Here is a 115,343-nt window from a genome sequence, read left to right on the forward strand (position 1 = left end):
GAACAAAGGCTTTTTCCGCTCGATCTGGGAAGCGATGGTCGGTGCTGGCGAAACCGTGCTCAAGAACCAGCGCAAAAACCAGTTCGCCACCCGCGTCGAACTCAGCGGCAGCGTGCACAAACAGGACGTCAGCGCATTTCAAGCCTTCCTGCAGATCCTGCGCAACGCGTTCGTCCAAGCGTTCAACACGCGGTATGACAGCGGGAAGAAAGAGGCACAGTGATGAAGGTAAAGCCGTCTACGCCTACCCGCCTGACGTCACCGCTCAAATCCACGATTGATTCCTGATTGTTGGCGAAAGTGAGCGCCAGCCTGTACCCCTCAAGGACCCAAACGGCGATAAGTCTCGGTCTATCCATATATTCCGTCATTTTGCCTTCCCTGCTGGCCGTCTATAACAACGCTGAATCGTATCGCCGAATGTTTTCGACAGACACGAGCGTTACAATTTTCTACGCAGTCAAACCGCGACTCGCCATTCAGCTACTGAATAAAGCGTCTGCGTTAACAGTCGTGCGAGGGGCGCGTTATAGTCGGCGCATTCTTATTGCAGATTTGCGCCGTGTGGCCATTGTGTCCGCACGCCACGTTCGAGGATTTACCGATGAAGTTCGAAGGCACCCGCGCCTACGTCGCCACCGACGACCTGAAGCTTGCCGTCAATGCCGCCATCACGCTGGAGCGCCCGCTGCTGGTCAAGGGCGAGCCCGGCACCGGCAAGACCATGCTCGCCGAGCAACTGGCTGAATCCTTCGGCGCCAAACTGATCACCTGGCACATCAAATCCACCACCAAGGCTCATCAGGGCCTGTACGAGTACGACGCGGTCAGCCGCCTGCGCGACTCACAGCTAGGTGTGGATAAAGTCCACGACGTGCGCAACTACCTGAAGAAAGGCAAGCTTTGGGAGGCGTTCGAGGCCGAGGAGCGGGTCATTCTGCTGATCGACGAAATCGACAAGGCTGACATCGAATTCCCCAACGACCTGCTGCAAGAACTCGACAAGATGGAGTTCTACGTTTACGAAATCGACGAGACGATCAAGGCCAAGAAACGCCCGATCATCATCATTACTTCCAACAATGAGAAAGAGCTGCCGGATGCGTTCCTGCGCCGCTGCTTCTTCCACTACATTGCCTTCCCTGACCGCAACACCCTGCAGCAGATCGTCGACGTGCATTACCCCGACATCAAGAAGGACCTGGTCAGCGAAGCGCTGGACGTGTTCTTCGATGTGCGCAAAGTCCCAGGCTTGAAGAAGAAGCCCTCGACCTCCGAGCTGGTGGACTGGCTGAAGCTGTTGATGGCCGACAACATCGGTGAGGCCGTACTGCGCGAACGCGACCCGACCAAGGCTATCCCGCCACTGGCAGGCGCGTTGGTGAAGAACGAGCAGGACGTGCAATTGCTGGAGCGTCTGGCGTTCATGAGCCGTCGTGGCAATCGCTGAGTTCCTTCCGATAAGTGCGGGACAACCATCATGTTGCTCAACCTGTTCAACGAAATGCGCGCAGCCAAGGTGCCGGTCTCGGTGCGTGAACTGCTCGACCTGATCAACGCTCTGAAACAGCGGGTGACGTTCGCCGACATGGACGAGTTCTACTACTTGTCGCGGGCGATCCTGGTCAAGGACGAGCGTCATTTCGACAAGTTCGACCGGGCGTTCGGTGCCTATTTCAATGGGCTGGAAAAACTCGACGATCACTTGCAGGCGCTGATTCCCGAAGACTGGCTACGCAAGGAATTCGAACGCTCACTGACCGACGAAGAACGCGCGCAGATCCAGTCCCTTGGCGGCCTCGACAAGTTGATCGAGGAGTTCAAGAAGCGTCTTGAGGAACAGAAGGAACGCCACGCAGGCGGCAATAAATGGATCGGCACCGGCGGCACCAGCCCTTTCGGTTCAGGCGGCTATAACCCGGAGGGCATTCGCGTCGGTGACGCTGGCAAGCGTCAGGGCAAGGCGGCCAAGGTCTGGGATCAGCGCGAGTACAAAAACCTCGACGATCAGGTCGAGCTCGGCACGCGCAACATCAAGGTCGCGTTGCGGCGTCTGCGCAAGTTCGCGCGCCAGGGTGCTGCAGACGAGCTTGATATAGACGGTACCATCGACCACACGGCTCGCGATGCCGGTTTGCTGAACATCCAGATGCGGCCGGAACGTCGCAACACCATCAAGCTGTTGCTGCTGTTCGACATCGGCGGATCGATGGATGCCCATGTGAAGATCTGCGAAGAACTGTTCTCGGCCTGCAAGACCGAGTTCAAGCACATGGAGTATTTCTACTTCCACAACTTCATCTATGAGTCGGTGTGGAAGAACAATCTGCGCCGTACCTCGGAACGCACTTCCACCCAGGATCTGCTGCACAAGTACGGCGCCGACTACAAGGTGATCTTCATCGGTGACGCGGCCATGGCTCCCTACGAAATCACCCAGCCAGGCGGCAGCGTCGAACACTGGAACGAAGAAGCTGGCTACGTCTGGATGCACCGCTTCATGGCCAAGTTCAAGAAGATCATCTGGATCAACCCCTACCCCAAAGATGCCTGGGGCTATACCACCTCGACCAACATCGTGCGCGACCTGATCGAAGACCAGATGTACCCCTTGACGTTGCGTGGGCTGGAAGAAGGCATGCGCTACCTGGCCAAATGAGGCCAGGTCAGTCGGTAACGGGCAGGCCGGATCACTCAGGCCTCGCCTCCTCCGGGTACTCGAACTCGAAAACCCTGACCACTTCAGACGCATGCCAGGACGCAGCAGCGACGCCGTCGGACGGCCCTGAGAAACGGCCCAGGCGTTCAGCGCACTCGAAGAATCCGGTGCGCGGCAGGCGGCTGGCCCCCTGACTGATTACCAGAGAACTGCGCAGCGGCTGTTCTGCACGGGCATCAATGGCGGCCAGGTGTTCGAGTGCGGCGGTAAGGGTCTGCATCGCAGGGCTTGGCAGCTGAATGCGTTCCAGCAGCGCGCGATAGGTGACCAGATGGCGTTGCCGACGAGCCAGATCCAGTTCAGCCAGCAGCGCTTCCCAATGCTGACGGCTGATCCGTACGCTCATGGCTCACCTCGCCAGCCCGGAACACCCAGTTCCCACGCCAGGCTTCGTCGAATTGCTGCATCGGGTTGGCGCGTGCCGTTCTCGATCAACTCAAGATATGAAGGGCTGATACCCACCGAACGAGCCAATTGCGCGAGCTCCAGCCCTTTGGCCTGACGCAGCGAGCCCAATTGATCGAACGAAGGGAAATCGACAGAAGCAGAGGCTGTTGATTCGGCAGATTGAAATGTGGACGCGGTTTCTTGTGGACGAGCAACGCCGGCCGCCTGCAACAGGGCCTGATAATGCGCCCATGGCAGCACTGCGTACTCTGGCTCTCCATCACGAGAAATGACCTGAAGATCCATACCACCCCCTGTAGGACAAAAAACTGTTTCAAGTAATCTTTTTCTTTGTATTGCGGCATCTTAACAGCGGAAGGGGAGAACTTGCGTGCACGTAATCGACAGAGTTTTCTCAGGAGCGACTTTTTCGAGGGTATCTCGCCAGAAAATCGAGGAGATGACAGAAATTCGATAGGGAGAGAGCGTGAGAGCGTTGTGGCGGGGCCGCTGTCAATCCTTCTTCTCACGCTCCAGCAACTTCGGTGTCGCAGGCAGGCGTTCGACCACCGCCAGTTTTTCGGGATTCTGCCGCTCGCGCCAGGCACGGAATGCGCTCAGTTCGGCTTCCAGATTCTTCATTACCCACGCCAGCACGGCGATGTCATCGAGCATACCCAGCCCCGGTATCCAGTCAGGAATGGCGTCCAGGGGACTGAGGAAATACATCAACCCTGCGACCACCGACAGGATCGCCTTACCGCTGATGGCCCGATACTCGCCGCGCCAGTACGCCAGACAAAGCGCTTGCAGCAGCTTGAGGTCTTCCTTGAGCTTGCCCAGCCGATTGCCCTCACTCGCCGCTTTGCCAGCCACGGCGAACAGCAACGCGGGTAAGCGGCCAGCCGCCATCAGCCGTTTGGCCATGGGTAGATAGCGGATGAAGTTCCAGGGTGCTTTCATATTCACTCCAGCGATATCGATAAAAATCGACCAATCGGTCAATCGCCTCTGATGCAAGGACCCGTAGGCATTTTGCAAGCCCGCACGCGCGAAAGGTTATCCACACAAATTGTGGATAACCTTGTGAACAGAGCCGTTCTGCGGCGCTGAAACGCCCGTTCTATAGGGCGTGGGCTTAAATCGCGCGTTTTTTACTCACAAAAATAAACGCAAGAAACCGTTGACTTGGGGATGCGTCGAAGCTATCGGAGACACCTGAACCCGGCGCCTGACCTACTCGCAAACCCGACATTTGCCCAATCTGCCAACGGTATTGGGACTCTACTTGCCCTGCCCGGTTCGATTTGTTTTCAACAAAAATGAAAATGCCCCGTCGAGACGGGGCATTTTCGTACAACAGGCAATCGAGTTATCGATTACTTCTTGGCTGCAGGCTTGGCGGGTTCAGGAGCCGGTGCAGCTTCTTCTTCCTCGTCCGCGCCAGCAGCGCCGCCAGCGGCGTCGTTACCTGCGGCAGCCGGATCCTTGATGCCCAGCAGTTCCAGGTCGAAGACCAGAACCGAGTTCGCCGGGATCATCGGGCTTGGGCTTTGCGCGCCATAGGCCAGATCGCTAGGGATGTACAGCTTGATCTTCTCACCGACGTGCATCAGTTGCAGGCCTTCGACCCAACCCGGGATCACGCCACTCACTGGCAGATCGATCGGGCTGCCGCGCTCTACGGAACTGTCGAATACCTTGCCGTCAGTCAGCTTGCCTTCGTAGTGAACGGTCACGACGTCAGTAGGCTTGGGAACCGGGCCGTCAGCTTTCTTGACGATTTCGTATTGCAGGCCGGAAGCGGTAGTGGTGACTTCCTTGCGCTTGCCGTTTTCTTCGAGGAATTTCTTGCCAGCGGCTGCCGACTCTTCACTCATCTTGGCCATGCGCTCTTCGGCACGCTTTTGCAGATCGCCGAACGCGGCAACCAGCTCTTCGTCCTTGAGTTTCTGTTCTTTCTTGCCGACCGCATCTTCAATACCCAGCGCTACGGCTTTGGAATCCAGATCGTCCATGCCTTCCTGAGCCAGGCTCTTGCCCATGTTCAGGCCGATGCCATAAGAGGCTTTTTGTGCCGGGGTTTTCAGCTCAACGGTGCTGGCTTGCTTATCGCAGCCCGCGAGTACCAGACCGACCAGGGCAATCGCCGCTGCCAACCGATGCTGTTTCATCCTGTTTCCTTGTTCATGCGCCAATAGGGCAAACGAGTAAAGCCGCGAGCTTATCAGGCCGCCGCGATCAATGGCTACCGGCATGAGAGGGGGAAAAGGCAGATAAGTTCAGGTAACCAAAGGTTTTCTTGTTTGATCGAGAAAACCGTTCAGTTTTGGTTCAGGCACACGCTGGAAATACGAATTCTACGCGTAGGGACTTTCCGAGAGGACCAAACGCAGGACATGCCGTCAGCGTTCCCTATTTCGCAATAAAGCACTTTTCGGCAGGGCATTTATGTCCTCTTCATTCATGGACAAGGCAGTACATTAAGGACTGCATGGTCCCGCAGAGCGACCGACAACAAAACCTCCAGCTCGCTTATGAAATCTGCCAACCATCCGGAGCCTTCCTTATGACCAAACCCCGTAGCAACGCATTGAAGCTGGCGAGTCTGGCGTTATTGATCAGCGGCACCACCCAGGCCTTTGCCGAAGACATCACGTTCGTCTCTCAGGGGGGTGCTTATCAGGAAGCGCAGAGCAAGGCGATCCTTGAGCCTGCGGCAAAGAAACTGGGCTTGACGCTGAAACAGGACAGCTCGCCCAAGGCTTATCCGATCATCAAGACACAGGTCGAGAGCGGCAAAGTTACGTGGGATGTGGTGGATCTGCCCACCGGCGACTGCATTCGCGGGGAGTCGGAAGGTCTTTTCGAGAAGCTGGACCTGGCCCTGATTCCCAATGCCGCCCAGCTGCCAGCAGCACTGAGAGACGATTACAGCGTGGGCTACATCAGTTACTCCACCGTACTGGCCTATCGCACCGATGCGTTCAAGGGCAAGGACGTGCCCAAGACTTGGGCTGATTTCTGGGACACCAAGAAATTTCCCGGCCAGCGCTCGCTGCGCAATCTGCCCCGCCCTACCCTGGAAATCGCCTTGCTGGCCGACGGCGTTCCTGCCGACAAGCTCTATCCGATGGATGTCGATCGTGCGTTCAGGAAACTGGAGCAGATCAAGCCCGACATCGCGACCTGGTGGACCTCCGGCGGACAGTCCGCCCAACTGATCAGCGACGGCGAAGTCGACATGATCCAGGCGTGGAACGGCCGCATCAGCGCTGTGCAGGCAGCCGGCGCCCCGGTGGCGTTCGACTATAACCAGGGCATTCTGGAAACCAACTCGCTGTGCGTGCTCAAAGGCTCGCAGCACAAGGCTGCCGCGATGAAGTTCGTCAATGAAGCGATCGACGCGAAGCTGCAAGCCGCGCTGCCGATGATCATTGATTACGGCCCACTCAATCCCGAAGCGTTCAACACCGGCGTGATCCCGGCCGAGCGCGCTGCGAAGCTGCCATCCTCACCTGAGAACATTTCCCGTCAGGCCCTGCTGTCCGCGCAATGGTGGGCGTCCGAGGCCGGCGTCAAAGCCGAAGAGCGCTGGTTGTCCTTCGTTCAGAAAAAGTAATGGGAGGCCCCTATGTCCAACGCTTATCTCGCCAAATCCCTCCCCGATTCCAGTGATCAGGGTCAGCCTCCGCTGACCAATGAGCATGCCCTGGCCCGTGAAGAGCGCAAGGAACACGCCTCGATGCTGCTGTTGCTTGCGCCTGCGCTGGTGATGGTGGTCGTGTTGTTGATCCTGCCGTTGTGCTGGCTGGCCGTGCAGTCGGTGCAGACCGAAGAAGGATTCTCGCTGGTCAACTACCTGCGCATCTTTCAGGAAGCGATTTACTGGGACACTTTTGCCCTGACCTTCAAGATCAGCTTTCTGGTGACCATTCTTTCGATCGTCATGGGCTTTCCGATCGCCTACGCCGCTTCGCGGTTGCATGGATTCTGGGCCAACCTGGTGTTGATCTGCGTGATCCTGCCGTTCTGGACCAGTGTGCTGGTGCGCTCCTACGCCTGGCTGGTGCTGCTGCAACGACGTGGTCTGGTGAATCAGACGCTGATTGATCTGGGCATCATCGACCAGCCCCTGAACCTGATGCACAACACCACCGGCACCGTCATCGGCACCTTGCATGTAATGCTGCCGTTCATGGTGTTGCCTCTGTATTCGGTGATGAAAAAGATCCCGCAAGACCTCATGCAGGCGTCTGAAAGTCTGGGCGCGAAACCGTTCTACACCTTTCGTCGAGTGTTCCTGCCGATGGCGGCGCCAGGCATCATGGCAGGTTCCATTCTGGTGTTCGTGATCTGCCTGGGCTTCTTCATTACCCCCGAACTGCTGGGCGGCGGTCGCACCATCCTGGTGTCGATGCTGGTGCAACGCAACGTCGAGCTGTATCACGCCTGGGGCGCTGCAAGCGCTGTCGGTCTGGTGCTGCTGTTCGTGGTGTTCCTGATCTTCTGGGGCATCAATCGCTTCATCCCCATCGAACGCATTCTGGGAGCGCGCTAAATGAATCTGCTTGCCAACCTGCGTCACATCAAACTTTCCCACGTACTATTCACCGTGGTGGTGGCGGCGATTCTGCTGTACTTGATCATCCCGGTGCTGATCGTGGTGCCAATGTCGTTTTCCGAAGCGCGTTTTCTGCAATTCCCTCCCAAGCAGTGGTCGTTCCATTGGTACGAGGCGTTCTTCAACAGCGTTGAGTGGATGTCGGCGGCGCGGGTCAGCCTGATCACTGCGTTTTTCACGATGGTGATCAGCCTGCCGATCGGCATGGCGGCCGCCTACGCCATCAACAGCTCGAGCCTGAAAGTGGTGCGCACGCTGCAGATCATTCTGTTGTTGCCGATGATGGTCCCGATCATCCTGATTGCCGCCGGTGTGTTCTTCGTCTATGCGCGGGTCGGGCTGATCAGCACCATGACCGGGCTGGTGCTGGCGCACATCATGCTGGCGCTGCCCTACGTGATCATCGCCCTGCTGGCCGGGCTGCGTAACTTCGACATGTCTCAGGAGATGGTGGCGCGCAGTCTGGGCATGAACCGCTTCCGCGCCTTCATGGCCGTGACCCTGCCGCAGATCAAGCCAAGCCTGGTGTCGGCCACGCTGTTCGCGTTCATCACATCGCTGGATGAAACCGTGGTCGCGCTGTTCATTTCCGGTGGCGACAACCAGACACTCACCAAGCGCATGTTTACCGCCCTGCGCGATGAGATCGATCCGACCATTGCGGCAATCAGTTCGATCCTGATTCTCGCGTCGCTGATCCTCGTAGTGATTGCCGGGCGCAACAAGCAGTAGGGAACACGCCACACTCTGTGGGAGCGATGATCGTTCCCACGCTCCGCGTGGGAACGGCCTCTGTGACGCTCTGCGTCACGCCGGGTGGACGCAGAGCGTCTCGGGATGCATCCCCACGCGGAGCGTGGGGACGATCATTCGCGCAGCGCAGTAGGTTTCTGCCCAACCGGCGCTCTGTTACGCGTCCAGCCTCCCAGCACAGCCTGCCGTCAATCCTCGCAATTCAGCATCTATCACCCGCCAAGCCACTCATCTCGGCATCGGCGGCTGGGCGAGGATTTTTACAATGAGTCCATCGCTCGTACCCTCAAGGCCCTGATCATGTTGAAAACCCAACTGCGTGACCCTTCACTTCTTGTCGAACGCGCCTATGTCAATGGCGCCTGGATCGCTGCCGATGACGGCCAGACCATCGACGTGACCAATCCCGCCGACGGCAGCGTCATCGCGAGGGTTCCGGCCTTGCAGGCGGCGGAGACCCGCCGTGCCATCGAGGCCGCCGAATCGCGCTTCGTCACCTGGCGCGAAGTCCCGGCGGCCGAACGTGCTCGCTATCTCGAAACCTGGTTCGCACTGATCATGGAAAACCAGGAAGACCTGGCGTTGATCATGACCGCCGAGCAAGGCAAGCCCTTGGCAGAATCCCGGGGGGAAATCGCCTACGGCGCCAGCTTCGTCAAGTGGTTCGCCGAAGAAGCGCGCCGCATTTATGGCGACACCATTCCATCCCCCGCCGCTGACCGTCGAATTCTTGTACTGAAGCAGCCCATCGGCGTGGTCGCTGCGATCACACCGTGGAACTTCCCCAACGCGATGATCACCCGCAAATGCGCGCCTGCACTGGCGGCGGGCTGTACGGTGTTGGTCAAGCCGTCGGAAATGACCCCTTTGTCGGCTCTGGCACTGGCGGTGCTGGCAGAGCGCGCGGGCATTCCAGCCGGTGTGTTCAACGTCCTGACCGGTATGCCCGCGGGCGTTGGCGGCGAGATGACCGCCAACCCTGCGGTGCGCAAGCTGTCGTTCACCGGCTCGACCCGAATCGGTCAACTGCTGATGAGCCAGTGCGCAAGCACCATCAAGCGCCTAAGCCTTGAGCTGGGCGGTAACGCGCCGTTCATTGTTTTCGACGACGCGGATCTGGATCTGGCGATTGCCGGTGTCATGCAGAGCAAATTCCGTAACGCCGGGCAGACCTGCGTGTGCGCCAACCGCATTCTGGTGCAGGACGGCATTTACGATCGCTTCGCCGAACGCCTCAGCGCTGCAGTCGCCCAATTGAAGGTCGGCGATGGCCTTGAGAGAGGCGTCACCATCGGCCCGCTGATCAACGCGGCGGCCGTGGACAAGGTCGCGCGACACATCAACGACGCGCTGGAGAAAGGAGCCAGCATCGCCATCGGCGGCGCTCCGCAAGGGGAAGGCCTGTATGTGCAGCCGACGGTCCTGCGTGATGCCAACGCCGACATGTTGCTGGCCACCGAAGAAACGTTCGGCCCGGTTGCGCCCCTGTTCCGTTTCAAGGATGAAGCCCAGGCACTGGCACTGGCCAACGCCACCCCTTACGGCTTGGGTGCCTATTACTTCACGCAGGACATGCGACGCGCCTGGCGGGTCGGCGAGCGTCTGGAGTTCGGCATGGTCGGGCTCAACACCGGGATCATTTCCATGGAGGTCGCGCCCTTCGGCGGCATGAAGCAGTCGGGTACCGGCCGCGAAGGCTCCAAATACGGCCTGGACGAGTTCCTCGAGGTCAAGGCCTGGCACATCGGCGGCCTGAACTGATTGTCGGTCGCTCACGAACAGCGCTGACATCCCGGCCGCCGCACAGCAGATCCTGTTGGAGCAGCGGCCCAAAACGGCACGAACCAGGCCTGTGCCTGTGTTCAGATGACAAGCAGACTTATCGGGCAATCCCCCGTTCTGCAGAGGAGGACGCTTCATGAATTTCACTGAAGGTTTTGAATCGGTCAGCGTCAACAAGGTGTGCAAACACTACGGCAGCCTCAAGGCATTGAACAACGTCGATCTGAAGGTCGAAGCCGGGGAATTCATGTCACTGCTCGGCCCGTCGGGTTCGGGCAAGACCACGCTGCTGAGCATTTTGGGCGGGTTCATCCGGGTCAGTTCCGGTAGCATTTTCTTCGGTGAACGGGACGTCACCCTCATGCCGCCGCACAAGCGCGAGATAGGCGTGGTGTTCCAGAACTACGCGCTGTTTCCGCACATGACCGTGGGCGAAAACGTGGCCTTCCCGCTGCGGGCCCGAGGCGAAAGCGCCAGCAAAAGCCGCGACCGGGTCAAGAGCGCACTGGCGACCGTCGAGCTGTCCGGTTATGAAGACCGAAACATTGCGGCGCTGTCCGGTGGTCAACGCCAGCGCGTGGCGCTGGCTCGCGCCATCGTCTTCGAACCCAAGCTGATCCTCATGGACGAGCCGCTGTCGGCGCTGGACAAGCAACTGCGCGAGATCATGCAGATCGAATTGCGTGCCCTGCACAAACGCCTGGGCGCGACCATGATCTACGTCACTCACGATCAGCGCGAAGCCCTGACCATGAGCGACCGCATCGCGATCATGCGCGGCGGTCAGTTGGTACAGGTCGATACGCCACGGCGCCTGCACGATCATCCGGCCAACGATTTTGTCGCCAGTTTCATCGGCGAAAGCACCTTGGTGCCGCTGCAACGTGGAGAGAACAACGGCCTGACACTGGGCACCACGGCACTGCGCACCACCCGGCCGGTGCCGCCGTCCGGGGATGTGTTCCTGGCGCTGCAATCGGAAAAACTGCTGCTCGACAACGGCAGCTCGGGCCCCGAGTGGAACCGCCTTCGCGGGCGGGTTTCCGACATCGTCTTTCAAGGTGAGAGCCTGAAGGTGTTCGTCGATCTGGAGGGCGGCCCCACCGTCAGCCTGCGTCAGCCGAGCCACCACGAAGGCAACCTAAGTCTGCCGCCAATCGGCTCGCCGATGATGATGCGCCTGCATCCTGAAGACACCATCGTCGTACCGCGCGCCGGGGTCTGATCCAGATGATCGCCCACGCAGTGCGTGGGAACGATCAACACGGTCAACGCTTTTAAAATTCCCCGCAGCGAAATATGTCGTAACACCCCCGCAAAACAGTCGATCACAGCGCTGGCCACCCCAAGTTCAGCGCTTGTGATTCCGGCCAGTCCTTATCCTGATCACATCACCCGCCACCCTCGGCGTTTACGGAGATCGAGATGAATTCTGCATTGACTGAAAACCAGCGCCTGCTGGCCCTGCGCGAACAACACGTGCCTCGCGGTATCGCGACCGCGCACCCTGTCGTGGCAGCGCGTGCTCAAGGTGCTGAACTGTGGGATGTGGATGGCAAGCGCTACCTGGATTTCGTCGGCGGCATCGGCGTGCTCAACGTCGGCCACAACCACCCCAAAGTGGTCGAGGCGGTGCGTCGCCAGGTCGGCGAGATCTCTCATGCCAGCTTCCAGGTAGTGGCGTACGAAAACTACATCGAAGTGGCGGCGCGGCTGAACAAGATGATCGGCGGTGAAGCGCATTACAAAAGTGTGTTGTTCACCTCCGGCGCCGAAGCGGTAGAAAATGCGGTCAAGATCGCCCGGGGTTACACCAACCGCACTGCGGTGATTTCCTTCCGTGGCGGCTTCCATGGTCGCACTCTGCTGGGGGTCACCCTCACCGGCATGAGCCAGCCCTACAAGCAGAATTTCGGGCCGTTCCCGGCGGAGATCTACCACGCGACCTACCCCAACGCCTATCGCGGCATCAGTAGTGACGACGCGCTGGCCGAGCTGGACGAACTGTTCGCCACCGACGTCGCGCCTGATCGTGTCGCCGCCATCATCATCGAGCCGGTCCAGGGCGACGGCGGTTTCCTCGCAGCACCGAAAGAATTCCTCCAAGCCCTGCGCGCGCGTTGTACGCAGCACGGCATCGTGTTGATTCTCGATGAAATCCAGGCAGGTTTCGGGCGTACAGGCACCATGTTCGGTTTCCAGCACGCCGACATCCAGCCGGACCTCGTCACGGTCGCCAAAAGTCTGGCCGGCGGCATGCCGCTTTCCGGCGTCGTCGGGCGCGCCGAGATCATGGATGCGCCTACGCCGGGCGGCCTGGGTGGCACCTATGGCGGTAACGCAGTGGCTTGTGCTGCGGCGCTGGCGGTACTCGATCTTTTCGAGGAGCAGGATCTGCTGACGCAAGGCGAGACACTGGCAGCGCAGCTCAACGAAGGTTTGCTGGAACTTCAGCAACGCTACCCGCGCATCGGCGACGTGCGCGGTTTGGGGTTCATGCAAGCCATCGAGATGGTGGCCGACGACGCAGCGCAAAGCCCGGATGCGGTACTGGCGCAGAAAGTCATCGACGAAGCGCGCAATGCTGGATTGCTGGTGATCAAGTGCGGCGTGCATCGCAACGTGGTGCGCTTCCTCGCCCCGCTGGTTACAACACCGGCGCAGGTGGCCGAGGCCTTGCAGATGCTCGACAAGGCGCTGTCCGTCGCCTGTTGAGCGACTGTTCAACGTGTCACTCGACCCGGCCTGCCAGCGCAGTGCCGGGTCGTGAGCTTAACCATCATGGAATCGGAACGTGCTATCCAGGAGCCAATCATGAAAGTCACCCAGTACAAGGCTTTGGGCTTGTCGTTCGGCACCCTGGTTGACCGCGAACGGGGCATTCTCGAAGGGCTGCGACCGCTGGCAGTGCAGAGTGAATCCAATACCAGCGACGCTCAGTTGCTCAGCACTTATCGACAGGTGGCGCAGGCGCTTGCCAGCACGGCAACACAGGTCAGCGCGACGGCTTTTCACGGCCAGCTTTACCAGCGTGTGGCGCAACAATTGCAAATCATTCCGGGCTGGGATGAAAGTGTGGCGTTCAGTAGCTCTTCGTCCCAATGGCCGATTTTCGAAGATGCTCCAGGTGCCCTTCAGTACCTGAGCAAGTTCTACCGTTTGATACTGATCGCCCCACCCCAAGGCGTCGATGTGCTTGCTCTGGCTCGCCGCCTGCCGGTCGAATTCGATGCGATCATCGAACCCGGCAGCGACGATTGGCACAGCAGTCTCGAGACCGAGCTGCAGCGTCTGGGGCTGGAGCGTTCAGAACTGTTACCGGTGCGCAGTACCGAAAGCGACGACCCGTGGATCGAACGGGTGGACTTTCCGGTGTGCACCCTGCGCCGCGGCCATAACCAGCCGTGGAACCATTCGCCTCAGGCAATGGACGGCAAGCGCTGCGAATACGCCAGCCTCGCCGACCTCGCACATGCCCACCAAAAGGCATTGCACGCCTGAGACCGACGGCCCAGATTCGACATTGCGAGGACTGATCCATGGACGCTGCAACCAAGCTCGATCGTATCGACATCAACATTCTGGTCCAATTGCAGAAAGACGGGCGCATGACCAACGTCAGCCTCGCCGAAGCCGTGGGCCTGTCGCCCAGCCCTTGCCTGCAGCGGGTCAAACGCCTGGAAGCAGCCGGTTATATCAGCGGTTACGAAGCCCACGTCAATCTCGCCAAGTTCGCCAATTCGGTGACCGTGTTTACCGAAATGACCCTGTCGGACCACAAGCGTGCCGACTTCGTGAAGTTCGAATCGAGTATTCGCAACATCGACGAAGTACTGGAGTGCCACTTGATCAGCGGGGGTTATGACTATCTGGTGCGCTTCCTGTGCAGCAGCATCCAGCATTATCAGGAACTGATGGAATCGATCCTGGACAAGAACATCGGCATCGAAAAATACTTCAGCTACATCGTGATCAAGTCGCCGGTGGTCAAGAGCACCGTGCCGTTGCGCAGCCTGGTCAGAGCGGTTTGAGTCTTCGCAAAAAAAAGGGCTGAAAGGCCCTTTTTTCACGTGCGTTGAAAACTACGACAAAATGCAGAACACCTTGCGTACCGTCTCTTCGCTGCGCCAGGCGTTGGTCGCGCCCCGGGGCACCATCACTGTTTCACCTGCCCGTACATGATGACTGTCACCCTTCTCTGCGGTGAGGGTCACTGAACCTTGGAGAATGAACATCAGCTCGCTGTAACTGGGCTCCACCTGTTTGCGCGCATAGGCCTCGCATTGCCACAGGCCGATGCGCAGGTTAGCGGCGCTGAACAGGGTTTCGCTCCAGGCGTTCGGGGTGCTGGTCAGCAGCACATTCGCGGGCGGTGGACTGGCCGGCGATAGCGATTGGGACAAGTCGATCCGGATGGGCAATTTCGGCATGTCGGTGCAGGCTTCCAGACCCGGAAACGCCACGAACAAGCGGCGCAGTTGCCCACGGTGATGCCAGCGAACACGAACGCCACGAGGTACCACGAAGCAGTCACCGGCACTGAGTTGCAGATCGAATCCGTCGCCCTGCAAACGCAGTTCGCCCGCTTCGACGATGCCCAGTTCGACCCAGGGAAAATCCTCGATCAACAGATTCGCGCCGACGCTGACACTGCTGCCGGTCGCATACCCTTGCAGCGGATCGTGGAAGTTGATCACACGCCCGGCGGCCAGCGGATCGCCTTGCAGGGCAAAGGCTGCGCAGGGTAACTGCCGGTCGGTGTGAGGAGTGGAGTAAAGCAGGATCGGTGGCATGTTTTAACGCTCGCTCATCGGCCGATGACATCAAGGAACTGCTGCCAGCCCGCGGCCAGGCGCACGCCCGGTGCGCGGAAGGCATGCAAGGGAATAGGGTTGAAGTTGTCGCCCGCCAGCAAGCCGAGTTCGACCTTCTCGCCGGCCGTCATCGCCGCCAGCTGTCTACCCATCCAGGTCGACATCGCAACCCCGCCGCCGTTGTAGCCAATGGCGTAGAAGCTGCGCTCGTCCAGTTGTCCGGCATGGGGCAGATAATCGAGGGTCATCGCCACCAGACCTGACCAGCGATAGGCAATTTTCTGATCGCGAAGCACCGGAAAAACAACGCCCATACTGCGTTGCAGATCATCGAACGCACTCTGCGAGTCGTCTTTGCCGAATGCCCCTCGCCCGCCGAAAATCAGGCGATCACCTATGACCCGGAACCAGCGCAGCATGCGCTTGGTGTCGCCACAGACCTGCCCACCGGGCATGAGGGTAGCGAGAATGTGCGGTGGCAGCGGGTCGGTGGCAATGATCGCGCTGCGGAACGGAATCAGCCGACGATGCAAGGTGTCGGTGACGCGGGTCTGATCCGAATAACCGTTGGTGGCGTAGATCACCTGCCGGGCACTGACTCGTCCCTGCGGCGTCTGCACGATGACGCGATCACCCTCACGACGGACCTGTTCGGCGGGGCTGTTGATGAACAGTTTTACGCCGCGATCGACGAGGTGCTGAGCCATGCCGCGAGCGTAATTCAGAGGATGGATACCGCCTGCCTTGGGGGTCAGCAAGCCCCCGGAGAAGATCGTGGCGCCGGTCATTTCCCGCACCTGATCCGCCGAGATCATCACCGACGATGTGCCCCCGGTTTCGCGTTTGATCCAGTTCGCGGTGGACTCAAGACCGCCCAATGCATGAACGTTGTGCGCCGCGGCGATGTGCCCGCCCATGTGCAGGTTGGCGCCAGCGAGGCCAAGGGTTTCGACCGTCTCCACCAGGCTGTCCACGGCGGCATAACCGGTGCGGTACATCTGCAAGGCGGTGTCACGGCCGAACCGCGACATCAGTGTCGAAAAGCCCACGCGAAACTTGGGTGACACCACGCCGCCATTACGCCCGCTGGCGCCCCAGGCCAGGGTGTTGGCCTCGACGATCAGGGGCTCGCGCCCACTTTCAGCGATGTGACGAGCTGCCGAGAGGCCGGTATAACCCGCGCCGATGATCACCACGTCGCACTGCCGCTCGCCTTCAAGGGATTGCAGCGCAGGTGCAGGTTGGGCGGTGGCCGCCCATAAGCTCTGAACAGTCATGCCAGCATCTCGGATAAATAGGGACTGACGCTCGCCTGAACCGAATGGCACGCAATGCTCTGTAGCAGCACGGCTTGCCAGCGGTTGCGGTGTGTCTGCAATGCATTCATCAACTGATCCATTTCAACCGCCGGCAAGCCGCGCTGCTACAGAGGTTTTGCCAGCAACACGTCTTGCCTGTTCAGGTCAGAGCGTCGAAAGGATTCAACCCAGTTCTTTTTCTACCGCGTCAGCCAGTTGCGCCAGCGAGGTGAAGTGGTAGTGCGGTTCGGTGCGCTCGGATTCCAGCGTGCCTCCGGTGCCTTTCTGGGCGAAACGACGTTCGATCCAGCAAGTCTGGTAGCCCAGACGCATGGCGACGCCAATGTCGTGGTACTGGCTCTGGGCAACGTGCAGGATGTTTTCGAACAGAATGCCTTGGGTTGCCAGCACGCCGCGGGTGTAAGCGAAGAACTGAGGATCGGGTTTTTCGAACCGTACGTCATCGACAGTGACGCGAACATCGAATGGCTGGTCCAGGGTCTCGGCCATGTGATTCAGGGCCCAGATCTGCGAGTTGGTGGTCGCCACCAGTTTGAAGTGCTTGCGCAGACGCTTGAGCGCTTCGACCGAATCCGGGAATGCCGGGAAGTTCTTCACTGACTGAGCCAGGCCTTTGGCGTAGTCATCGTTGTCCGGCAGACCCAGCTTGGAGGCGATGACGTGGTAGCAGCGCTCCAGATCGTCCGGCCACCAGCCCGAATCGGTAGAGGCACGGGCTTCACGGTAGGCCTTGAGGATGTCGTCATCGCTGCAGGCTTTGCCCGCTTCGCCCGCCACTTCGCGCACATGGGCGAGGATGCCGGCTTCGAAATCGATCAGGGTACCGACGACGTCGAACGTCAGGGCTTTGAACTGCTTGAAAGACATAGGGCGCTCCGCAAGAAAAGTCGTGAGGATGAAACTGACTGGACGGTCCCATTATCTGCCCGCCCTCTCGCGCAATATTCTGTTTTGCCCTGCCCTTAAGGCATAACCTACTGTTTTTCTACTCGACGTACCGCAGCTGTGCTCAAAGGCTCGATTCGAGGGTTGCCGCCAGCCCCAGATGAGGGTAAAGCGCATCGATTTCCAGCATGTCCGCGCGCATTTCCTCGATGATCCAGTCGCGCACATTTTCCACGATCGGGCGCACCGGGCGGTTGCCCGGCACCACCAGACAACAGCGTCGCGAATTGACCCGAAATGTCTCTGCCGCCGGCACCAGTTCGCCCTTGCACAGTGAATTGGACACCACGTTGAGCCAACCCAGCGCGATGCCCTGGCCAAGCAAGGCCGCCTGCACCACGACCGCATAATCGGAAAACACCAGCGTGTTGTCAGCACGCCCCGGCGTCCCGAAAGGCGCTGCCCAGGCACGATCCTGATGGTCCATGCTGATCAGTGTCGGCACCTGTTTTCGGCTCCTTCCCTGCACCACATCAGCCAGATACTGAGGGTTACAGACCGGCAAGGTGATTTCTGGAATGACCAATTTTTCCGTGGCTTTCAGGCTTCCTTCATCGAGATAGCGCATGCCCAGATCGACGTCCACCAAAGGACCGCCGATTCTTCCGGACATCAGTTGGTAACGCATGTCGACCGTGGGAAAGCGCTGATTGAAGCGGCTCATGCGCGGCATCAACCAGTGGGTGGTGAAAGCCGTGGAGACCGACAGCGTGACGGTCTCGATACCGGTTGCGCGGGCTTCGATTTCGCTGATGGCCGACTCGATGGTACTGAAGCCTTCCTGCACCCGGCGAAACAGAATGCTGCCGCTTTCGGTCAGCCGGGCACCGCCTCGAACACGCTCGAAAAGCTGCACGCCGAGATGCTCTTCGAGGCGTGACAACATGCGGCTGACGGCCGGCTGACTGACGCACAGTTCATCCGCCGCCCGGGTGAAGCTGCCACAGCGGGCGGCGGCTTCGAAGACGAACAGCGAACTGGAGCTGGGGAGTTTTCGACGGAGATTTGACATGACCTGAGATTATGCCTCTCACAACTATTAGTAAATTGTCTGCTGCAAAAAAGCGCGCCTATTCTTGCGAGCGACTGCATGCAACGTTCCAGCCGTCGATCAGCCTCCTCCTGCTGTACCTCTCTATCATTCGAACGAGACCTCTTCCCGTATGGAAAACGCCCTGAAGTTTTATATCGACGGCCGCTGGGTAGAACCGTGCGGCACAGACCGCATGGCCGTGATCAACCCGGCGACAGAACAAGCGTTCGGCGAAATCGCCATGGGCAATCTGGATGACGTGGACGCTGCAGTGCACGCTGCGCGTCGTGCCTTTCCGGCATTCGCCGAGACCTCACCGGCATCGCGCAGGCAATTGCTGGAACGCGTACTTGCCGCCTTCATGAACCGATATGACGAAATCGCCGACGCCGTGATGCAAGAGGTCGGCGCGCCGAAGGCCCTGTCCCACGACTGGCAGGCCGGGATTGGCAGGCGTCATCTGGAACAGTTGCTGCTTACACTGGACACGTTCGAATTTCAAAAAAAACGGGGCACGACACTCATCAGTCAGGAGCCCGTCGGTGTGGTGGCGTTGATCACGCCGTGGAACTGGCCGATCAATCAGATCGTCTGCAAAGTTGCACCTGCCCTCGCGGCAGGCTGCACGATGGTGCTCAAACCCAGTGAGATCGCCCCGATCAACGCCTTGCTCTTCGCCCAGGTGATGCATGAAGCCGGTGTGCCCGCCGGGGTTTTCAACCTGATCAATGGTGACGGCCCGACCGTGGGAGCAGCGCTCGCGGCGCATCGGGACGTGGACATGGTTTCGTTCACCGGCTCGACCCGCGCCGGCACGGAAATCGCCCGCCTTGCAGCGCCCACGGTCAAACGCGTGCATCAGGAGTTAGGGGGCAAGTCCGCGAACATTTTGCTCGATGACGTTGACCTTGAATTGGCGGTGACCTCCGGTGTGGACAGCTGCTTTGGCAACAGTGGGCAGTCCTGCAATGCGCCGACCCGGATGCTGGTTCCCGTGGCACTGCACGATCAGGCGGTTGAAATTGCCCGCCGTGCCGCAAGGGCTCACACGCTGGGCGCGCCAGACGATGCAGCTACCCGCATGGGCCCGGTGATCAGCGAACGGCAATTCGATGCGATTCAAAAGATGATCGGCATTGGCATCGAAGAAGGTGCGCAATTGGTGTGCGGTGGCCTGGGCCGACCGGCTCATCTACCCACGGGCTATTACGTCCAGCCGACGATCTTTGCCAACGTCACTCAGGACATGACGATCTCAAGGGAAGAAATCTTCGGCCCGGTGCTGGTCATCCAGCCCTATGAGACGGATGCAGACGCCGTCAGCATGGCCAACGACAGCGTGTTTGGTCTGGCCGCTTACGTGCAATCGCCCGATGTGGAACGCGCTCGAAAGGTGGCGTTGCAGATGCGCGCAGGCAGCGTCTACATAAACTACCCGAACTGGGACGCCAGCGCGCCATTCGGCGGTTACAAGCAATCGGGCAACGGGCGCGAATATGCCGAGTTCGGCCTGGAAGCATTTCTGGAAACCAAGGGCATTGTGGGATGGGGCGCGTGAGGGTCGGCCGACTCGGTTGTCTGTGAGAGCCGAGGGAGTGGGAACAATCAGACGACCAGATCAGGCTCTTTGATCGTTCCCACGCTCCAGCGTTGGCGTGCCCTGCCGGAGGCTCTGCGTCCACCGCGACGCAGAGAGTCGGCTGCTGCGTTACCACGCGGAGCGTGGGTACGATCAGGACAAGTTGAGCCCGAGAGGATCAGCTTCTTGTGAGCCAATCCGCTAGGTGCCGGAGACCTCGAAATCCCTCTGCGCCACGGTTGCCTGGGCCTTGATAAGGTCAGCGAGGCGCTCAGCGATCATGATCGTCGGCACGTTGGTGTTCGCGCAGGGAATCGACGGCATCAACGACGCATCGCACACACGTAACCCCTCGACGCCGATCACCCGACCATCTGCTGTCGTCACCGCCATCGGATCATCAGCGCTTCCCATGCGGCATGTGCCTGATGGATGCCAGGTGCCGCCGACATTGCGCTGCACGAATTCGGTCAGCGCCCGGTCATCGGCCATCAGCTTTTTCAAGGTAACACCCTGAGTCACCAAGCCATGCACCAGCCATTGACGCAAAGGGCCTGCGACGTCCAGCAACAGACTCAACACGCCTCGCTGCAAGGCATTGAACCCCCCCGGCATCGCGACTTTCGCCACCCGAGGCGAATAGCTGGAAGGGAACACCACGCTGCGCGCTCCAGCCAGCGCATCCGCCGACAGGGTCTCGGCGCCCAACCGCAGCGCCTGTTTCAAACGCTCCAGATCACGAGGATCGGACAACATGTCGAAGCGCACGACCGGCTCGTCGTTCGGATCGCTGGACGCCAGGCGCAGACGCCCCCGGGAATAGGATTTATTGACCCAGAAAAATATTGTGCCCAGACGATATCCGATGGAATGCCAACCGGAGCGAGACAGGATTGCCCCGTGCATGTCACAGGGAACCGTGCCTTGGAGCCCCGACGAAACCCGCACGATGGCCTGCTCGTGATGCTCGTCGGGAAACGCCGTACGTCCCTCGCGAGTGAGCAACGCAGAGACCGCAATCGATGGATGCTCCATCAGATTCGCCCCCACACCCGGCCGATCACTGACCAAACTGATGCCCAGTGAAATCAGGTCATCGACCGGACCAATGCCGCTGCGCAACAGAATGGCCGGACTGTGAATCGCGCCGGCGCAAACGATGACTTCTCTGGCCATCAGCGATTCGACTGCGCCGTCCTGGCCAATGATTCTGGCCCCCACTGCGCGCCCGGATTTGATCAGTACGCGGTCTACCAGGCAGTGTGTCTTGATGGTCAGATTGCTGCGACGACGCACTTCGTCGGTCAGGTAACACACCGAGGTTGGAATCCGTTCACCCTGTTCGCTGACGCCAATGGCGCCGACGAAGACGCCCTCCTCCCACGGGCCATTCTGATCGGGTTTGTGCGCAAGGCCGCGCCCGCCCAACACGTTCATCACGCCTCGCACGAAGGGCGAAAGCCGCTCAGGCGAGGTGCGTCGAATCCGCAGAGGGCCGCTGTTGCCATGCAACGCAGCATGCTGCGGACCCCTGAAATCACTGTCGTTTTCCAGCTTGCGAAAGTACGGCAGGCAGTTGTCCCAATTCCAGCCTTGCGCACCGAGCGTTTGCCACTCGTCGTAATCGGCAGGCGCCCCTCGATTGGTCATCAGCGCGTTGATCGCCGAACCGCCGCCCAGAATCCGCGCCTGTTCGTATCGACGCTCGGCGTTGGCCCGATTGCCCATCAAGGCAGTCAGGCGACGCCAGATGTTGCTGACATCCAGGTAGGCGCGCCCCGGATACCGACTGCGAATAGCAGCCGGCATGGTCCGAGCGCTGATGTCTCGACCCGCCTCGATCAGGCAGACCTCCTTATCCGGATCTTCCGAAAGCCGCGCAGCCAGCACACAACCTGCCGAGCCGCCGCCGAGTATCAGGTAATCGATCATGTGCGCACTCCGGCCTTACTGGACGAAGGACAGCCAGCGATCCTTGGCCGCAATCCCCGCAGGCGACGCCCACCACTCTTCGGACATCATCGCCTGGCGGGCGGCATTGTCCGGCGAGCTAGGCAGTTCTTTGGCTCGTTGATCGGTGATCTTGCCGGTTGCGAAAGCGGCAGGGTTCCCTGGGCCGTAGTCGATGTACAACGGCAGGTTGGCCTGCAACTCAGGCGACACCGCTTCGTTGACGAACTTCACGGCAGCGGCGTAGTTAGGGGCGTTTTTCAGGATGCACAGCTGGGTGTTCTGCAGCAGGCCGTCGTTGTAGGTGAACGCGACATCGGGATTGCTTTTCTGCACTGCGCTGGCGCGGCCGTTCCAGATCATCAACATGTCCACCTCACCGTCGGCCAGCAACTGTGCCGATTGACCGCCCGAGGTCCACCAGACCGCAATGTTGGGTTTGATCTGCTCCAGGCGTTTGTAGGCGCGGTCGACATCCAGCGGATAGAGTTTGTCTCGGGGGACGCCATCGGACAGCAGCGCGGCTTCCAGGGTACTCATCGGATCGTTGCGCAGCGCACGGGTGCCGGGGAAGTTTTTCAAATCCCAGAACTCGGCCCAGGTCTGAGGAATCTTTTTCAGGGTTTTCGTGTTGTAGCCGATGACCGAAGAATAGAACTCGTAGGCCACCGAGTACGGCGTGCGATAGGCAGCCGGCATGCCCTCCACGTTGGGCATCTTGCTCAGGTCCAGCTTCTCGATCAGCCCTTCGTTGCCGCCGCGCACGCAGTTGGACGGAGGGGTGTCGATCACGTCCCAGACCGGTTTCTTCGCCTCGCCCTGCGCCTTGACCATCGGCCAGGCGTCCGGCGCGCTGTCCTGCTTGATGGTCATGTTCAGGGCTTTCGCTGCGGGATCCAGAATGGCTTTGGTCTGCGCTTCCTGATACGCGCCCCCTTGCGAGACGAAGGTGATCTCGTCGGCCCATGCGGGCACCGCACACGCCACCGACAGGCTCAACAGGGATAAGACGGAACCGAACGCTGCAGTAACAGACAAGGTTTTCATGGCAAATCATCCTGGACGTAGATTAATTCGGCAGTGCTAAAACCTCGACTGAACACCCTGCACCGCAGTGCCTTGCTCAGGTTTGATCTTATTATTCGACCGAGCGGGAGCCTTGGACGTTACAAGAGCATGACGGCCGGGGGCAATGCACGATTAGTCAGATAGCCCATGACGTGAGGTTATGCAAAAAAATACCTTTACCCCCGCCAGTCGCTCGACCTGCGCCATCACTCACTTGATGGCGGCAAACGGCAAACGCTCGGCCAGCGCCTGCGCAAGGTAACGGGCAAACACCTGAATGCGCTGCGGGATATGGCGCCTGTGTTGATACACGGCGAAGATGTCGGCGCGAGGTGCCTGGTGGTCCGTCAATACCGCTTGCAGCCCCCCATTCTCCAGATATCCCTCAACATTCCAGCGCGAGCGCAGGATCAGCCCGTGCCCATCCAGCGCCAGGCTCAGCGCCACTTCACCATCGTTGCTCGACAGCGTTCCCCTGACCTTGTGCGAGTAATCCTGACCATCCTTGCTGAACCGCCAGATCGCGTAATCGTTGCCGAACTGGCGCAGGACAATGCAGTTGTGCTGCGCCAGATCGGCCACTCGGGTCAGCGCAGGCATAGCCTCAAGGTATCCTGGCGACGCACAGAGAATGCGCGGGTTTTCCAGCAGGCGGATGCCGATCAACCGAGAATCCGGCGGCTCCCCCATGCACACCCCGATGTCGAATAGATCATCCAGCAGGCTCAGCGGCTGGCTGGTCAACTCCAGCGAAATTTCAAGGTCCGGGTGCAAACGCGCGAAGCTCGACACGATCGGCGCCAGATGCTGACGTCCGAAACCCAGCGTGCCGTTGATTCGCAAGCGCCCCTGCAACGTGGGCTGACGGCTGTTCAGCGCGCTTTCCAGCTCTTCGAGCTGCCGCAGAATCGGGCGGCTGCCCTCCAGATACAGCGTACCTTCCGGCGTCAGCGACAATCGCCGGGTGGTGCGCTGCAGCAACTGCACGCCCAACCTGGCCTCCAGCTGGCTCAAGCGTTTGCTGACGGCGGGCAGTGACAGCCCCAGATGCCGCGCCACTTCCGTGAGGCTGCCGCGGGTTGCCACCTGCTGAAAGAAACTCAGGTCATCGATCATGCTCATCGATTCTTTCCTTAAGGCTAAGAATGGCTTTCCCGGAAGACTAATTATTAAATCAGAGAGACTGCATACACTGAGATCCGTGCCCCAATCAACCCAGGAGTCGAATCCATGAGCAGCACCCAGTACAAAATTGCAGTGATCCCCGGCGATGGCATTGGCAAGGAAGTGATGCCAGAAGGCGTGCGCGTGCTCGACGCCGTGGCTGCCCGGTTCAACCTGGAACTGCAATGGGACTGGTTCGACTTCGCCAGCGCCGATTACTACCTGACCCACGGCAAGATGATGCCGGACGACTGGTTCAACACTCTCAAGGACTATGACGCGATCTACTTTGGTGCCGTGGGCTGGCCGGACGTGGTGCCTGACCATATTTCCTTATGGGATTCGCTATTGCAATTTCGTCGTGAATTCGACCAGTACGTGAACCTGCGCCCCTGCCGCCTGATGCCCGGCGTGAAGGCCCCACTGGCAAACCGCAAGCCCGGCGACATCGATTTCTGGGTGGTGCGCGAGAACACCGAAGGCGAATACTCGAGCGTCGGCGGCAAGATGTTCCCCGGAACCGAGCGCGAGATCGTCCTGCAGGAAACCGTCATGACCCGCGTCGGCGTCGACCGCATCCTGAAATTCGCCTATGACCTGGCCCAGAGCCGGCCGAAGAAGCACCTGACCTCGGCCACCAAGTCCAACGGCATCGCGATCACCATGCCCTACTGGGATGAGCGCGTCGCCGAAATGGGCAAGCAGTACCCCGACGTCAATGTCGACAAGTACCACATCGATATCCTCACCGCGAACTTCGTCCTGCACCCGGACTGGTTCGACGTGGTGGTGGCGAGCAACTTGTTCGGCGATATCCTTTCCGACCTGGGCCCGGCCTGCACTGGCACCATCGGCATCGCGCCTTCGGCCAACATCAACCCGGAGCGCAACTTCCCGAGTCTGTTCGAGCCGGTGCATGGTTCGGCGCCCGACATCGCAGGCAAGGGCATCGCCAACCCCATCGGCCAGATCTGGTGCGGCGCAATGATGCTCGAACACCTGGGCCATCCCGAAGCCGGCGCAGCGGTGCTGACAGCAATTGAAACCGTGCTCGCGATGGGCCCGGAGAATGCGCCGCTGACCGCCGACATCGGTGGCACAGGCAACACCGAAGCGCTGGGCAAGGCCATCGCTGCTGCGGTCTGAGCGAACAAATAACGCGCAATCTCCCGTTCCGGCCGAAGGATTCGGGAGATTGTTGCGTTGGGCTCTGGCATCGTGTGGGCATCTGCCCGACTGCTTGCGAGACGCCCATGGCCCTGCTGTTCAAAGTCGATGACGCCCGCGGCGACATCTGGAAATCACTGTTCCAAACCCACGCGCCAGACATCGACGTGCGCCTGTGGCCCGACATCGGCGACCCGTCGCAGGTGCGTTACTTCGCCGCCTGGCAGCCGCCAAAGAACCTGCACGAGCGCTTCCCCCATCTTGAAGTGATATTTGCAACCTCAGCCGGGGTCGATCAGTTCGACCTGGGCGAGTTACCTGAACACATCAACGTGGTCCGCATGCTCGACCCCGGCATCGCCAAAGGCATGATCGAATACGCCTGCTTCGCGGTATTGAGCCTGCATCGGCAGATCCCGCTGTACCTGCAACAGCAGCAGGCGCGGCAATGGCAGGAGCATGAACTGATGCCCGCCAGACGCCGCCGTGTCGGGGTCATGGGCCTGGGCAATCTGGGCGTCTCGGTGCTGGAAAGCCTGCGTCCGTTCGGTTTCGAGCTGCACGGCTGGGCTCGCTCGCAAAAGCACGTTGACGGCGTAGAGTGTTACGCCGCAAACGACCATCTGCAGCCGTTCCTCAATCAGTGCGACATCCTCATCTGCCTGTTGCCATTGACCGATGACACCCGCGGAATCCTCAATGCCAGAACCTTCGCGGCGATGCCCGAAGGGGCGCAACTGATCAACCTCGGGCGCGGGGGACACTTGGTGGAAAACGACCTTCTGGACGCCTTGGCGAGCGGCCAGTTGGCACATGCCATCGTTGATGTATTGAACGATGAACCGCCCGCCGAAGACCATCCGTTCTGGCACCACCCCGGCATCTGGATGACACCCCACATTGGCGCCAACACCTCCCCGGACAGCGCTTTCGAGGTGCTGCTGGCAAATATTCGTCGGCATCAGCGCGGCGAGGCCATGCTAGGCGAGATTGCCCGTGATCAGGGGTACTGAAGCCGCTCAGTACACGTCGCGCACATAACGCTTCTGTTCTGCCAGATAGCGCAAATACTCGGCGGCCCGATCAGGACTCAAACCGCCGTGCTCGGCGATGACTTCGCGCAGGGCCTGGTCGACGTCTTTAGCCATGTGCGTGGCATCGCCGCAGATGTAGATCTGCGCGCCGTCCTGTAACCAGCGCCACAGTTGTGCACCCTGCTGACGCATGCGGTGCTGGACGTAGATTTTCTCCGACTGATCGCGAGAGAACGCCAGGCTCAAGTGGGTCAGCAAGCCATCCTTATGCATGCCCTGTAACTCATCGCGATAGTAAAAATCGGTGGCCGCATGCTGCTCGCCGAAGAACAGCCAGTTGCGCCCGCGATCACCGCGCATGCGCCGCTCTTGCAGAAAGGCCCGAAACGGCGCCACACCGGTGCCCGGGCCGATCATGATGATCGGTACGTCACCATCGGCCGGTGGGCGGAAATGCTGAGTTGGCTGGACAAAGATCGGCACTTCGCAGTCGTCCGCGCGATCGGCAAGAAACGTCGACGACACACCCTTGCGTTTGCCATAGCGCACGGCAGAAACGGTCAGATGAACTTCGTCCGGATGGGCCATCGCGCTGGAGGCAATTGAGTAAAGGCGCGGCTGCAGTGGTCTGAGATTTGTCAGCAGTTCCTGGGCCGAACACCTCACGGGGAATTCGCGCAGCACGTCCGCCAGTTGCCGGCCCCAGAGCCAGTCTTTCAACTCGCTTCTGAACGGCTCGGTCAGCAGATTTCTCAGCTCGCTGCTGCCGCTGCGCTCGGCGATGAAAGCCAGCGCCTCTGCATTGGGTCGTGCGATTTCGATTCGCTCTGTCAGAGCCACACGCAATGGCACATCCCCGAATTTGTCGAGGAGGACCGATTGCTCGCCATTCAAGGCGGTGAGTTCCAACACCTCGTCGACCAGCGCAGGGCAGTTGCGCGGCCAAACGCCCAGCGCATCCCCAGAGTTGTATTTCAGACCGGAGTCGCCGAGCGTCAACGCGAATTGGCGAGTGTCCTTGCTGGCGCCCTCCCCGTTCAACCGGCGGTTGACCGAAAGCCTGGCCTGATGCGGACGCCCACGGGTTGGCTGGTCGCCTGGCACAGTGTCAGCGACTTCGATATCGGGTATGTCCAGCGCCAGCGCCTGTTGCAGCGCCTTGAACCAGCCATCAGCGTTGTCGTGAAAATCACCGTCGCAATCGACTCGTGGAATCAACGGTGATGCCCCCAACGTCAGCAAACGCTGATCCAGATTCCTGCCGTGCTGGCAGAAGCTCTCGTAGCTCGGATCACCCAGCGCCAACACGGCATAGCGCAGCGACTCCAGACGTTCTTGTTGAGCCGTCAGTGACTGCCAGAAGCCTTGACCATTGTCGGGCGAATCACCGTCGCCAAACGTGCTGCTGATCAGCGCGACGTTGCTCACTTCACTCAGTCGCGCCACCGGGAAACTGTCCATCGCAGCCACCTGCACGACGATACCCGCGGTGCGCAGATGAGTGCCGAAGCGCTTGGCCAGGGTTTCGGCGTTGCCGGTTTGTGAGGCCCAGAGCAGGGTCAATACCGGCTCGCCCGGCGGAGCTTCCTGTACTTCGGCTTCTGCCTGCGGCAGGTCGAGAAAACGGTGGGCGATCAGCTCGACCTTGCGCAACGCCACGGCGCAGAATTTGAATTCAGGCTGCCGGGAAATCGGGTCGACGGCATCGCTGGTCACGGCGTTGATCGCCAGGTGTTCCCCGTAGACATCGTTCCAGTGAAAGGGCGCGAAGCAGTTGCCGGGGCGCACCCGGTCGGTGATAACCGCAGGCAACACGGCCTGTCCCCGGACCGAGCGCACTTCCACAGCGTCCTTGTCGCGAATGCCCAACACAGCAGCATCGTCGGGATGGATTTCCACGAATGGCCCGGGATTGAGCTTGTTCAGCGCCGCCACTTTCCCGGTCTTGGTCAGGGTGTGCCACTGATGTTGCAAGCGCCCAGTGTTGAGCACCATCGGGAAGGCATCATTGGGCATTTCGGCGGGGGGCATGTGCGGGCGCGGCAGGAACATCGCCCTGCCGTTTGCCGTGGCGAAAACAATCGCCGGGCGCTCACCCTGTTCATCCAGCCGAGTGGCCTGACTGACACCGTCATTGAGGTAGCGGATCGGGTTGCGCGTGCCGATGTCGTCTGGGGCGCACGGCCATTGCAGCGACTGATCGCGCAGCCTGGCGTAGCTTGCGCCTCGAATGTCGTAGCCGGTTTTCGGGTTCCAGGCCTGTTTGATTTCCTCGAAGACTTCCTCCGCCGAGGCATAGCTGAAGCCTTCGGCAAAACCCATGGCACAGGCGACCCGGGCGATGATCTGCCAGTCCGGCAACGCCTGCCCCGGCGCATCGACGGCTTTCTGCGTGAGGTTCAGGTTGCGCTCGGAATTGATCATCACCCCTTCGGCTTCTGCCCACAGCGCGCCGGGCAGGAGGATGTCGGCGTAGCGATTGGTTTCGGTGTCCAGGAACGCGTCCTGAGTAATGACCAACTCGGCGGTCTGCAGCGCTTCAATCACCGTGGCGCGGTTGGCCACGCTCGCCACCGGGTTGGTGCAGATGATCCAGCAGGCTCTGATTGCCCCGTCGCGCATCTGTTCGAACATGTCGATAGTGCCGCCGCCGAGCTGCTGGCCGAGGCTGCCACGGGGAATCGCCCACAGGTCTTCGATAAAGCTGCGATCCGATTCGACCAGAACCGAGCGTTGCCCCGGAAGGCCAGGCCCCATGTAGCCCATCTCCCGACCGCCCATGGCATTGGGCTGGCCGGTGAGCGAGAACGGCCCGCTGCCCGGACGGCAAATCGCCCCGGTCGCCAGGTGCAGGTTGCACAGCGCATTGGTGTTCCAGGTGCCGTGGGTGCTCTGGTTCAAACCCATGGTCCAGCAGCTCATCCACTCCGGCGCCTGGCCGATCATCTGCGCGGCCTGACGAATATCGGCTTCGGCCAGCCCCGTGATCTGCGCGACCTTCTGAGGGGTGTAATCGGCGAGAAAGCCCGGCATGGTCTCCCAGCCTTCAGTGAACGAGGTGATGAAGTCTGTATCGATGTCGCCGCTTTCCAGCAGTAGATGCAGCAGGCCGTTGAGCAACGCCAGATCGGTACCGGGTTTGATCTGCAGAAACAGGCTGGCTTTGTCCGCTGTGGCGCTGCGCCGGGGATCGACCACGATCAGCTTCGCGCCAGCCTTGACCCGATCCATCATGCGCAGGAACAGGATTGGGTGACAGTCCGCCATGTTGGCGCCGATCACGAAGAACAGATCGGCCTTGTCGAAATCGTCATAGGAACCCGGTGGGCCGTCCGAACCCAGCGACAGCTTGTAACCGCTCCCCGCGCTGGCCATGCACAGCCGCGAATTGGACTCTATGTTGTTGGTGCGCACAAAGCCCTTGGCCAGTTTGTTGGCCAGATACTGAGCTTCCAGAGACATCTGCCCCGACACATAAAAAGCCAGTACGTCCGGGCCGTCACGGTCGAGGATTGCACGCAGGCGCTGTGCGGTTTCGCCAATGGCTGACTCCATGTCGGTGCGCACGGGGTCCTGATTGCGCCGATGACGCAGCCAGGCCGCGTCCATCCGTCCCGACTCGGCGATGGCCTGCCCACAGGTCGTGCCTTTAGTACACAGGCGGCCGAAGTTGGTGGGGTGAGTCTTGTCACCGCTGACCTTGATCACACGATTGTTTTCGACCTGCATGACGATGCCGCAGCCGACACCACAATAAGGACACACACTTCGCACGCTGTTGCTCGCCATAGCCTATTTCCCGAAACCAAAAAAAGACGCCCTGTTCTCCCCCGTTGAAAACGGAGAGCACACGGCGCCTTTGTCGTGGAGAGGGCAATCGGCGTTGACTGCCTATAGCCGGGTAGTTGCAAAGGACAGGCCAGTCTTCTGCATCTGCCTGTGGCCGCACGGGATGTCGGAGATGACGCACCGAAAATCGTTGGCGCTGGTAAGCCGGATTGCTACAGGTTGGGGCGGGCAACGCAAAACCGCACAGTTTTTGTGCCGAATAGCAATGGCTAACGCTGGTTTTTGTAGCCCTCCGGCTTGCCGGCGCAGGCAATTACAAGAACGCCACCGCCAGCAAGCCGGACGGCTACCGGGTTGATCGGTGCTCAACGACCGCGCTGGCACACCCATTGCTTTATCACTTTCAAGTCCAGCCTGAATGCGTGGTTGGCAGCCCTGGTCGGTCAACGATGATCGTCCGCCCCTCAAGGCAATGGGCTCAGCAGGTTGTGCCGACACTGTGGTCGAGCGACAACCCATAAAAGAACAGGCAAAGGCGCCTGGAACCGAAAGGTTCCGGGCGCCTTTTTTTTGCTTTCAAAAAACCTGATTGGCCTTGGCCGGGACTCGATATGAACACCACAGTCGCCCCTCTGAACGATGTGCAGACACTGATCGTCGTTGGTAACGGGATGGTCGGTCACCACTGCGTCGAGCAACTCATCGCCGCCGGTGCCCTTGAGCGCTACCGCATTCATGTCTTCGGTGAAGAAGGCCAGCGTGCCTACGACCGCGTGCACCTGTCCGAATACTTCGGCGGGCGTGATGCCGAGTCGCTGGCCCTGAGCGATGCCTCCTTATATGAGCAACCGGGGCTGAGCCTGCATCTGGGTGTGCCGGTACTGGAGATCGACCGAACCCGCCGCGAAGTCATCACGTCCAAAGGCTGTTTCGCCTACGACAAGCTGGTGCTGGCGACCGGTTCCTATCCCTTCGTGCCTCCGATTGAAGGCGCTGAAGGCCATTCACGGCTGGTCTATCGCACGCTGGACGATCTGGACACCATTCGCGCCGCTGCCGAAAAAGCTAAACGTGGTGTCGTGGTGGGCGGCGGGCTGCTCGGTCTGGAAGCAGCGAATGCCTTGAAATCCCTCGGCCTGGAAGCCCACGTGGTTGAGTTCGCGCCACGTCTGATGCCGGTGCAGCTGGACGATCATGGCGGCGCGGCGCTGAAGGCCCGGATCGAAGCGCTGGGGGTTGGCGTGCATCTGTCTCGCGCCACTCAGTCGATCAGCGCAGGCGAGCAATACCGCTACCGCATGAACTTCGCAGGGGACGAATTCCTTGAAACCGACCTGATCGTCTTCTCCGCGGGCATTCGTCCACAAGACGCCCTCGCCCGCCAATGCGAGCTGGAACTGGGCCCACGGGGCGGTATCGCGATTGACGAACATTGCCGCACCAGCGACGCCGACATCTTCGCCATCGGTGAATGCGCCGCCTGGAACGGCAGCGTCTTCGGCCTGGTCGCGCCGGGTTATCAGATGGCGCGCAACGTCGCGGCCCAGCTGTGCGATCTGGACAACGAGCCGTTCTTCGGCGCCGACATGTCGACCAAACTGAAACTGCTCGGCGTCGATGTCGGCTCCATCGGCGATGCTCATGGAGCACTGACTGGTGCGCGCAGCTATCGCTTTATCGATGAAGCCACCGGAAGCTATCGGCGCCTGGTGGTTTCCGCTGACGGCACCCAGGTGCTCGGCGCGGTGCTGGTCGGCGACAACAGTTACTACGACACCCTGCTGCAGTACGCGCAGAACGGTATCAAGCTACCCGCCGATCCATCGAGCCTGATCCTGCCCCACAGCGAAGGCGCTCCGACCCTCGGCGCCGATGCACTGCCTGCGACGGCGACCATCTGCTCGTGCCACAACGTCAGCAAAGGCGCGATCTGCTCCGCGATCGACGGCGGCTGCACCGACCTCGCCGGCATTACAACGTGCACCAAGGCGGCAACCGGTTGCGGCGGTTGTTCTGCACTGCTCAAGAGCGTGTTCGAACACGAACTCACCGCCCGTGGCGTGGCTGTCGACAAGAGCCTGTGCGAGCACTTCGCTTTCACGCGTCAGGAGCTGTACGCCCTCGCCCGCGTGGAAAGCATCGAGAGTTTCGAAGAGATGCTGGCCCGCCACGGCAAGGGCCACGTCGGTTGCGACATCTGCAAACCAGCGGTCGGTTCCATTCTCGCGTCATGCTGGAACAAGCCGATCATGGACCCGTCGCTGGTGCCATTGCAGGACACCAACGACACCTTCATGGCCAACATGCAGAAGAACGGCACCTACTCGGTGGTGCCGCGCATTCCGGCTGGCGAAATCACCCCCGACGGCCTGATCGCCATCGGCGCCGTGGCGAAGAAATACGACCTGTACACCAAGATCACTGGCGGCCAGCGTATCGACCTGTTCGGCGCGCAACTTCATGAGCTGCCGGACATCTGGGCCGAGCTGATCGCCGCCGGTTTCGAAACCGGGCATGCGTACGGTAAATCGACACGCACGGTGAAGTCCTGCGTCGGCAGCACCTGGTGTCGTTACGGCGTGCAAGACAGCGTGCAAATGGCGCTGAGCATCGAGGATCGCTACAAGGGCCTTCGCTCGCCGCACAAGCTCAAATTCGCGGTCTCCGGCTGCACCCGCGAATGCGCCGAAGCCCAGAGCAAGGACATCGGCGTGATCGCCACCGAGAACGGCTGGAACCTGTACGTCTGCGGCAACGGCGGCATGCGCCCGCGCCATGCCGAACTATTCGCCACCGATCTGGATGACGAAACGCTGATCCGCTACATCGACCGCGTGCTGATGTTCTACATCCGCACCGCTGACAAATTGCAGCGCACGTCGGTCTGGCGCGAGTCGCTGGAGGGCGGGCTGGATTACCTCAAGGCTGTTGTGATCGACGACAGCCTGGGGCTGGCTGCCGAGTTGGAACAGCAAATGCAACTGGTGGTGGATCGCTATGAATGCGAATGGGCCAACGCGCTGAAGAGCCCGGAAAAACTTAAGCGCTTCCGCACCTTCGTCAACGACAAAAGCGCGGACCCGGACATTCATTTCGTCAACGAACGCAGCCAGCGTCGCCCGGCACGCGCCGGTGAACTCAACCTTATTCCTGTTGCGGAGATCGCACGATGAGCCAGTCCAATGCGTTGATGATGGACCCGTCGCAAACTCAGGCCTGGCGCGCGGTGTGCGCCCGTCAGGATCTGGTGCTCAACTCTGGCGTCGTGGCGCTGGTGGGCACGGCGCAAGTGGCGTTGTTTTACGTGGCTTCAATCAGTGGCACGCCGCAGTTGTTCGCGGTGGACAATCGCGATCCGGTCTCAGGGGTCAACGTGATCGGGCGAGGTTTGATCGGGAGTCTGGCGGGGGATCTGGTGATTGCTTCGCCGCTGTATAAGCAGCATTACCGGCTGGAGGATGGGACTTGCCTGGAAGATCCGGCGTTGAGGTTGCGGACCTGGCCGGTGCGGTTGGTGGGGGATGTGGTTGAGGTTGATGTGGGGTGAGGTGTTTTTGGCTATGCCGTTGGCGTTGGCGTTGAGGTCGGGTGCATAGCCGTTATGTGTGGTGGCGCTTGTTGGTTTGGCCTAACGGCCAACCTGTTTCGCCTTCGGCGAGTTACTTGAAAAGACACCAAGTAACCAAGTGTCCTGGCTCCTGGTTGGGTTCCTCCTTCGTCGGAATTCCCTCACTCCGGCGACGCTCCGTGGGCCCGCCGCCATCCGCCATCCATGGCGGGGGGCGGCTCTCGNTTCCTCCTTCGTCGGAATTCCCTCACTCCGGCGACGCTCCGTGGGCCCGCCGCCATCCGCCATCCATGGCGGGGGGCGGCTCTCGCGGCATCCATGCCGCTCRGCCCACGCAGCGCCGCCTGCGTTCRGCCTGCACCCAAGTCGCGATTTGTGGTGTCTGGGCTGTTGCGTAAGAAGATCAAGATCAAGATCAAGATCAACAGCAACAGCAACGGCAACGGCAACGGCAACGGCAACGGCAACGGTCTACATCAAACSTGTAGCAGTCCGGCTYGCCGGCGGTGGCGATCTTGAAGGCATCACCGCCRGCAAGCCGGACTGCTACGGATTCGCGACGAATACGGATTTTGAACTGAACATTTGACCCTGTGGGAGAMGCTGGAGCTGTGCGACAGCAGCGAAGCGGTGGGTCAGATGGCTCATCTGCAACTGACCCATCGCCATCGTCCGAATCGCGGCCCGTACCGTCGTGACCTCCGGCGTCTCCCACAGGNGCTGGAGCTGTGCGACAGCAGCGAAGCGGTGGGTCAGATGGCTCATCTGCAACTGACCCATCGCCATCGTCCGAATCGCGGCCCGTACCGTCGTGACCTCCGGCGTCTCCCACAGGGTTCGCGTGAAACCCCAGAGCTGTGTTCGCTGTTGATCTTGATCTTGCTTCTAAGCGCGCGTCAGTTCAGACGACACCAATCGCGACTTGGGTGCAGGCTGAACGCAGGTGACGTGGAGGGGGCCGAGCGGCGTGGATGCCGCGAGAGCGCCGCAAGGACATGGATGTCCGTTCGACGCGGGCCCACGGAGCGTCGCCGGAGTGAGGGTATTCCGACGAAGGAGGAATCCAACCAGGAGCCAGGACACTTGGTTACTTGGTGTCCTTTCAAGTAACTATTCCGACGAAGGAGGAATCCAACCAGGAGCCAGGACACTTGGTTACTTGGTGTCCTTTCAAGTAACTCGCCGAAGGCGAAACAGATCTGGCGTTAGCCAGATCCCTATCAGCCGCGCCGCGATTACGTGGCGTATCCAGATTTCCAGCTGCACACGAAAGCGTGTGGGAGCTGCTGGAGCTGTGCGACAGCCGCGAAGCGGTGGGTCAGATGGCTCATCTGCTAAATGACGCACCGCNATCCAGATTTCCAGCTGCACACGAAAGCGTGTGGGAGCTGCTGGAGCTGTGCGACAGCCGCGAAGCGGTGGGTCAGATGGCTCATCTGCTAAATGACGCACCGCCTCGCTGCCGTCGTGACCTCCGGCGTCTCCCACAGGAATTGCGTAAAAATCGAAGGCTGCGTTCGCTTCTGATTTTGCTTCTAAGCGCGCGTCAGTCCAGACGACACAAATCGTGACTTGGGTGCAGGCTGAACGCAGGTGGCGTGGAGGGGGCCGAGCGGCATGGATGCCGCGAGAGCGCCGCAAGGACATGGATGTCCGTTCGGCGCGGGCCCACGGAGCGTCGCCGGAGTGAGGGTATTCCGACGAAGGAGGAACCCAACCAGGAGCCAGGACCCTTGGTTACTTGGGGTCCTATCAAGTACCTCGCCGAAGGCGAAACAGATCTGGCGTTAGCCAGAACCCTATCACCCGCGCCGCGATTACGTGACCTATCCAGATTTCCAGCTGCACACGAAAGCGTGTGGGAGCTGCTGGAGCTGTGCGACAGCCGCGAAGCGGTGGGTCAGATGGCTCATCTGCTAAATGACGCACCGCNATCCAGATTTCCAGCTGCACACGAAAGCGTGTGGGAGCTGCTGGAGCTGTGCGACAGCCGCGAAGCGGTGGGTCAGATGGCTCATCTGCTAAATGACGCACCGCAATCGCTGCCGTCGTGACCTCCGGCGTCTCCCACAGGAATTGCGTAAAAATCGAAGGCTGCGTTCGCTTCTGATTTTGCTTCTAAGCGCGCGTCAGTCTAGGCGACACAAATCGCGACTTGGGTGCAGGCTGAACGCAGGTGGCGTGGAGTGGGCCGAGCGGCATGGATGCCGCGAGAGCCGCCCCCCGCCATGGATGGCGGATGGCGGTGGCGTGGAGTGGGCCGAGCGGCATGGATGCCGCGAGAGCCGCCCCCCGCCATGGATGGCGGATGGCGGCGGGCCCACGGAGCGTCGCCGAAGTGAGGGAACCCGAGGAACGAGGGCCAAGCCAGGAGCAGGGACACTTGGTTACTTGGTGTCTTTTCAAGTAACTCGCCGAAGGCGAAACAGGTCTGGCGTTAGCCAGAACCAAAAATCAGCGCCGCACAAATGACGGATATTACCCACCATTCCAGCGCCACCGAAAAAACCCAAAAAACCAAAAAAATCCAAAAAAAATCCAAAAAAAATCCAAAAAAATGGGCAACCGAAGTCGCCCAAAATGCCTTGCGTGCTCTTTTTAGAAGACTCAATCCTTGCCGCGCTTGTGCGAGTCCCTCCAGATGTATAAGGCCAGGCCTGAGAAAAAACTCAGCATCAGCATGACCGTGATCACACCGCCTACCACCGCATGGTCGAGAAACATGAACGCCCCTCCTGCTGAGACCCTGTTCGATGGGTGCAGAGTAATCAGAGGCAAAGTGAGGAGTATTGATCCAGGTCAACGTCACCGCGCTTGGCGGCAACTCATCGACCGGATCGGAACAAGAAGGGAGGTCTAGCGCTTTTTTGGTTTGTTCTTAGGCTTTTTCTTGCCCTTACCCAACGGCATCGCCTGCTCGAAAGCCTGACGCACCTCGTTGAGCCGCTTGTCGTTGAGATCGTGAACACGCTTGGCGCGTTCGACGCTCAGGTCTACCAGTTTTTCATCTTCGCTCATGGCGTGCCGTTCTCGAATGCCCAATGGCGACAATAATGCGCAATCGCGTCGGCGCTGACCAGCACCTCAGACTTTCAGATCCACCCACAAGCCCTGACGCGGCTCGTCATCGATGATCGGCACCACCGGCACCGTGTTATCGGCATTCAGGTAATCGCCTGGCATGGCCGGGCCTTTATGAGCAGTCTGCTGAGCGGCCTTATCCTCATCCTCGTTCAGATCGGGATGACGATCGGCGGTTCGCCGGTCGCGGCGACGCCTTTGCTGTCGGCGTTGCTCTTCGCGCAGCATCAACTGCGCCTGCTCGGGGTCACGCTCGCCCATGTTGATCGTGGTTTCGCTAGAGCTCGGCTGCACGGGCGCGACGGGCGGGATGTCCGGTGTCGGCCTGACCGGGTCCTGCTGCGCAGTCACGGGGGCCGCACTCAAGGGGATCAGCGGTGGCAGCATGGTAATGGTCTCCTGTTATCAAGCTGTCGGCTGCCGTTTCGTCGACTTGAGCCGTTAGAAGAGGAAGTTTGGACTATGTTTCTCGCAACAAGTGCCAGCGCAAGGCCACTTACCCAATAAATACGGGGCTTTTTACAATGTGGCTTTGGTCTGGACCGCTTGTTCCGTTACCATAGTCGGCTTTTTCAAGGCGGGAGTCAGGCAGCATGGCGCAGCAGTATCAACCGGGGCAACGCTGGATTAGCGACAGCGAAGCCGAGCTGGGTTTAGGCACCGTTCTGGCACAGGACGGCCGCTTGTTGACCGTGCTCTATCCGGCCACTGGCGACACCCGCCAGTATGCTTTGCGCAATGCCCCTTTGACGCGGGTGCGCTTCTCGCCGGGTGACACCATCACCCACTTCGAGAACTGGAAAATGACCGTTCGCGAAGTCGACGACGTCGACGGCCTGTTGGTCTACCACGGCCTCAACGCGCAGAACCAACCGGTGACCCTGCCGGAAACCCAACTCTCGAACTTCATCCAGTTCCGTCTGGCCAGCGACCGTCTGTTCGCTGGGCAGATCGACCCGCTGGCCTGGTTCTCCCTGCGCTATCACACACTGGAGCACACCAGCCGTCAGCTGCAATCCTCGCTGTGGGGCCTGGGCGGCGTTCGCGCCCAGCCTATCGCGCACCAGTTGCACATCGCCCGTGAAGTCGCCGACCGCATCGCACCGCGCGTTCTGCTGGCCGACGAAGTGGGCCTGGGCAAGACCATCGAAGCCGGTCTGGTGATCCATCGCCAGTTGCTCTCGGGCCGCGCCAGCCGCGTGCTGATCCTCGTGCCGGAAAACCTCCAGCACCAGTGGCTCGTGGAAATGCGCCGTCGCTTCAACCTGCAGGTCGCACTGTTCGACGCCGAGCGTTTCATCGAGAGCGATGCCAGCAACCCGTTCGAAGACACTCAACTGGCGCTGGTTTCGCTGGAGTGGCTGGTGGACGACGAGAAGGCTCAGGACGCGCTGTTCGCAGCGGGCTGGGATCTGCTGGTGGTCGACGAAGCTCACCACCTGGTGTGGCACGAAGAAAAAGCCAGCCCGGAATACTCGCTGGTCGAGCAACTGGCCGAAGTGATTCCTGGTGTATTGCTGCTGACCGCGACCCCGGAGCAATTGGGTCAGGACAGCCACTTCGCGCGTCTGCGACTGCTCGACCCGAACCGTTTTCACGACCTGCACGCCTTCCGCGCCGAAAGCGAGAACTATCGCCCGGTGGCCGAAGCCGTTCAGGAACTGCTCGATCAAGGCCGTTTGTCTCCTGAAGCCCACAAGACCATCCACGGCTTCCTCGGTGCAGAAGGCGAAGCCCTGCTGGGCGCCGTGGCCGATGGCGACACCGAAGCCAGTGCTCGCCTGATCCGTGAACTGCTCGATCGTCACGGCACCGGTCGTGTGCTGTTCCGTAACACCCGCGCCGCGGTGCAAGGCTTCCCGGAACGCAAACTGCATCCGTACCCGCTGCCTTGCCCGGCCGAATACCTGGAATTGCCGATTGGCGATCACGCCGACCTGTACCCGGAAGTCAGCTTCCAGGCTCAGGGCGAGACCAGCGAAGAAGAACGCTGGTGGCGCTTCGACCCTCGCGTCGACTGGCTGATCGACACTCTGAAAATGCTCAAGCGCGTCAAAGTGCTGGTGATCTGTGCCCACGCTGAAACCGCGATGGACCTGGAAGACGCCCTGCGCGTGCGCTCCGGTATCCCGGCCACCGTGTTCCACGAAGGCATGAACATCCTCGAGCGTGACCGCGCCGCCGCCTACTTCGCTGACGAAGAGTTTGGCGCGCAAGTGCTGATCTGCTCGGAAATCGGCAGCGAAGGCCGCAACTTCCAGTTCTCGCACCACCTGGTGCTGTTCGACCTGCCGGCGCATCCGGACCTGCTGGAGCAGCGAATCGGCCGCCTGGACCGTATCGGCCAGAAGCACATCATCGAACTGCACGTGCCGTACCTGGAAACCAGCCCGCAAGAACGCCTGTTCCAGTGGTACCACGAAGCGCTGAATGCGTTCCTCAATACCTGCCCGACCGGCAACGCCCTGCAACACCAGTTCGGCCCGCGTCTGCTACCGCAACTGGAAGGCGGCGACGAAGACGACTGGCAGGCGCTGGTCAATGAAGCCCGCGCCGAGCGTGAGCGTCTGGAAAGCGAGCTGCACACTGGCCGCGACCGTCTGCTGGAGCTTAACTCCGGTGGCGCTGGCGAAGGCGAGGCGCTGGTCGAGGCGATTCTCGAGCAGGACGATCAGTTCACCCTGCCGATCTACATGGAAACCCTGTTCGACGCGTTCGGCATCGACAGCGAAGACCATTCGGAAAACGCCCTGATCCTCAAGCCGAGCGAAAAGATGCTCGACGCCAGCTTCCCGCTCGGTGACGACGAAGGCGTGACCATCACTTACGACCGCAACCAGGCGCTGTCCCGCGAGGACATGCAGTTCATTACCTGGGAGCACCCGATGGTGCAAGGCGGCATGGACCTGGTGCTGTCCGGCTCCATGGGCAATACGGCCGTTGCACTGATCAAGAACAAGGCGCTGAAACCCGGCACCGTGCTGCTTGAGCTGCTGTATGTCAGCGAAGTGGTTGCACCGCGCTCGCTGCAACTGGGCCGCTACCTGCCGCCGGCCGCCCTGCGCTGCCTGCTGGACGCCAACGGTAACGACCTGTCCGGCCGCGTTTCTTTCACGACCCTGAACGATCAACTGGAAAGCGTGCCCCGCGCCAGCGCCAACAAGTTCATCCAGGCCCAGCGCGACGTGCTCAACCCGCAGATCAACGCCGCCGAAAGCAAGATTGCGCCGAAACACGCCGAGCGCGTGGCCGAAGCACAACGTCGTCTGGCAGCCGATACTGACGAAGAACTGGCACGTCTGACCGCCCTGCAAGCGGTCAACCCGACCGTGCGCGACAGCGAACTGACTGCCTTGCGCGAGCAGCGCGAGCAAGGTCTGGCGATGCTGGAAAAGGCGGCACTGCGTCTGGAAGCGATCCGGGTGCTTGTCGCCGGATAAGTTTGATCATGCCCACGCTCTGCGTGGGCATGCATCCCTTGCTGCCCCGCGTCACATCAACAGGCGGACGCGGAGCGTCCAGCCCAGCGTTACCACGCAGAGCGTGGGAACGATCAATAACTTCACGCCACCGACGGCTTCCCCCCCTGCCCCACCGGCTCATCGGCCAGCATCCGTTCGCGCATCCGCTGCGCATCCCGGCTAAAACACTTCGATGCCCGCACCAGAAACACCAGCGCGAAAAACAGCGCCACGGGAATCAGATACATCGCGTCATGCAGCCCCACGGCCTTGAACGCCTCGGTCATCTCCCCGACCTGCGCCGCGTACATCGCCGAATGAGCGAAGTGATCCGACAACAACCCGACCACCACCGGCCCCAGACCACCACCCAACAGATACAATCCGGCGAAGAACAGCGCCATCGCCGTCGCTCGCAGCCGCGGCTGAACCACGTCCTGAATCGCGGTGTAGACGCAGGTATAGAAGTTGTATGAGAACAGCCAGCCTACGCTGAACACCGCGACGAACACGCCGATCTCGATACGCCCGGCATGCAGTGCATAACCGGTGCACAGGCTGGCAACGGTCATGCTCAGTGCCGCGAACATCAGCCGACCGTTGGCAAAGCGCTGATGCAGCTTGTCAGCGATCCAGCCGCCCGCCGTCAAACCGACGAGCCCGGTTACCCCCACGATCATGCCTGTTGCCATCGCAGCTTCCTGCAAAGGCAACAAAAAATACCGCTGCAGCATCGGCACCATGAACGAGTTACACGCGTAGGTTGAAAAGTTGAACGCCAGGCCCGCCAGTACCAACCAGCGAAAAGTAGGGATCGACAATACGCGTCGGATCGGCCGGTCGATTTTCTCCTGCGATATCGCCACGCTTTCCGCAGCACCGCGCGCGGGTTCGCGGATGAAGAACATGAATATCGCCAGTACCAACCCCGGCACTGCTGCGATGAAGAACGGCGCACGCCAACTGTCGAATGCCTTGACCATCGCGCCGATGGTGAAGAACGCCAACAACAGCCCTAACGGCAGGCCGAGCATGAAGATGCCCATGGCCCTGGCGCGTTTGTGAGCGGGAAACAGATCGCCGATCAGTGAGTTGGCGGCAGGGGCATAACTCGCCTCGCCGATGCCCACGCCCATGCGCACCAGCAAGAACGCCCAGAAGTTGCCAACCAGGCCGTTCACCGCTGTCAGGCCACTCCACACCGTCAGGCCCCAGCCCATCAGTTTACGCCGCGAGCCATTGTCGGCCATGCGCCCAAGGGGCAAGCCGGCGATCGCGTAAACGAGCGTGAACGCCGTGCCGATGATCCCCAGCTGGAAATCGCTCAGCAGCCATTCCTTGCGAATCGGCTCGATGATGATCGCCGGGATCGTGCGGTCGAAGAAGTTGAACAGGTTGGCCAGAAACAGCAGGAACAGAATGCGCCACGCGTTCGCCGCCTGAGTCGAATGATCCATGGGTCGATCTCTATTATTGTTGTTGTTCGGCCAGACACGACCAGGCCAGGAAAGGGAAATCTAGTCAGCCCGCAGGCAGCTGTCTGTGATTATTCGCCAGACTGATATTAGTCCATCGCAACCAAGCTGGCGCGCTGATTTCATCCGCGTCGCGCTTGCAGATTTCAAGCGTCATACACATCCAGAAATATTTTCTGAGGCCGCTTCCCAAGCGCAATGGAAGGCCTAGAATGGCCAGCCGATCAACCCCCTTTCCTACTTTCCTCCTCGGTTATAACCCATGTCCGACGTCAGTCCGTGCCTGAATTGTGGTGCCTGCTGTTCACATTTTCGCGTGTCTTTTTTTTGGGGTGAGTGCGCATCGGCGGGAGGTACGGTGCCCGACGAACTGGTGAGCAGCATCAGCCCCAGTCGCGTGGCGATGCTGGGCACCAACTGCAAATCCGTGCGCTGTACATCCCTTGAGGGTGAGGTCGGCAAGGGCACCAGCTGTTCAATTTATGAACAGCGCTCCAGTACCTGTCGCGAGTTCGAAGCCTCGTGGACAGATGGCCAACACAACCCGGATTGCGACGCCGCTCGGGCGGCATTCGGTTTGCCGGCCATTTGCGCGCCGCCCGTCAACGATGATGACTGGACTTTACTGCCAGATGAGGCAGCCATCGCTTAGAACTATTCGCGATAACCGTTATTTCGAAATAGTTTGTACGTCCGTCCCCAAACAGGTGTTTAAACCCGAGCCACTTCTATAATCATCGCAAAGTGCCATCAGTTACCCAGACTGAGGTTACTCCGGCAGTGAACACATGGAGCGTGCTATGGATTGGCTGGGTTTGCATTTTTTACCCTCTATGCCGGCAGATGGCCGGACGCTGATGGAATGCAGTCACAACCCCCTGCTCATCCTGCTTGCTTATCTGGTGGCCTGTGCCGCCAGCTTCGCAACGCTGGACATCGCCGAGCGGATCGGACACGTCGACAACGCGACGGCAAGGATTCGCTGGCGAGGGTTGGGCGCCTTGTGTCTGGCAGTGGGTATCTGGGCCATGCATTTCATCAGCATGTTGTCGTTCCAGGCCCCGCTGGAAATGCACTACGACCTGCCGGTCACTGTCGCCTCGCTGGCCATTGCGCTGATTGCCGGGATCGTGGCGATGGAGACCCTTAGCCATCAGAAACTCCAACCCGCGCAATATCTGTTCGCCTCGATTTGCATCGGCCTCGGCATCGCGGCCATGCATTATGTCGGCATGTCTGCCATGCGCTCCGGGGCTACGCAGTACTACGAGCCCGTGCGCTTCATCGCCTCTATCGTGATCGCGATTGCCAGCAGCCTGGCGGCATTGGTGCTGGCCATTCATTTGCGTCAAGGCAGCGGAGTCTTTCATCAACTGCTCAAATACGGCGCCAGCCTGGTACTGGGCGCCGGGATCGTAAGCACGCATTTCATGGGTATGTGGGCACTGCATCTGATGGTTCCTGCCGGAGCGCAGTTTCAGCCACCGTCTACGGAAAACAGCCTGCAATTGAGCCTGACCATCGCCTTGATCGTGCTGCTGATCATTGCCGGCAGTGTCAGCGCAGCGCTGGCGGACAAAAAACTGCAGGCCAAGGAACGCGACCTGAAACGGGTCAACGCATTGCTCAGCCAGCTCGATCAGGCGCGGGTTTCGCTGCAACAGGTCGCGCATTTCGATGCGCTGACCAATCTGATCAACCGCCGAGGCTTCAACCAGATCTTCGCCGAGCGGCTGATGGAGCAGAAACTTGCGCAAGGCATGCTCGCCGTGATGTTTCTGGACATCGATCATTTCAAGCGTATCAACGACAGCCTCGGCCACGATGCCGGAGATGAACTGCTGAAGGTCATTGCCGAACGCATCCGCAGCGCGACCCGCGCCAACGATGTGGTCGCCCGCTTTGGTGGCGACGAGTTCTGCATTCTCATCGCCTTGCACAACACCGACGAGGCGCTGAACCTGGCGCAGCGAGTCATGCATAAGATGAAAGAACCGATTGCGCTGTCCGGCCGGCGCATGGTCATGACCACCAGCATCGGCATCAGCGTCTATCCCCAGGACGGCGAAACCTCGGAAGAACTGCTCAAGCACGCGGATCTGGCGCTTTATCAATCCAAGGGCCATGGCCGCAACAGCATTCACTTCTTCAGCGCCAACCTCAAGACCAAGGCCAGCTTGGAACTGCAGCTGGAGGAAGAACTGCGTGCTGCCCTGCGCGAAGAAAGCGGGCTGCAACTCTATTACCAGCCCATCGTCGACCTGCGCACCGGGCATGTCGCCAAGCTCGAAGCCCTGGTGCGCTGGGAACACCCGACCCATGGTTTGTTGACCCCGGATCGCTTCATCAGCATCGCGGAAAATAACGGCCTGATCGCCGAACTGGACAACTGGGTGTTGCGTCGGGCGTGCCGGGATCTGGGCCAGCTCACAGAGCCAGGCTTCGAGAAGCTGGTGATCGCGGTGAACTGTTCGGCGCTCAATCTCGCACGCGAGGAGCTGCTGGAGGAAATCGACAGTGCGCTGAAAGAGGCAGGCGTCGCGCCCCATCGCCTGGAGCTGGAAGTCACCGAAAACGCGCTCATGGGCAATATCAGCAGCACCATCATGTTGCTCAAGGAGATCCGCGCGTTGGGCGTGGCGCTGTCAATCGACGACTTCGGCACCGGGTACTCGTCGCTGGCCTACCTCAAGCGCTTGCCACTGGATACCGTGAAGATCGACCGCTCGTTCATCATCGACATTCCCCGCTCCCCCCAGGATATGGAGATCGTTCAGGCGATCATCCTGATGGCCCACACGCTGCACCTCAAAGTGGTGACCGAAGGTGTCGAAACCCCGGCACAGCTGGATTTCCTCAGCCATTACGGGTGCGATTACGTGCAAGGCTACCTGTTCAGCAAACCGGTACCCCTGAGCGCCCTCCGCCCCTTGGTGCAGCAACTGAACATGCGTCGCCCGGCCAGCCTGTGGCCGTCAACCGCGATGCTCGAGGCGGTAAACCTCACGGTTCACGGCCCCGGCACTCAACTCGTGCTCACTGATAGCAGCGACCCGCGCATGGACCGGTTCCGGCCACGGCCCGCGAAGTGATGAGACTTGATCCGCATTCCCGCCACTTGCCGACTCTGAAGCCTCAAGAGTGACCGCTCATCGCCGATTAACCGAGGGATTCCCTGAAACGACGGGACGAGGCGGTGGGTCAGCGACACTTTTTTTACAGACATACCGCTTCGTCCGATCGCGGCCCGGGCTGTCGCACTGCTCCAGCAGCTCCCACAGGGTTCGGTGTGCAACTGGAAATCTGGGTACGCCACGAAACCGCACTGCAAGGTTAGCCGCTCACAGTCGCGTTGCCGTGGATCTTTGTCTTGCTCCTGAACTTGGGAGGTGCTGCATTCCGACTTTTCCGAGTAACCCGCCGAAGGCGGAACGCTTCCGCCGCCAGGCAGAACATGAAACCAACACCCCTTATCGATACCCCCAAATCCAAGCGCGATAATGCGGGGCTTTCTGCTACCCACCCCACACCACCGGTTACCGACCTACCCACTTTGCCATCATTGCTCGCACCAAAAACGAGCACAGATAACTATCACGCCCTTTCCTGGATCAACACCCAAGGCGCCACCACCACCGCCCACAGCGGCGTATCGCGCTCGAGCAACTCCAGAGCCGTTGATTCAGAGACCTTCCCGACCTCCCCCGTGCTCAGCCACGCCGCCACTTTCGCCTCGGCATTCTCGGCGAAAGCCTCGGCCACCGCGATCAAATCCTGGGAAGGCTCGACCCACAACAGGGCACCCTTGGCAAAGAAAGGTTGCAATTCTTTCCACGTGATCGAAGCCGTTTCGCCAAGCAGTTTGGCATAGAGGGTGCTAGGTTCTTGCGTCATGGGTTTCACCGTTTGAAAAATCGGCGTAATGATACCGCCGCCTTTCCAGCGCTCAAACCCGGATTCAAGTGATTGATTGCAGAGAACTTCGCTCAGGCCGATAGATTGAACGACCCGGTTGGGCAATCGACCGGCTTGATTGTGTATCTTTCTTTCGATTAAGCGACATCAACAGGTTTTGCCCCCTGCAGCCAGCTTTTCAAGCGCTCGACCGGCGCTCTAAACTGTTCCGGTACAGTTGCCGGGGGTGTGGCCTGGATAATCAATCCGGTCCTGCAGCTTCTGGCCGTCAGGATTATAAAAACTACAACGCAAGAGTGGAGCATCATGACTAAGGGTATTAATCAGATTTCCAAGCTGTTTGCCGCACTGGTTCTGGCGGGGGTTGCCAGCCATTCGTTCGCAGCTGACACCATCAAGATCGGCATTGCGGGTCCTAAAACCGGTGCTGTTGCCCAATACGGCGACATGCAGTTCAGCGGTGCCAAAATGGCCATTGCCGACATCAATGCCAAAGGCGGCGTCGATGGCAAGAAACTCGAAGTCGTGGAATACGACGACGCCTGCGATCCTAAACAAGCGGTCGCAATCGCCAACAAAGTGGTCAACGACGGCGTCAAGTTCGTGGTCGGCCACCTGTGCTCCAGCTCCACTCAGCCAGCGTCTGACATCTACGAAGACGAAGGCATCATCATGATCACTCCGGCTGCCACCAGCCCGGAAATCACCAACCGTGGCTACAAAATGGTGTTCCGCACCATCGGCCTGGACAGCGCTCAAGGCCCGGCCGCCGGCGACTACATCGCCAAGCAGGTCAAGCCGAAGATCGTTGCGGTCATCCACGACAAACAGCAGTATGGTGAAGGCATCGCCACTGCCGTTAAACAGACCCTGGAAAAAGACGGCGTGAAAGTCGCCCTGTTCGAAGGCATCAACGCCGGCGACAAGGACTTCTCCTCGCTGATCGCCAAAATGAAGCAAGCCAACGTCGACTTCGTCTACTACGGCGGCTACCACCCTGAGCTGGGTCTGATCCTGCGTCAGGCACAGGAAAAAGGCCTGAAAGCAGGCTTCATGGGGCCGGAAGGCGTGGGTAACGCTTCCATCTCGCAGATCGCTCAGGACGCTTCCGAAGGCCTGCTGGTGACTCTGCCGAAATCCTTCGACCAGGATCCAGCCAACAAGGCGCTGGTAGAAGAATTCAAAGCCAAGAAAGAAGACCCGAGCGGTCCTTTTGTGTTCCCGGCGTACGCTGCCGTTCAAGTCATTGCTGACGGCATCACCGCCGCCAAGTCCGAAGACACCGCCAAAGTGGCAGCCGCCATCCACGCTGGTACCTTCAAGACCCCTACCGGCGAGCTGTCGTTCGACGCCAAGGGTGACCTGAAAGACTTCAAATTCGTCGTTTACACCTGGCACAAAGATGGCACCAAGACTGAAGCCCCTGTGAAGTAATCACAGGCCTCAGGTTGAACCCGAAGCCCACTGCAACCGCAGTGGGCTTTGTTTTACGAGGCCGATGGATTTCACAAGAGTCCCTACGCCTGAACATCTTGAAACCGCACCAGTGAATCACTGGGCTCGTGCCGAAACGCGGACGTAGATCACGACGCGCGAGCGGGAAAAAGACTTCACCAGTGAAACACCGAGAAGGTTTTTAGGAGCACGGCAATGCCCGAGATAGATCTCTATCATTTTTTCCAACAGCTGGTTAATGGCATGACCATTGGCAGCACGTATGCCCTGATCGCCATCGGCTACACGATGGTCTACGGCATCATCGGCATGATCAACTTCGCCCACGGCGAGGTATACATGATCGGTTCGTACGTGGCGTTCATCGCCCTGGCCGGCCTGACCATGCTGGGTCTGGACAGCCTGCCATTGCTGATCACGGCCGCTTTCATCGCCAGTATCGTGGTGACCAGCGCCTATGGTTACGCCATCGAACGGGTCGCCTACCGTCCGCTGCGCGGCAGCAACCGTCTGATCCCTCTGATTTCCGCGATCGGTATGTCGATCTTCCTGCAGAACACTGTGCTGTTGTCGCAGGACTCCAAAGACAAATCGATCCCCAACCTGATCCCCGGCAACTTCGTGTTCGGCCCAGGCTCGACCCATGAGGTGGTGATCTCGTACATGCAGATCCTGATCTTCATCGTCACCGTGCTGGCCATGCTCGGCCTGACCTGGTTCATCTCCCGCTCTCGCCTGGGTCGCGCCTGCCGCGCCTGCGCCGAGGACATCAAGATGGCCAATCTGCTGGGCATCAACACCAACAACATCATCGCCCTGACCTTCGTCATCGGCGCGGCGCTGGCGGCGGTCGCTGCGGTGTTGCTCAGCATGCAATACGGCGTGATCAACCCCAACGCCGGGTTCCTTGTCGGCATCAAGGCCTTCACCGCAGCGGTTCTGGGCGGTATCGGCAGTATCCCGGGCGCGATGCTCGGCGGTCTGGTGCTGGGTGTGGCTGAAGCGTTTGGCGCCGACATCTTCGGCGACCAGTACAAGGATGTGGTGGCGTTCGGTCTTCTCGTATTGGTGTTGTTGTTCCGGCCAACCGGCCTGCTCGGCCGTCCGGAGGTTGAAAAAGTATGACCAGGAATCTCAAATCGGCCCTCTTCAGCGCAGTGCTGGTGCTGGCCGTCGCCTACCCGATCCTCGGGCTCAAACTGGACATCGTCGGGGTCAACCTGGCGGTCGTCGGCGCCAGCACCACCACGGTTCTGGTGATCTTCGCCGCTGCCCTGCTGATGTTCCTGCGCGTGCTGTTCAATGAACAGATCAGCGCCATGTGGCGTTCGCGCCCGCAGAAGCAACTCGTGTCGGACAAGGCCAGCAACTTCCTGACCCTGCCGTCGACTCAGCGCTGGTTCCTCGGTGCAATCGTCGTCGCCGCGCTGATCTGGCCGTTCTTCGGCTCTCGCGGCGCGGTGGACATCGCGACCCTGATCCTGATCTACGTGATGCTCGGCCTGGGCCTGAACATCGTGGTCGGTCTGGCGGGTCTGCTGGACCTGGGCTATGTCGGCTTCTACGCCGTCGGTGCCTACACCTACGCCCTGCTGCAGCACTACTTCGGCTTCGGTTTCTGGATCTGTCTGCCACTGGCGGGCCTGGCCTCGGCGACGTTCGGCTTCCTGCTGGGCTTCCCGGTCCTGCGTTTGCGTGGCGACTATCTGGCCATCGTGACCTTGGGCTTCGGTGAAATCATCCGTCTGTTCCTGCGCAACCTGACCGACATCACCGGCGGCCCGAACGGCATCAGCAACATCGAAAAGCCAACGTTGTTCGGTCTGACATTCGAGCGTAAAGCGGCCGAAGGCATGCAGACCTTCCACGAATACTTCGGTCTGGAATACAACTCCATCAACAAGGTGATCTTCCTTTACCTGATCGCCCTGTTGCTGGCGCTGTTGGCCTTGTTCGTGATCAACCGCCTGCTGCGCATGCCGATCGGCCGTGCATGGGAAGCGTTGCGTGAAGACGAAATCGCCTGCCGGGCGCTGGGTCTGAACCCGACCGTGATCAAGCTCTCCGCGTTCACCCTGGGCGCGGCGTTCGCCGGTTTCGCAGGCAGTTTCTTCGCCGCACGCCAAGGCCTGATCACCCCGGAATCGTTCACCTTCCTCGAATCGGCGATCATCCTTGCCATTGTGGTACTGGGTGGCATGGGCTCGCAGCTGGGTGTGATTCTGGCGGCGGTGGTGATGATCCTGCTGCCCGAACTGCTTCGCGAATTCAGCGAATACCGGATGTTGGGCTTCGGCGCCTTGATGGTGCTGATGATGATCTGGCGTCCTCAGGGCTTCCTGCCAATGCAGCGTCCCGTCATGAAACTCAAGGGGGAGCGCTGATGAGCCGTCCACTTCTGCAAGCCTCCGGCTTGAGCATGCGCTTTGGCGGCCTGTTGGCGGTCAACGGCGTGGGTCTGACCGTCAACGAGAAACAGGTCGTGTCGATGATCGGCCCTAACGGCGCCGGCAAGACCACCGTCTTCAACTGCCTGACCGGTTTCTACAAGCCGACAGCGGGTACCATCCTGCTGGACGGCGAGCCGATTCAAGGCCTGGCCGGTCACGAGATCGCTCGCAAGGGCGTGGTGCGGACCTTCCAGAACGTGCGCCTGTTCAAGGAAATGACGGCAGTCGAGAACCTGCTGGTGGCCCAGCATCGTCACCTCAACACCAATTTCCTGTCCGGTCTGTTCAAGACACCGGCGTATCGCAAGAGCGAACGCGAGGCCATGGAATACGCCGAGCACTGGCTCGAAGCGGTTGACTTGAAAGCCTTCGCCAACCGCCCTGCCGGCACCTTGGCTTACGGTCAGCAGCGGCGTCTGGAAATCGCCCGCTGCATGATGACCCGCCCGCGCATCCTGATGCTCGACGAGCCGGCGGCCGGTCTGAACCCCAAGGAAACCGAAGATCTGAAAGCGCTGATCGGCGTGCTGCGCAACGACCACAACGCCACGGTGCTGCTGATCGAGCACGACATGAAACTGGTCATGAGCATTTCCGACCACATCGTGGTGATCAACCAGGGCACCCCTCTGGCTGACGGCACGCCCGAGCAGATCCGTGACAATCCTGAAGTGATCAAAGCCTACCTGGGGGAAGCGTAAATGCTGCAGTTCGACAACGTTTCCACCTTCTACGGCAAGATCCAGGCGCTGCACGGCGTCAGCATCGATGTGCAACAGGGTGAGATCGTCACCCTGATCGGCGCCAACGGTGCGGGCAAATCGACCCTGCTGATGACCCTGTGCGGTTCGCCGCGCGCTCACAGCGGCAGCATCCGTTACATGGGTGAAGAGCTGGTGGGTCTGGAGTCATCGGTGATCATGCGCAAGAGCATCGCGGTCGTGCCCGAAGGCCGCCGCGTGTTCGCTCGATTGACCGTCGAAGAAAACCTGGCCATGGGTGGCTTCTTCACTGACAAGGGCGATTATCAGGAGCAGATGGACAAGGTCCTGGGCCTGTTCCCGCGCCTGAAGGAGCGCTTCAACCAGCGCGGCGGCACCATGTCCGGCGGCGAACAGCAAATGCTTGCCATTGGCCGCGCGCTGATGAGCAAACCAAAGCTGCTGCTGCTCGATGAGCCTTCGCTGGGTCTGGCGCCGATCATCATTCAGCAGATTTTCGAGATCGTCGAACAGCTGCGCCGTGATGGCGTGACGGTGTTCCTGGTCGAGCAGAACGCCAACCAGGCGCTGAAAATCGCCGACCGTGCATACGTTCTGGAGAACGGCCGGGTGGTGATGCAGGGCACCGGCGCCGAGCTGCTGGTCGATCCGAAAGTGCGGGATGCGTATCTGGGCGGCTGATCCCGCCCTCTGACTCGACGCGTCTCCCGTAGCAGTCCGGCTTGGCGGCGGTGGCAATCTGGAAGTTGCTACCGCCGGCAAGCCGGACCGCTACAGAATACTGCGCCAAGCCAAAGAAAAACGGCCCTCATCGGGCCGTTTTTTTGTGGGCAATTCAAAGCCTCTCCAGCGCCGCCGTGCTGCGCTCGAACCACTCGGTCAGGTAATCGGCCATCACCTGGACTCTCCTTGGAAGGCGCCCTTCAAATGGATTCACCAGAAACAGCGACGATACCGGTGTCTGGTAATCGCGCAGCAGCCATTGCAGGCTGCCGTCGTTGAGCTCGTTGTGAACCATGTACGACGGCAGGCGCGCGATCCCCGCCCCCACCAACGCCGCCTTCTTCAACAGCCCATAGTGATTGCTGGCAAAAGTACCGCGCACGTTGACTCGGGTCATTTCGTGATTCTGGTGATAGACCCAGCTTTCCCTGCCGGCGTAATGACTGTTCAGCAGGCAGCGGTGAACACGCAGGGCTTCAGGTGTCTGTGGCTGGCCGTGATGAGCGATGTATTCGGGGCTGGCGCACGTGAGCTCCTGCAACGACAGCAGAGGTTTGGCCACCAGTCTTTCGTCGATGCCCACGCTTGAACGAATCCCCAGATCGAAGCCATCGCGGCGCATGTCGCGGAACTGATTGTTGAGGTCCAGTTCGACCTGAACGTCCGGGTATTTAGTGGAAAACTCAGTCAACACGCCCTCAAAGAACGTCTCGCCCAACGACACCGGCACCGTCAGGCGCACCGTGCCGTTCAGGCTTTCGCTGAGATAGGCCATCGCGTCGCGCACCCGGTCCCGTTGCGCCAGCAGCGCTCGGGCTTCGGGCAGCAGAATCGCTCCCGCCGACGTCAGCGTCAGGCTGCGAGTGGTGCGATGCAGCAACGTCACGCCATAGCTCTTCTCCAGTTTGCTGATCCGCTTGGACAACTGGCTGGTGCTGGTGTCCAGCCATTGCGCGGCCAGGGTGAAGCTGTTGGCCTCCACCAGCATGGCGAATGCCGCCAGATCGTCCATTTCACTCATGATTGTTTCCTTTTCGACAAACCGGGATTGCCGTTTGACCCATATATCTGCGGGAAACGGCGGTACACACTGAGCGCCTGATCCAATAACCGGAAGGACTGCACTGTGAAGATTCTATTGATTGGCGCTGGCGGAACCATCGGCTCGGCGATCGAGAAAGAATTGGCGCCACGCCATGACATCGTCCGCGCTGGCCGTAACAGCGGTGACGAGCATGTCGATATTAGTGACAGCGCATCGATCCGCAAACTGTTCGAACGGACGGGTCCTTTCGATGCATTGATCTGCGCCGCAGGCAACGTCACCTTCGCACCGCTGGGCGAGATGACCGAAGAGTCCTTCGCCCTGGGCCTGCGCGACAAACTCATGGGCCAGGTCAACCTGCTGCTGATCGGCCGCGAATTCGCCAATGACGGTGCCTCGTTCACCTTTACCACCGGCATTACCAGCCACGATCCGATCCGCACCGGCGCCTCGGCAAGCCTAGTCAACGGCGCCATCGATGCCTTCGTGTGCGCAGCGGCCATCGAAATGCCGCGCGGCATGCGCGTCAACTCGGTGAGCCCCAACGTGCTGGTGGAAGCCATGGGCAACTACGCACCGTACTTCCGCGGCTTCAAACCGGTGTCGGGCGCAGAAGTCGCGCTGGCCTATGCGAAGAGTGTCGAGGGGCTGCAAACCGGCCAGACCTATCACGTCGGTTAATCGCTACTTGTGATGAGCGAGCAGGCTGAGTAACGTGGCGGCACTTGTCTGGAGACCCGCCACATGTTCGCTGCTCGTTCCGTTCTGATGTTCGCCTTGCTACCCGTATTCGCTGGCTGCCAGTTTTTGCCCTCGCAATCCGCTGACAACACGGTGTCGACCGCGGGCATGATCCGCATGCAAGGCACGCTCAGCGGTGACGGCGGCAAACTGTTCTTCGCACCCTGCAACGAACAGCGCCGCTACGCGGTGACCGACAAAGGCAACACCGGCATCCTCCAGGAAGCCGCTTCGGTGGTGGACAAGAACGGCAAGGCCTTCGCCGATGTGCGGGGCAACTTCGTCGCCAGCCGCGCACAAGGCAGCGATGGTGTGGCGGACGTTTATCAGCTGTATCGCGTCGAACGCCCAAGCAACGCCTGCGACGACCCGAACTTCAAGCGCCTGACCATTCATGCCAGCGGCAACGGGCCCAAATGGAACCTCAATGCCAGCGGCAAGGGCATGGTGCTGGAGCGCGAAGGCCAGCCACCCTTTGCAGTGCCGTACATGGAAGAACAGATGCCTGAAGGTCGCTTCAACCTGATCACCGACGCCAATGACCAGCACGTCGAGCTGTATGTCGCGCCGCAGCGCTGTGTCGACCCGCTCAACGGCTCTGTTCAGCATCTGACCGCCGAGCTGCGGGTCAATGGTCAGGTCCAACGCGGATGCGCCTATTTCGGGGCCATGCGCAACGATTGAGGGACGAGCCACCGCTGCGCCTGCAATGTGGCTTATAATTACCGGTTCTTGTAGCGCTGCCGGGCCGATCCTGCGGCCCGAAACCGGACCTTTCAATGTTACGAATCACCGAACTCAAACTGCCGCTGGACCACGCGGACGAAGAGCTGCGCCCCGCGCTCGTGCAACGCCTGGGCATCGATAGCGACGAGCTGCTGGATTTCACCCTGTTCAAGCGCAGCTATGACGCGCGCAAGAAATCCACCGAACTGCAGTTCATCTACACCATCGATTTTCAGGTGCGCGACGAAGCCGCCCTGCTCAAACGCCTCAGCCATGACAAACATCTCACCGCCGCGCCGGACGTCAGCTACAAAGTCGTGGGTCAAGCGCCTGCCGACTTGAGCGAACGTCCGCTGGTCGTCGGTTTCGGCCCGTGCGGTATTTTTGCCGGGCTGCTGCTGGCACAGATGGGTTTCAAGCCGATCATTCTCGAACGCGGCAAAGAAGTCCGTCAGCGGACCAAAGACACCTGGGGCCTTTGGCGCAAAAATGTTCTCAACCCTGAATCCAACGTGCAGTTTGGCGAAGGCGGCGCAGGCACTTTCTCCGACGGCAAGCTCTACAGCCAGATCAAGGACCCGAAATTCCACGGTCGCAAAGTGCTGCACGAGTTCGTCAAAGCCGGCGCGCCGGAAGAAATCCTCTACGTCAGCAAACCGCACATTGGCACCTTTCGCCTGACCGGCGTCGTCGAAAACATGCGTCAGCAGATCGAAGCGCTCGGCGGAGAAGTGCGTTTCGAACAACGCGTTACCGACGTGTTGATCGAAGACGGCCAACTGCAGGGCGTCGAACTGGCCAGCGGTGAGCGCATCGATTCGCGACACGTGATTCTGGCGCTGGGTCACAGTGCCCGCGACACCTTCCGCATGCTCCACGGTCGCGGCGTGTACATGGAAGCCAAACCGTTTTCGGTGGGTTTCCGTATCGAACACCCGCAAGGTCTGATCGACCGCGCACGTCTGGGCAAATACGCCGGGCACCCGAAGCTCGGCGCTGCCGATTACAAGCTGGTGCACCACGCCAGGAACGGTCGCTCGGTCTACAGCTTCTGCATGTGCCCTGGGGGTACGGTCGTGGCTGCAACGTCAGAGCCTAACCGCGTGGTCACCAATGGCATGAGCCAGTACTCGCGTAACGAGCGCAACGCCAACTCCGGCATCGTGGTCGGCATCACTCCGGACGAAGACTACCCGGGCAGCCCGCTGGCGGGCATCGAACTGCAGGAGCGCCTGGAATCCCACGCCTACATCATGGGTGGCGAAAGCTATGAAGCGCCTGCGCAACTGGTGGGCGATTTCATCGCGGGCAAGGCCTCGACGGAACTGGGCACAGTGGAGCCTTCCTACAAGCCAGGGGTAAAGCTCACCGACCTTGCTGACGCACTTCCCGCCTTCGCCATTGAAGCGATCCGCGAGGCATTGCCCGCGTTCGACAAGCAGATCAGAGGTTTCTCACAGCACGATGCGGTGCTAACTGGCATCGAAACCCGTACCTCCTCGCCACTGCGCATCACACGAGACGCGAGCATGCAGAGCCTCAATGTCAAAGGCCTGTTCCCGGCCGGTGAAGGTGCAGGTTACGCAGGTGGGATCATGTCGGCAGGTGTTGACGGGATTCGCATTGCAGAAGCTCTGGCAAAGAGCATGTTGGGGATAGTGGACTGATCCCCGACCTGTAGGAGCCGGCTCGCCGGCGGCAGTGGTCTACAAAAGACCACCGCCGCCAAGCCTTAACACTACAAGCTTTCGAGAAAACTCCTACACCCCGCGTCAATCAAGCCCTGTAGCACTTTGTTACTAATCTTCCAAATTCTTTGTATACACATTCGCCATCGATTTTTTATAACGAAATCGAATATAACTTTTGTTTTCAGAAATAAGAACACGGGTTAGGGTGTCGCTCCTTTTGCGCATGTCCATGGAGAGTGACCTTGCCCGTACGCAATACATTCAAACAGTTTTTTCAGTTGGAGGCGGCTGGTGGTCTGCTGTTGATCGCCGCTGCCGCCCTGGCCCTGATCATCAATAATTCGCCACTGTCGTGGCTGTACAACGGCCTGCTGGAAGTACCCGTCGTCGCGCAGATCGGCGCACTGAAGATCGCCAAGCCCTTGCTGCTATGGATCAACGACGGCCTGATGGCACTGTTCTTCCTGCTGATTGGCCTGGAGGTCAAGCGTGAAGTGATTCAGGGGCATCTGTCCCGTGCTTCGCAAATCGTCCTGCCCGGCGCGGCCGCCATCGGCGGCATGGTGATTCCCGCCCTGGTGTTCTGGGCGCTGAACAAGGACAGCCCGGCGGCGATGAGCGGCTGGGCGATTCCCATGGCCACCGACATCGCCTTCGCGCTCGGCGTGCTGGCCCTGCTCGGCAAACGCGTACCGGTTTCGCTGAAGCTGTTCCTCATGACCCTGGCGATCATCGACGACCTGGGCGCGATCATCGTCATCGCACTGTTCTACTCGGGTGAGCTGTCCAACCTCTCTCTGGCCCTGGCAGCGGGATCAATCCTTTCTCTGATCGCGATGAACCGCCTCGGGGTGGTGAAACTCGCGCCGTATCTGCTGGTAGGTCTGGTGCTATGGGTCTGCGTACTCAAGAGCGGCGTCCATGCAACGCTGGCGGGGGTAATTCTGGCGTTCTGCATTCCGCTGAAAACCGCAAGGGACGTACCCTCGCCTCTGCAGCAACTAGAGCATGCCCTGCACCCTTGGGTCGCTTACGCCATACTGCCGCTGTTTGCCTTCGCCAACGCTGGGGTTTCCTTGACTGGCGTGACAATGGAAAGCTTCACCCATCACGTACCCATGGGCATCGCGCTCGGCTTGCTGGTGGGCAAGATGGTGGGCGTATTCGGGCTGACCTGGCTTGCGGTCAAAACCGGAATGGCAGCGTTGCCGACCGGCGCCAACTGGGGTCAGGTGCTGGGGGTTTCGATTCTCTGCGGGATCGGCTTCACCATGAGCCTGTTCGTCGGTTCACTGGCGTTCGTGCCGGGGCAAAGTGAGTTCGCTGGCATGGATCGGATGGGCATACTCACCGGGTCTATCCTTGCGGCGCTTATCGGTTACGGGATCACCGCGATGGCCAGCAGAAAGAAGGTCAACCCAGCGTAATAAGCCGACTGGCGAATGCAAAACGCCCCGACAAGTCGGGGCGTTTTTGTGTAAGCAGGTATTACATCGAGCCTGCTCTCGACCGTACTTGAGACGACTCAGTGCGAAACGCGGCTGGTGCCATTGACGGTCATGATGCGTACGCGCTCGCCAACCCGGAAGATCTCGTTCTCTTGAACTTCCTGTACATAGGCGCGCATGGTGCCGTCGTCTTCACGCACGGTAATTTCAACACCCTGAGCACGGGTCAAGCCGCCCTCGGCTGCCGAACCCAGCAGACCACCCGCAACTGCACCGATGACTGCGGTGACAATGCTGCCGCGCCCGCCGCCGATAGCGCTACCGCCCACACCACCGACGATTGCACCGGCACCTGCGCCGATCGGGGTCTTGGTGCCTTCAATCTTCACTGGACGCAGCGATTCGATGGTGCCCAAACGCACTGTCTGCACTTGGCGAGCTTCATCGCGCGAATACGAGTCGCCGGTCAGGCTCGAAGTGCAGCCGCCCAAGGTCAACGCCATGGCGGTGAACGAAGCGACCAACAGAACAGACTTACGCATAACATTCATCTCCAGAGGAACAGGTGGCCATTAAACTCCGCGGCGCCAACGGGTGTCACGGTCCTGTCCCGATAATTTACGTTTATTCAGGCGATATACAGAAAGTCGCCGACGTCTACGAGTATGGACGACGACTCAATGCAGAGATTCAAAGAATTGTGTCTCAAGCCGCCGAACAGCTAAGGCGCGAGACGCTCGCGTGTCCACTGGCCGTCGACCAGGCGGTAGTTCAGACGATCATGAAGCCGACTCGGCCGCCCCTGCCAGAACTCGATCCGGTCCGGCACCAGACGGTAGCCGCCCCAATGATCCGGGCAATCCGGCTGGGTATCGCTGAAACGTGCTTCAGTGGCCTTGAGCAGCGCTTCCAGCGCCTCACGATCTGCGATCACCCGGCTTTGCGGCGATGCCCAGGCACCCAGGCGGCTGCCCAGAGGGCGAACCTGGAAGTAGGCATCGGATTCTTCGTGGGAGACTTTGGCGACCCGGCCCTCGATGCGCACCTGACGCTCAAGGGTTGGCCAGAAGAAGGTCATGGCAGCGAAAGGCCGCGCAGTCATCTGCTGGCCTTTGGCGCTTTCATAGTTGCTGAAGAAGGTGAAACCCTGAGCGTCCAGGCCCTTGAGCAACAGGACCCGGCAGTGCGGGCGACCGTCGGCATCGACAGTCGCCAGGGTCATGGCGTTGGCTTCAACCGGTAACACCTCGGTTTTCACCGCCTCGCCGAACCACTGATGGAACAGCGCGAAAGGTTCTTCCGGCGCCTGCGATTCGGTCAAACCGTCGCGAGCGTAGTTACGACGCATGTCAGCCAGACTCTGGCTCATCACTGCCTTCCTTTATCGAAATCCGTAAGCGGGATGACGATATTACCCTCAGTTGTTGCTGGCTTGCGCGTCCGACGCAGGTTTCTTGGCGGCAGCTTTGGCGGGTGCTGCCTTGGCCTTGGCAGGAGCGGCCTTCTTCGCCGCAGCTTTCTTGGTGGCAGGCGCCTTGGCCGCAACGGCTTTCTTGGCAGGTGCTGCGGCTTTGGCCGGTGCTGCCTTGGTGGCAGGTGCAGGTGCTGGCGCAACCGCTGGTTTGGCTTCTTTGGTGGCCACCATCGTTGGAGCCGGTGCAGGCGACATGTTGTACTTGGCCATCAGCGCAATCATGGTGTCTTGCGGCGTCATGATGATTTCCACGCGACGGTTCAAGGCACGGCCTGCGGCGCTGTCATCGGCGGCACGCGGCATCACGGCGCCAAGGCCGCGCAGATTCAGGCGATTACGTTCCAGACCGCTCAAGCGGAAGATGGCGGCGACGGATTGCGCGCGTTGCTGGCTGATCTTCAGGTTGGCGTCGCTGGCGATATCGCTGTGACCGAGAACCAGGACCGCGGACTTCTGATCGCCTTCGACGAGCTTGGCCATGCGGGTGATCGGACCGAGATTGACCGGCAGCAGCATCTCCGGGCGATCCGGGTTGAAGGTGCTGTCCACTGGCGCGGTGACCACCAGCACGTCTTCACGGCGCTCGAGTTCGAACTTGCTGTCCTTGATCGCATCACGCACACGAGGCTCGTACTGATCGAGCCAGGCCTGGGTCACCTTCGGATCGACCTTGGGCACGGCTGGCGCGGCGTCTTTCTTCGCCTCGCTGGCGCCGAACGGCCACCACCACTTCCTGCCGTCATCGGCCTTGGCCACGGCGGGTTTGGCTGCGGGCTGGGTTGCAGCCAATTCAGGCTTTTTCTCGGTGGTGCCATGGTCGGAACCAAATGGCCAATACCAGTGAGTTCCGCTTTCGGTTTCAGTCTTGGCGACTTCCTTCGCCACTTCGGCAGCCGCAGGGCTGACAGCGGGTTTCACGGGAGCGGTGTCGTTGCTTTTGCCGGAGCCGAACGACCACCAATGGTCGTTGCTGGCCGATTGATCCTGAGGCGTCTGTGCACAGCCGGTTACGGCGAGGCAAAGAGCGAATGCGAGACTTTTGTTGGCAGACATGGGTGACCCACACAAATAATTGATCAGAAAATGAACGAAGCAGCGCCCATATAACACGCATAAACGCCGTTTTGGAAAAGGAAACCGCCCTACGGTTCCGATATGGGCGGTTTAACTGACAGTCGGTATAACAAGCACTTATCAGCGATAGTTACTGCAAACACTCACCAAGCACCCGAACCAGACGCTGTGCACGCGGATCCATCAGCACATAAGGGCCCAACGTGTTGGTGACGAAGCCAAAGGCCACATCGCGCTCGGGATCGGCGAAACCCACCGAGCCTCCCGCGCCAGGATGGCCGAAGGATTTGCTCCCCAGACCAAACGTGGCATTGGGCACGGGCGGCTGGTCGAGCATGCAACCCAGGCCGAAGCGGGTCTGGGTCAGCAACGTCTTGTCCTGGCCAATGCTGTGCTCGCGGGTCAGTTCGTTGATCAGCTGCGCATCGAGCAGGCTGCCATCGAGCAGCGCACTGTAGAAACCCGCCAGGCTGCGCGCATTGCCGTGGCCGTTGGCGGCGGGCTGTTGCATGCGGCGCCACTCGGGCTTGTTGGTGCTGGTCATGATCGATGGCGGGTTGGTGAACGCGCGCGCCGTCATGGACGTGGGTTCGCGCATCGTGGTCTGCACCAGACGCTGGGCGGCTTCGTCGCCCATGTTGCCCTTGCCGCGCGCGATGTGCGCAACCCGGTGGAACTCTTCGTCGGGCAGCCCTACGTGAAAATCCAGGCCCAGAGGCCGAGCGATACGCGCGGCAATGGATTCGCCCGGACCACGTCCGTCTGCGCGCCGAATCATTTCGCCGACCAGCCAGCCATAGGTGATCGCGGCATAACCGTGCCCCTGACCCGGAGTCCACCAGGGTTGCTCAGCGGCCAGCGCATCGGTCATGGCTTCCCAGTTGTACAAGGCCTCGGCGGGCAGCATGTCGCGAATGGCAGGCAAACCGGCCTGATGGCAAAGCAACTGGCGCAAGGTGATGGACTGCTTGCCTGCCGCAGCGAACTCAGGCCAGAGGCGCGAGACGGGCTGATCCAGGTCCAGCTTGCCCTCGCCCACCAATTGCAGGGCGGTGACCGAGGTGAAGGTCTTGGTGCAGGAAAATAGATTGGCAATGGTGTCGCTGTGCCAAACCTCTGCGCCGTCCTTGTCGGCTGTACCTGCCCACAGGTCCAGCACCGTCTGCCCGCCGATCTGTACGCACAACGCTGCGCCACGCTCTTGCGGGTCGTCGAACAGCGCTGCAAACGCTTCGCGCACGGCTTCGAATTGAAGCTCGAAATGACCTTGAATCTGCACGGTTTCGCTCTCCGGTCCGGGGGCTGCACAAAATGGCGTGCATTGTTCCAGCGATTAGGGGATTTGGGAACAGCCGCGCGGATACCCTTCTGTAACAGTGCGGCTTAGGATGTTACTGGGCTTTCGCGCCCACCTTGCCAATAACATCCACTATCTGGCCATTGGCCTTGCGCACCGCCTCGATGAAGCCCTGATACGGCACATCTGTAATCCCGACCAGCCCCAGATGACCGTTTTCGCCATCGAGCATGCGCCCGGTGGCCGGTTGATCAAGATACTGGAACCAGTGCACGCCCACGATGGAAGGCTCGGCGAGTGCGCTTTTCAAGAAATTGCTGTAAGCCGGGCCGCGATCCTCTTCACGGGCCACCTCCATCGCCCCTCCCCAGAACGGCCCGCGATCACGGGAACCGAAGTGAAATTCACTGACCAGCACCGGCTTGTCCAGTACTCGCAGTTTCGCGAAGTCCACGCCGTCCTGCGGCTTGGGCGTGTAGAGGTTGAAACTCAGCACGTCGCAATATTTCGCGCAGGCCTCGATGGCTTCCGGCGTGCTGACCCCGAAACGCCCGCCTAGCAGCATATGGTTCGGTGCGTGCCACTTCAGGGCGTCGGCGATGGTCTTGAAGTAAGTCTCGGCGAACACGCGCTGGAAGTATCGGAAATCGTTTTCGATCTCGGGATGTTCAGGACTCGGTAATGGCGGCTCGAACCCTGGATCTTCCATCAGTTCCCAAGCGGGAAGATCGATGCCCCAGGCTTTGGACAGCCCTTCCTGGTTGCGATATTTGTCACGCAGCTGTTTGAGAAACGCGCGCTTGGCCGGCACATCAGTGGTCAACTTGAGGGTGCCGTAAGCCAGCGCGTAGCGATCCTTCGGATCATCGCCCGGGGCGGCCCAGGCCAGTTCGTTATCGGCGAAATAGCCGATCAGATAAGGGTCGTCGCGGTGATCCCGAGCTGCAATGGCCACGGCGCGCTCGGTGGCCATGGCGAAGCGCGGGTCGAACGGATCGGGCATGCCGCCCCACCAGTCATGACCGGTGCTGATGCTGACGTAGTCGCCGACGATTGACAGCGGCAAGGTGTAGGGCACACGGTCTTTTTTGGGTAATTGATCGCTGCCCAGTTCAGGCTCGCTCCAATTGCCTATGGTGTTGAAGCCCCAGGCTTGCAAGCGCTGCGAGGTATGGTCGATCCAGCGCTGCATGTCGAAAGTGACCGGCTTGCATTCGGCAGTCTGTTTGACCAAGGGCGTTTTTTCTGCCGGCACCACAGGTGTTGTTTGATCACTCGACGCGTCGACGTCTGATGCTGGCGGATCTTCATCATCGACCGCAGGTTTGGGCGTGATGACTTCGACACATTTGGGGGCGCCATAGGTGCGCTGCAGGTTAGCGCCATAGAAATCGAACCAGCGCCCCTGATCGAACTGCCGATCCTTGTTGGCACCCGTCTCGCGGTTGTCATCCCCCTTGCCATAAAACGCAGCCAGCGGGTCGTCGTTGCCAGGTAAGCTGGCAAACATCGACTCCCGGCCTTCGACGTAGGTCTGACTGTCATCCCCGGTGACGGCGTTGACGCCCAGCGAATAGAACGGATGGCCTTCCGGCGTCACCAGATACCAGCGGTCATCACGTTTCTCGGTACGGAAAAATCCCTTCGCCTCGAAGCGCGGCCCCTTCAGCAGGCCGCCGTATCTGTCGTGAGCTGCCAGATCCTTCTGCCAGGCCTTGAGCTGCGATTGCTCCTTGCCTGCGAGGGTTTTGAGTTGGTCGTCGCTGCCGATCTTCTCCGGCCACTTGGCTCGGGTGTACTGCCCATAACCGTCGAGCAGATTGCTGTAGGCAGCCTTTTGAATCGCGTCGCCTTCCTGCACGCCGAACTTCTCGATCAGCACGCTCTGCGCAACGTCGGGCTGGGACATCGACACGGTGACTGATGTCACTTGCGCCGGGCTCAGTTCGCCCTCGGTATTTGCCACTAATACTCGCTGCCCTTCATAAGTCCACGGCATCGGCGGGCCGACACGCATGCCCTGGCTCAGCGGAGAACTGGCCTTGAGTGGCACGACCAGGGTTTGCGCGGGCCCGGCAGGCAGGTCGATGCGGCTGGTGAGTGTTTTGCCGTCACTGCTCTGAATCTGCACATAAAGCGTCAGCGCCCAATCCATGGCGCTTTGCAAACGCAGCGTCATCGCGCTGTCGGCGCTCCAGTCCCAGACACCGGTCTGCGGCGTCAGACTCAGGCTCGGCCTGGCCACGGCGTTGAAGGTGACACGTCGCAACACCTCGCCTTCGGCCGTCTGCTCGGCGTTGGCTTGCGGCAGGCTGGCGTCCTGCGTGGTGACCTGAACGACGTCGGCGGGACGAACGAAATTGAACAGCGTCTGCTGGCCGTTGGGCGCGGCATACACGGGGCCCGCGCAGGCAATGGCGAGGACGGCAGACAGTGAACGGCGAATCATGCGATCGGGTGCTCCTTGATCATCGGAAGCCCGAACGACAGCGGTTAGCCGAAGCGCTCGGACGGACCGAGATAAGACCCGATCAACCGGGTTTCATCCCCGATACGTGTCAGGAAATTTCCCGGCGAAATGGCGGCAGTGCGTTGAGGATGGCTTTGCCGTAGCGCTGGGTGACCACGCGGCGGTCGAGCAGCGTGATGATGCCGCGATCCTGTTCGGTGCGCAGCAATCGGCCGCAGGCCTGGATCAGGCGCAGCGAGGCGTCGGGCACGGCGATTTCCATGAACGGATTACCGCCCCGCGCTTCGATCCACTCGGCCAGCGCCGCTTCCACAGGATCGTCCGGCACCGCGAACGGGATCTTGGCGATCACCACGTGTTCGCAATAGGCGCCGGGCAAGTCGACACCCTCGGCGAAACTCGCCAGACCGAAGAGCACGCTTTCGTCGCCGCCATCCACACGCGCCTTGTGTTTGTTCAGGGTCTCCTGCTTTGAAAGATTGCCCTGAATGAACACGCGCTTGCGCCAGTCTCGCTCCAGACCGTCGAACACTTCCTGCATCTGTTTACGCGAGGAGAAAAGCACCAGCGTGCCCTTGGAGCCTTCGACAAGGCCCGGCAATTCGCGAATGATCGCCGCAGTGTGCTCCGCGGCGTTGCGCGGGTCGGCTTTCAGATCCGGCACGCGCAGGACACCGGCGTCGGCGTGATGGAACGGGCTCGGCACCACAGCGGTAACGGCATCCTTGGGCAAACCGGCGCGCATGCGGAAGCGATCGAACTTGCCTAACGCGGTCAGCGTCGCCGAGGTGACCAACGCGCCGTAGGCCACGTTCCACAAGTTGCGCCGCAACATCTCCGCTGCGAGGATCGGGCTGGCGTTGACCTCGATATCGAACAGCGAACCGCTCTCGGCGAGGGTCAGCCAGCGTGCCATCGGGGGGCTGTTTTCAGGGTCTTCGGCGGTGAAGGCAGTCCACAGTTCCCAGTTACCGTGGGCTCGCGCCAGCAGGCTGCCAAACAGTGGATACCACTCTTCGGCCTGATGGCTGGCGATGCCGATGTTGACCTCGCCGTCCATTCCTTCCTTGAGCAGCTCGGTCAGACGGGTGAACAGATCGTCGAGCCGGGCAAAGCCCTTTTTCAGCTCGATGCCCATCTCGCGCATGTGTTCGGGCACAACGCCGCCGACGAAGCGATGACGAGGACGTTCGCGCCCTTCCATGTCTTCACCGGCCTTGAAGTCGGCCAGTTGTTCGCAAGCGGTGAACATGAACTGCTGGTGGGTCTTGATCTCGCGGGCCAGTTCCGGAACCTGCTCGATGAACTTGCCCAGGTCGCCGGGCAGCGGATGCTGGGCCAGCAGTTTGGTGAGGTTCTTGGCGGTCTGCTCCAGCCAGTCGGCGGTTGAACGCAGGCGACTGAAGTGCGCGAAATGGCCGATGGCCTTGTCCGGAAGGTGGTGACCTTCGTCGAACACGTAGAGGGTGTCGCGTGGATCGGGCAGGACTGCACCGCCGCCCAGCGCGAGGTCAGCCAGGACCATGTCATGGTTGGTGACGATGACGTCGACCTTTCCCATGCCTTCGCGCGCTTTATAAAAGGCGCATTGCTGGAAATTCGGACAATGTCTGTTGGTGCATTGACTGTGATCGGTGGTCAGACGCGCCCAGTCCTGATCCGCCAGCTCCTGGGGCCAACTGTCGCGGTCGCCGTCCCATTTGTTGCCGGCAAGCTTTTCGATCATGTTGGTGAAGAGCTTCTGACTGGCCTCGTCGACCTCGATCTTGAAGCCTTCCTCCTCGAACAGCTGGGCCGTGGCGCTTTGCGCATTGCCTTCCTGCAAGAGCATGTCGAGCTTGGACAGGCACATGTAACGCCCGCGCCCCTTGGCCAGCGAGAAGGTGAAGCTCAGGCCGCTGTTGCGCATCAGGTCCGGCAGGTCCTTGTGGACGATCTGCTCCTGCAGGGCGACGGTCGCCGTAGCGATAACCAGACGTTTGCCCGCTGCCTTGGCCGTGGGAATCGCCGCAATGGCATATGCCACAGTCTTGCCGGTACCGGTCCCCGCCTCCACCGCGACTACCGCCGGGTCGCCCGAACGGCGGCCTTCTTCGTCGGTGTCCACGTCCCCCAGCACTTTGGCGACCTCGGCGATCATCAAACGCTGGCCGTAGCGAGGTTTGAGGCTCTTGGCTTCGAGGAAACGCGAATAGGCGCCCTGAATCTGGGATTTGAGTTCGGTACTGATCATGGGCTGGGTCGTTGGCTCGGCGTCACGGTGCTGAATGAAAACATAAAAAACCGCTGGATATATCTTCAGTACTCTCAGCGGGCGGCTATCATACCGCGCTAATTCTTTCTGCGCAGAACGGAGTTTCCGATGTCACCTGTAGCCCTTGTCTACACCTTGCATGTCCTGTCGGCTGTTCTATGGGTAGGAGGAATGTTTTTTGCCTGGATGATTCTGCGACCAGCGGTCATCGCCGCCCTCGAAGGCCCTGTCAGGCTGAAGCTTTGGTTGCAGGTGTTTGCGCGATTCTTCGTCTGGGTCTGGTGCGCGGTGATCATGCTGCCGGTAACCGGGATCGGCATGATCAACATCAACTTCAGCGGCTTCCAGACGGCGCCGCGTTATGTGCAGGTGATGATCGGGCTGTACGTCGTGATGGTGGCGCTGTTCCTGCGTATCTCGACGCTGAACCTGCCGGAACTGCGTAAAGCCGTGGCCGCCGAGCAGTGGCCGGAGGGCGTCGCCGCGCTGGGAAAGATCCGGCGTCTGGTGGGGATCAATCTGCTGATCGGGATAGCAGTGGTTGCCATCGCGGCGGCGCGGCCCGGCTTCTAAGGGAAAAAATAGCGGCTTACTGGCGCATGCGACGGGGCAATCAACGCAAATGTTGAATTGAAACCGCCACCGCCGGCAAGCCGTACAGCTACAGGATCATGAGTCGTTCTTAAAGCTTGCGAACGCTCACAGAACCCGCAGGCCCTACCGAACCAGACTGGCCCTTGTCGCCATTCTTGCCCGACTTGGCGCCATCTGCCCGATAGACCAGACAGCCCTTCGACGCGCCACCCTTGCCGCCACGGCCGCCTTCACCGCCGATACCGCCAGCGCCGCCCTGCACGTTGATCTTCACGCGCTCGTCCGGGAACGCTTGAGGCAACTCCAGACGCACCAGCGCACCCGGTGCACCGTCACGGCCGTTGCCGCCATTGTCGCCGTCGAAGCCACGACTGGCCGAACCCCAGGTGCAACCCGGATCCTCACCGTTGCCGCCGTCCAGACCGACATAGCCTGGAGAACCTGCACCGCCGCGGGCGTCGATGGACAACAGATCGGCGTTCAACTGTTCGATGCGCAAATTCAGATTGCGACCTGGCAGCGGCGACTTCTCGAACGTCCCCGGCGCGCCCCGTGCGGTGATCTGCGCGCCATCGCCCAGATCGCCGCGCTTGACCTGCAACTTGAAGGGCTCTGCGCCAGGCACGATCGCGATTCGCGACTCATGGCCCATGACCAATTGCCCGACCTCAACCTCGGTCAGCCCGGCAGGAATCAGCAAGGTTCCATAATCCGCCACTTCCAGACGATCCAGTTGCAGGACGCTGGTATTGCTCGGCAAGCGCATCAGCGAATGCGGCTCCACCGAGATAGTCTGCGCCATGACCCAGGAACTGCTCAGAGCCGACAGCAGGCCCGCCGTCATCAGCAACGCGTTACGCATGGTGAACCTCCGCCTGGCGGCGACCGAAAGATTGCAGGTGGAAAATACCGAAAATCAGAATCTGCAAGCGGTCGAGCCAGGGATGCGAACGCCCCCGCAGGCTGCCGTTGAAGAGAAACAGTTCCATGACGTGGGTCAACAGCAACAGGCTGCCCCCCAGTTTGATCAACATCTCGAAGGGAATCGGTAGCTCGACGGCCTGGTTGACCAGCACCACCATCCAGAATCCCAACGTCAAGATTTTCCCCAACCCCCAAAACAACTTCATGACACGCCCCTGCTGTTTTTTTATTTCTGTGCCGCGAAAAAGCTTTGCGCACAGTACGGCGACGGGAGCGATCATGCCAGAGGCGCGAGGCAAAAGTCGTGGATTTCGGGATCAGGCGCAGCCATCGCGCGCATTCCCACGCCTGCATAAAAGAAAACCCCGGCGCAAGGGCCGGGGTCTGTCTTCAAGCGTCACACACCTAGCGGTTGAGTTTGATTTCCACACGACGGTTCAGGGCACGACCATCGGCAGTTTTGTTGTCTGCCACCGGACGGCTTTCACCATCGCCTTCCACCGAGACGAAGGCGCTGCGTGGGATGCCCGCACCGACCAGATAATCCGTCACGGAATGTGCACGTTTTTCCGACAGTTTCTGGTTGTAAGCATCGCTGCCCACACTGTCGGTGTGCCCGCTCACATGCATCTGCACGTTAGGCGCTTCTGTTTTCAGCTTGGTCGCGACCATATCCAGTTGTTGCTTGTCGCTTGGGGTCAGCGTTGCTTTGTTGAACTCGAAATGCACATCACGAATGGTGATGACTTCTTCTTTTGGCAGAACAACTGGCGCTACAGGTTCAGGTGCTGGCGGTACGATCGGGCAACCGGTCGCGTCGACTTTCGTGCCTTTTGGCGTATCCGGGCACTTGTCGACACTGTTCAGAACACCGTCACCATCATCATCGCCATCACCATGCGCCCAGCAATACGCGCCGGCCATCACACCAACCGCGCCACCCAGGCCCGCAGCGACCGAGGCCGTCTGGAACGCACCAATCGCCGCACCGGTGAGAACGCCGCCGGCAGCACACAGAGGCCAGTCGGTCTTTTGCAAGCCGGCACAGCCCGTCAATACACTGGTAACCAAAATCAGAGGTAACGCTGTCCGAATCATGCTCATACAGTTCTTCTCCTTTGGTATCGGCTAAAACCGACTGAAATGGAGTAAAGACGCCGTTGGGGCCATTTGCCACCCGGAATCCGGGGGTTTGATGGCTTTTTTGCGCAGAAGCAGGCCTGTTCTTTTAGAAATAGCCTTTTGCCTTCACTCCGTACGCTTTGTCATGGCCACCGATAAAAAAGTTCAAGCACTAGGCCACGAAGATTCAGCAGGCTAACCTTGCTGCTCAATTGAGGGATTTCGATGACCGACAGTTTTTCCACCCGCACGCCGCAACAAGCACTTGCCGCGTTGCTGGACCGTTACGCGCCCAAGCGTCTGCTGTTGATTGGCGCGGACAGCTTTCCGGCCCTGCAGGCGTTTCAGGAAGCGCATCCAGACACCGAACTGGCCCAGGCTGCTCCCGGCGCACTCCCCGCAGAACTCGCGGGCCAACGCTTTGATCTCGCGCTGGTGGTTGATTGCCTGGAGCACATCCCCAAGCGCGCGGGGCTGGAATTGCTTGGAGGAATCCGCAACCTCAACGCCAGCCGTATCGCCGTACTCGCAGACATGAAAGCCTGCGGCTGGCAGACCACCGATTTCTATTCACTGGCGCTGCAGGCCAGCGAGCGTTTCGCCAGGGACGAACAGGTGCTGACCCTCTTCACCTACGACCTGCGCGAATACAAACAGGTACCGGACTGGCTGAACGCGAAGTTTTGGGCCAATCCGGAGAATTTCGGCAAGTACTGGTGGTGAGACACGCATCATGAGCAGTGCAATTTGTCCCTGTGGCAGCGGCAACCTTCTGGACGGCTGCTGCGCGCGATATCACGCCGGTCAGCCCGCCCCTTGCGCCGAGGCCTTGATGCGCTCGCGCTACAGCGCTTATGTGCTGGGCCTGATCGATTACCTGCTGGACACCACGTTGCCGGTGCAAAAGAGCAGCCTGGACCGGGAGTCCATCAGCCAATGGAGTGCCCAGAGCACCTGGCTCGGGCTTGAGGTGGAAAACGCGGAGCTGTTGGGTGGCAAGCCCGAGCACGCGTTCGTCACGTTCACGGCGCGTTGGCACGATGCAACCGGCGAACACAGCCATCGTGAGCGCTCGGCGTTCGTGCAGAATCAGGGCCGCTGGTATTTCATCGACCCCACCGTGCAGCTCAAGGCCGGCCGCAACGACGCGTGCCCCTGTGGCAGCGAGCTGAAATTCAAAAAATGCTGTTCGGCGTATATGGCCTGAGCGGCTGAGTGCGCTCCACACTCACGTAGCAGCAAGGCGAGCCGGCAGTGACCTCTTCAGAAGCGCCATCGTCGGCAAGCGGAACGCCGCCCGGCCGGACTGCTACAGAGCTTCATCGCAAACGAGGTCTGCATTACGCCAGTTTCAAATGGGACGTATCCGGCACCAGCACATGCTCTTGCGACTTCGCCTCGCCCATATCGCTGCCGGCAGGCGCCAGGCTCAAGCCTGAAAGATCCAGCCGGGGCGCGACCGGGGGGGCTTTCGGGTCCTGCACATCCTTGCCCAGTTCGGAAATCGTGAAATCCGGCGCCTCGACATCGACGAAAGCCGCCATGTAGACGTCCCGAGGCTCCAGTTTCGACGTCTTGTCAGTGCTACGCCGCGAACCCGCCGGGGTTGAATTCTGAGGTGCGCGGCGGGTCCAGGTCGGCTCGTCCGGCGGAGGTGCCAGTTCGACTTCCTCGACTTCCGGTTCCGGCTGCGGTTCGGGCTCGGCTTTCACCTGCCCTGCCATTTCCACGACGTCGACCTGCGCACCTGCCCGCTCCAGGGTCGAGCGGTATTTCTCCGCGGCGCTCTGATCGAGGTTGTTTTTCAGCACCAGACGCCGACCCGAGAACAGCAGCGCGATGCGTTGCGCGTCCGCCTGAAACAGTTTTGCCAGGTTGGCCTGGACCCTGTCCAGCTGTGCACCGGCGACCAATTGGCCGGAAAAAACAATTTCATACAGCTTCATGGGTCAATACTCCTACGACACATGGCGTGAGTATGGCGCAGGCTCTGAGTAACATCGAGTGGCCCCCAATGGGCGACTTGCTAGACTCAGGCCCGACAGGGAGTGAACCAATGGTGTTTCAGGCAAGCGTATTCAGAGTCATCGGCCTTTTCATGGTGCTGGCAGTGTCCGGGTGCTCGTCGCTTTTTTCCAGCGACGAAGCCAGAGACCCCGAGGTCAAATTGCTCAAGGTCGATGTGGTCAAGGCCAGACTGCTCAAGCAGGACATGAAGCTGCGTTTCCGCATCGACAACCCCAACGATTCCAGCCTGTGGGTTCGCGGGTTGCGCTACAAGGTCGTGCTCAATGACATCTTGATCGCTGATGGCGAGTACAGCGACTGGTTCATCGTCAAGGCCAACGGCCACAAGAACTTCTCGGTGCCGATCCGCACCAACCTGTGGGAACACCTCAAGGACGTCACCCGCATGCTCGGCAAACCCAATCAGCCTATTCATTACCGCCTGGAAGGCAAGCTCAAGACCGGATTTTTATTTGGCGACAGCGTGCGTATTGGACGCGATGGCGACATAATTCCCGGCGATTTGATTCCGGAGTAACCCCATGAACCAGCAAGACCACGTGCACGGCCCTGATTGCAACCACGATCACGACCGTCACGACCATCATCATGACCATGGCCACGTACACGGCCCGCATTGCAACCACGAGCCTCAGGAGCCGGTCCGCAACGCGCTCAAGGACGTGGGTCGCAACGACCCTTGCCCGTGCGGTAGCGAGAAGAAATTCAAGAAGTGCCACGGCGCTTGATGGCTGCCTGAAGTGAGCCCTGTGAGAGAGAGCTCGCTCGCGATTGCGCAGGGTCAGTGACTGCAATAGCGACTGACTCGCCCCATTCGCGAGCAAGCTCCCTCCCACAGAATTTCAGATGCATGCCAGATACCCCGCAAAATCCTGAAATAAACTCCCGCCCCCCGCTTGCGTGGCGCCTGCCTGCTCTCTAACGTAGCGCGTTTCCAACGCCTACCCCCGCAGGAGCTACATCATGGCCTCGCCAGCCCCCTCTTCCCTGAAGACGCGACTCAGTATTGCTGCTGCCATGATGGGGCTGCTGAGCCTCGCCGGCTGCCAGTTGGGCGGTGAAGACCGTGACAGCCTGCCCCCTGCCAGCGGGGTTTTCGCGATCAAGGGCCTGGCGCAGAACGTCTCCGTGCGACGCAATAATCTGGGCATGCCGCTGATCGAAAGCAGCACATTTCACGACGCGCTCTTCACCCTGGGCTATGTGCACGCCACCGACCGCATTTCGCAGATGATGCAAATGCGCCTGCTCGCTCAGGGCCGTCTGTCGGAAATCGCAGGCCCCGGGGCACTGGATCTGGACCGCATGATGCGCGCCGCGAACCTCAAGCAGAACGCAAGCGAGCTGTACAACGCGTCCTCGCCTCGCCTCAAGCGCTTCTTCGAAGTTTACGCACGGGGCGTCAACGCCTACCTGTTCCGCTATCGCGACAAGCTGCCGTCCGACATCGCCGACTCAGGTTACAAACCGGAATACTGGAAGCCCGAAGATTCGGCGCTGATTTTCAGCCTGCTGAACTTCAGCCTGTCGGTGAACCTGCAGGAGGAGATTTCCTCGCTGGTGCTCGCCCAGAAAGTCGGCGCCGAGAAACTGGCCTGGCTGCTGCCGACCTATCCCGACGAAGAACTGCCGTTTGCCGAGGCTGACAAACTCAAGGGCTTGAATCTGAGAAGCCAGATGCCGGGGCTGAGCGATATCGAGAAGGCTGCACTGCAACTTTCCGACCTCAATCTTCTGGGGGTTTCAGCGTCCAACAACTGGGTGATCTCGCCGCAACGCGCCCGCGCCGGCAAGAGCTTGCTGGCCACTGACAGCCAGCTTCCGGCCACGCTGCCGTCGATGTGGAATTTCGTGCAGATCCGCGCCCCGAAATATCAGGCCGCAGGCGCTACCGTTGCGGGTCTGCCGCTGGTGTTGTCGGGTTTCAACGGCAAACTGGCCTGGGGCATGGGCCCGGCGATGGGCGACAACCAGGACCTGTTTCTGGAAAAGCTCAAGCGCGAAAACAATCGCCTGATGGTCATGGCCGATGGCAAATGGGTCGCCGCCGGTGCTCACGAAGAGACTTATTTCGTCAAAGGTCAGCGCCCGGTCCGCGAGCCTGCCTATGAAACCCGTCACGGGCCGCTGCTCAACGCCAGCTCGGCGCAACTGGCGAGCGGTCTGGGCATTGCCCTGCAAACCCCGGATGCCAAGGACGACAAGACACTGGATGCACTGTTTGACCTGACCCGCGCACAGAATGTCGAGCGCGCATTCGACACCACCCGGGAAATCCGCGCCATTACGCTGAATATGGTGTTCGCCGATGCGTCGAACACTGGCTGGCAAGTGACCGGTCGCTATCCGAACCGGCGTGAGGGTCTGGGGCTGATCCCATCGCCAGGTTGGGACGGCCGCTTTGACTGGGACGGTTACGCCGATGCGATGCTGCACCCTTACGATCAAGACCCGCAGCAAGGCTGGATCGCCACCGCCAACCAACGCACCATGCCCAAGGGCTATGGCATGCAGCTCTCCAACTCTTGGGATTACCCGGAGCGCGCCGAGCGCATCGCCGAGCTGGCCAGTTCGGGCAAGCAGGACACGCGCAGCACGATCAGCATGCAACACGACCAGACCACGACCTTCGCGGCCAAGCTTAAGAAAATGTTCGAAGCGCCGGGCATGGCCAAGCCGTTGAAACAGGCCATCGACGCCTTGGCGCCAGCAGACCGCGACAAGGCCCGCGAGGCGCTGAGCCGCTTGATGGCGTTCGACGGCAGGTTGTCGCCAGTTTCTTCTGACGCAGCGATCTACGAGCTGTTCTTGCAGGAGAGCACCAGGCAGATCTTCCTGGATGAACTGGGCCCGGAAAGTAGTCCGGCATGGAAAGCGCTGGTGCAAAGTGCAGACCTTTCCTACTCGCCACAGGCCGACCATCTGCTAGGACGCGAGGACAGTCCGTACTGGGACGACGTGAAAACGCCACAGAAAGAAGACAAACCGGCGATTCTGGCGCGCAGTCTCGCCGCTGCGATCAGTGCTGGAGAAAGTCAGTTGGGCGGCGACCACAAGGCATGGCAGTGGGGCAAGTTGCACCAGTACAGATGGACGTCGCAGAGCGCTCAGTTGACCGCCGCGACCAGTGGCAGCCAGGCGCCTGTGATCAAAGGACCAATGGCGGCTGGCGGCGATCACACCACGCTGAACGCTTCGGGCTTCCACTGGGGTCAGGATTTCGATGCGGCGGTGATTCCGGCGATGCGCATGATCGTCGACTTCGCACAACAGGAGCCGATGATGGCGCAGAATGCGGCGGGGCAATCAGGTAACCCGGCGAGCCCGCATTTCGCCGACGGGATCGAGCCTTGGGTCAAAGGGCAGTACATGTCGATTCCGATGCAGCCAGAGAACTTCGAGAAGGTTTATGGGAAGCAGCGGTTGACGTTGACGCCTGGGAAGTAAAAGTTGGCGCAGGTTTTTGCGTGCATATCCGATATCTGTGGTGGCGGTCATATTAGGTCTGGCTAACGCCAGACCTGTTCCGCCTTCGGCGGGTTACTTGAAATGACCCCAAGTAACCAAGGGTCCTGCGCTCCCTGTCCGGCCCGACTTCGTCGGGTTCCCTCCCTCCGGCATTGCTCCGGGGGCACGCCGCCGACCGGCCATCCCTGGCCGAACGGCGGCTAGCGCGACATCCATGTCGCGCTGCCCCCTACGCAACGCCTAGAGCACAGGCTGTATGCGATCTTCCCAGCCAAAAACCCCGAACTTCCCGCCCCCCGAACCGCTCTACCTGACAAGCCCCCCAATCCGGTCATCCCATGGACCTTGTCATCGCTCGCCCCGAAGGCCTGTACTGCCCGCCCGGAGATTTCTACATCGATCCCTGGCGCCCGGTCGAACGCTCGGTCATCACCCATGGCCATGGCGACCACGCCCGCACCGGCAACCAACACTACCTCGCCGCCGCCCCCGGCGAAGGCATCCTGCGCTCGCGCCTGGGTCAGGACATCAACCTGCAAACCCTCGAATACGGGGAAACCATCACCCACCACGGGGTGAAACTCAGCCTGCATCCGGCCGGGCATGTACTCGGTTCTGCACAAGTTTGCCTGGAATACCAGGGTGAAGTCTGGGTCGCGTCTGGCGACTACAAAGTCGAACCGGACGGCACCTGCGCCCCATTCGAACCGGTTCGCTGCCATACCTTCATCACCGAATCCACCTTCGGCCTGCCGATCTACCGCTGGCAGCCGCAAGCGGAAATCTTCACCGGCATCAACGACTGGTGGCGTGCCAATGCAGCGGTCGGCAAGGCCAGCGTGCTGTTCGCTTATTCCTTCGGCAAAGCACAACGCATCCTTCACGGGATCGACCCGAGCATCGGGCCCATTCTGGTTCATGGCGCAGTCGAACCGCTCAACCGGGTCTATCGGGAAGCCGGCGTGCGAATTCCCGAAACCCATTACGCCGGCGACTTCAAAAAAACCGACCCTGCACTGCGCCAAGCCCTGATCGTCGCGCCGCCCTCCGCAGGCGGCAGCACCTGGATGCGTCGATTCGGCGATTTTAGCGATGCCTTCGCCAGCGGCTGGATGATGCTGCGCGGCACCCGTCGGCGGCGTGGCGTGGATCGCGGTTTTGCCCTCTCCGATCATGCCGACTGGCCAGGCCTGCTGTGGGCTATCGAAAACACGGGAGCCGAGCGGGTGATGGTGACCCATGGCTCAGTGGCGGTACTGGTGCGTTATCTGCGTGAAAAAGGTCTCGATGCGCAGGGCTTCACCACCGAATACGGAGACGAGGAAGACGACGCCCCCGCCAAGTCGGACACCGCAGAGGAGGTCTCGTCATGAAGGCCTTCGCCGAGCTCTACTCATTGCTGGACGCAACCACTTCGAGCAACGCCAAGCTTGCCGCCATGCAGCAGTATTTCGCCAAGGCAGCACCTGAGGACGCGGCTTGGGCGGTGTATTTCCTGTCCGGAGGGCGGCCACGACAGTTGGTGCCGACGCGCATGTTGCGCGAACAGGCGATGCTTCTGTCCGGGCTGCCTGAGTGGCTGTTTGAAGAAAGCTATCAGGCCGTGGGCGACCTGGCGGAAACCCTGTCCTTGCTGTTGCCCCAGGCCGAACACAGTTCCGATCAGGGTCTGGCCGACTGGATGGAGAACAAGTTGCTGCCCCTGCGCGGTCTGCCCCCCGAGGAGTTGCTCGAACGCTTGCCGACGTTCTGGGCGCAGCTGGACCGCCAGAGCCTGATGGTTTGCCTGAAACTGATCACCGGCAGTTTTCGGGTGGGGGTTTCGAAACTGCTGGTCACCCGCGCTTTGGCAGCCCTTGCGGATATCGACAGCAAGCGCGTGGCGCAACGTCTGGTGGGTTACACCGATTTGTCCCACCGCCCCAGTGCCGAGGGTTATCTGAAGCTGATCGCCGAAGAGTCCGAGGATGAGCATGCGCAACGTGGCGGTCAGCCTTACCCGTTTTTTCTCGCACACGCCCTGCAGCAGCCGGTGGACCAGTTCGACACCCTGCTTGGCTCCGCCGAGAACTGGCAGGTTGAATGGAAGTGGGACGGGATTCGCGCGCAGGTGGTCAAACGCGAGGGGCGGCTGTGGATCTGGTCGCGGGGTGAGGAACTGGTCACCGATCGCTTTCCGGAACTGCATGCCCTCGTTGAATGCCTGCCCGATGGAACCGTGATCGACGGTGAAATCGTGGTCTGGAAAGCTCCCTCGCCTACCACTGAAAACCCGGAAGAGTTCGCTCTCAATACTCCTGCGCCCCAGGTGCTAAAGGTAAACACGCCCTCCGTGCAACCCTTTGCCCTCCTGCAACAACGCATCGGTCGCAAAACCCTCGGCAAGAAAATCCTCGAAGACGTTCCCGTCGTGGTCCTCGCCTACGACCTGCTGGAATGGCAGGGTCATGACTGGCGCAGCAAGCCCCAGCATGAAAGACGCACGCAGTTGGAGCAGGTGATCGCTAATGCGCAAAGTCCGGTGCTGATGTCCTCCCCGGTGCTGACCGGAAAAGACTGGGCTGACCTCGGCCAGCAGCGCGAGGCATCCCGCAGCCTTGGGGTCGAGGGCATGATGCTCAAGGCCCGGGACTCGTTGTACGGGGTCGGTCGGACCAAGGACATGGGCGTGTGGTGGAAATGGAAGATCGACCCGTTCAGCGTCGACGCCGTATTGATCTATGCCCAACGCGGCCATGGCCGTCGCGCCAGCCTGTACAGCGACTACACATTCGCGGTCTGGGACGGCCCGCCGCAGTCCAGCGAGCGCACGCTAGTGCCCTTCGCCAAGGCCTATTCGGGCCTGACCGATGAAGAGATGCGCAAAGTCGATGCAATCATTCGCAAAACCACGGTCGAGAAATTCGGCCCGGTCAGAAGTGTTACCCCGACGCTGGTGTTCGAATTGGGATTCGAAGGTATCGCCCTGTCCAAGCGCCATAAAAGCGGGATCGCGGTAAGGTTTCCACGAATGCTCAGATGGCGGCTGGACAAGCCCGTCGCTGAAGCGGACAGCCTGGCCACTTTGCAGGACTTATTAGCCTAAGCACTACTTTGGTGCGACCGCTGGAACTTTATCGTGCCCCGATGCACCTTCTGGCAGCACGCCTCGCCCGCGGTGGCGTCCTTGAAACCGCTACCGCCGGCAAGCCCTGCTGCTACAAATCCATGCAACATGCCAGCGCGCCGGAAACACCCACCGGGAAAGAGGATTTTTAACGCGCCCTTTTTGGTCGTTTCGGCTACTCTCCCACTGCCTCCGGCGCCCTGAAAAAAGACAAGAGATGGCTCAAAGTCATCATTGCGACAACTCCGTACATTTAAAACGCACGTTCGTCTCTTTGGTTCGGAAATTGCTATCTTTTTGCGGTCTGGCACCTGCCGGTAGCAAGCCTTCGCGTGTTCCCAACGCTCAATTTGGTTTTAAGGACTGAACGATGAAAAAAGCATGGCTGACCCTTTCCGCACTCGCCATCTGTCTGGCCGCTGGCAACGCAATGGCCAAGGAATACAAGGAGCTGCGTTTCGGCGTCGATCCTTCGTACGCTCCATTCGAATCGAAAGCCGCTGACGGCAGCCTGGTAGGTTTCGACATCGATCTGGGCAACGCGATCTGTGCTGAACTGAAGGTCAAGTGCAAATGGGTCGAGAGCGATTTCGACGGCATGATTCCTGGCCTGAAAGCCAACAAGTTCGACGGCGTGATCTCTTCGATGACCGTGACCGCAGCTCGTGAGAAGGTCATCGACTTCTCCAGCGAACTGTTCTCCGGCCCGACTTCGCTGGTCTACAAGAAAGGTTCCGGCCTCTCCGCTGACGTTGCTTCGCTCAAAGGCAAGACCGTTGGTTACGAGCAAGGCACCATCCAGGAAGCCTACGCCAAGGCCATCCTGGACAAGGCCGGCGTGAAAACCCAGGCCTATGCCAACCAGGATCAGGTTTACGCCGACCTGGTGTCCGGTCGTCTGGACGCTTCCGTACAAGACATGCTGCAGGCCGAACTGGGCTTTCTGAAGTCGCCACAAGGTGCTGATTACGAAGTCAGCAAGCCAATCGACGATCCACTGCTGCCAGCCAAAACTGCAGTTGGCATCTCGAAAGGTAACAAAGACCTGAAAGCGCTTTTGGACAAGGGTATCAAAGCGTTACACGATGACGGCAAATATGCCGAGATCCAGAAGAAGCACTTCGGCGATCTGAATCTGTACAGCGGTAAGTAAGAAAACAAACGCCTGTCGCGTCCAGAGGGGTCATCCGAATCCCCCCTCTGAACACGATGGGCGTTTTTATTGACTGTATAGGTTCCACATGTTCGAAACTCTCCTGCAAAACCTGGGACTGTCCGCGTTCAGCCTCAAGGGCTTCGGCCCGTTGCTGCTTCAGGGCACCTGGATGACCGTCAAATTATCGGTAATGTCGCTGCTGCTGGCCATCGTGCTCGGCCTGCTGGGCGCCAGTGCCAAACTGTCCAAAGCCGCCATCCTGCGCGTTCCGGCACAGATCTACACGACGTTGATTCGTGGCGTACCGGATCTGGTGCTGATGCTGCTGATCTTCTACAGCCTGCAAACCTGGTTGACGACGCTGACTGAAGCGCTGGAATGGGACTACATCGAAATCGATCCCTTCGCCGCCGGTGTCATCACCCTCGGCTTCATTTACGGCGCGTATTTCACTGAAACCTTCCGTGGCGCGATTCTCGCGGTGCCACGTGGACAAGTCGAAGCCGCGACTGCTTATGGCTTGAGCCGCTCCCAGCGTTTCCGCTTCGTGGTGTTCCCTCAGATGATGCGCTTTGCCCTTCCTGGTATTGGCAACAACTGGCAAGTGGTGCTCAAGGCCACCGCGCTGGTGTCGATCATCGGCTTGGCCGATCTGGTCAAGGCTTCTCAGGATGCGGGCAAGAGCACCTATCAGCTGTTCTATTTTCTGGTGCTTGCGGCGTTGATCTATCTGGTCATCACCAGCGTCTCCAACTTTGCCCTGCGCTGGGCTGAACGGCGTTATGCCGCGGGCAGCCGGGAGGCTAAACGATGATTGAATTGCTTCAGGAATACTGGCGCGCCTTCCTTTATACCGACGGCCAGAACATTACCGGCCTGGCCATGACCCTGTGGCTGCTCAGCGCTTCGATCGCCATTGGCTTCGTCGCGTCGATCCCGCTGTCCATCGCCCGGGTTTCGCCCAACCCGCTGGTTCGCTGGCCGGTGCAGTTCTACACCTACCTGTTCCGCGGCACCCCGCTCTATATCCAGCTCCTGATCTGCTACACCGGGATCTACAGCCTTTCCGTGGTTCGCGATCAGCCGATGCTCAACGCGTTCTTCCGCGATGCAATGAACTGCACCATCCTGGCGTTCGCTCTCAACACCTGCGCCTACACCACCGAAATTTTCGCCGGTGCGATTCGCAGCATGAACCACGGCGAAGTCGAGGCAGCCAAAGCTTACGGCCTGACCGGCTGGCGTCTATACACCTACGTGATCATGCCCTCGGCGCTGCGTCGCTCGCTGCCTTACTACAGCAACGAAGTGATCCTGATGCTGCACTCGACCACCGTAGCCTTCACCGCTACCGTGCCGGACATCCTCAAGGTCGCCCGGGATGCAAACTCGGCCACCTTCCTGACGTTCCAGTCCTTCGGCATCGCCGCGCTGATCTACCTCTCGGTGACCTTCATTCTGGTCGGCCTGTTCCGACTGGCCGAACGCCGCTGGCTTGCCTTCCTCGGCCCGTCTCACTAGGACCTGCGCATGCGACACCAGACCCATGATCTGCTGGCCCCGGTGCCAGGCACCGCGCGGCAGATCCACAGCTTCCACTACGGCCCGGAAAACGGCGCCTGCAAGATCTACATCCAGTCGTCGCTGCACGCCGACGAACTACCCGGCATGCTGGTTTCCTGGTACTTGAAACAGCGTCTGGCGGAGCTGGAAAAAGCCGGTCAACTACTGGGAGAAATCGTCGTGGTTCCGGTCGCCAACCCCATCGGGCTGGAACAGGTGCTGATGGACATCCCGCTCGGGCGTTACGAACTGGAAAGCGGCCAGAACTTCAACCGCTGGTTCGTCGACCTGAGCCAGCAGGTGGGCGATGAAGTCGAGTCACTGCTGAGCGATGACGAGAAACATAACGTCGTTGTGATCCGTAAAAGCCTGCGCGCCGCCCTGCTCGCGCGCACCGGCCCCACTCAGCTGGAATCGCAGCGTCTTGCATTGCAACGTCTGGCCTGCGATGCCGACATGGTGCTGGACCTGCATTGCGATTTCGAATCGGTCGAGCATCTGTACACCACGCCTGAGGCCTGGTCACAGGTCGAGCCACTGTCGCGCTATATCGGCGCTCAAGCCAGCCTGTTGGCCACAGATTCGGGCGGTCAGTCGTTCGACGAATGCTTCACGCTGGTCTGGTGGCAGTTGCAACAACGCTTTGAACATCGCTTCCCGATCCCTCTGGGCAGCTTTTCCGTGACCCTCGAACTGCGCGGTCAAGGCGATGTAAACCACGCACTGGGCAGCCGCGACTGCCAGGCGATCATCAGCTATCTGATGCACTTCGGCGCGATTGCCGGTGAGCCAGTAGCGCAACCTGAACTTATTTATCCGGCGACGCCACTAGCGGCGGTCGAACCGGTTGCCACGCCTGTCGGCGGCCTGCTGGTGTTCTGCACACTGCCAGGCGAATACGTCGAGGCCGGGCAACTGATCGCTGAGGTCATCGACCCGATCAGCGACGCGGTGACCCCGATCCACGCGGCCAACGCCGGCCTTATGTACGCCCGCTCATTGCGACGCATGGCGACCGCCGGCATGGTCATCGCCCATGTCGCCGGCACCGTGGCCTTGCGCAGCGGCTACTTACTTTCTCCTTAAGGATTGCCAGTCATGTACAAACTGACCATCGATGGCCTGCATAAAAGCTACGGTGACCATGAGGTGCTCAAAGGCGTATCGCTCAAGGCCAACGTCGGTGACGTGATCTGCCTGATCGGTGCCAGCGGCTCGGGCAAGAGTACCTTCCTGCGCTGCATCAACTTTCTCGAACAACCCAACGACGGCGCCATGAGCCTGGATGGCCAGCAAGTGCGTATGGTCAGCGACGCCAGCGGCATGCGTGTGGCCGATCCGGCAGAACTGCAGCGCATCCGCACGCGCCTGGCGATGGTGTTCCAGCACTTCAACCTGTGGAGCCACATGACGGTGCTGGAGAACATCACCATGGCGCCACGCCGGGTGCTGGGCGTATCCAAGGTCGAGGCCGAAGATCGCGCGCGCAAGTATCTGGAAAAGGTTGGCCTGCCTGCCCGCGTCGCCGATCAATACCCGGCGTTCCTTTCCGGCGGCCAGCAACAGCGCGTAGCGATTGCGCGTGCGCTGGCGATGGAGCCTGAAATCATGCTGTTCGACGAGCCAACTTCGGCCCTCGACCCTGAACTGGTGGGCGAAGTGCTGAAGGTGATCCAGGGCCTGGCCGAAGAAGGCCGCACGATGATACTGGTGACCCACGAAATGGGCTTCGCTCGCAAAGTGGCGAATCAGGTGGTGTTCCTGCATCAGGGCCAGATCGAAGAAATCGGCCATCCGGACGATGTGCTGGGTAACCCGAAGAGCGAACGGTTGAAGCAGTTCCTGAGTGGGAACCTGAAATAACTGGTAATGCTGACTCTGGGATGACCATGACCCCTAGCCGTCCGTCTTGCCGGCGGTAGCGCCCGTGAGACCGCAACCGCCGGCAAGCCGGACGGCTACAGTGCCCAACGCGGCTTGAATCCGCGCCGCATAAAATCCGACCAAACTTATCTCAGCTGCGCACGGTCTCTGACTTAAACCCTCTCAGAGCCCGCGCATGCCCAAAACCGTCAATTTCGCACAGCGCTGGTTTGCTTCTCGTGGATGGAAGCCCTTTGCCTTTCAGAAAGAAGTGTGGGGGTCCGTGGCCGATGGTGAGTCCGGTTTGCTGCATGCCAGCACGGGCGCGGGCAAGACTTACTCTGTGTGGTTCGGCGCACTCAATCGGTTCGCCCGAACGGTCCCTGCCACGACTAACGACAAACCGCGCAAACGCAAACCTGCACCTGCTCCGCTGCAAGTGCTGTGGATCACTCCCATGCGCGCCCTTGCCGCCGACACCGCGCGAGCCCTTGAAGCGCCGCTGAAGGATCTGGACATTGCGTGGAGCGTCGGCCTGCGAACCGGTGACACCAGCAGCAGCGAGCGCGCCAGACAGAGCCGTCGCCTGCCCTCCGCGCTCATCACCACCCCTGAGAGCCTGACCCTGCTGCTCACCCGCGCCGACGCCCAGGCGACGTTCTCGACGCTGAAGATGGTCGTAGTGGACGAATGGCACGAGTTGATCGGCAACAAACGCGGCGTTCAACTGCAACTGGCGCTGGCGCGTTTACGGCAGTGGAATCCCGCGCTTATCGTCTGGGGGCTCTCCGCCACACTGGGCAATCAGGCTCATGCACAGCAAGTGCTCTTGGGCGAAGGGGGCACTGCGGTGCAGGGCAAGGTGGTCAAGGAGCTGATCGTCGACACGCTCATTCCCCAGAGCATCGAGCGGTTTCCCTGGGCCGGGCACATGGGGTTGAAAATGCTGCCCCAGGTGCTCGCCGAAGTGGACAGCAGCGCCAGTTGCCTGCTGTTCACCAACACTCGCGCGCAATCGGAAATCTGGTATCAGGCATTGCTCGAAGCTCGGCCTGACTGGGCTGGTTTGATCGCCCTGCATCACGGCTCGCTGTCACGGGAAGTCCGGGATTGGGTCGAACGCGCGCTGAAAGAGGGGCATCTCAAGGCGGTGGTCTGCACCTCCAGTCTCGATCTGGGGGTGGATTTTCTGCCAGTGGAGCGCGTGTTGCAGATCGGCTCGGCCAAAGGCGTAGCACGCCTGATGCAACGCGCCGGACGCTCTGGTCATGCGCCCGGTCGGCCCTCCAGGGTCACGCTGGTGCCCACGCACAGTCTGGAGCTGGTCGAGGCCGCCGCTGCTCGCGATGCGGTCGCCGCACGGCAAGTTGAGCCCAGGGAATCACCGCACAAGCCGCTGGACGTTCTCGTACAGCATCTGGTGAGCATGGCGCTCGGTGGCGGATTCTTGCCTGACGAGTTGCTGGCCGAGATCCGTACGGCTTGGGCCTATAGCGACCTGACCGATGAAGAGTGGCAATGGGCACTGGCGTTCGTGCGCCATGGCGGTTTGTCGCTCACGGCGTACCCCGATTACCGAAGGGTCGAGCCTGACGAGCACGGCGTCTGGCGCGTGCCCGATGCGCGGTTGGCGCGTCGGCACCGGATGAGCGTAGGCACCATCGTCAGTGACGCCAGCATCAACGTGAAGTACTGGAGCAAGGGGGGCGGCGGTGGATCGCTGGGCAGCGTCGAGGAAGGCTTCATCGCTCGCCTCAAGCCTGGCGATGGCTTCCTGTTCAGCGGACGATTGCTGGAACTGGTCAGGGTAGAAAACATGACCGCTTACGTGAAACGGGCCACAGTCAAAAAAGCCGCTGTCCCACGCTGGAATGGCGGGCGTATGCCGCTCTCCAGCGAACTGGCCGACGCAGTGGTCGAGAAATTCGACGCTGCCTCCCACGGCAACTATGACAGCCCGGAAATGCACACGGTCAGCCCCTTGCTGGAAGTCCAGCGAGAATGGTCAGGCCTGCCACGCAAGGACACCCTGCTGGCCGAAGTACTGAAATCTCGGGAAGGCTGGCACCTTTTTCTCTATCCGTTCGCTGGACGCCACGTGCATCTGGGGCTCGCCAGCCTCTTGGCCTGGCGGCTGAGCCGCGATAACCCGCTGACCTTCTCCATCGCAGTCAACGACTACGGGTTTGAGCTGCTGAGCGCCACTGAAGTCGACTGGTCTCAACGCCTGAACACGCAACTGTTCACGCAAGAGCATCTGCTGGCCGACATCATCGCCAGCCTCAATGCAGGAGAACTTGCCCTGCGCCGCTTTCGCGAAATCGCCCGGATTGCCGGGCTGGTTTTCTCTGGCTATCCCGGCGCGCCGAAAAGCAACCGTCAGCTGCAGGCCTCCAGCGGGTTGTTCTTCGAAGTATTCAAACAGTACGACGCCAGCAATCTGCTGTTGACCCAGGCCGAGGAAGAAGTGCTGCGTCAGGAACTGGATGTGAATCGGCTTGAGCAGACATTACAGCGCATCAACAGTCGGACACTGGATCTGCACCTCATCAAGCGCCCGACGCCCATGGCGTTTCCGCTGTTGGTAGAACGCATGCGTGAGAGCCTGAGCACCGAGAAACTGTCGGATCGCATCGCACGCATGGTGCGCGATCTTGAGAAAGCGGCAGGTCCTGAGGTCAACGCATGAGGCCGTATCTGTCGATAGAGCTGGCGGGAGCCGAACTCTGGCTGCTGGCCGACAAAGCCGTCTACTACCCCGCTGAGCACGCGCTGTTGATTGCTGACGCGCATTTCGGCAAGGCCGCCGCCTATCGAAGACTGGGACAGCCGGTTCCCCATGGCACCACGGACGACAACCTACAGCGGCTGGACAAGCTTCTGGCCGCCTATGACTGTCGTCGCCTGATTTTTCTCGGAGATTTCCTCCATGCACCCGAGTCTCACGCCCCGGCGACGCTGTCGGCATTGCAAGCCTGGCGCGAGCGGCACTCTTCTGTGGCCATCACATTGATTCGTGGCAATCACGACAAGCGCGCAGGCGATCCGCCAGCGCAGCTAAACATCCATGTGCTGCCAGAACCTCTGTTGCTGGGCCCTTTTGCGCTGCAACACGAGCCCGACCCTCATCCTTCTCACCATGTGCTGGCCGGTCATGTGCATCCCGCCTATCGGCTTTTCGGCAAAGGCCGACAACGCCTGCGCCTGCCCTGCTTTTATGTGCAGGCACAGGTCAGTCTCCTCCCGGCATTCGGCGCCTTTACGGGCGGGATGAATATCGAAAGAGGAGAAAACAGCAAGGTTTATGTGGTCGGAGACGGCGCAGTCTGGGAAACGCTCTGAGGCGTCCACTGGACCGTCCGAATGCAGAACTTTGCCAAATGATTCCTGCCGATGCCGCAGCACCGGCAGGAGTCCGTTCTCAGGCGACTGGAGCGGGAGGTGGCTCGTCGGGCAGCGTTGGCTCGCCGGGCTCTTCAGGCTGAGGATAATCGTTGGGGGTGTCCGGATTCGGCTGACCGGGGATGCCGCCGGCCACCATGTTGTTCAGATGGGGATGCGCTAACAGCGACCAAGCCAGCAACCCAACCTGATTCTGTGCGGGGTCGGCTTCCTTGCTGCTGGTTTTGATTTGTCTCTTCATAGGGCACTCCTGAGCGTTGGCCCCATCCGCATGGTGCGGATGGGAACAGTTCAGTCAATAGAGTGCTGATCTCGAGACTAATTCACTTTCGAAATGACCAACGGTGCTTCAAACGGCAAGACTCAGGTACGTGGCAACGTGACGCCACGCTGCCCCTGGTACTTGCCGCCGCGATCCTTGTAGGACACTTCACACTCCTCGTCAGACTCCAGAAACAACATCTGTGCGACGCCTTCGTTCGCGTAGATCTTGGCCGGCAGCGTGGTGGTGTTGGAGAACTCCAGGGTGACGTGGCCTTCCCATTCCGGTTCCAGCGGCGTCACGTTGACGATGATCCCGCAACGCGCATAGGTGCTTTTACCCAGACAGATGGTCAGAACGTTACGAGGAATGCGGAAGTACTCGACGGTGCGGGCCAGTGCGAAGGAGTTCGGCGGGATGATGCAAACGTCGCTCTTGATGTCGACGAAGCTCTTCTCGTCGAAATTCTTCGGATCGACGGTCGCCGAATTGATGTTGGTGAACACCTTGAATTCGTCGGCGCAGCGTACGTCGTAGCCGTAGCTGGAAACGCCGAAGGAGATCAGCCGGTCAGCGCCCTCACCGCGCATCTGGCGTTCAACGAAGGGCTCGATCATGCCGTGCTCTTGCGCCATGCGGCGAATCCACTTGTCCGATTTGATGCTCATGGCGGTGTCCTGAATAACGAGGTGAAAAAAGATGTCCGGCATCTTACCGGGCATGGGCTCCGGGTTCAAAGACTGTGCGCGCCGAGCGTTGGAAGCTTTGTGCCTTCTGTCGAAATAAACGAGACATGCCCATTGGCACATCCGGAAAAAAGGGTTAAGGTGCGTCCACTGTGTTGCTTGTGTCACTGAGAATCTCTACACGATGTTGAATTTCGATCCAACCATCTCCAAGAATTTTTCCTGCTCTTTGCACTCAGTCTCGGCCAGGGTTCTTCCTGAGTCGCAGTTAACTTTGTCCAAGGAGATACACCATGTCTAATCGCCAAACTGGTACCGTTAAGTGGTTCAACGATGAAAAAGGCTTCGGCTTCATCACTCCACAATCCGGTGACGACCTGTTCGTGCACTTCAAAGCCATCCAATCCGACGGCTTCAAAAGCCTGAAAGAAGGCCAGCAGGTCTCTTTCATCGCTACCCGCGGTCAGAAAGGCATGCAAGCTGAAGAAGTTCAAGTTATCTAACTTGTACTGAATCGCTTCAAAAAACCCCGCTCTCAAGGCGGGGTTTTTTTATGCCTGCAGGCTTTGTCTGGCCGGGGCCAGACTGCACCGTCGAAACAAACCCAAACGCCCTGCAGCGGTCCGGCTTGCTGGCGGCGACCACTACGCCACCGCGCACAAGCAGGACTATTACAGGAAAGGATACGGCATCAATCGTCGCTGATGGAAATGTTCGGCATCGCCACAGTGGCCGCTTCCTGCAGCACGATGCGCGCGCCTACGTGGCGGGCGAGTTCCTGATAGACCATGGCGATCTGGCTTTCCGGTTCGGCAATCGCAGTTGGCTTGCCGCCATCGGCCTGTTCGCGAATCAGCATCGACAGAGGCAAGGAGGCCAGCAGCTCGACGCCGTACTGCGAGGCGAGTTTCTCGCCGCCGCCTTCACCGAACAGATGCTCGGCATGGCCGCAGTTCGAGCAGATGTGTACCGCCATGTTTTCCACGACGCCAAGCACCGGAATGTTGACCTTGCGGAACATCTCCACGCCCTTCTTTGCATCCAGCAGCGCCAGATCCTGCGGCGTGGTGACGATGACGGCACCCGCCACCGGAACCTTCTGCGCCAGCGTAAGCTGGATGTCGCCAGTGCCAGGTGGCATATCAATGACCAGGTAATCGAGGTCGGTCCAAGCGGTCTGAGTGATCAGTTGCAGCAGCGCGCCGGAAACCATCGGGCCGCGCCAGACCATCGGCGTGTTGTCGTCGGTCAGGAACGCCATCGACATCACTTCAATGCCATGGGCCTCGATCGGCACGAACCATTTCTGGTCCTTGATCTTCGGCCGGGTGCCCTCGGCAATACCGAACATCACGCCTTGGCTCGGCCCGTAGATATCGGCATCGAGGATCCCGACCCGCGCACCTTCGCGCGACAACGCCAGAGCAAGGTTGGCCGCAGTGGTGGACTTGCCTACACCGCCCTTGCCGGAGGCGACAGCGACAATGTTCTTGACGTTGGCAAGGCCAGGAATCTGGGCCTGAGCCTTGTGCGCCGCGATCAGGGTGTCTATCTGCACCTTGGCCGAAGCAACCCCGTCCAGACCTTCAATGGCCATTTGCAGCATCTGCGCCCAGCCGTTCTTGAATAGCGCGGCGGCATAACCCAACTCCAGCTGCACGCTCACGCGATCACCGTCGATATCGATGGCACGCACACAACCGGCGCTGACCGGGTCTTGGTTCAAATAAGGGTCGGTGTACTGGCGAAGGACGGCTTCCACCGTTGCGCGATTGACAGCGCTCATGGGTCACTCCCGAAAAAGACTGAGCAAAACAGGCGGCTATCCTACCGCGTTCGTCGGAATAAGAGGGACCGGGTTTTGCCCAACGTCCACGAAGCAGATTCCGACACGCTGTGTGGGATGAAAAAAAAAGCTCAGACCTTTATAGTGGCCGACCTCCGTTTCACTTCAAGTAGCCGAGCCCCATGTCCGAGCCACGCAAGATTCTCGTCACCAGCGCCCTGCCCTATGCCAATGGTTCCATTCACCTTGGCCACATGCTCGAGTACATCCAGACCGACATGTGGGTGCGCTTTCAGAAGCACCGCGGCAATCAGTGCATTTATGTGTGCGCGGACGATGCCCATGGCTCGGCAATCATGCTGCGCGCGGAAAAGGAAGGCATTACCCCGGAACAGCTGATCGCCAATGTCCAGGCCGAGCACAGCGCCGACTTCGCCGACTTCCTGGTGAATTTCGACAACTTCCACTCGACCCACTCCGAAGAAAACCGCGAGTTGTCAGGCTTGATCTACACCCGCCTGCGCGACGCCGGGCACATCGCCACGCGCTCGGTGACCCAGTATTTCGACCCTGAAAAGAAAATGTTCCTGGCCGACCGCTTCATCAAGGGCACCTGCCCGAAATGCGGCACGGAAGACCAATACGGCGACAACTGCGAAAAATGCGGCGCCACCTACGCTCCGACTGACCTGAAAGATCCGAAATCAGCGATTTCCGGTGCGACGCCTGTCCTCAAGGACTCGAAGCATTTCTTCTTCGATCTGCCGGCCTTCGACGCCATGCTGAAAAGCTGGACCCGCAGCGGAACCCTGCAGGACGCCGTGGCGAACAAGATCGCCGAATGGCTGGATTCCGGCCTGCAGCAGTGGGACATCTCCCGAGATGCGCCTTACTTCGGTTTCGAAATTCCCGACGAGCCGGGCAAGTACTTCTACGTCTGGCTCGATGCGCCAATCGGCTACATGGCCAGCTTCAAGAACCTGTGCGACCGCACGCCTGCGCTGGACTTCGATGCGTTCTGGAACAAGGACTCTACCGCCGAGCTGTATCACTTCATCGGCAAGGACATCGTCAATTTCCATGCCCTGTTCTGGCCAGCGATGCTCGAAGGCTCGGGTTTCCGCAAACCAAGCGGGATCAACGTCCACGGCTATCTGACCGTCAACGGCCAGAAGATGTCGAAGTCACGCGGCACCTTCATCAAGGCGCGCACCTACCTTGAGCATCTGTCGCCGGAATACCTGCGTTACTACTACGCGGCCAAACTGAGCCGAGGCGTCGACGACCTCGACCTGAACCTCGAAGACTTCGTGCAGAAGGTCAACTCCGACCTGATCGGCAAAGTCGTGAATATCGCCAGCCGTTGCGCGGGTTTCATCCACAAAGGCAACGCAGGCGTACTGGTGTCCGGCAACGCTGCGCCGGAGCTGACCGACGCGTTCCTCGCCGCAGCGCCGAGCATCGCCGAGGCTTACGAGGCCCGGGACTTCGCCCGTGCCATGCGTGAAATCATGGCGCTGGCCGACCGCGCCAACGCCTGGATCGCCGACAAGGCGCCGTGGTCTCTCGCCAAGCAGGAAGGCAAACAGGAAGAAGTGCAGGGGATCTGTGCGCTGGGCGTCAACCTGTTCCGTCAGTTGGTGATCTTCCTCAAGCCCGTTTTGCCTAATCTGGCGGCCGATGCCGAACAGTTCCTGAACGTCGCCCCGCTCACATGGAATGACCACCTGACGTTGCTCAGCAATCATCAGTTGAACCCTTTCCAGGCGCTGATGACCCGTATCGATCCAGCAAAAGTGGAAGCCATGACCAACGCGTCGAAAGAAGACCTGACCGCCAGCGCCACTGATACCGGGGGCACTGCTCAGGGCAATGGCGAGTTGACCAGGGACCCGCTGTCTGCGGAAATCGACTTCGACGCCTTTGCCGCCATCGACTTGCGTGTCGCGCTGATTGAAAAAGCCGAACACGTTGAAGGCGCTGACAAGCTGCTGCGCCTGACCCTTGATATCGGCGACGAAAAACGCAACGTGTTCTCCGGAATCAAGAGCGCATACCCGAATCCGGCTGAACTCGAAGGCCGCCTGACCATGATGATCGCCAACCTTAAACCACGGAAAATGCGTTTCGGCATTTCCGAAGGCATGGTCATGGCAGCCGGTCCTGGCGGCGAAGAGATTTATCTGCTCAGCCCTGACAGCGGCGCCAAGCCGGGCCAGCGCATCAAGTAACCATGAACGTGGCCGACGTCCTCTGGGGCGTCGGTCTGGTCAAAGCATGAGCCTGATTCAGCGCATCGACGCCCTCCTGCCGCAAACCCAGTGCGGTAAATGCGGCCATCCTGGTTGCAAGCCTTACGCCGAAGGCATCGCCGACGGCGAAGCAATCAACAAATGCCCACCTGGCGGTGATGAAACCATCGCAGCCCTGTCACGCCTGCTGAATGTCCCTGTGTTGCAGCTGGATACCGAACGTGGCAGCGCGCCGCCTCAGGTGGCCTTCATACGCGAGGCTGAGTGCATTGGCTGCACCAAGTGCATTCGGGCCTGCCCGGTGGATGCGATTGTCGGCGCAGCGAAACTGATGCACACCGTGATCGTCGCTGAATGCACCGGTTGCGACCTCTGCGTGGCGCCCTGCCCTGTCGACTGTATCGACATGCTTCCATTGCCCGCCGCAACCGTCGTGCCGATCGTGGGCGGGCTGGCGTTCACTGATGCGCAATCTGTCGCGCGTGCGGCCAAGCGCGGCCACGCACGCCATCGCTTCGAGGCCCGCAACGCGCGTCTGCAGCGCGAGGAGCAGCAGCGACTGACAGAACGCCTGGCTCGCCAGCGAAAATCCGATGCTCCACCCTTTTCCAAAACCGATCCGGTGCAGCCAGAGGTAGAACGGGCTCGCGCACAGGTGACCACTGACAACGATGCAGCGCTGAAACAGGCCCGCATCAATGTAGCGATGAGCCGTGCGCAGCTGAACAAGTCACTCAAGGCCTTCGGTCACCCGCCCATCGCTGAACAGGCTGCGCGTCTGGTCGAGTTACAGCGCCAGTACGACGAAGCCGAACACAGCCTTGCAGAACTCCAGAAGGCAGCCCCGACTGACGATGCGCCCTCTTCGGCCGCGACGCCCCGAGCGGCACGAGCGGCACGAGCGGCACGACCTGACAAAGCAGCACTGAATCGAGCGAAAATTCAGCTGGCCATGCGCCGTGCAGCAATCAAAAAAGCGCAATCGGCGGAAGTGTCGGCTGAGCAGCTCGCAGCATTGAACGAAGAGCTTGATCAGGCCGAACAAGTGCTGAGTGCCCTTGAGGCCAGCGTTAACGTGAAAACAAACCCGACTGGTTCTCAGGAATAACTTCTCAGGAATAGCGCACTTCATGAACGCAGCAAAACGGCTGGAAATTTTTCGTCGCCTTCACGAAGACAATCCCGATCCCAAGACAGAGTTGTCCTACAGCACGCCATTTGAATTGCTCATCGCCGTGATCCTTTCAGCGCAAGCTACTGACGTAGGTGTGAATAAGGCTACAGCTCGACTGTACCCGGTCGCCAATACACCTCAAGCGATTTACGACTTGGGTGTTGAGGGGCTGTCTGAATACATCAAGACCATCGGTCTCTACAACAGCAAGGCAAAGAACGTGATCGAGACATGCCGAATGCTGGTAGAGCTGCATGGAGGTGAAGTCCCACAGACCCGTGAGGCCCTGGAAGCGCTACCTGGTGTCGGGCGAAAGACCGCAAATGTGGTGCTCAACACGGCGTTCCGGCAACTGGCAATGGCAGTCGACACGCACATTTTCCGGGTCAGCAATCGGACAGGAATCGCTCCCGGCAAAAACGTCGTTGAAGTCGAGAACAAGCTGATGAAGTTCGTTCCCAAGGACTACCTGCTGGACGCACACCACTGGCTGATTCTCCACGGTCGCTATGTCTGCGTGGCGCGCAAGCCCCGTTGCGGCAGTTGTCGAATCGAGGACCTCTGCGAATACAAGGCCAAAACGTCCGATGATTGAGCGATAGGGTTTTTACCAATCGATCGATTGAAAAAATCTTTTTTACCCAGCCGAAGTTTGTCGCTATAAGGTGCGCCAATGACAGTCTAAGTCTGGAGCCACCTTTTTATGAGCACTGACAAAGAGCAGATGGATGTAGATGACGACTTCGTGCCCGGAGACTCCGACGAAGCCGCTCAAGTACCCGTGGAAACGGCGAAGACCAATCTCAGCAAACGCCGCACTATCGATAACCTGCTGGAAGAACGTCGCCTGCAAAGACAGCTGGCCGACTACGATTTCGACCTCTAAAGCCACACCCCTCCAAAGCCTCTCTGCCATTTGAGAGGCTTCAGTCTGTCTACGAGATTGCTGCTGATACAGCCTGCCAATATTCGCACAGACCTCAAATCCGTTACCAGGCCCTGCACCGCTCGCTAGACCAGCCCGTTACGTTGAGCGAGCTCGATGAGATCGACCAGTGAGTGAGCATTGAGCTTCAGTAGCAGCCGCGTTTTGTAGGTACTGACCGTCTTGTTGCTGAGAAACATCCCATCTGCGATTTCCTTGTTGGTTTTTCCTCGTGCCAGCTGTTGCAGAACCATCATTTCGCGCCCAGACAGGCGATCCACCATCTCCGCTTCGCTTGCGTTTCCTAAGCTGGAGCGCACCGTATGCAGCGCCTGATTGGGAAAATAGCTGTACCCAGATAACACAGCCTTGATGGCGCTTAACAACTCGGTGAGATCCTGCTGCTTGCAAACGTAGCCAGCAGCACCCGCCTGCATGCAACGCATTGAAAAATGGCCCGGTGCCTGAGAAGTCAGAATCAATACCTTGAACGACAACGTCATCGCGGTCAGCCGGGCAATAACCTCAAGCCCGTCAAGTTTGGGAATGCCGATATCCAGGATGACGATATCGGGCAAATGTTCGCGCGCCAACTGCAGCGCATCTACGCCGTTATCCGTCTCGGCAATGACCTCGTAACCATGACGTTCCATCAACATGCGTACGGCGAGCCGAATGACAGGGTGATCATCCACGATCAACACTTTATTCATGAGCAGTCCATTCTTTGCTGTTCGAATTTTCAGAGCCCGCACAATAGCTTAGTCGTTTAGTGCTTTGCATGGCGCTCCTCCCCATGGACAAGCAGGCAAAGACCTTTCCCACTCAAGCAACAGAAACGTCCTACAAAACCTGCCTTATCCAGTCTCCTTGATAACCCTCTCATTGAATTTTTCCTGCGTACAGCGAACCGCGAGGCTGGCGATAAAAAGCCGGTTTGCGGAGCCATAATTCACCGGCTTCAATTATTACAACATGCTGAATCATCAATCTAATACCTCTTTGGACTATTCAGCCTGCTCAAGAGCTACGTAAAACACATGCAGACGTACTCGCAAGCAAGGCATCTGAGATGGCTATCCGATCCTCGGTGCGCGTCGCGGAGCATTGATGCCGTGCCTGTTTCCGCTCCTCTGCCCGAAATCATCGCGGGCGCCTGTACTTCAGAATAAGCCGATCTGCACAACATGCCAGAAAGCAACAATCATAAAATATTGCGAATCACAAGCCGTCCGCAAATCAAGGCCACGTTGAAAAAATACACATCAGAAAAAGATTTTTTGCATATATATATATTTACAGAAATGGCCTACACGGTGCTCGGAAAGTTCCGAGCCTGGCAATCTGTTCACGCTGGCCACGCCCCCAACGGGTTTCAAACGGCCCTCAGAAATAGCACACAGCAGCGAATCAAATAACTTTTATCTGCCCATTCGCTTCGTTACTCTTTGCCAAGTTTGAAATCTGCAGATCTTCCGCCACCCACGTAATACCATCCCCTCTTTTAAATCCAGTCAATCACCCCCAAATAAGAAAAATACTACACAACTAACAGACCGTTATGACCTGCGCACATAAATTCAGAAAACAATAAAAGACAATTCTGGAAAAAACGATTTTTTACTTGCCAAACCTATTTCCAGTCGTTACTTTTTTCATCAATAAGTAAGCCATGCCTGGCCAATAAGACAACACTCGAAGTCACCACCCGATAGTTCTCTGTCACTGTCGTCCATTCATCTCTTGCCTGTATTTCCAGTGTGAGCCGGGATCGGCCGACCCGAACACGCCTTGTCAGGCACTCAAACAACAACTGATCAAGGACTGCGGCCAAATGTCGGACCGCGCACATCAACATGTTCAAAGGAATAAACCATGACTAAAAAAACAGGGGCATCCTCAGCGTTTATCCATGAGCCACTGGAACTCGCTGACGCCGTAGAGAGGTACGTCGCCCAAGGAGGAGTCATTGATATTGTCCCTGAGGGCGAGTCGGCAGATGCAACAGTTACAGCGACTCAAAAGGTGCCTGAGCCCGATGCGCAAGCGCAGATAAAAGCGAAGGTAGAACAGCTCAAGGGGCTTGTGGCCAAAGGTGCAGGGGTATCTGCTCTGCAATATTCACTGAGGATGAACCGAAAGGAAATCAAGCGCCTGGCGAGCGAGAACGGAGTCAAAATTCTGTACAGCAGGCCGGTACGGGGTTCTCGAACATTACGCGCACGCGAGACAGCGACCGTTGACGACGCCGTTGCCGGCCACGCCATGCATTATTCAACGCTTGGCTATACGGTACCTGAGATAGCTCAATTATTGGGCATTGGTGTACGAGATGTCTGGAACATCGGTAAGGCATACCGCTTCGAGTTCAGAAACAACCCCAGTATCGGCTCCCCTACGCCACCCTGTTCCGACGCCCCCCTGTCCGAAAATAAACACCCCGGCCGCGTCGTCCACCATGAACGGAACAACACGGAAAACGAATGCGTTGACGAGACAACTAGCGATTTTCAATCCACACCGCGCTAGTTAGGCGGTAGTGTTACTTATCTGCCACTAAGGGAATAAACGCGAGAAACAACAGAGCGATCAGAGAAGCAAAAAAAAGGTGCAACTCCTTGCGGAGTTGCACCTTGATCACCGATTGCGATCAGAACAATTTACGGTTCTTGTTCGCCGCGATGCGCATGCGCAGAGCGTTGAGCTTGATGAAGCCAGCCGCATCGGCCTGATTGTAGGCACCGCCATCTTCTTCAAATGTCGCGATATTGGCATCAAACAGGGAGTCGTCGGACTTGCGGCCAGTAACGATGACGTTGCCCTTGTACAGTTTCAGGCGCACGACACCGTTCACATGAGCCTGCGAGGCGTCGATCATCTGCTGCAGCATCAGACGCTCAGGGCTCCACCAGTACCCGGTGTAAATCAGGCTCGCGTATTTCGGCATCAACTCGTCTTTCAGGTGAGCGACTTCGCGATCCAGGGTGATCGACTCAATGGCGCGGTGCGCCCTGAGCATGATGGTGCCTCCCGGAGTTTCGTAACAGCCACGGGACTTCATGCCGACATAGCGGTTCTCGACGATATCGAGTCGACCGATGCCATGCTCGCCGCCAATGCGGTTCAGAGTGGCAAGTACGGTCGCCGGCGTCATTTCGACGCCGTCCAGTGCGACGATGTCGCCATTGCGATATGTCAGTTCGAGGTATTGAGCCTTGTCCGGGGCATTCTCCGGCGAAACGGTCCAGCGCCACATGTCCTCTTCGTGCTCGGTCCAAGTGTCTTCCAGCACACCGCCTTCATAGGAGATGTGCAGCAGGTTGGCATCCATCGAGTACGGGGATTTTTTCTTTCCATGGCGTTCGATAGGGATCGCATGCTTCTCGGCATAATCCATGAGCTTCTCGCGGGACAGCAGGTCCCACTCGCGCCACGGGGCGATCACTTTCACGCCTGGCTTGAGCGCGTAAGCACCGAGTTCGAAACGAACCTGGTCGTTGCCCTTGCCGGTGGCGCCGTGGGAAATGGCGTCAGCGCCGGTTTCGTTGGCGATTTCGATCAAGCGTTTGGCGATCAGCGGACGTGCGATGGAAGTCCCCAGCAGGTACTCGCCTTCGTAGACGGTGTTGGCGCGGAACATCGGGAACACGAAATCACGCACAAATTCTTCGCGCAGATCGTCGATGTAGATTTCTTTGACGCCCATGGCTTGCGCCTTGGCGCGTGCTGGCTCGACTTCTTCGCCCTGACCCAGGTCAGCCGTGAAAGTCACCACTTCGCAGTTGTACGTATCCTGCAGCCACTTGAGGATTACCGAAGTATCCAGGCCACCGGAATACGCGAGAACTACCTTGTTAACGTCCGCCATGCCATCACTCCAACGCGTTGTACGGAAAACCGCTGATTCTACCGTTCAAACCCGTGGATTTACAGTGTCGCGACAGCTTCTGACGACGAAGCGACAGAATCTGTCAAACACACGACGCCGAGATGGCGCTCAGGACACCTTGGCAGGGGCCGTTCCGGACGCTGTGGAAGGTGGGGGAGTTCCTGCCGGAGCGGGGATCTGCGCGGGTGCAGGAACAGGCGCGGGCGCAGCGTTCGGCGGCACCAAAGGTTTCTGCTCTGCCACGCGATCCAGATGGATGTTCACCCGACGATTACGCGCCCGGTTGGCATTGTTGGTATTAGGCACCAACGGATATTGCTCGCCATGAAAGCGCACGGCGATCTGCTCTTCCGGCACGCCTTGAGCCTTGAGGTAGTCCATCACGGCCAACGCTCGGCGGCGGGAGAGATCGCGATTTGTCAGCCGATTGCCGCTGTTGTCGGAATGCCCGTCAAGCTCGACTCGGTTGACCGTGGGATCAGCCTTCATATACGCCAGCACGGTATCAAGACGACGTCTGGCCTGTGCATCCAGATCGATGCCACCGCCCGGAAAGCCGATCTCGGCCTGTCTGACCTGCTCGAAGTTCATGGGCAACAGTTTGGCGGTACACAGCTGAAAATCGGTATAGGCCTTGCTGAATTTGACTGGCAACAGACGAACTTCCATTGCACCGCCGCCATCACGCAGCGCATGACGAATGACCGGGCTGCGCCCCTCCATCAACCCGGCAATCAAACGACCGGCCTGTGCCTGGCTGGTGTTGAAAGGAATCTCGCCTTTACTGACCTTTACTGCGCCAAGGTTAAGATCGCCTCTGCCCGGCTGCCAGGGCGCTGCTGCGGCAATCAGCGTCGCGGAGCCAGAAGCCAGGCTGTAACCGTTGGCCTTCAGTCGGAAAGTCGCCTGCTCGCCCGCGCGACGCACGAATTCGCCCGCGCCGAAATCGGAGATCGGCTGACTCAGACGGCATTCGAACTGATCGCCCTCCACCTTCCACTCGATGTTCTCCAGACGCGTCTGGAATGTGAGAGCCGCGGCCGGCAGGCTGGCAAACACGCTGAGCAGGGCTAGATATCGCTGGCGCACGGGAGGCTCCACAAAAAAATTCACCGCGTAACAAAATTTATCGCTTACACGTCGCTATCGGTTAGTTCCTCTAAAACTTGATAGCGAGTGCCTGCAAGAGTCTTTTCCGGTAGCATTCCCAGCGAGTTTGACCCGCCTGGAATTCCCAATGTCCGACCGCCTGACCCTCCTGCGCCCCGACGACTGGCATATCCATCTTCGTGATGGCGCTGTTCTGCCCCACACCGTCGCTGACGTGGCGCGCACTTTTAGCCGCGCCATCATCATGCCGAACCTCGTGCCGCCGGTACGCAACGCAGAGCAAGCGGATGCCTATCGCCAGCGCATCCTTGCTGCACGCCCTGCAGGAAGCCGTTTCGAGCCATTGATGGTGCTCTACCTCACCGACCTGACTCAGCCCGAAGACATTCGCGCCGCCAAGGCCTGTGGCTTCGTGCACGCCGCCAAGTTGTACCCGGCCGGTGCCACTACCAACTCCGACTCTGGCGTGACCAGCGTCGACAAGATCTTCCCGGTGCTCGAAGCGATGGCCGAGGTCGGCATGCCGCTGTTGATCCACGGCGAAGTGACACGTGGCGACGTCGACGTGTTCGACCGCGAGAAGATCTTCATTGATGAGCACATGCGTCGTGTCGTGGAGCGCTTCCCGACGCTCAAAGTGGTGTTCGAACACATCACCACCGCCGATGCAGTGCAGTTCGTCAACGAGGCTTCCGCCAACGTTGGCGCAACCATCACCGCGCATCACCTGCTGTACAACCGCAATCACATGCTGGTAGGCGGGGTTCGTCCGCACTTCTACTGCCTGCCGATCCTCAAACGCAACACCCATCAGGTCGCCCTGCTGGACGCCGCTACCAGTGGCAGCAGCAAGTTCTTCCTGGGTACGGACTCGGCGCCTCACGCTCAGCACGCCAAGGAAGCCGCTTGCGGTTGCGCTGGCTGCTACACCGCGTATGCGGCGATCGAGCTGTATGCCGAGGCGTTCGAGCAACGTAATGCGCTGGACAAGCTGGAAGGCTTCGCCAGCCTCAATGGCCCGTCGTTCTATGGCCTGCCAGTCAACACCGAGACCATCACCCTGGTCCGTGAAGAGTGGACCGCCCCTACCAGCCTGCCATTCGGCGAGCTGTCCGTTATCCCGCTGCGCGCCGGTGAGACACTGCGCTGGCGCCTGCTGGAGGAACACGCGTGAGTGAAGACCATTACGACGACGATCAGGAAGGCTCTGGCGGCGGCACAGGCTCCAGGCATCCGATGGCTGCGCGTTTTCGCGGTTACCTGCCGGTCGTCGTCGACGTAGAGACCGGTGGTTTCAACTCGGCGACCGATGCGTTGCTGGAGATTGCAGCAACGACCATCGGTATGGACGAAAAAGGCTTCGTGTTCCCTGAGCACACTTATTTCTTCCGCGTCGAGCCGTTCGAAGGCGCCAACATCGAAGCTGCCGCGCTGGAGTTCACCGGCATCAAGCTCGATCACCCTCTGCGCATGGCCGTGAGTGAAGAAACCGCGCTGACGGATATCTTCCGTGGCGTGCGCAAGGCCCTGAAGGCCAACGGCTGCAAGCGGGCGATTCTGGTTGGCCACAACGCCAGTTTCGATCTGGGCTTCCTCAATGCAGCGGTTGCGCGGCTGGACATGAAGCGTAATCCGTTTCACCCGTTTTCCAGCTTCGATACGGCAACTCTAGCCGGCCTGGCTTATGGCCAGACCGTGCTGGCCAAGGCGTGTCAGTCGGCCGATATCGACTTCGACGGTCGTGAGGCCCATTCGGCGCGCTACGACACCGAGAAGACCGCCGAGCTGTTTTGCGGCATCGTCAACCGCTGGAAAGAAATGGGCGGCTGGCACGACTTCGACGATTAAGGTCTGCGCCTATGTGAGAAACCGGTCCTTGCGGCCGGTTTTTTTGTGCCTGCACGATGTTGGCAAGTGACCACTCATCGGCCTTCATCTGAAGACCGGGAAGTAGTTTTGACAAGCATTCTCATTAACATTAGTATCCGTCGCATCTCGCAAATAACTCAGCGACGGTCTTTATATATGTATGTCTGCCTCTGCCAAGGTGTCACCGACGGACAAATCCGCGAAGCGATCATGGAAGGATGCTGCAGCTATCGTGAAGTGCGCGAGACCTTGGGTGTCGCCAGCAAATGTGGGAAATGTGCCTGCCTCGCGAAGGAAGTGGTACGTGAGACCCTGACCGAACTGCAAACGACTCAGGCTGCATTGGCTTATCCCGCAGAATATTCTGCCGCCTGATTTAACGGATTTTAAAGAACCGGACCCAGCGTCCGGTTTTTTTATGCCTGTAATTCAAGCGCTTAGCCCTAAGATGCGGAACACAAACATTCTTATTCCTATTTATTTTCACTTATTATTCAATAACTTAGGTTTGACAGGTGTTTATAGGAGGCCCAAACTTGCGTCTTATATACGAACATCTTCGACAGGACCTCGATCATGAAAGGCGACATTACAGTCATCCAGCATCTCAACAAGATCCTCGGAAACGAGCTGGTGGCGATCAACCAGTATTTTCTGCATGCACGCATGTATGAAGATTGGGGTCTGAACAAGCTGGGCAAGCACGAGTACAAAGAATCCATAGACGAGATGAAGCACGCTGACAAGCTGATCAAGCGCATCCTGTTCCTGGAAGGCCTGCCGAACCTACAGGATCTGGGCAAAATTTTGATCGGTGAGCACACCAAGGAAATGCTGGAGTGCGATCTCAAAATCGAGCGCAAGGGCCATGCGGACCTGAAAGCGGCGATCGCTCACTGTGAGACCGTTGGCGATTTCGGCAGCCGTGAAATGCTTGAAGACATTCTCGAATCAGAGGAAGAGCACATTGACTGGCTGGAAACTCAGCTGGGCCTGATCGACAAGGTCGGTATCGAGAATTACCTGCAATCGCAGATGGGCGAAGAAGACTGATTTTAGCTTCGTCATCAAAAGCCCCGCCTGGTGTTGAGCCAGGCGGGGCTTTTTTGTGGGCCATTTTTATGTCGAAAACAGCTCCAGCAGCCCACAGGATCAGCCTTCATATCGAGAGATCGACCTTCATGACCCCTGTAGCAGCCCTGGCATATGGGAGGTCATTGCCGCCGGAAAGCCGGATTGCTACAGGTGCCGTGTTCGCGACTCCTTCGCTCCATGGCTGCCAAAAACAAAAAGCCCCGCCTCTCAACCAAGAGGCGGGGCTTTTCTGACAGCAGCCTGAATCAAGCAGTAGCGTTCTTCTCGACCGCTGCCTTGACCAGCTTCTGCAGCGAACCATCAGCGTGCATTTCAACGATGATGTCGCTACCGCCAACCAGTTCGCCGCCAACCCACAGCTGCGGGAAAGTCGGCCAGTTGGCGTATTTTGGCAGGTTGGCGCGGATCTCCGGATTCTGCAGGATATCGACGTACGCGAACTTTTCGCCACACGCCATCAATGCCTGAGACGCCTTGGCCGAGAAGCCGCACTGAGGAGCATTTGGCGCGCCTTTCATGTAAAGCAGAACGGTGTTGTTGGCAATCTGGTCTTTGATCGTTTCGATGATATCCATGGAGCACCTCGGCTTAACTTTACGACTGTATGAGTCGACACGGTGGCGCATTCTAACCGATTCCCTAGCGTAACGCTCGGTCTTGGCTTTAATCGATCCGATAAATATGATGAGCGTCATGCCGCCGCGACAGTCACTGGCACCCCATTTAGCGCCGCATTGCCGGACACCGCGTCCATCTGCCGTTCGTCGGTGAGGTCGTTGGCGCTTTCTCCAGGTTGCTCCCGTGCGATGTCCATGTGTACGCCCGGCCGCCCATGCCCCCAGCCATGGGGGAGGCTGACGACGCCAGGCATCATGTCGCTGCTGCCCAGTACTTCCACTTCTATGACTCCGACACGCGAACTGACCCGCACCCGCTGTCCGTTACTCAGACCTCGGCTACTCAGATCGTCCGGGTTCATGAGCAGCTGGTGCCGTGGCTTGCCTTTCACCAACCGGTGATAGTTGTGCATCCAGGAGTTGTTGCTGCGCACATGACGTCGGCCGATCAACAACAGCTCGTCACTTGGCGGCGCGGCGAGCATCGCGAAGCGCACCAGGTCAGCCACTATGACCTCTGGCGCCGCCTGCACACGCTGGTTGGCGGTTCGAATCCTCGTTGTGAGGTTAGGTTTCAGCGCCCCAAGATCCAGCCCGTGCGGGTGATCGTAGAGCGTCTCCAGCGACAACCGGAACTGCGAGGCATCACCATAGAGCCCTGCCCGCAACCCGCGGTCCACCATTTGCGCAGGCGCAATCGTAGGCTTCAGCTCACGCTCGGCCTTTGCAGCAAAGGCTTTGGCCAGGCCGACAAAGATCTCCCAGTCGTGCAGCGCGCCTTGCGGCTTGGCGAGGATGGCGCGATTGAACCGTGTGACATTACGCACCGCGAACATGTTGAAGGTGGTGTCGTAATGATCGTTTTCCAGCGCCGACGTTGAGGGCAGGATCAGGTCCGCATGGCGAGTGGTCTCGTTGATGTACAAGTCGATGCTGAGCATGAATTCGAGCCCGTCGAGCCCTTGATCCAGTCGTCGACCGTTGGGCGTCGACAACACCGGGTTGCCCGCCACGGTGATCAACGCCCTCACCTGCCCTTCGCCCTCGGTCAACATCTCCTCGGCCAGCGCGGACACCGGCAACTCCCCGCCATACTCAGGCAATCCCGAGACCCGGCTCTGCCAGCGATTGAATCCGCCACCGGAGGTCGACGCCACGAGATCGAGCGCAGGCTCGGTACACAAGGCGCCACCGACGCGATCGAGGTTGCCCGTGACCAGATTGATCAGTTGCACCAGCCAATGGCACAAGGTACCGAAAGCTTGAGTAGAGATGCCCATACGCCCATAGCAAACGGCGCTCTCGGCACCGGCGAAGTCTCGCGCGAGTTGCCGGATCTGCTCGGCAGGCACGCCGCAACGCAGGCTCATGGCGTCGGCGTCCATGTGCGCAATGGCTGCGCGCACTTCTTCCAGGCCGTCGACCGGCAGATGGCTGTCGCGCGTCAGCCCCTGCGCAAACAGGGTATGCAAAAGCCCGATCAAAAGTGCTGCGTCGCCACCCGGGCGTATGAACAAGTGTTGGTCAGCGATTGCCGCCGTTTCGCTGCGCCGAGGGTCGACAACCACGACCTTGCCGCCGCGCGCCTGGATCGCCTTGAGGCGTTTCTCGACATCCGGCACGGTCATGATGCTGCCATTGGACGCCAGCGGGTTGCCGCCCAGAATCAGCATGAATTGGGTGTGGTCGATATCGGCAATGGGCAGCAACAAGCCGTGGCCGTACATCAGGTAACTGGTGAGGTGATGCGGCAATTGGTCCACGGAAGTCGCTGAGTATCGATTGCGGGTTTTCAGCAGGCCGAGAAAGTAGTTGCTGTGGGTCATCAGCCCGTAGTTGTGGACGCTTGGATTACCTTGATACACGGCGACTGCGTTGTTGCCGTGGCGCTGCTGGATATCGAACAGCCGCTCGGCCACCAGTTCGAACGCCTCCTGCCACTCAATAGGCTGCCACTCGTGGCCAATGCGGCGCATGGGTTGGCGCAGCCGGTCGGGGTCGTTCTGAATGTCCTGCAGCGCCACCGCCTTGGGGCAGATATGGCCTCGGCTGAAGGTGTCCTGCGCGTCGCCCTTGATCGAACTGATGCGCACGGACGCATCGTCTTCGACGGTGGTTTCGATGGTCAGGCCGCAAATGGCCTCACACAGGTGACAGGCACGGTGGTGGAGAGTCTTGGTCATCGCCAGTCTCATGTTTTTGTGTGGCGATCGGCGTGATCGCGAAGACAAAACTATGGAGCCTGGCGCGGCACTTCGCCAGAAACGTCAATGCCGTGAATCGGACAGCATCAGGCGAGCCGATAGCTCACCTGAGCGATAAAGAAGGGACTTGCGTCAACACGCTCAGGAAGCGGAACCGCCAATCGGTGTCACAACCTTGCGCTGCATCTGAATCTCGTGAACGGTCTCGACCTGTTCCTGCGAAACCTGCACACCGGTGAGTTCACCGATCAATCGCCAATGATCGTCCAGGCCAGCGCTGATGGTCGCCATGCGGTCGATCATCCGACGACCTGCCGAGCGGGTGACTTCGTCTTCACTGCGCATCAGCTCGAACGACATGGATGTCATGGAAGCTGTGAGGTGCGTGAGGGTGCGAGCCGTAAGCCCGAGCAGTTCCGTTAGTTGTTTCTCTTTTGAATCCATTCCCCACCCCTTTTGGAGGACATAAGCGGCCTTTATAACTCACGCCAGTGGATTAGGAAACGTCCGGGTTTCCGCGGCGTGAAGCATGTCGCATAAGGTTCTGCAGCAACCTGAAACTGTTACAGAATCGGTAGTAATTGCTTGCGTGTAACAAGACGGTGTACAACCACGACCGACCAAAACACCTAGAGATGGCTAATTGCCTCACTACGTAGGCAACTGTAGCACTTCGTTACATGAAAAGCGTCCTGTCTACGCCCTTTTCAGGCGACCGGACGTCTGACGATCACTTTCCATAACCGCGGGCCTTGGCACGAGGCGACATTTTCTTATACCCTCGCGCCTTCCCTATTCGTCGCCCCGTGCGGCTTTCGCCGCAGGTCTCGCCCGTTTTCCCGATAAAACCCGGCTTTGAGGATCTGCGGTCTGTTGCAGACAAGGTAGTTAATGATGAGCGCAAGGCACTTTCTCTCGATGATGGATTACACGCCAGATGAGCTCGTCGGCATGATTCGTCGCGGCATTGAGCTGAAGGACCTGCGAAATCGAGGCGTGCTGTTCGAGCCGCTGAGAGGCCGCGTGCTGGCCATGATCTTCGAGAAATCTTCGACTCGGACTCGCGTTTCCTTCGAAGCCGGCATGATCCAACTCGGTGGCCAGGCCATCTTTCTGTCGCCTCGGGACACCCAACTGGGGCGTGGCGAGCCGATTGCCGATGGCGCACGCGTGATGTCGCGCATGGTCGATGCGGTGATGATCCGCACCTTCGCTCACAGCAATCTGACCGAATTCGCCGCCAATTCCCGCGTGCCGGTAATCAATGGCCTGTCCGATGACCTTCATCCCTGCCAGTTGCTCGCGGACATGCAGACCTTCCTTGAGCATCGTGGTTCGATCAAAGGCAAAACCGTGGCCTGGATCGGCGACGGCAACAACATGTGCAACAGCTATATAGAAGCCGCGATCCAGTTCGACTTCAAACTGCGTGTCGCCTGCCCCGAAGGCTATGAGCCTAGCCCGCAGTTCATGGCGCTGGCCGGTGATCGAGTGACGCTGACCCGTGACCCGCGTGAAGCGGTCAAGGGAGCCCACCTGATCAGCACCGACGTCTGGACCTCCATGGGCCAGGAAGAAGAAACCGCCAAACGCATCGCGCTGTTCAAGCCGTTTCAGGTGACTCGCGAGCTGCTGGATCTGGCCGCCGAGGAGGTGCTGTTCATGCACTGTCTGCCGGCGCATCGTGGCGAAGAGATCAGCGAAGACCTGCTGGACGACATTCGCTCCGTGGCATGGGATCAGGCGGAGAACCGCCTGCATGCCCAGAAGGCGTTGCTGGAATTCCTCGTCGCTCCCGCCTATCAACCTGCGTGAGCACGCCGATGCTGCTGAAACTGCGTAACCTTGCCTGCGGCTATCAAGGCCAACGCGTGGTGCAGAACCTCAATCTGCACCTCAATGCCGGCGACATCGGTTGCCTGTTGGGTTCTTCGGGATGCGGCAAGACCACCACGCTGCGGGCGATCGCCGGTTTCGAGCCTGTGCATGAAGGCGAAATCGTCCTCGCGGGCGAAGTCATCTCCAAGGCCGGATTCACTCTGGCACCTGAAAAACGTCGAATCGGCATGGTGTTTCAGGACTACGCGCTGTTCCCGCACCTCACCGTCGCCGACAACATCGCCTTCGGTATTCGTAACCACCCGCGTCTGACACAGGTGGTGGAAGAGATGCTGGAACTGGTGAACCTCAAGGCGCTGGGCAAGCGCCATCCGCACGAGCTCTCCGGTGGCCAGCAGCAGCGCGTTGCCCTCGCCCGGGCACTGGCACCTGAACCGCAGCTGCTATTGCTGGACGAGCCTTTTTCCAACCTCGATGGCGAACTGCGTCGTCGTTTGAGCCATGAGGTGCGGGACATCCTCAAGGCCCGTGGCACCAGCGCGATTCTGGTGACCCACGACCAGGAAGAAGCCTTTGCAGTCAGCGACCATGTCGGTGTGTTCAAGGAAGGCCGGTTAGAGCAGTGGGATACGCCCTACAACCTCTATCACGAACCGGCCACGCCTTATGTCGCGAGTTTCGTCGGGCAGGGGTATTTCATTCGCGGGCAAATGATCGATGCGCAATCGGTGCAGACCGAACTTGGCGTACTGCGGGGCAATCGAGCCTATCCGGATGTCAGCGGCGCTCCGGTAGATGTGCTGTTGCGTCCCGACGACATCGTTTACGCACCTGAAAGCGCATTGAAAGCCAAGGTCAGCAGCAAGACGTTTCAGGGCGCAGCGACTCTGTATCGCCTGCAATTGCCAACCGGTACTCAGCTCGAAGCGCTATTCCCGAGCCACGCGGATCTTCGCGCCGGCGATGAGGTGGGTATTCGGGTCGCCGCCGAGCACCTGGTGCTGTTCCCGGCAGTCGGGAGTGTGCCGGTGCATCAGGATCTGGCGGTCTGATCGCCATAGCTCACCCAAGCTTCAGCGTCCCGCTCGCCACCAGCGTCGCATGGCCGCCAATCTTCACCCGATCGCCTTCCAGCCGACAGAACAGCTCGCCGCCTCGCGCCGAGCACTGATAGGCACTGAGACTGAACTTGTTCAGCCGCGCGGACCAATACGGAATCAGGCTGCAATGGGTCGAGCCGGTGACAGGGTCTTCTGCGATGCCAATGGCCGGCGCGAAGTAGCGGGAAACGAAATCATAACGCTCGCCTTCACCTTTTGCAGTAACGATAACCCCAGGCCATGGCAGCCGGGCGATCGCAGCAAAATCGGGTTTGCAGTCACGAACAGCCTGCTCGGACTCAAGCACCACCAACAACTCTGCTGCCCCCAACACGTCAACGATCTCCACGCCCAGGGCTCGCTCGACATCCACCGTCACGCCGACTTCACTCGGCGGCATGGCCGGGAAATCCAGCAGCAGACGCCCGTTCTCCCGGGTCACGCTCAACGGACCTGACTTGCCGACGAATTGAATGGTGCCGGATGTTTCGCCATACACCTCGAACAGCACATGTGCAGTGGCAAGCGTCGCATGTCCGCACAGTGGCACTTCATTGGTCGGGGTGAACCAGCGGATGTGCCAGCCCTGGGTTTCGCGCACCACGAACGCGGTCTCGGACAAATTGTGTTCGGTCGCGATGTGCTGCATCAGCTCGTCCGTGAGCCAGGCATCGAGGCGATACACCATCGCAGGGTTGCCTGCAAACGGTCGGTCACTGAACGCGTCGACCTGATGAAATTCAAGTTGCATGGCAGGGCTCCCCAATCATGGAATATCCGACAGCGCCCTACCCTGGTCGCTGCAAATGGTCACTGCGTGAAAGATTCAGGCATTTCTGACGATGCGTCCGGATCATTCACGGCCAATCTGCGCAAATGTGGCGTTGGTGTGCTGTGCAAGTACCGCGGCCGCGAGCTCGACCTCAAGCCCGCGACGACCAGCGCTGACAAATATTGTCGCGAACGGTTGAGCGGACTCGTCGATGAAAGTTCGCAGTCTTTTCTTCTGCCCCAGCGGGCTGATCCCCCCGAGCAAATAGCCGGTCGCACGCTGCGCCGCTGCGGGGTCGGCCATTTCCGCCTTCTTCGCACCGGCGGCGTGGGCCAGCGCTTTGAGGTCTAGAGAGCCCACGACGGGCACGACCGCCACCAGCAATTCGCCTTTTTCAGTGCTCGCCAACAGCGTCTTGAAGACCTGGGCCGGTTGCAGATTCAGTTTTTCTGCGGCCTCCAGACCATAGGAGGCGGCCTTGGGATCATGCTCGTAACTGTGAATACGGTGTTCGGCGCGAACCTTTTTCAGTAAATCCAATGCGGGGGTCATGCAGCGCTCCAGACGACCAGGCTGTTTCTTGTTTGCTGCCGATACTTTAGGCCATTTGCCATCGAAACGCCTGTGTTAGAAAGGCTATCAACGCGTTATCGCAACGCTTTGTCCAAATACCAGGCTCGTTCACTTTCGTCCTTTGACAATGTTCGTTTACGTCTATATTTTTTCGAATACGAATATTCAGCCAACAACGGCGATGTCACCTGAGCACTCAAGTCGCTTTCGCACGTAAACTGATGGCAGTTCCCGGATACCCGCTTTATCACCAGGCCACCGACATGACCGACAACGACAACAAGAATTACATCATCGCCCTCGATCAAGGTACGACCAGCTCTCGCGCCATCATCTTCGACCGCGACGCCAACGTGGTCAGCAGCGCCCAAAGCGAGTTCGTTCAGCACTATCCGCAGCCTGGCTGGGTCGAACACGACCCGATGGAAATCTTCGCCACCCAGACCGCGTGCATGACCAAGGTGCTGGCACAGGCCAACCTGCATCACAACCAGATTGCAGCCATCGGCATCACCAACCAGCGCGAAACGACCGTGGTCTGGGAAAAGGACAGCGGCCGGCCGATCTATAACGCCGTGGTCTGGCAATGCCGCCGCAGCACCGAGATCTGCCAGCAACTCAAACGCGACGGTCTTGAGGATTACATCAAGGAAACCACCGGTCTGGTCATCGACCCGTACTTTTCCGGCAGCAAGCTGAAATGGATTCTCGATCACGTAGAAGGCAGCCGTGAACGCGCCCGTCGGGGCGAGTTGCTGTTCGGCACGGTGGATAGCTGGCTGATCTGGAAATTCACTGGCGGCAAAGTCCACGTCACCGATTACACCAACGCCTCGCGCACCCTGATGTTCAACATCCACACCCTGGAATGGGACCAGCGGATGCTCGATGTGCTAGACGTCCCTCGCGAGATGCTGCCGGAGGTCAAGTCCTCGTCTGAAGTCTATGGCCACAGCAAGAGCGGCATCGCCATCGCCGGTATCGCCGGTGACCAGCAATCGGCTCTGTTCGGGCAGATGTGCGTGGAAGCGGGACAGGCGAAAAACACCTACGGTACGGGCTGCTTCCTGCTGATGAACACGGGCAAGAAGGCAGTCAGATCCAATCATGGTCTGCTCACCACCATCGGTTGCGGCCCTCGGGGTGAAGTGGCGTATGCGCTGGAGGGCGCGGTGTTCAACGGCGGGTCCACGGTGCAGTGGTTGCGCGACGAATTGAAGATCGTCAATGACTCCATGGACACCGAATATTTCGCCACCAAGGTGAAGAACAGCAACGGCGTCTACCTGGTGCCAGCGTTCACCGGCCTCGGCGCGCCATATTGGGACCCTTATGCACGGGGCGCGCTATTCGGCCTGACCCGTGGCGTGAAGGTCGATCACATCATCCGGGCGGCGCTGGAATCCATCGCCTACCAGACTCGCGACGTGCTGGACGCGATGCAGCAGGACGCGGGCGAACCGCTCAAGGCCTTGCGTGTCGATGGTGGTGCCGTCGCCAACAACTTCCTGATGCAGTTTCAGGCCGACATTCTCGGCACGCCGGTCGAGCGCCCGAAAATGCGCGAGACGACAGCGTTGGGTGCAGCGTATCTGGCAGGTCTGGCCATTGGTTTCTGGAGCGGTCTGGACGAGCTGAAAGACAAGGCGGTGATCGAACGCAAATTCGAACCGCAATGCGACGAGACCGAAAAGGAAAAACTCTACGCAGGCTGGCGCAAGGCTGTCGAACGCACCCGGGATTGGGAGCCGCACGAAGACGCGCAATGACACATCACTCTCTGTAGCAGTACGGCTTGCCGGCGGTTGCGGTGAGTCAGTCATGAATATTTGGCTGACACACCGCAACCGCCGGCAAGCCGTGCTGCTAAAGATGATCGGCGTGAACACAGGTGGGTGTTTTTCCGGCTGACAGGTAATGGCTGCCTGCGGCATCATGGGCGCCCTTGCCCGAAGGAAAAAAAATGAATCTGCCACCCCGTCAACAGCAGATCCTCGAGCTGGTCCGTGAGCGCGGCTACGTCAGCATCGAAGAAATGGCCCAATTGTTCGTCGTCACCCCGCAAACCATACGGCGCGACATCAATCAACTGGCGGAAATGAACCTGCTGCGTCGCTACCATGGTGGCGCTGCCTATGACTCCAGCATCGAGAACACCGCGTACGCCATGCGTGCCGACCAGATGCGCGACGAGAAACAGCGCATCGCCGAGGCCATTGCCGCGCAGATCCCAGATCACGCCTCGCTGTTCATCAATATCGGCACCACTACCGAATCCATCGCCCGCGCCCTGCTCAACCATAACCATCTGAAAATCATCACCAACAACCTGCACGTCGCCTCGATTCTCAGCGGCAAGGACGACTTCGAAGTGCTGTTGGCCGGTGGCAATGTGCGTCGCGACGGCGGCGTGGTCGGTCAGGCGAGTGTCGATTTCATCACCCAGTTCAAGGTCGACTTTGCCTTGGTCGGGATCAGCGGCATCGACGAAGATGGCAGCTTGCTGGATTTCGATTACCAGGAAGTGCGCGTGTCTCAGGCGATCATCGCCAATGCGCGACAAGTGATCCTGGCAGCCGACTCCAGCAAGTTCGGGCGCAACGCCATGGTTCGCCTTGGCCCGATTACCCTGATCGACTGCCTGGTCACCGATCAGGCCCCGGTGCCTGCCCTGGCGCAATTGCTGACGCAAAACAAGATTCGCCTGGAAGTGGTTTAGCGCTTCCGTTTATCAGACCTCTGCCGCCTGTAGCAGTCAGGCCTGCCGGCGGTGGCAGTCTCGGGATCGCAGCCTCCGGCAAGTCGTTCTGCTACAGATTTCACCCGCAGCGAACGGGATAATTCGCACTCCCCTCCCGCAACCATGTTCGTTTTTGTTCCTTTCGTTTCTCTCTGATCAGTATTTTCAATCAATACCGAGTGGTGAGGGGCGTCTTATTGCGTTACTATTTTCGCAAATGAACATAAATGTTCGAATTCGCCCTTAGCGAATGCCTTTGATCAAGGCGTGATCGAAACCAGACAGGAGGCCCCGATGGCCCATTCCACCTTGCCTACCCCCCCGCTTTCCGAGGTCTACGACATCGCCGTGATCGGCGGCGGGATCAACGGTGTCGGGATTGCGGCGGACGCATCGGGGCGCGGTCTGTCGGTGTTCCTTTGCGAAAAGGACGATCTGGCCAGCCATACCTCCTCGGCCAGCAGCAAGCTGATCCACGGCGGGCTGCGTTACCTCGAACATTACGAATTCCGCCTGGTGCGCGAAGCCTTGGCCGAACGGGAAGTGCTTCTGGAAAAGGCGCCACACATCGTTAAACCCATGCGCTTCGTACTGCCTCATCGCCCGCACTTGCGTCCTGCCTGGATGATTCGTGCCGGATTGTTCCTTTATGACCACTTGGGCAAGCGTGAAAAACTCCCGGCCTCGAAAAGCCTGCGTTTCGGCGCCAACAGTCCGCTGAACAGCTCGATCACCCGCGGTTTCGAGTATTCGGACTGCTGGGTCGATGACGCCCGCCTGGTGGTTCTGAACGCCATGGCCGCACGCGAAAAAGGCGCGCACATTCACACCCAGACTCGCTGCCTGAGTGCTCGCCGCAGCGGCGGCCTCTGGCACCTGAACATGGAACGCGCCGACGGCAGCCTGTTTTCCATTCGCGCCAAGGCGCTGGTCAACGCAGCAGGCCCTTGGGTCGCCAAGTTCATTCGCGAAGATCTGAAGCTGGAATCGCAGTACGGCATCCGCCTGATTCAGGGCAGCCATTTGATCGTGCCCAAGCTCTATGAAGGCGAAAACGCCTTCATTCTGCAGAACGAAGACCAACGCATTGTGTTCGCCATTCCGTATCTGGAACGCTTCACCATCATCGGCACCACTGACCGCGAATACACTGGCGACCCGGCCAAGGTCGCGATCACTGAAGGCGAGACCGATTACCTGTTGAAGATCGTCAACGAGCACTTCAACAAGCAGCTCAGCCGCGACGACATCATTCGCACGTATTCGGGTGTGCGTCCGCTGTGCAACGATGAGTCGGACAATCCTTCGGCCATCACCCGTGACTACACGCTGTCGCTGTCAGGCAGCGCCGAAGAGGCACCCATCCTGTCGGTGTTCGGCGGCAAGCTCACCACGTATCGCAAGCTGGCCGAGTCGGCAATGCAGCAGTTGGCGCCGTTCTTCACCCAGATGCGTCCCGCCTGGACCGCCAAGGCCAGCCTGCCCGGCGGCGAGAACATGACCACTCCAGCCGCACTGGCCGCCGACCTGCAGCAGCGTTGCAGCTGGCTGCCGGCAGAAATCGCCAGACGCTGGGCCATTACCTACGGTTCGCGCAGCTGGCGGATCGTCGAGGGTGTACAAGGCTTGGGCGACATGGGCGAACACTTAGGCGGTGGGCTGTACAGTCGCGAAGTGGATTACCTGTGCAGCGCGGAATGGGCCACCCAAGCTGATGACATTCTGTGGCGTCGGACCAAGCTGGGGCTTTTCACTACGGCAGAAGAACAGCAGAACGTGCAGACGTATCTCGACAAAGTTGCGCGTAATAAAAGCGCGATAGAAGCCGCTTGATCCAACCCCGGCGTTAGCAGTCCGGCTTGCGGGCGGCAGCGACTCTAATAATGTTGCCGCCGGCAAGCCGGACCTCCACAAAAAATCTCACCGAATCAGGAAAGCGCATTCGGATTTCCGAACGATCACCTCCCGCCTATTCGGCATTCCGTACGGGAAATCTCCCTGCGTTTCAGAACAGAGAATAAATTCCCTTCTATTTCAGCCAGTTAAGCGCTGTCACGTGCTTGGCATGACTCATGCTCTACACTCATTCACGATTGCTCCGATGTAGCGTGCCGCCTGCATGGGCCGCCGTTGTAGCGTTCTGAAACGATAGGGCCGACCCAACACCGGACCCATAAAAAAAACAAAGTCGAGGATTAACAGATGCGTATCGTTCCCCACATTCTGGGCGTGGCCATTGCTGCAGCCGCTTTGATCAGCACCCCAGTGTCCGCCGCCGAACTGACCGGCACTCTGAAGAAAATCAACGATTCTGGCACCATCACCCTGGCTCACCGCGACTCGTCGATTCCTTTCTCCTACATCGCCGACGCCTCCGGCAAACCAGTTGGTTACTCCCACGATATCCAGCAGGCTATCGTCGAAGCGATCAAGAAAGACCTGAACAAGCCTGACCTGAACGTCAAGTACAACCTGGTGACCTCGCAAACCCGCATTCCATTAATTCAGAACGGTACTGCGGACGTTGAATGTGGCTCCACCACCAACAACGCCGAGCGCGCGCAGCAGGTCGACTTCACGGTCAATATCTTTGAAATCGGCACACGTCTGCTGGTCAAGAAAGACAAAGATGGCAACCCGAGCTACAAAGACTTCGCTGACCTTAAAGGCAAAAACGTCGTGACCACGGCGGGCACCACGTCCGAACGCCTCATCAAGGCGATGAATGCCGACAAGCAGATGGGCATGAATGTCATCTCTGCCAAAGACCATGGCGAGTCGTTCCAGATGCTGGAGAGCGGTCGTGCCGTCGCGTTCATGATGGACGACGCCCTGCTGGCCGGCGAAGAAGCCAAAGCGAAGAAGCCCGATGACTGGGTGATCACTGGCACTCCACAGTCCTTCGAAGCCTATGCCTGCATGGTTCGCAAAGGGGATCCGGACTTCAAGAAAGCCGTGGATGACGCCATTGTCGGTCTGTACAAATCCGGCGAGATCAACAAGATCTACAGCAAGTGGTTCGAAAGCCCGATTCCACCTAAAGGTCTGAACCTCAACTTCCCGATGAGCGAGAAGGTCAAAGAGCTGATCGCCAATCCCAGCGACAAGCCGGCGCCAGACGTAAAAATCTGATTCCTGACTAACCTTATGTCCTGAGGGAGCCACTTCCCTCAGGCGTCTGTTAATACCTGCCGGTTTTATCCGGAACACTCGATCTGGCGGTTTTCAGCCGAGCGTGTGGGCCTGACGCTCGACGTCAAAAGGGAAAGGATCCTCCCCAGGCGGGTATCAGTACATTGATCGATCAGAGGGGAGACCCTGATGAATTACAACTGGGACTGGGGCGTGTTCTTCAAGTCCACCGGCGTTGGCAGCGAGACCTATCTGGACTGGTACATTACCGGTCTGGGCTGGACCATCGCGATTGCAGTCGCCGCCTGGATCATCGCGTTAATCCTGGGCTCGGTGCTCGGGGTAATGCGCACGGTGCCTAATCGCATCGTCTCCACCATTGCCACGGTTTACGTGGAAATATTCCGTAATGTGCCACTGCTGGTGCAGCTGTTTATCTGGTACTTCCTGGTGCCCGATCTGCTGCCTGAAAACCTGCAGGAGTGGTACAAGCAAGACCTCAACCCCACCACCTCGGCATTCCTGAGCGTTGTCGTGTGCCTGGGTCTGTTCACCGCCGCGCGGGTTTGCGAACAAGTGCGTACCGGCATTCAGGCGCTGCCCGTGGGCCAGGAATCGGCCGCGCGCGCCATGGGCTTCAAGCTGCCGCAGATCTACTGGAACGTGCTGCTGCCGCAGGCTTACCGGATCATCATTCCGCCGCTCACCTCCGAATTCCTCAACGTGTTCAAGAACTCCTCCGTTGCCTCGCTGATCGGCCTGATGGAGCTATTGGCGCAGACCAAGCAGACCGCCGAGTTTTCCGCGAACCTGTTCGAAGCCTTCACCCTCGCAACGCTGATCTACTTCACCCTGAACATGAGCCTGATGTTGCTCATGCGCTTGGTCGAGAAGAAGGTCGCAGTGCCGGGCCTGATTTCCGTGGGAGGTAAATAATGGACTTCTCTGGAGTCATTCCGGCCATTCCCGGCATGTGGAACGGCATGATCATGACCTTGCAACTGATGGTCATGGGGATCGTTGGCGGCATCATCATCGGCACGGTCCTGGCATTGATGCGCCTGTCATCGAACAAGCTGCTCTCGCGGATTGCTGGCGCCTACGTCAACTACTTCCGTTCGATTCCGCTGCTGCTGGTGATCACCTGGTTCTATCTGGCGGTACCGTTCGTGCTGCGTTGGATCACCGGCGAAGACACCCCGGTCGGTGCATTCACCTCCTGCGTCGTAGCCTTCATGATGTTCGAGGCGGCCTACTTCTGCGAAATCGTGCGTGCCGGTGTGCAGTCGATTTCCCGTGGTCAGATGGGCGCGGCTCAAGCGCTGGGCATGACCTACGGCCAGATGATGCGCCTGATCATCCTGCCGCAGGCGTTCCGCAAGATGACCCCGCTGCTGTTGCAGCAGAGCATCATCCTGTTTCAGGACACCTCGCTGGTCTACACGGTCGGCCTGGTGGACTTCCTCAACTCGGCCCGCTCCAGCGGCGACATCATTGGTCGTTCCAATGAGTTCCTGATCGTCGCGGGTCTTGTGTACTTCACGATCAGCTTCGTCGCCTCGCGTCTGGTCAAGCTCATGCAGAAAAGGTTAGCCGTATGATTTCCATCAAAAATATCAACAAGTGGTATGGGGACTTCCAGGTGCTGACCGATTGCAGCACTGAGGTCAAGAAAGGCGAAGTGATCGTGGTCTGCGGACCTTCGGGCTCGGGTAAATCGACCCTGATCAAATGCGTCAACGCGCTGGAGCCGTTCCAGAAAGGCGACATCGTGGTCGATGGCACTTCGATCGCCGATCCTAAAACCAACCTGCCGAAACTGCGCTCGCGCGTGGGCATGGTGTTCCAGCATTTCGAGCTGTTTCCTCATCTGACTATTACCGAAAACCTGACCATCGCGCAGATCAAGGTACTGGGTCGCAGCAAGGAAGAAGCCACCAAGAAGGGCCTGCAACTGCTCGAACGCGTCGGTCTGTCGGCCCACGCGCACAAGCATCCAGGGCAACTGTCCGGCGGTCAGCAGCAGCGTGTGGCGATTGCCCGTGCACTGGCGATGGACCCGGTGGTGATGCTGTTCGACGAACCGACTTCGGCGCTGGACCCGGAAATGGTCAACGAAGTACTCGACGTGATGGTGCAACTGGCCCACGAAGGCATGACCATGATGTGCGTGACCCACGAAATGGGCTTCGCCCGCAAAGTGGCCGACCGCGTGATCTTCATGGACAAGGGACAGATCGTCGAAGACTGCGCCAAGGAAGAGTTCTTCGGTGACGTCAACGCACGCTCCGAGCGCGCGCAGCACTTCCTCAACAAAATCCTGCAGCACTAAAACCGAATCTGCCTCACGAGGGCAAAGCCCCACAAGGGCACAAAACCCTCCGGCCGCTCATGTCGATATCCATGACACGAGCGGCTGGTCGGTCCAGGACGACTGTGATGAAATGCGATCCACCTCTTAGCGCGCCGCCATCACTTGCCGTGAAACCCCGCCTGATCCGCCACCTGTTCCTGCCGCCGCTGGTCATTCTGCTGATGATCGCGCTGGGCTATGTCACTTATCTGTACAGCGAAAAGAACGGCATCCAGGCACTTGGCGAAAACGGCCAGCGTCAGCTCGAACTGCACGCCCGTACCGTCGAAAGCGAAATCAACAAGTACAACTACCTGCCCAGCGTGCTGGAGCTCGAATCCAATGTCTCTGACCTGCTCAACGATCCGTCGCCAGAACTGCGCAGCAAGGTCAACGACTACCTCGAAGGCCTGAACCGCCGCAGCCGCAGTCGCGCCATTTACGTGCTCGACACCACTGGCCGTGTGCTGGCCACCAGTAACTGGCGCGATGCCGACAGTTATCTGGGCGAAGACCTGTCCTTCCGCGCCTATTACCAGGAC

At 59.6% G+C, this 115,343-nt stretch carries 102 protein-coding genes (2 of these 102 cut by a window edge); 63 read left to right on the plus strand and 39 right to left on the minus strand.

Going from position 1 to position 115,343, the window contains the following annotated elements; all coding sequences use genetic code 11:
* The 3 genes from BWR59_RS21915 to BWR59_RS21925 form a co-directional block, all read left to right on the plus strand.
* Window positions 1-223, plus strand: partial view of a DUF748 domain-containing protein gene (locus BWR59_RS21915; RefSeq protein ID WP_081567722.1) — the 3' end only. Its footprint begins 854 nt before the window's first position; 223 of the gene's 1,077 nt are visible here — the last part of the coding sequence; the start codon falls outside the window, past its left edge; the stop codon is at window positions 221-223.
* 381 nt (window positions 224-604) lie between these two features.
* Entirely contained in the window at window positions 605-1,450 is an 846-nt protein-coding gene (locus BWR59_RS21920) for a MoxR family ATPase (protein WP_081567723.1), read from the plus strand.
* Between the two features lie 30 nt (window positions 1,451-1,480).
* Entirely contained in the window at window positions 1,481-2,659 is a 1,179-nt protein-coding gene (locus BWR59_RS21925) for a VWA domain-containing protein (protein WP_081567724.1), read from the plus strand.
* Window positions 2,660-2,690: 31 nt separating this feature from the next.
* On the opposite strand, the gene BWR59_RS21930 is transcribed toward BWR59_RS21925, so the two are convergent.
* The 4 genes from BWR59_RS21930 to BWR59_RS21945 all read right to left on the minus strand — a co-directional run bounded on the left by BWR59_RS21930 (window position 2,691) and on the right by BWR59_RS21945 (window position 5,280).
* Window positions 2,691-3,065, minus strand: a complete 375-nt coding sequence (locus tag BWR59_RS21930; protein WP_081567725.1) for a hypothetical protein — start codon at window positions 3,063-3,065, stop codon at window positions 2,691-2,693.
* Window positions 3,062-3,412, minus strand: a complete 351-nt coding sequence (locus BWR59_RS21935; RefSeq protein WP_081567726.1) for a helix-turn-helix transcriptional regulator — start codon at window positions 3,410-3,412, stop codon at window positions 3,062-3,064. The genes BWR59_RS21930 and BWR59_RS21935 overlap by 4 nt, the downstream gene beginning before the upstream one ends.
* Window positions 3,413-3,619: 207 nt before the next feature.
* On the minus strand, window positions 3,620-4,069 hold the full coding sequence (locus tag BWR59_RS21940) for a YkvA family protein (protein ID WP_081567727.1): 450 nt from the start codon (window positions 4,067-4,069) through the stop codon (window positions 3,620-3,622).
* 416 nt (window positions 4,070-4,485) lie between these two features.
* A complete protein-coding gene (locus BWR59_RS21945) occupies window positions 4,486-5,280 on the minus strand; it encodes an FKBP-type peptidyl-prolyl cis-trans isomerase (RefSeq protein ID WP_081567728.1) in 795 nt (264 codons plus the stop codon).
* Between the two features lie 395 nt (window positions 5,281-5,675).
* On the opposite strand from BWR59_RS21945, the gene BWR59_RS21950 reads away from it, so the two are divergent.
* The 8 genes from BWR59_RS21950 to BWR59_RS21985 all read left to right on the plus strand — a co-directional run bounded on the left by BWR59_RS21950 (window position 5,676) and on the right by BWR59_RS21985 (window position 14,296).
* Window positions 5,676-6,728, plus strand: a complete 1,053-nt coding sequence (locus tag BWR59_RS21950; protein WP_081567729.1) for an ABC transporter substrate-binding protein — start codon at window positions 5,676-5,678, stop codon at window positions 6,726-6,728.
* A 12-nt stretch (window positions 6,729-6,740) separates the two neighbouring features.
* Window positions 6,741-7,667 (plus strand): ABC transporter permease, encoded by a 927-nt coding sequence (locus tag BWR59_RS21955; RefSeq protein WP_081567730.1) that lies wholly within the window; start codon window positions 6,741-6,743, stop codon window positions 7,665-7,667.
* A complete protein-coding gene (locus tag BWR59_RS21960; protein ID WP_178111241.1) occupies window positions 7,668-8,462 on the plus strand; it encodes an ABC transporter permease in 795 nt (264 codons plus the stop codon).
* Window positions 8,463-8,783: 321 nt separating this feature from the next.
* A complete protein-coding gene (locus tag BWR59_RS21965; protein ID WP_081567731.1) occupies window positions 8,784-10,244 on the plus strand; it encodes an NAD-dependent succinate-semialdehyde dehydrogenase in 1,461 nt (486 codons plus the stop codon).
* Between the two features lie 157 nt (window positions 10,245-10,401).
* Window positions 10,402-11,490, plus strand: a complete 1,089-nt coding sequence (locus BWR59_RS21970) for an ABC transporter ATP-binding protein (RefSeq protein ID WP_081567732.1) — start codon at window positions 10,402-10,404, stop codon at window positions 11,488-11,490.
* A gap of 200 nt (window positions 11,491-11,690) precedes the next feature.
* Window positions 11,691-12,980: a 4-aminobutyrate--2-oxoglutarate transaminase gene (gene gabT, locus BWR59_RS21975; protein ID WP_081567733.1), complete on the plus strand. Its 1,290-nt coding sequence runs from the start codon at window positions 11,691-11,693 to the stop codon at window positions 12,978-12,980.
* Between the two features lie 99 nt (window positions 12,981-13,079).
* Window positions 13,080-13,766 carry a haloacid dehalogenase gene (locus BWR59_RS21980; RefSeq protein ID WP_081567734.1) on the plus strand — a complete coding sequence of 229 codons (687 nt, stop codon included), beginning with the start codon at window positions 13,080-13,082 and terminating at the stop codon, window positions 13,764-13,766.
* A gap of 38 nt (window positions 13,767-13,804) precedes the next feature.
* Window positions 13,805-14,296 carry a winged helix-turn-helix transcriptional regulator gene (locus tag BWR59_RS21985; protein WP_081567735.1) on the plus strand — a complete coding sequence of 164 codons (492 nt, stop codon included), beginning with the start codon at window positions 13,805-13,807 and terminating at the stop codon, window positions 14,294-14,296.
* A 51-nt stretch (window positions 14,297-14,347) separates the two neighbouring features.
* On the opposite strand, the gene BWR59_RS21990 is transcribed toward BWR59_RS21985, so the two are convergent.
* The 4 genes from BWR59_RS21990 to BWR59_RS22005 all read right to left on the minus strand — a co-directional run bounded on the left by BWR59_RS21990 (window position 14,348) and on the right by BWR59_RS22005 (window position 18,355).
* Window positions 14,348-15,058 carry a cupin domain-containing protein gene (locus BWR59_RS21990; RefSeq protein WP_081567736.1) on the minus strand — a complete coding sequence of 237 codons (711 nt, stop codon included), beginning with the start codon at window positions 15,056-15,058 and terminating at the stop codon, window positions 14,348-14,350.
* A gap of 14 nt (window positions 15,059-15,072) precedes the next feature.
* Complete coding sequence (locus BWR59_RS21995; protein WP_168184517.1) at window positions 15,073-16,356, minus strand: FAD-binding oxidoreductase; 1,284 nt, start codon at window positions 16,354-16,356, stop codon at window positions 15,073-15,075.
* 204 nt (window positions 16,357-16,560) lie between these two features.
* Window positions 16,561-17,265, minus strand: a complete 705-nt coding sequence (locus BWR59_RS22000) for an HAD-IA family hydrolase (RefSeq protein ID WP_081567737.1) — start codon at window positions 17,263-17,265, stop codon at window positions 16,561-16,563.
* A 142-nt stretch (window positions 17,266-17,407) separates the two neighbouring features.
* Window positions 17,408-18,355: a LysR family transcriptional regulator gene (locus tag BWR59_RS22005; RefSeq protein WP_081567738.1), complete on the minus strand. Its 948-nt coding sequence runs from the start codon at window positions 18,353-18,355 to the stop codon at window positions 17,408-17,410.
* Between the two features lie 151 nt (window positions 18,356-18,506).
* On the opposite strand from BWR59_RS22005, the gene BWR59_RS22010 reads away from it, so the two are divergent.
* A complete protein-coding gene (locus BWR59_RS22010; protein WP_081567739.1) occupies window positions 18,507-19,934 on the plus strand; it encodes an aldehyde dehydrogenase family protein in 1,428 nt (475 codons plus the stop codon).
* A 222-nt stretch (window positions 19,935-20,156) separates the two neighbouring features.
* On the opposite strand, the gene BWR59_RS22015 is transcribed toward BWR59_RS22010, so the two are convergent.
* From BWR59_RS22015 to BWR59_RS22025, 3 genes are all read right to left on the minus strand, one after another.
* A complete protein-coding gene (locus BWR59_RS22015; RefSeq protein WP_081567740.1) occupies window positions 20,157-21,887 on the minus strand; it encodes a GMC family oxidoreductase N-terminal domain-containing protein in 1,731 nt (576 codons plus the stop codon).
* A gap of 15 nt (window positions 21,888-21,902) precedes the next feature.
* On the minus strand, window positions 21,903-22,952 hold the full coding sequence (locus tag BWR59_RS22020; RefSeq protein ID WP_081567741.1) for an ABC transporter substrate-binding protein: 1,050 nt from the start codon (window positions 22,950-22,952) through the stop codon (window positions 21,903-21,905).
* A 231-nt stretch (window positions 22,953-23,183) separates the two neighbouring features.
* A complete protein-coding gene (locus BWR59_RS22025; protein ID WP_081567742.1) occupies window positions 23,184-24,095 on the minus strand; it encodes a LysR family transcriptional regulator in 912 nt (303 codons plus the stop codon).
* Between the two features lie 108 nt (window positions 24,096-24,203).
* On the opposite strand from BWR59_RS22025, the gene BWR59_RS22030 reads away from it, so the two are divergent.
* On the plus strand, window positions 24,204-25,283 hold the full coding sequence (locus BWR59_RS22030; protein WP_081567743.1) for a tartrate dehydrogenase: 1,080 nt from the start codon (window positions 24,204-24,206) through the stop codon (window positions 25,281-25,283).
* Between the two features lie 107 nt (window positions 25,284-25,390).
* Window positions 25,391-26,317, plus strand: coding sequence for a glyoxylate/hydroxypyruvate reductase A (locus tag BWR59_RS22035; RefSeq protein ID WP_081567744.1), 927 nt, complete (start codon window positions 25,391-25,393; stop codon window positions 26,315-26,317).
* 6 nt (window positions 26,318-26,323) lie between these two features.
* Here the strand turns inward: BWR59_RS22035 and BWR59_RS22040 are convergent, their stop codons facing one another.
* The gene (locus BWR59_RS22040) at window positions 26,324-30,127 is read right to left on the minus strand and encodes a bifunctional nitrate reductase/sulfite reductase flavoprotein subunit alpha (protein WP_081567745.1); all 3,804 of its coding nucleotides are present in this window, start codon (window positions 30,125-30,127) and stop codon (window positions 26,324-26,326) included.
* A 611-nt stretch (window positions 30,128-30,738) separates the two neighbouring features.
* Here BWR59_RS22040 and nirB point away from each other — a divergent pair.
* Together nirB and nirD are read left to right on the plus strand one after the other, a co-directional pair.
* Window positions 30,739-33,300: a nitrite reductase large subunit NirB gene (nirB, locus tag BWR59_RS22045; protein ID WP_081567746.1), complete on the plus strand. Its 2,562-nt coding sequence runs from the start codon at window positions 30,739-30,741 to the stop codon at window positions 33,298-33,300.
* A complete protein-coding gene (gene nirD / locus BWR59_RS22050; protein WP_081567747.1) occupies window positions 33,297-33,674 on the plus strand; it encodes a nitrite reductase small subunit NirD in 378 nt (125 codons plus the stop codon). Before nirB ends, nirD begins: the two co-directional genes overlap by 4 nt.
* A 2,628-nt stretch (window positions 33,675-36,302) precedes the next feature.
* Here nirD and ccoM read toward each other — a convergent pair.
* From ccoM to BWR59_RS22070, 3 genes are all read right to left on the minus strand, one after another.
* Window positions 36,303-36,419 carry a cytochrome c oxidase subunit CcoM gene (ccoM, locus tag BWR59_RS33150; RefSeq protein WP_343286996.1) on the minus strand — a complete coding sequence of 39 codons (117 nt, stop codon included), beginning with the start codon at window positions 36,417-36,419 and terminating at the stop codon, window positions 36,303-36,305.
* Window positions 36,420-36,551: 132 nt separating this feature from the next.
* Window positions 36,552-36,713: a hypothetical protein gene (locus BWR59_RS32465; RefSeq protein ID WP_168184518.1), complete on the minus strand. Its 162-nt coding sequence runs from the start codon at window positions 36,711-36,713 to the stop codon at window positions 36,552-36,554.
* 66 nt (window positions 36,714-36,779) lie between these two features.
* The gene (locus tag BWR59_RS22070) at window positions 36,780-37,163 is read right to left on the minus strand and encodes an aspartate-semialdehyde dehydrogenase (protein WP_081567751.1); all 384 of its coding nucleotides are present in this window, start codon (window positions 37,161-37,163) and stop codon (window positions 36,780-36,782) included.
* 206 nt (window positions 37,164-37,369) lie between these two features.
* On the opposite strand from BWR59_RS22070, the gene rapA reads away from it, so the two are divergent.
* Complete coding sequence (gene rapA / locus BWR59_RS22075; RefSeq protein WP_081567752.1) at window positions 37,370-40,216, plus strand: RNA polymerase-associated protein RapA; 2,847 nt, start codon at window positions 37,370-37,372, stop codon at window positions 40,214-40,216.
* A gap of 122 nt (window positions 40,217-40,338) precedes the next feature.
* On the opposite strand, the gene BWR59_RS22080 is transcribed toward rapA, so the two are convergent.
* Window positions 40,339-41,694, minus strand: a complete 1,356-nt coding sequence (locus BWR59_RS22080) for an MFS transporter (protein WP_081567753.1) — start codon at window positions 41,692-41,694, stop codon at window positions 40,339-40,341.
* Between the two features lie 280 nt (window positions 41,695-41,974).
* Here BWR59_RS22080 and BWR59_RS22085 point away from each other — a divergent pair, with 280 nt between their 5' ends.
* Both BWR59_RS22085 and BWR59_RS22090 read left to right on the plus strand, forming a co-directional pair.
* Window positions 41,975-42,364, plus strand: a complete 390-nt coding sequence (locus BWR59_RS22085; RefSeq protein ID WP_081567754.1) for a YkgJ family cysteine cluster protein — start codon at window positions 41,975-41,977, stop codon at window positions 42,362-42,364.
* 148 nt (window positions 42,365-42,512) lie between these two features.
* Window positions 42,513-44,804: a bifunctional diguanylate cyclase/phosphodiesterase gene (locus tag BWR59_RS22090; RefSeq protein ID WP_081567755.1), complete on the plus strand. Its 2,292-nt coding sequence runs from the start codon at window positions 42,513-42,515 to the stop codon at window positions 44,802-44,804.
* Window positions 44,805-45,306: 502 nt separating this feature from the next.
* On the opposite strand, the gene BWR59_RS22095 is transcribed toward BWR59_RS22090, so the two are convergent.
* Window positions 45,307-45,606: a DUF2288 domain-containing protein gene (locus BWR59_RS22095; RefSeq protein ID WP_081567958.1), complete on the minus strand. Its 300-nt coding sequence runs from the start codon at window positions 45,604-45,606 to the stop codon at window positions 45,307-45,309.
* 327 nt (window positions 45,607-45,933) lie between these two features.
* Between BWR59_RS22095 and BWR59_RS22100 the strand changes: the two genes are divergently transcribed.
* The 5 genes from BWR59_RS22100 to BWR59_RS22120 all read left to right on the plus strand — a co-directional run bounded on the left by BWR59_RS22100 (window position 45,934) and on the right by BWR59_RS22120 (window position 50,935).
* The gene (locus BWR59_RS22100) at window positions 45,934-47,061 is read left to right on the plus strand and encodes a branched-chain amino acid ABC transporter substrate-binding protein (RefSeq protein ID WP_081567756.1); all 1,128 of its coding nucleotides are present in this window, start codon (window positions 45,934-45,936) and stop codon (window positions 47,059-47,061) included.
* A 216-nt stretch (window positions 47,062-47,277) separates the two neighbouring features.
* On the plus strand, window positions 47,278-48,207 hold the full coding sequence (gene livH / locus BWR59_RS22105; RefSeq protein WP_081567757.1) for a high-affinity branched-chain amino acid ABC transporter permease LivH: 930 nt from the start codon (window positions 47,278-47,280) through the stop codon (window positions 48,205-48,207).
* Window positions 48,204-49,466 (plus strand): high-affinity branched-chain amino acid ABC transporter permease LivM, encoded by a 1,263-nt coding sequence (locus BWR59_RS22110; RefSeq protein ID WP_081567758.1) that lies wholly within the window; start codon window positions 48,204-48,206, stop codon window positions 49,464-49,466. The genes livH and BWR59_RS22110 overlap by 4 nt, the downstream gene beginning before the upstream one ends.
* Window positions 49,466-50,233 carry a high-affinity branched-chain amino acid ABC transporter ATP-binding protein LivG gene (livG, locus tag BWR59_RS22115; protein ID WP_081567759.1) on the plus strand — a complete coding sequence of 256 codons (768 nt, stop codon included), beginning with the start codon at window positions 49,466-49,468 and terminating at the stop codon, window positions 50,231-50,233. The genes BWR59_RS22110 and livG overlap by 1 nt, the downstream gene beginning before the upstream one ends.
* Window positions 50,234-50,935: an ABC transporter ATP-binding protein gene (locus BWR59_RS22120; protein ID WP_081567760.1), complete on the plus strand. Its 702-nt coding sequence runs from the start codon at window positions 50,234-50,236 to the stop codon at window positions 50,933-50,935. It abuts the gene before it with no gap.
* Between the two features lie 154 nt (window positions 50,936-51,089).
* Here BWR59_RS22120 and BWR59_RS22125 read toward each other — a convergent pair whose 3' ends face one another.
* The gene (locus tag BWR59_RS22125; protein ID WP_081567761.1) at window positions 51,090-51,998 is read right to left on the minus strand and encodes a LysR family transcriptional regulator; all 909 of its coding nucleotides are present in this window, start codon (window positions 51,996-51,998) and stop codon (window positions 51,090-51,092) included.
* A gap of 105 nt (window positions 51,999-52,103) precedes the next feature.
* Between BWR59_RS22125 and BWR59_RS22130 the strand changes: the two genes are divergently transcribed.
* From BWR59_RS22130 to nhaA, 4 genes are all read left to right on the plus strand, one after another.
* A complete protein-coding gene (locus BWR59_RS22130) occupies window positions 52,104-52,703 on the plus strand; it encodes a short chain dehydrogenase (RefSeq protein WP_081567762.1) in 600 nt (199 codons plus the stop codon).
* A 63-nt stretch (window positions 52,704-52,766) separates the two neighbouring features.
* Entirely contained in the window at window positions 52,767-53,447 is a 681-nt protein-coding gene (locus BWR59_RS22135) for a hypothetical protein (protein ID WP_081567763.1), read from the plus strand.
* Between the two features lie 95 nt (window positions 53,448-53,542).
* Window positions 53,543-55,156 carry an NAD(P)/FAD-dependent oxidoreductase gene (locus BWR59_RS22140; RefSeq protein ID WP_081567764.1) on the plus strand — a complete coding sequence of 538 codons (1,614 nt, stop codon included), beginning with the start codon at window positions 53,543-53,545 and terminating at the stop codon, window positions 55,154-55,156.
* A 266-nt stretch (window positions 55,157-55,422) separates the two neighbouring features.
* A complete protein-coding gene (gene nhaA, locus BWR59_RS22145; RefSeq protein ID WP_081567765.1) occupies window positions 55,423-56,607 on the plus strand; it encodes a Na+/H+ antiporter NhaA in 1,185 nt (394 codons plus the stop codon).
* Window positions 56,608-56,705: 98 nt separating this feature from the next.
* Here nhaA and BWR59_RS22150 read toward each other — a convergent pair whose 3' ends face one another.
* From BWR59_RS22150 to dinG, 6 genes are all read right to left on the minus strand, one after another.
* Complete coding sequence (locus BWR59_RS22150; protein ID WP_037012225.1) at window positions 56,706-57,170, minus strand: glycine zipper 2TM domain-containing protein; 465 nt, start codon at window positions 57,168-57,170, stop codon at window positions 56,706-56,708.
* 179 nt (window positions 57,171-57,349) lie between these two features.
* The gene (gene pdxH, locus BWR59_RS22155; protein WP_081567766.1) at window positions 57,350-57,997 is read right to left on the minus strand and encodes a pyridoxamine 5'-phosphate oxidase; all 648 of its coding nucleotides are present in this window, start codon (window positions 57,995-57,997) and stop codon (window positions 57,350-57,352) included.
* 48 nt (window positions 57,998-58,045) lie between these two features.
* On the minus strand, window positions 58,046-59,155 hold the full coding sequence (locus tag BWR59_RS22160) for an OmpA family protein (protein WP_081567767.1): 1,110 nt from the start codon (window positions 59,153-59,155) through the stop codon (window positions 58,046-58,048).
* A 151-nt stretch (window positions 59,156-59,306) separates the two neighbouring features.
* A complete protein-coding gene (locus BWR59_RS22165) occupies window positions 59,307-60,455 on the minus strand; it encodes a serine hydrolase domain-containing protein (RefSeq protein WP_081567768.1) in 1,149 nt (382 codons plus the stop codon).
* Window positions 60,456-60,567: 112 nt separating this feature from the next.
* Complete coding sequence (locus tag BWR59_RS22170) at window positions 60,568-62,922, minus strand: beta-galactosidase (RefSeq protein ID WP_081567769.1); 2,355 nt, start codon at window positions 62,920-62,922, stop codon at window positions 60,568-60,570.
* 109 nt (window positions 62,923-63,031) lie between these two features.
* Window positions 63,032-65,176, minus strand: a complete 2,145-nt coding sequence (gene dinG / locus BWR59_RS22175) for an ATP-dependent DNA helicase DinG (RefSeq protein WP_081567770.1) — start codon at window positions 65,174-65,176, stop codon at window positions 63,032-63,034.
* Between the two features lie 129 nt (window positions 65,177-65,305).
* On the opposite strand from dinG, the gene BWR59_RS22180 reads away from it, so the two are divergent.
* Window positions 65,306-65,770, plus strand: coding sequence for a CopD family protein (locus BWR59_RS22180; RefSeq protein WP_081567771.1), 465 nt, complete (start codon window positions 65,306-65,308; stop codon window positions 65,768-65,770).
* Between the two features lie 109 nt (window positions 65,771-65,879).
* Here BWR59_RS22180 and BWR59_RS22185 read toward each other — a convergent pair whose 3' ends face one another.
* The 3 genes from BWR59_RS22185 to BWR59_RS22195 form a co-directional block, all read right to left on the minus strand.
* Window positions 65,880-66,635: a collagen-like protein gene (locus tag BWR59_RS22185; RefSeq protein ID WP_168184524.1), complete on the minus strand. Its 756-nt coding sequence runs from the start codon at window positions 66,633-66,635 to the stop codon at window positions 65,880-65,882.
* A 10-nt stretch (window positions 66,636-66,645) separates the two neighbouring features.
* Complete coding sequence (locus tag BWR59_RS22190; RefSeq protein WP_081567773.1) at window positions 66,646-66,921, minus strand: DUF1145 domain-containing protein; 276 nt, start codon at window positions 66,919-66,921, stop codon at window positions 66,646-66,648.
* A gap of 199 nt (window positions 66,922-67,120) precedes the next feature.
* Window positions 67,121-67,819: an OmpA family protein gene (locus tag BWR59_RS22195; RefSeq protein ID WP_081567774.1), complete on the minus strand. Its 699-nt coding sequence runs from the start codon at window positions 67,817-67,819 to the stop codon at window positions 67,121-67,123.
* Between the two features lie 243 nt (window positions 67,820-68,062).
* Here BWR59_RS22195 and BWR59_RS22200 point away from each other — a divergent pair, with 243 nt between their 5' ends.
* Both BWR59_RS22200 and BWR59_RS22205 read left to right on the plus strand, forming a co-directional pair.
* The gene (locus BWR59_RS22200; RefSeq protein ID WP_081567775.1) at window positions 68,063-68,560 is read left to right on the plus strand and encodes a DUF6231 family protein; all 498 of its coding nucleotides are present in this window, start codon (window positions 68,063-68,065) and stop codon (window positions 68,558-68,560) included.
* A 10-nt stretch (window positions 68,561-68,570) separates the two neighbouring features.
* The gene (locus BWR59_RS22205) at window positions 68,571-69,044 is read left to right on the plus strand and encodes a YchJ family protein (RefSeq protein ID WP_081567776.1); all 474 of its coding nucleotides are present in this window, start codon (window positions 68,571-68,573) and stop codon (window positions 69,042-69,044) included.
* Window positions 69,045-69,177: 133 nt separating this feature from the next.
* Here the strand turns inward: BWR59_RS22205 and BWR59_RS22210 are convergent, their stop codons facing one another.
* Entirely contained in the window at window positions 69,178-69,783 is a 606-nt protein-coding gene (locus BWR59_RS22210; RefSeq protein ID WP_081567777.1) for a hypothetical protein, read from the minus strand.
* A gap of 110 nt (window positions 69,784-69,893) precedes the next feature.
* On the opposite strand from BWR59_RS22210, the gene BWR59_RS22215 reads away from it, so the two are divergent.
* The 12 genes from BWR59_RS22215 (at window position 69,894) to pdeM (ending at window position 84,363) form a co-directional block, all read left to right on the plus strand.
* A complete protein-coding gene (locus BWR59_RS22215; protein ID WP_081567778.1) occupies window positions 69,894-70,382 on the plus strand; it encodes an LEA type 2 family protein in 489 nt (162 codons plus the stop codon).
* Between the two features lie 4 nt (window positions 70,383-70,386).
* A complete protein-coding gene (locus BWR59_RS22220) occupies window positions 70,387-70,593 on the plus strand; it encodes an SEC-C metal-binding domain-containing protein (protein ID WP_081567779.1) in 207 nt (68 codons plus the stop codon).
* Window positions 70,594-70,828: 235 nt separating this feature from the next.
* Window positions 70,829-73,312 carry a penicillin acylase family protein gene (locus BWR59_RS22225; protein ID WP_081567780.1) on the plus strand — a complete coding sequence of 828 codons (2,484 nt, stop codon included), beginning with the start codon at window positions 70,829-70,831 and terminating at the stop codon, window positions 73,310-73,312.
* 359 nt (window positions 73,313-73,671) lie between these two features.
* Window positions 73,672-74,706 carry a ligase-associated DNA damage response exonuclease gene (locus tag BWR59_RS22230; RefSeq protein ID WP_081567781.1) on the plus strand — a complete coding sequence of 345 codons (1,035 nt, stop codon included), beginning with the start codon at window positions 73,672-73,674 and terminating at the stop codon, window positions 74,704-74,706.
* The gene (locus tag BWR59_RS22235; protein WP_081567782.1) at window positions 74,703-76,418 is read left to right on the plus strand and encodes an ATP-dependent DNA ligase; all 1,716 of its coding nucleotides are present in this window, start codon (window positions 74,703-74,705) and stop codon (window positions 76,416-76,418) included. Before BWR59_RS22230 ends, BWR59_RS22235 begins: the two co-directional genes overlap by 4 nt.
* 391 nt (window positions 76,419-76,809) lie before the next feature.
* Window positions 76,810-77,592, plus strand: coding sequence for a transporter substrate-binding domain-containing protein (locus BWR59_RS22240; protein WP_081567783.1), 783 nt, complete (start codon window positions 76,810-76,812; stop codon window positions 77,590-77,592).
* 88 nt (window positions 77,593-77,680) lie between these two features.
* Window positions 77,681-78,409, plus strand: a complete 729-nt coding sequence (locus BWR59_RS22245; RefSeq protein ID WP_081567784.1) for an ABC transporter permease — start codon at window positions 77,681-77,683, stop codon at window positions 78,407-78,409.
* The gene (locus BWR59_RS22250) at window positions 78,406-79,116 is read left to right on the plus strand and encodes an ABC transporter permease (protein WP_081567785.1); all 711 of its coding nucleotides are present in this window, start codon (window positions 78,406-78,408) and stop codon (window positions 79,114-79,116) included. The genes BWR59_RS22245 and BWR59_RS22250 overlap by 4 nt, the downstream gene beginning before the upstream one ends.
* 9 nt (window positions 79,117-79,125) lie before the next feature.
* Entirely contained in the window at window positions 79,126-80,244 is a 1,119-nt protein-coding gene (locus tag BWR59_RS22255) for a succinylglutamate desuccinylase/aspartoacylase family protein (RefSeq protein WP_081567786.1), read from the plus strand.
* A gap of 12 nt (window positions 80,245-80,256) precedes the next feature.
* Complete coding sequence (locus BWR59_RS22260; RefSeq protein ID WP_081567787.1) at window positions 80,257-81,021, plus strand: ATP-binding cassette domain-containing protein; 765 nt, start codon at window positions 80,257-80,259, stop codon at window positions 81,019-81,021.
* A 196-nt stretch (window positions 81,022-81,217) separates the two neighbouring features.
* A complete protein-coding gene (locus tag BWR59_RS22265; RefSeq protein ID WP_081567788.1) occupies window positions 81,218-83,710 on the plus strand; it encodes a ligase-associated DNA damage response DEXH box helicase in 2,493 nt (830 codons plus the stop codon).
* Window positions 83,707-84,363, plus strand: coding sequence for a ligase-associated DNA damage response endonuclease PdeM (gene pdeM, locus BWR59_RS22270; RefSeq protein WP_081567789.1), 657 nt, complete (start codon window positions 83,707-83,709; stop codon window positions 84,361-84,363). The genes BWR59_RS22265 and pdeM overlap by 4 nt, the downstream gene beginning before the upstream one ends.
* A 79-nt stretch (window positions 84,364-84,442) precedes the next feature.
* Here the strand turns inward: pdeM and BWR59_RS22275 are convergent, their stop codons facing one another.
* On the minus strand, window positions 84,443-84,664 hold the full coding sequence (locus tag BWR59_RS22275; protein WP_081567790.1) for a hypothetical protein: 222 nt from the start codon (window positions 84,662-84,664) through the stop codon (window positions 84,443-84,445).
* A gap of 122 nt (window positions 84,665-84,786) precedes the next feature.
* Window positions 84,787-85,353 (minus strand): dCTP deaminase, encoded by a 567-nt coding sequence (gene dcd, locus BWR59_RS22280; RefSeq protein WP_017126297.1) that lies wholly within the window; start codon window positions 85,351-85,353, stop codon window positions 84,787-84,789.
* Window positions 85,354-85,664: 311 nt separating this feature from the next.
* On the opposite strand from dcd, the gene BWR59_RS22285 reads away from it, so the two are divergent.
* Window positions 85,665-85,874 (plus strand): cold-shock protein, encoded by a 210-nt coding sequence (locus BWR59_RS22285; protein ID WP_002554837.1) that lies wholly within the window; start codon window positions 85,665-85,667, stop codon window positions 85,872-85,874.
* A 188-nt stretch (window positions 85,875-86,062) separates the two neighbouring features.
* Here the strand turns inward: BWR59_RS22285 and apbC are convergent, their stop codons facing one another.
* Complete coding sequence (gene apbC / locus BWR59_RS22290) at window positions 86,063-87,157, minus strand: iron-sulfur cluster carrier protein ApbC (protein WP_081567791.1); 1,095 nt, start codon at window positions 87,155-87,157, stop codon at window positions 86,063-86,065.
* Between the two features lie 182 nt (window positions 87,158-87,339).
* Between apbC and metG the strand changes: the two genes are divergently transcribed.
* The 4 genes from metG to BWR59_RS22310 all read left to right on the plus strand — a co-directional run bounded on the left by metG (window position 87,340) and on the right by BWR59_RS22310 (window position 91,469).
* Window positions 87,340-89,388: a methionine--tRNA ligase gene (gene metG / locus BWR59_RS22295; protein WP_081567792.1), complete on the plus strand. Its 2,049-nt coding sequence runs from the start codon at window positions 87,340-87,342 to the stop codon at window positions 89,386-89,388.
* Between the two features lie 46 nt (window positions 89,389-89,434).
* Window positions 89,435-90,517, plus strand: coding sequence for an electron transport complex subunit RsxB (gene rsxB / locus BWR59_RS22300; protein WP_081567793.1), 1,083 nt, complete (start codon window positions 89,435-89,437; stop codon window positions 90,515-90,517).
* Window positions 90,518-90,539: 22 nt separating this feature from the next.
* Entirely contained in the window at window positions 90,540-91,178 is a 639-nt protein-coding gene (gene nth / locus BWR59_RS22305) for an endonuclease III (protein WP_081567794.1), read from the plus strand.
* A 108-nt stretch (window positions 91,179-91,286) separates the two neighbouring features.
* Window positions 91,287-91,469, plus strand: a complete 183-nt coding sequence (locus tag BWR59_RS22310) for a hypothetical protein (RefSeq protein ID WP_081567795.1) — start codon at window positions 91,287-91,289, stop codon at window positions 91,467-91,469.
* A gap of 125 nt (window positions 91,470-91,594) precedes the next feature.
* Here BWR59_RS22310 and BWR59_RS22315 read toward each other — a convergent pair whose 3' ends face one another.
* Window positions 91,595-92,221 (minus strand): response regulator transcription factor, encoded by a 627-nt coding sequence (locus BWR59_RS22315; protein WP_081567796.1) that lies wholly within the window; start codon window positions 92,219-92,221, stop codon window positions 91,595-91,597.
* Window positions 92,222-93,383: 1,162 nt separating this feature from the next.
* Between BWR59_RS22315 and BWR59_RS22320 the strand changes: the two genes are divergently transcribed.
* Entirely contained in the window at window positions 93,384-94,037 is a 654-nt protein-coding gene (locus BWR59_RS22320) for a hypothetical protein (protein ID WP_343286997.1), read from the plus strand.
* Between the two features lie 121 nt (window positions 94,038-94,158).
* Here the strand turns inward: BWR59_RS22320 and BWR59_RS22325 are convergent, their stop codons facing one another.
* Complete coding sequence (locus tag BWR59_RS22325) at window positions 94,159-95,376, minus strand: argininosuccinate synthase (RefSeq protein ID WP_037012287.1); 1,218 nt, start codon at window positions 95,374-95,376, stop codon at window positions 94,159-94,161.
* A gap of 129 nt (window positions 95,377-95,505) precedes the next feature.
* Window positions 95,506-96,486: an OmpA family protein gene (locus BWR59_RS22330; protein WP_081567797.1), complete on the minus strand. Its 981-nt coding sequence runs from the start codon at window positions 96,484-96,486 to the stop codon at window positions 95,506-95,508.
* A 148-nt stretch (window positions 96,487-96,634) separates the two neighbouring features.
* Between BWR59_RS22330 and pyrC the strand changes: the two genes are divergently transcribed.
* The 4 genes from pyrC (at window position 96,635) to bfr (ending at window position 99,429) form a co-directional block, all read left to right on the plus strand.
* On the plus strand, window positions 96,635-97,681 hold the full coding sequence (gene pyrC / locus BWR59_RS22335; RefSeq protein ID WP_081567798.1) for a dihydroorotase: 1,047 nt from the start codon (window positions 96,635-96,637) through the stop codon (window positions 97,679-97,681).
* Window positions 97,678-98,355, plus strand: a complete 678-nt coding sequence (rnt, locus tag BWR59_RS22340) for a ribonuclease T (protein ID WP_081567799.1) — start codon at window positions 97,678-97,680, stop codon at window positions 98,353-98,355. The genes pyrC and rnt overlap by 4 nt, the downstream gene beginning before the upstream one ends.
* Window positions 98,356-98,532: 177 nt before the next feature.
* Entirely contained in the window at window positions 98,533-98,751 is a 219-nt protein-coding gene (locus BWR59_RS22345) for a bacterioferritin-associated ferredoxin (protein ID WP_081567800.1), read from the plus strand.
* Between the two features lie 201 nt (window positions 98,752-98,952).
* Complete coding sequence (gene bfr / locus BWR59_RS22350; protein WP_062387988.1) at window positions 98,953-99,429, plus strand: bacterioferritin; 477 nt, start codon at window positions 98,953-98,955, stop codon at window positions 99,427-99,429.
* Window positions 99,430-99,716: 287 nt separating this feature from the next.
* On the opposite strand, the gene grxD is transcribed toward bfr, so the two are convergent.
* The 3 genes from grxD to BWR59_RS22365 form a co-directional block, all read right to left on the minus strand.
* Window positions 99,717-100,046, minus strand: coding sequence for a Grx4 family monothiol glutaredoxin (gene grxD / locus BWR59_RS22355; protein WP_081567801.1), 330 nt, complete (start codon window positions 100,044-100,046; stop codon window positions 99,717-99,719).
* 116 nt (window positions 100,047-100,162) lie between these two features.
* Window positions 100,163-102,271, minus strand: coding sequence for a molybdopterin oxidoreductase family protein (locus BWR59_RS22360; RefSeq protein ID WP_081567802.1), 2,109 nt, complete (start codon window positions 102,269-102,271; stop codon window positions 100,163-100,165).
* 162 nt (window positions 102,272-102,433) lie between these two features.
* The gene (locus BWR59_RS22365; RefSeq protein ID WP_062387999.1) at window positions 102,434-102,736 is read right to left on the minus strand and encodes a hypothetical protein; all 303 of its coding nucleotides are present in this window, start codon (window positions 102,734-102,736) and stop codon (window positions 102,434-102,436) included.
* A 450-nt stretch (window positions 102,737-103,186) separates the two neighbouring features.
* On the opposite strand from BWR59_RS22365, the gene argF reads away from it, so the two are divergent.
* A complete protein-coding gene (argF, locus tag BWR59_RS22370) occupies window positions 103,187-104,107 on the plus strand; it encodes an ornithine carbamoyltransferase (protein ID WP_081567803.1) in 921 nt (306 codons plus the stop codon).
* Entirely contained in the window at window positions 104,104-105,183 is a 1,080-nt protein-coding gene (locus tag BWR59_RS22375) for an ABC transporter ATP-binding protein (protein WP_168184519.1), read from the plus strand. Before argF ends, BWR59_RS22375 begins: the two co-directional genes overlap by 4 nt.
* 10 nt (window positions 105,184-105,193) lie before the next feature.
* On the opposite strand, the gene BWR59_RS22380 is transcribed toward BWR59_RS22375, so the two are convergent.
* Both BWR59_RS22380 and ybaK read right to left on the minus strand, forming a co-directional pair.
* On the minus strand, window positions 105,194-105,982 hold the full coding sequence (locus BWR59_RS22380) for a PhzF family phenazine biosynthesis protein (RefSeq protein WP_081567805.1): 789 nt from the start codon (window positions 105,980-105,982) through the stop codon (window positions 105,194-105,196).
* Window positions 105,983-106,084: 102 nt separating this feature from the next.
* Window positions 106,085-106,555, minus strand: coding sequence for a Cys-tRNA(Pro) deacylase (gene ybaK, locus BWR59_RS22385; RefSeq protein WP_081567806.1), 471 nt, complete (start codon window positions 106,553-106,555; stop codon window positions 106,085-106,087).
* Between the two features lie 284 nt (window positions 106,556-106,839).
* Here ybaK and glpK point away from each other — a divergent pair, with 284 nt between their 5' ends.
* From glpK to BWR59_RS22425, 8 genes are all read left to right on the plus strand, one after another.
* Complete coding sequence (glpK, locus tag BWR59_RS22390; protein WP_081567807.1) at window positions 106,840-108,345, plus strand: glycerol kinase GlpK; 1,506 nt, start codon at window positions 106,840-106,842, stop codon at window positions 108,343-108,345.
* 194 nt (window positions 108,346-108,539) lie between these two features.
* A complete protein-coding gene (locus BWR59_RS22395) occupies window positions 108,540-109,295 on the plus strand; it encodes a DeoR/GlpR family transcriptional regulator (protein ID WP_037012305.1) in 756 nt (251 codons plus the stop codon).
* A gap of 315 nt (window positions 109,296-109,610) precedes the next feature.
* A complete protein-coding gene (gene glpD, locus BWR59_RS22400; RefSeq protein WP_081567808.1) occupies window positions 109,611-111,149 on the plus strand; it encodes a glycerol-3-phosphate dehydrogenase in 1,539 nt (512 codons plus the stop codon).
* A gap of 369 nt (window positions 111,150-111,518) precedes the next feature.
* Window positions 111,519-112,448, plus strand: a complete 930-nt coding sequence (locus BWR59_RS22405; RefSeq protein ID WP_081567809.1) for a glutamate/aspartate ABC transporter substrate-binding protein — start codon at window positions 111,519-111,521, stop codon at window positions 112,446-112,448.
* A gap of 189 nt (window positions 112,449-112,637) precedes the next feature.
* Window positions 112,638-113,384, plus strand: coding sequence for an amino acid ABC transporter permease (locus BWR59_RS22410; RefSeq protein WP_081567810.1), 747 nt, complete (start codon window positions 112,638-112,640; stop codon window positions 113,382-113,384).
* Window positions 113,381-114,049 (plus strand): ABC transporter permease subunit, encoded by a 669-nt coding sequence (locus BWR59_RS22415; RefSeq protein WP_178111244.1) that lies wholly within the window; start codon window positions 113,381-113,383, stop codon window positions 114,047-114,049. Before BWR59_RS22410 ends, BWR59_RS22415 begins: the two co-directional genes overlap by 4 nt.
* Window positions 114,046-114,780: an amino acid ABC transporter ATP-binding protein gene (locus BWR59_RS22420; protein ID WP_062388030.1), complete on the plus strand. Its 735-nt coding sequence runs from the start codon at window positions 114,046-114,048 to the stop codon at window positions 114,778-114,780. Before BWR59_RS22415 ends, BWR59_RS22420 begins: the two co-directional genes overlap by 4 nt.
* A gap of 107 nt (window positions 114,781-114,887) precedes the next feature.
* Window positions 114,888-115,343, plus strand: the beginning of a protein-coding gene (locus BWR59_RS22425; RefSeq protein ID WP_081567812.1) for an ATP-binding protein. 1,437 nt of this gene lie beyond the right edge of the window; 456 of the gene's 1,893 nt are visible here — the first part of the coding sequence; it begins with the start codon at window positions 114,888-114,890; its stop codon lies beyond the right edge, outside the window.

Source organism: Pseudomonas sp. Bc-h, assembly GCF_002080045.1.
Classification (GTDB): Bacteria; Pseudomonadota; Gammaproteobacteria; order Pseudomonadales; family Pseudomonadaceae; genus Aquipseudomonas.

Excerpts from the sequence above, each read along its gene's own strand:
- BWR59_RS21990 (WP_081567736.1), bottom strand. The coding sequence starts at position 15,058 with ATGCCACCGATCCTGCTTTACTCCACTCCTCACACCGACCGGCAGTTA.
- BWR59_RS22170 (WP_081567769.1), bottom strand. The coding sequence starts at position 62,922 with ATGATTCGCCGTTCACTGTCTGCCGTCCTCGCCATTGCCTGCGCGGGC.
- BWR59_RS21960 (WP_178111241.1), top strand. The coding sequence starts at position 7,668 with ATGAATCTGCTTGCCAACCTGCGTCACATCAAACTTTCCCACGTACTA.
- BWR59_RS22240 (WP_081567783.1), top strand. The coding sequence starts at position 76,810 with ATGAAAAAAGCATGGCTGACCCTTTCCGCACTCGCCATCTGTCTGGCC.
- livG (WP_081567759.1), top strand. The coding sequence starts at position 49,466 with ATGAGCCGTCCACTTCTGCAAGCCTCCGGCTTGAGCATGCGCTTTGGC.
- BWR59_RS21985 (WP_081567735.1), top strand. The coding sequence starts at position 13,805 with ATGGACGCTGCAACCAAGCTCGATCGTATCGACATCAACATTCTGGTC.
- BWR59_RS22030 (WP_081567743.1), top strand. The coding sequence starts at position 24,204 with ATGAGCAGCACCCAGTACAAAATTGCAGTGATCCCCGGCGATGGCATT.
- rapA (WP_081567752.1), top strand. The coding sequence starts at position 37,370 with ATGGCGCAGCAGTATCAACCGGGGCAACGCTGGATTAGCGACAGCGAA.
- gabT (WP_081567733.1), top strand. The coding sequence starts at position 11,691 with ATGAATTCTGCATTGACTGAAAACCAGCGCCTGCTGGCCCTGCGCGAA.
- BWR59_RS22285 (WP_002554837.1), top strand. The coding sequence starts at position 85,665 with ATGTCTAATCGCCAAACTGGTACCGTTAAGTGGTTCAACGATGAAAAA.
- BWR59_RS22265 (WP_081567788.1), top strand. The coding sequence starts at position 81,218 with ATGCCCAAAACCGTCAATTTCGCACAGCGCTGGTTTGCTTCTCGTGGA.
- BWR59_RS22365 (WP_062387999.1), bottom strand. The coding sequence starts at position 102,736 with ATGGATTCAAAAGAGAAACAACTAACGGAACTGCTCGGGCTTACGGCT.
- BWR59_RS22210 (WP_081567777.1), bottom strand. The coding sequence starts at position 69,783 with ATGAAGCTGTATGAAATTGTTTTTTCCGGCCAATTGGTCGCCGGTGCA.
- BWR59_RS22135 (WP_081567763.1), top strand. The coding sequence starts at position 52,767 with ATGTTCGCTGCTCGTTCCGTTCTGATGTTCGCCTTGCTACCCGTATTC.
- BWR59_RS22140 (WP_081567764.1), top strand. The coding sequence starts at position 53,543 with ATGTTACGAATCACCGAACTCAAACTGCCGCTGGACCACGCGGACGAA.
- BWR59_RS22110 (WP_081567758.1), top strand. The coding sequence starts at position 48,204 with ATGACCAGGAATCTCAAATCGGCCCTCTTCAGCGCAGTGCTGGTGCTG.
- BWR59_RS22250 (WP_081567785.1), top strand. The coding sequence starts at position 78,406 with ATGATTGAATTGCTTCAGGAATACTGGCGCGCCTTCCTTTATACCGAC.
- BWR59_RS21995 (WP_168184517.1), bottom strand. The coding sequence starts at position 16,356 with ATGACTGTTCAGAGCTTATGGGCGGCCACCGCCCAACCTGCACCTGCG.
- BWR59_RS22220 (WP_081567779.1), top strand. The coding sequence starts at position 70,387 with ATGAACCAGCAAGACCACGTGCACGGCCCTGATTGCAACCACGATCAC.
- dinG (WP_081567770.1), bottom strand. The coding sequence starts at position 65,176 with ATGATCAGTACCGAACTCAAATCCCAGATTCAGGGCGCCTATTCGCGT.
- BWR59_RS22395 (WP_037012305.1), top strand. The coding sequence starts at position 108,540 with ATGAATCTGCCACCCCGTCAACAGCAGATCCTCGAGCTGGTCCGTGAG.
- livH (WP_081567757.1), top strand. The coding sequence starts at position 47,278 with ATGCCCGAGATAGATCTCTATCATTTTTTCCAACAGCTGGTTAATGGC.
- rsxB (WP_081567793.1), top strand. The coding sequence starts at position 89,435 with ATGAGCCTGATTCAGCGCATCGACGCCCTCCTGCCGCAAACCCAGTGC.
- pdeM (WP_081567789.1), top strand. The coding sequence starts at position 83,707 with ATGAGGCCGTATCTGTCGATAGAGCTGGCGGGAGCCGAACTCTGGCTG.
- BWR59_RS22100 (WP_081567756.1), top strand. The coding sequence starts at position 45,934 with ATGACTAAGGGTATTAATCAGATTTCCAAGCTGTTTGCCGCACTGGTT.
- argF (WP_081567803.1), top strand. The coding sequence starts at position 103,187 with ATGAGCGCAAGGCACTTTCTCTCGATGATGGATTACACGCCAGATGAG.
- BWR59_RS22080 (WP_081567753.1), bottom strand. The coding sequence starts at position 41,694 with ATGGATCATTCGACTCAGGCGGCGAACGCGTGGCGCATTCTGTTCCTG.
- BWR59_RS22120 (WP_081567760.1), top strand. The coding sequence starts at position 50,234 with ATGCTGCAGTTCGACAACGTTTCCACCTTCTACGGCAAGATCCAGGCG.
- BWR59_RS22345 (WP_081567800.1), top strand. The coding sequence starts at position 98,533 with ATGTATGTCTGCCTCTGCCAAGGTGTCACCGACGGACAAATCCGCGAA.
- dcd (WP_017126297.1), bottom strand. The coding sequence starts at position 85,353 with ATGAGCATCAAATCGGACAAGTGGATTCGCCGCATGGCGCAAGAGCAC.
- glpD (WP_081567808.1), top strand. The coding sequence starts at position 109,611 with ATGGCCCATTCCACCTTGCCTACCCCCCCGCTTTCCGAGGTCTACGAC.
- BWR59_RS32465 (WP_168184518.1), bottom strand. The coding sequence starts at position 36,713 with ATGAGCGAAGATGAAAAACTGGTAGACCTGAGCGTCGAACGCGCCAAG.
- BWR59_RS22405 (WP_081567809.1), top strand. The coding sequence starts at position 111,519 with ATGCGTATCGTTCCCCACATTCTGGGCGTGGCCATTGCTGCAGCCGCT.
- BWR59_RS21930 (WP_081567725.1), bottom strand. The coding sequence starts at position 3,065 with ATGAGCGTACGGATCAGCCGTCAGCATTGGGAAGCGCTGCTGGCTGAA.
- BWR59_RS22035 (WP_081567744.1), top strand. The coding sequence starts at position 25,391 with ATGGCCCTGCTGTTCAAAGTCGATGACGCCCGCGGCGACATCTGGAAA.
- BWR59_RS22320 (WP_343286997.1), top strand. The coding sequence starts at position 93,384 with ATGACTAAAAAAACAGGGGCATCCTCAGCGTTTATCCATGAGCCACTG.
- BWR59_RS22255 (WP_081567786.1), top strand. The coding sequence starts at position 79,126 with ATGCGACACCAGACCCATGATCTGCTGGCCCCGGTGCCAGGCACCGCG.
- BWR59_RS22360 (WP_081567802.1), bottom strand. The coding sequence starts at position 102,271 with ATGACCAAGACTCTCCACCACCGTGCCTGTCACCTGTGTGAGGCCATT.
- BWR59_RS22160 (WP_081567767.1), bottom strand. The coding sequence starts at position 59,155 with ATGTCTGCCAACAAAAGTCTCGCATTCGCTCTTTGCCTCGCCGTAACC.
- BWR59_RS21935 (WP_081567726.1), bottom strand. The coding sequence starts at position 3,412 with ATGGATCTTCAGGTCATTTCTCGTGATGGAGAGCCAGAGTACGCAGTG.
- BWR59_RS22200 (WP_081567775.1), top strand. The coding sequence starts at position 68,063 with ATGACCGACAGTTTTTCCACCCGCACGCCGCAACAAGCACTTGCCGCG.
- BWR59_RS22095 (WP_081567958.1), bottom strand. The coding sequence starts at position 45,606 with ATGACGCAAGAACCTAGCACCCTCTATGCCAAACTGCTTGGCGAAACG.
- BWR59_RS22025 (WP_081567742.1), bottom strand. The coding sequence starts at position 24,095 with ATGAGCATGATCGATGACCTGAGTTTCTTTCAGCAGGTGGCAACCCGC.
- BWR59_RS22215 (WP_081567778.1), top strand. The coding sequence starts at position 69,894 with ATGGTGTTTCAGGCAAGCGTATTCAGAGTCATCGGCCTTTTCATGGTG.
- BWR59_RS22420 (WP_062388030.1), top strand. The coding sequence starts at position 114,046 with ATGATTTCCATCAAAAATATCAACAAGTGGTATGGGGACTTCCAGGTG.
- apbC (WP_081567791.1), bottom strand. The coding sequence starts at position 87,157 with ATGAGCGCTGTCAATCGCGCAACGGTGGAAGCCGTCCTTCGCCAGTAC.
- BWR59_RS22380 (WP_081567805.1), bottom strand. The coding sequence starts at position 105,982 with ATGCAACTTGAATTTCATCAGGTCGACGCGTTCAGTGACCGACCGTTT.
- nirD (WP_081567747.1), top strand. The coding sequence starts at position 33,297 with ATGAGCCAGTCCAATGCGTTGATGATGGACCCGTCGCAAACTCAGGCC.
- BWR59_RS22195 (WP_081567774.1), bottom strand. The coding sequence starts at position 67,819 with ATGAGCATGATTCGGACAGCGTTACCTCTGATTTTGGTTACCAGTGTA.
- BWR59_RS22185 (WP_168184524.1), bottom strand. The coding sequence starts at position 66,635 with ATGACGGCGGGCCTGCTGTCGGCTCTGAGCAGTTCCTGGGTCATGGCG.
- BWR59_RS22205 (WP_081567776.1), top strand. The coding sequence starts at position 68,571 with ATGAGCAGTGCAATTTGTCCCTGTGGCAGCGGCAACCTTCTGGACGGC.
- BWR59_RS21950 (WP_081567729.1), top strand. The coding sequence starts at position 5,676 with ATGACCAAACCCCGTAGCAACGCATTGAAGCTGGCGAGTCTGGCGTTA.
- BWR59_RS21980 (WP_081567734.1), top strand. The coding sequence starts at position 13,080 with ATGAAAGTCACCCAGTACAAGGCTTTGGGCTTGTCGTTCGGCACCCTG.
- BWR59_RS21965 (WP_081567731.1), top strand. The coding sequence starts at position 8,784 with ATGTTGAAAACCCAACTGCGTGACCCTTCACTTCTTGTCGAACGCGCC.
- BWR59_RS22410 (WP_081567810.1), top strand. The coding sequence starts at position 112,638 with ATGAATTACAACTGGGACTGGGGCGTGTTCTTCAAGTCCACCGGCGTT.
- BWR59_RS22005 (WP_081567738.1), bottom strand. The coding sequence starts at position 18,355 with ATGTCAAATCTCCGTCGAAAACTCCCCAGCTCCAGTTCGCTGTTCGTC.
- ybaK (WP_081567806.1), bottom strand. The coding sequence starts at position 106,555 with ATGACCCCCGCATTGGATTTACTGAAAAAGGTTCGCGCCGAACACCGT.
- BWR59_RS22315 (WP_081567796.1), bottom strand. The coding sequence starts at position 92,221 with ATGAATAAAGTGTTGATCGTGGATGATCACCCTGTCATTCGGCTCGCC.
- BWR59_RS22190 (WP_081567773.1), bottom strand. The coding sequence starts at position 66,921 with ATGAAGTTGTTTTGGGGGTTGGGGAAAATCTTGACGTTGGGATTCTGG.
- BWR59_RS21970 (WP_081567732.1), top strand. The coding sequence starts at position 10,402 with ATGAATTTCACTGAAGGTTTTGAATCGGTCAGCGTCAACAAGGTGTGC.
- BWR59_RS21920 (WP_081567723.1), top strand. The coding sequence starts at position 605 with ATGAAGTTCGAAGGCACCCGCGCCTACGTCGCCACCGACGACCTGAAG.
- BWR59_RS22275 (WP_081567790.1), bottom strand. The coding sequence starts at position 84,664 with ATGAAGAGACAAATCAAAACCAGCAGCAAGGAAGCCGACCCCGCACAG.
- BWR59_RS22020 (WP_081567741.1), bottom strand. The coding sequence starts at position 22,952 with ATGAAAACCTTGTCTGTTACTGCAGCGTTCGGTTCCGTCTTATCCCTG.
- BWR59_RS22010 (WP_081567739.1), top strand. The coding sequence starts at position 18,507 with ATGGAAAACGCCCTGAAGTTTTATATCGACGGCCGCTGGGTAGAACCG.
- BWR59_RS22015 (WP_081567740.1), bottom strand. The coding sequence starts at position 21,887 with ATGATCGATTACCTGATACTCGGCGGCGGCTCGGCAGGTTGTGTGCTG.
- pdxH (WP_081567766.1), bottom strand. The coding sequence starts at position 57,997 with ATGAGCCAGAGTCTGGCTGACATGCGTCGTAACTACGCTCGCGACGGT.
- metG (WP_081567792.1), top strand. The coding sequence starts at position 87,340 with ATGTCCGAGCCACGCAAGATTCTCGTCACCAGCGCCCTGCCCTATGCC.
- glpK (WP_081567807.1), top strand. The coding sequence starts at position 106,840 with ATGACCGACAACGACAACAAGAATTACATCATCGCCCTCGATCAAGGT.
- BWR59_RS22325 (WP_037012287.1), bottom strand. The coding sequence starts at position 95,376 with ATGGCGGACGTTAACAAGGTAGTTCTCGCGTATTCCGGTGGCCTGGAT.
- BWR59_RS22090 (WP_081567755.1), top strand. The coding sequence starts at position 42,513 with ATGGATTGGCTGGGTTTGCATTTTTTACCCTCTATGCCGGCAGATGGC.
- pyrC (WP_081567798.1), top strand. The coding sequence starts at position 96,635 with ATGTCCGACCGCCTGACCCTCCTGCGCCCCGACGACTGGCATATCCAT.
- BWR59_RS22230 (WP_081567781.1), top strand. The coding sequence starts at position 73,672 with ATGGACCTTGTCATCGCTCGCCCCGAAGGCCTGTACTGCCCGCCCGGA.
- BWR59_RS22150 (WP_037012225.1), bottom strand. The coding sequence starts at position 57,170 with ATGCGTAAGTCTGTTCTGTTGGTCGCTTCGTTCACCGCCATGGCGTTG.
- BWR59_RS22085 (WP_081567754.1), top strand. The coding sequence starts at position 41,975 with ATGTCCGACGTCAGTCCGTGCCTGAATTGTGGTGCCTGCTGTTCACAT.
- BWR59_RS22245 (WP_081567784.1), top strand. The coding sequence starts at position 77,681 with ATGTTCGAAACTCTCCTGCAAAACCTGGGACTGTCCGCGTTCAGCCTC.
- BWR59_RS21940 (WP_081567727.1), bottom strand. The coding sequence starts at position 4,069 with ATGAAAGCACCCTGGAACTTCATCCGCTATCTACCCATGGCCAAACGG.
- BWR59_RS22260 (WP_081567787.1), top strand. The coding sequence starts at position 80,257 with ATGTACAAACTGACCATCGATGGCCTGCATAAAAGCTACGGTGACCAT.
- BWR59_RS22070 (WP_081567751.1), bottom strand. The coding sequence starts at position 37,163 with ATGCTGCCACCGCTGATCCCCTTGAGTGCGGCCCCCGTGACTGCGCAG.
- BWR59_RS21945 (WP_081567728.1), bottom strand. The coding sequence starts at position 5,280 with ATGAAACAGCATCGGTTGGCAGCGGCGATTGCCCTGGTCGGTCTGGTA.
- BWR59_RS21925 (WP_081567724.1), top strand. The coding sequence starts at position 1,481 with ATGTTGCTCAACCTGTTCAACGAAATGCGCGCAGCCAAGGTGCCGGTC.
- BWR59_RS22000 (WP_081567737.1), bottom strand. The coding sequence starts at position 17,265 with ATGTCTTTCAAGCAGTTCAAAGCCCTGACGTTCGACGTCGTCGGTACC.
- nirB (WP_081567746.1), top strand. The coding sequence starts at position 30,739 with ATGAACACCACAGTCGCCCCTCTGAACGATGTGCAGACACTGATCGTC.
- bfr (WP_062387988.1), top strand. The coding sequence starts at position 98,953 with ATGAAAGGCGACATTACAGTCATCCAGCATCTCAACAAGATCCTCGGA.
- nth (WP_081567794.1), top strand. The coding sequence starts at position 90,540 with ATGAACGCAGCAAAACGGCTGGAAATTTTTCGTCGCCTTCACGAAGAC.
- BWR59_RS22225 (WP_081567780.1), top strand. The coding sequence starts at position 70,829 with ATGGCCTCGCCAGCCCCCTCTTCCCTGAAGACGCGACTCAGTATTGCT.
- BWR59_RS22310 (WP_081567795.1), top strand. The coding sequence starts at position 91,287 with ATGAGCACTGACAAAGAGCAGATGGATGTAGATGACGACTTCGTGCCC.
- ccoM (WP_343286996.1), bottom strand. The coding sequence starts at position 36,419 with ATGTTTCTCGACCATGCGGTGGTAGGCGGTGTGATCACGGTCATGCTG.
- BWR59_RS22235 (WP_081567782.1), top strand. The coding sequence starts at position 74,703 with ATGAAGGCCTTCGCCGAGCTCTACTCATTGCTGGACGCAACCACTTCG.
- BWR59_RS22125 (WP_081567761.1), bottom strand. The coding sequence starts at position 51,998 with ATGAGTGAAATGGACGATCTGGCGGCATTCGCCATGCTGGTGGAGGCC.
- BWR59_RS22180 (WP_081567771.1), top strand. The coding sequence starts at position 65,306 with ATGTCACCTGTAGCCCTTGTCTACACCTTGCATGTCCTGTCGGCTGTT.
- BWR59_RS21955 (WP_081567730.1), top strand. The coding sequence starts at position 6,741 with ATGTCCAACGCTTATCTCGCCAAATCCCTCCCCGATTCCAGTGATCAG.
- BWR59_RS22040 (WP_081567745.1), bottom strand. The coding sequence starts at position 30,127 with ATGGCGAGCAACAGCGTGCGAAGTGTGTGTCCTTATTGTGGTGTCGGC.
- grxD (WP_081567801.1), bottom strand. The coding sequence starts at position 100,046 with ATGGATATCATCGAAACGATCAAAGACCAGATTGCCAACAACACCGTT.